This window comes from Myxacorys sp. (genome assembly GCF_059501405.1).
This window is the reverse complement of record NZ_JCACCM010000087.1, coordinates 1-90,059: the sequence shown is the minus strand read 5'-3', so window position 1 is coordinate 90,059 and position 90,059 is coordinate 1. Positions and strand designations below refer to the sequence as shown.

Below are 90,059 nucleotides of genomic sequence, written 5' to 3'. Positions count from 1 at the left end.
TGGCAAACATCGTTTCGTTTGTGGCAAACATCGTTTCGTTTGTGGCAAACATCGTTTCGTTTGTGGCAAACATCGTCTCGTTCGTAGAAAACATCGTTTCGTTCGTGACGAAAAGGTGCTCGTTCGCGACGAAAAGGTACTCATGTGAAATTGAACACTGGATGCGACAGATGGGCATTTATCCGATAGCCCACAGATGTTTCACCGAAACGTAGGTCACTTCGGTTAAATCGGATAGAACGGATTTGGGATGTGCTTGTAGAACATAAGACAGCCATCATGACGGGGTTTCAGCTTTAGTAACAGCAGCAACGCCTTTTGAAATTAGAGGTAGTGTAGGGACAATTATTTGGAGCAAGGTTGCAGTGAAATTTGGCTTATTCAATAATTCAAAATTTAAAGCTTGTTCTTCAATCTTTTTCAATTTTCCTATCACCGCCTGCATTCTTGGCATGTTATCGGGCTGTAGCTTAGCCTCCAATCCAACTCCAGTGCTCAAACCCTCAACGCAACTCGCTCCTTTAGAGGCAAAAGTTAGCCAACTCGATATTGCGAACGTCGTAGGTGGATATTGGGTGACGGAGAAAGGTCAGCTTATTTCGCCAATACAGGGTCGAATCTACGGATACGACTGGTATGCAATCAAGTTAAATCAAGGCGGAAAGGTCACCCTTACTTGGGATGATGGGTTGAACTGTACAAAAACAGAAGGACAGATTAAAGACAACAAACTTAAATTAAAAGCAGGCGATGTTGAAACAGAGCTAGTTGTTCACGATAGGCATCGCGCTACAATCGCGTTTTGTGAGGGTAAAACAACCTACGTCAAGCAACTCGTAAAACAGCGTGAAGATGCAAAGGTGATTTGTCAGTAATTTAAAGATAGCTGAGGTCAGCAAGGTTACTTAAGGCGTTTTAGCTTGTCCTACGTTAGCGAAGCTGACAAATCATTTACTGACTCAACCACGCGATCGCTGATCAAATCCATAACTTCTGAACACGTTAGTGTTTGTATAATGGAGCAGTCATCCCTAGGCGTCGTTGCAAATGGTTCAGCTAACTTGCAGTGTGAAAGCGTTTTGGGATTCAGAGGTAAAGGTTTGGGTTGCGACCAGTGAGGATGTGCCGGGGTTAGCAACAGAAGCCCCAACGATCGAAGCCCTAACGGAGAAACTGCGGGTGATTATCCCAGAACTCATCCTGCTGAATCGTCTTCTACCGGAGCAACTCCCAAGTTCAGTTAACTTTCAGTTGATTAGCCTTTGGGAAGAGCAGATTGAGGTCGCTTCCTAAATGCCCGCATCGCTGACTCCTGAATTGAAGAAGCTGCTTTTAGAAGCGGGGTGCTACTTCGAGCGACAGGGCAAAGGAGATCATGAAATTTGGTATAGCCCAATCACCGCTCGTCGATTCGTAGTAGATGGAGCAATTCGATCTCGACACACGGCAAATGCTGTGCTGAAGCAAGCAGGGTTACTTAAGGCGTTTTAGCTTGTCCTAGGTTAGCAAAGCTGACTACTAATTTTTCAGAGGCAGAGCGATGCAATACAGATGCTTACTACTGACTCAACCAAGCGATCGCTTGTCGAATCCACACTTCTGCATCATCCGATTTTGACAAGGTAGAACTCTGTCCCACCGCTTGCAACGCTTGGGTAATCTCGCGATCGGTATAGCCCAGCGCGAGGAGCGTCATTTCCACATCTTCTTGAATATTCGAGGCAGGCCCTGCGCCCGGAGCCAGGACAAGATTTGCCTGCGATCGCCACTCAGAGAGCTTTGTCTTGAGTTCTAGGGCAATGCGTTCGGCGGTTTTGGCCCCAACGCCCGGCGTGCGAGACAGTAATCGCGTATTGCCCGATACGATCGCTTGCACCAGATCTTGCAATCCCAACGTATCAAGCAACGCCACGGCCAATTGCGGGCCAATTCCACTCACACTCACCAGCTGCCGAAACAAATCTCGCTCTGCCGACGAGCCAAACCCAAACAGCGTTACCTGATCTTCTCGCACATTGAGATGCGTAAAGATCTGCGCAGCTTCTCCAATTTCGGGCAAATCTTGCATCAGACGCGGCACAATCTGAATGTCGTAGCCGATATCATTCACATCTAGTGTCAGAACCACACGCGAACTGCTGATTTTTTGGATCGTTGCGATCGTACCCTTGAGATAACCAATCATGTGAGATAACCAATCATGGGCGGCGTGCAAAGAGGGAGAACGGTTTACCGAAAGCCAAAATACTTTAAGCCTTCAAGAATACCAGCCGCGCAATGCGCTTTTGCTAAATAGCGTTGAGTACTGGGATGATTGCGATGCCATCGCAGAAGTTCCGGCTGAGCATTACCAACGATAATTCCGCATTCTTCTCCCGCCGCAAATAGCGCAATATCATTGCCCGAATCCCCGCACACGATCGTTTCTGCCGCCGCAAATCCCAACTGCTCGCGAATAAACGTCATTGCAGCTCCCTTGTTGGCGCTGCGCGGCAAAATATCTAAATCTTTCCCACTGCTGTAAATCAGTTGCACATCTAGACCCCGTTGTTCTAGCAACGATTCCAGTTCGGGAAGCACATCTACCGCCGCTTCTTTGGTTAAGAAAAAACTGATCTTAAACGCGCATTGCTCTGTTTCGGGTTGCAAGACCAAATCAGAAAAATGAGCCGTCACAGCAAAAACAGCGGCGCGATCCCATCCGACAGACAACTTCTCTAACCAGCCCGAATCGGGCGATTTCTGCCCGCCATGGTAGATTTCTGTGCCAACGGAGGCAATGAGAATATCGGGGTCAATCAGTCCTGCTTCTGCTTGGAGTTCTCGATACAACGTTGGCGATCGCCCCGTCGAATAGACTAGCGTTGCTCCGTTCGTCTGTCGCTGCTCGATCACCCACTGATTCAGTTGATCTAAGGCAAAGTCATCTCCGACTAGCGTATGGTCCAGATCCGTTACAAGCAGAAACTTGGGCACACCGATCACCTCCAAACATCATTTATGAGTTTATCGATCTGTGGCAGAAATTACCTAATGCCAAGGAAGGAATAAAGAGGGTGAGGACCACTAGAACTGTTGAATAACCTGTTCTAAATCATCAGGCGTGTTGCAATTAAACAGAACTTGCGGAGCGCTCACAGGCAATTCTTGAATATGTTGGTTGGATAGCCACTTTTGAAAAGAGCGTCCGCCTTGATCAATGAAGTGTGCCAATTCGGGTAAGCAAGTGCGGCGGTAGAAACCACACAGAGGCTCCCAACCTTTTTCGTGTTTGGGCAGCAGCGCGATTGGCGCAGTCAAGCTTCCTTGGATCGCATCATTTGGCACGCGATCAAGTAAGGCTGTCCAACCCTTTAGCTGGGCTCCATCTAATTGCGGCAGGTCACAGGCTAACAGGAGAACCCATTCCGTTGATAGGTGAGGTAATGCTTGAGCGAATGCGATCGCAGGACCTCGCGGTTCGATCTCAGCAATAAATTTTGCGTCGAGTGGCAGCAGCGATCGATACGCTTCAACTCTAGAGGTGACAACATAGATCTCACGGCTACAGGGCCTCGCCGCATCGTAGACTCGTCGCAGCATCGGCACACCGTTGATCTCGATCCGCGCCTTGTCTCGACCCATACGTGAACTTTGTCCACCCGCCAGAATGACAGTACTCAGTTCATTAGCAATCAATTTCAATTCGTTTTAATTTGGAGGATGCGCCAGATCTGATCGTAATGCACGATTTAGGAACATCGAAGCGATCGGACAACACTTTGATCAGTTCTGTATTCGCTTTACCATCAACTGGAGGGGATTTTAGATGCACAATCCAACTGCCATCTTCTTGTTGTTCAATGGTTTGGCGTTTGGAATTAGGCTTGACTTTGATGCTTAAAATTTCCATCTGTGCGGCTCATGGCGGAGCAGAATTTGAGTTACGGCAATTTATAGCTGGCGACTCGAACCGTTAACTCGCCCCGACGCGGATCACGGCGAAACACAAACGCTCCTTCCTCAGTTTCACCATCCGACAGAAAATCAATCTGCTGATCGCCCGATTCTTCAACCTGACCGTTGACCCGCAACTCTGCCACAACCTGCACCGACTCCACCGTTTCGCCTCCCGTATTTTCTACGGTAAAGGGAACATAATATTGTCCTTGCGCTTCCCGAATTTGCTCGCGCCGCTCTAGAGTCAACACGGGTGGACGGTCTTGCTCGGTTGCCCAAGCGTAAATCACTAAACCCGCGATCGCGCCCAAAATCGTAGACGCAATTCCAAACGTTGTCCATTCTGCGATCGATCGCGTGGGTCGTTCTTGAGAAGAATGGCTCATATTGCTAACCGTCCTGCGGCTCCGCCCACGGTAGCCGGTAAACCTAAAAGAATCGAATAATTTAGCCACACCTGCCACGGATCGCCAAATTCAAGCTTTTGAAAGAATAGCAGCATCACCATTGCGGCAATGAGAGACACAAGATAACTTGCGATCGTTTCACTTAACGGACGCTGAAAGATACCGCGCTGTTGTTGTCGTTGCTGATAGTTTGTAAACCCTGATGCGAACACAATGCAGTATGAAATAAGCAACGACGCTATCATCATTGATAACAACGAAAGTCCTGAAACTGCCGCCGCCAGCATTGGAATTTCGTCAGTGGGTGCAATATTAAATGCAATAATAGTTGCTCCAATCAACGTCGCACTGATATCTGAAAGGGTGGCGCTCAGTTGCTTAGACCGAGAGGAGTTAGATTGCTGATCAAAACGTCCTTCATCTCCTCTAAGAAACTGATTCGCTAATGCTACACCCAGTGAGAAGGGCATACCTTCGTAAATCAATTTTCCCAACGCTTCATGTAAAGGAGTTTGTAGCGTAATTTCTTGCAGCAATATCAGAATAAATCCAGCACAAACAATGCCAATTGCGATCGCTTCAACGCTGTCAATCAATGCATCTGTAGTATGAACAGCGCTGTCGCGGCGAAAGCCCGCCGTCTGATTCAGAAAAAATATAATTGCAAACGTGAGTACGAGCGCTAATAGCATTCTCACTGGACCCACAGATGAGCCGATCCACCAAACTTCCATTGTGTAGAGCAACGGCACACCAAATAGAAATCCGCCTGACGCCCCGCGCAGCAGATCGTGAAGTTCAGTGCGCCACTGCTTCGCCAAACCCTTTTTCATAGCTCACAGCAAAGAAATGAAACTAAGATACAAGGGATGCGATCGCCGCTGCCATTCCTCCAGAGATAGAACGTTATTCTAGATACAAAAAAGATGCGCTCCACGGTTAGGAACGCATCTCTAAGTTGATTTGATAAGTTAGTGATTTGATTTAACCTTTCACACAAACCACTTGCTTTAGCGTTGCTACAACTTCCACTAAATCAGCCTGATTTGCCATCACCGATTCAATCGACTTGTAAGCCGCCGGAATCTCGTCTAGCACGCCTCCATCTTTACGGCACTCAACCCCTTCTGTTTGCCGAATCAAATCATCCAAGGTGTAAGCATTCTTCGCTTTGTTGCGAGACATTAATCGCCCTGCCCCGTGAGAACACGAGCAGTAGCTTTCGTGATTGCCCTTGCCCTTGACAATGTAGGACTTTGCGCCCATTGATCCAGGGATGATGCCGTAATCGGTCTCACGGGCACGCACTGCCCCTTTGCGCGTCACATACACCTCTTCGCCAAAATGAATTTCCTTTTCGGCATAGTTGTGATGACAGTTCACCGACATGAGAGGCTTGATCGGCTTCCCGCCCGCAAGATGCTTTTCGATTACCTTTTGGAAGCGACTCATCATCACTTCTCGATTGAATCGTGCATACTCTTGCGCCCACTGCAAATCACGCCAATAGGCTTCAAATTCAGCAGTCCCCGCCGTAAAGTAAGCCAAGTCAGGATCAGGCAATTTCTCACCCGCCAACTTTGCCAAATTCTTTCCGGTATTGATGTGGTTTTGCGCCAGCATATTGCCAATATTGCGCGACCCAGAATGCAGCATCAGCCACACTTGATTCTCGGTATCGATGCACACTTCGATAAAGTGGTTTCCGCCGCCAAGAGACCCCATTTGCTTCAGGGCTTTGCTCTCTAGATGCTGCACACCTGAATGCAGATGCTTAAAGTCGTGCCATCCCTGCCAATTCAACGCCTTTTTGTCAGCTTCCTTGTTTTCGTTAAAGCCAACCGGAATGATCGCTTCAATATCCTGACGAATTTTCTTCAGTTTACCTTCCAGTTGGTCTGCCACAAATGGCGTCTTAATGGCACACATTCCGCAGCCAATATCGACTCCGACAGCCGCAGGCAGGATCGCATCTTTCGTCGCGACAACAGAACCAACCAGCGCTCCTTTACCTAGGTGAACATCGGGCATCAGCGCAACGTGTTTAAACACAAAGGGCAAGGAGGCAACATTTTTCGCCATTTTGATTTCTTGCGGGCCGAGGTCGTGGTTTGCCCACGATAAAACAGGCGTTGATGTAGAAAGATTGAGTGCTTCGTAAGGCATGATGATTGCCTCCTAGTAGAGTATCGATAACGGTTTGATGATGCCCATCGCCTCACCGTAGTATATATACTACACGCGTAATACAAGACTGTCAAGCTACGGCTGCGTAAGAATAGAGATGACTCTGAATTAGAGATGTCTATCTGTAACAGATCAACTTATGGTGATTGAATGGCTCAAGGTTAAAGTGCCGATCGCACTACGCGAAACCTATATTGAAAAGGACGCAGAAATCTGGACAGCAGCTTTAGCCAAGTACCCAGGCTATGCGGGTAAAGAAATTTGGTTTAACCCAAAGGACGAAACAGAACTGATCATGGTGATTTATTGGCAAAGTAAAGAAGCGTGGAAATCGATTCCGGCAGACGTACTACAAGAGATCGATCGCAAGTTCATTGAAGCGATGGGACAGTCGTTTCCCTTTCTCGAAGAAGCCGAATATCAAGTCCGCAAATTTGGCAATCGCTAAAAAAGAACTCCCCACATCAAACCCTTGACCCGCTATGTTGTCTTGTCCTAAGTGCCATCAACCGATTAAAAATCGAGATGCGATCGCCTGTCCTCACTGCCGCACCCCATTAAAGGCGCACGGTCACGCGGGCATTCCACTTCATCGCGCGATCGGTAATGAGCCACTCTGTAGAACCTGTACCTATCACGCGGATGACACCTGCAACTATCCTCAGCGCCCCGATGCGTGGGAATGCACGATGTACCGCGATTGCCGCGTCGCTACGGTCAGCACCCCAACGAACTACGAAACGAGTTCATCGCCGCAAGCTTGGATTCGCCGCAATGGAGTTTGGATTGCGATCGTAGGGCTGCTAGTCCTCAGCTTTCTAATTGCCGCCTCAAAACGCTAACCTAAACAAAGTGATAGGGCGGCAGCGCCTCACCCAACGTCAATTCCCAGCTAGAGCAGAGATTTTGCCACCCTTCTAGGCGCGAATAAAGCGTGTCTTCAGCTTCACGGTTCACGAGTAAATAGAGCTTCTCGCCTTCAGACTGAGACTCTTTCAGGATGTGGTTAGGATACGCCAACGCGATCGCATTGAGTACCGTCTTCAATTCCTGCTGCTGTTGAGTGCGTTGGTCTACCTGCTGCTGATAGCGCTGTTTCTTGGCCAAAAGATACTCTTTTCCTCGCAACTCCGACTCTAACTGGGGCGGCGGGTTGTCGATAGGCATCAGCATGAGGCGATACTCGGCTTTTCCTTCAAACTGATTTAGCTTTGCCAGATACTTATCTTGATGTAATTCGAGATGTTCGAGCAAATTTTCGGGCGAGACAAACCACGTCCCAAACCGTAAGGGAAGAATTGCAGTCGTCCAGAACAAGTCGCAAATGATGCGATCGTGGGTCAAGACCGCTTGAACCAGCCGATGATCATTTTGCTGAATTTCATCTAAATCTAGGTCTGGTTCCACCAGTGCCGAGAGAGTCGGTGTACCCATAATTTCAATCTGTCCAGCGATTCCATCTTGCTCGAACTGCAAGTCTGTTTTAGGCGTTTTGAAAAAGGCGTAGGTATACATCCCCGATCTACTTGACAGCACCATATTGAGTCTAGGCGATAGTTCAGAAATCTAGGAAATCTTGGTCGCAAAACTTTGAAGTCCGATCGATCTAACTGCCAGAATCAAATCCAAAATCAAAGTTTGAGCAGTTTAAGAATTTCTTGAGCGGCGCGATCGCCCACTCCCGGTTCTCCTAACGCGGCTCTCATCGCCTGATAGCCTGCGATCGTCCGCTCCCTCACCTCTGGTTTCAACTGCTCTAACGCCACATCTGCGATGGTTCGAGGAATTGCCTCCTCCTGCAAAAATTCCGGCACGATCGGCTTCATCAGCACCAGATTCGGCGGTGACATAAATGGAATGGAGAACTTAATAATATTTCTGGCGACCCAAGCCGTGATTGGATTGACCCGATACATCACCACTTGCGGTACATTCAGCAATGCCATTTCGAGGTTCACCGTACCAGATTTGGTCAGCGCCAGATCTGCCGCTGCGATCGCGCTCAGCGTCGATTTTCCCTGGTTACTCTCTAGAATCGTGGCGCGAAGCTGGTGTTTGGCGATCGCGCGTTCTACCGCACCGCGATATTTCCCTAGCGACAGTGGAATCCAAAAGTGAGCTGTCGGAACCTGTGCCTGGATCAGCTGAGCCGCTTGAAACATGATCGGCATGAGATATTTGATTTCTTGTTGACGCGACGCAGGCAGTAGCACGATCGCAACCTGCTCGTCTGAAATCCCTAACGCCGCACGAGCCGTCAATCGATCGGGAGCCGCCTCCATGCGATCGAGCAAGGGATGCCCGACTAGTCGTACGTTTGCACCATGCTGAGCGTAATATCGGGCTTCTTCTGGAAAAATAGCTAAGAGCGAGTCGGTAATGCTGACAATCTTTTTGGTGTTTTCAAGCGTGTGCGACCACACCCACTCCTGTGGCGAAATAAAATAAGCGGTTGGAACGTGCGGCAAGTGTTGACGAACGTAGCGACCAATGCTGATGTTGGGGTTCATGTAGTCAATCATCACCACGGCATCGGGCGGGTTTTGCAGCAAATACTGTTTTGCTCGTTGCTGAAGACTGAGCGTTGGCAGAATGTAGGGCAGAGATTCAAATATGCCGATCGAGCCGATCGAGCTGGTGTTGCCCAGCAAGATTGCGCCAGCTTCTGCCATGCGATCGCCGCCCAATGCCAAAATTTCAAGATCGATATTCAGTGATCTCGCCTGCTTCTGCAACGCTTCCACTAACAACGCCGCCTGAAGATCCCCTGATACTTCTCCCGTGCTGATGAAAATACGCCGCTTCATTCGCCACCCTTGACTAAAACAGGCGTTAATCCTCGGCGTCCGGGCGAGACCGACAGCCGAATAAACTGATGCAAATGCTGGATATGCTCATTTTCAGGCAACAGCTCAAGCTGATCCAACGCCTCTGTCAGCCGTAGACCAGAGCGGTAAAGAATCCGAAATGCCTTTCTCAAAAGCTGCAAATCGTCCGCCGAAAATCCCGATCGCTGGAGTCCAATCTTGTGCAGCGCTCGAATCCGACCCGGATTTCCTTCTACTATCATGTACGGCGGCACATCGCGATCAATTCTGGCCATGCCACCTACCATTGCATGACGCCCAATCCGCACAAACTGATGAACGCCCAGCACGCCGCTAATTCTGGCTTTCGTCTCGATGTAAACATGTCCCGCCAGTGACACCGAGTTAGAAATAATCACCTGATCTTCAATCACGCAGTTATGACCGACATGAGTATAGGCCATCAAGAGATTGCCGTTGCCAATCAGCGTCACGTCATCTCCATGCGTCGGGCGGTGAATTGTCACAAACTCCCGAATTTGATTGCCGTTACCAATTTTTAGCAGACCCAGCGACCCATCGTATTTTAGATCCTGCGGCTCTAGCCCGATCGCGGCTCCTGGAAAGAAGTGATTGCGCTCCCCAATGTCAGTGTTGCCCTCAATCACCACATGATGTCCAACGATCGTCCCCGCTCGAACTTTCACATGTTCTCCGATCACCGCGTACGCGCCAACCTGTACAGTTGGATGAAGTTCAGCCCCAGGATGAATTACAGCAGTCGGATGAATTAGGGTTGTCATATCAGAGGTAGAAACAGGGGGGAAAGAGCGCAGCAATGTAAAAGACGCGATGCGTTCTCAGATTTCGCCTGGCGAACCCTTTGAAACTTGGCAGAGCCAGTTTCTTTGAAGTTTCACCCGGCGTTAATCGCGTCTACACCGATCAAGTTGAAACGGGAACATCCAACAACGCTAGATTACAACCCGAACAATCGTCCGTATTTTAATCTACCAAGGCAAACATTAGATCACCCGAGCATGCAAGCTGACCGTCAACTTCCGCACGACCGCGCATCTTCCCAAATCGACGACCCTTCACCGACAACAGTTCCACCGTCATTACCAGTTGATCACCTGGCACAACCGGACGGCGAAACCGGACACCATCAATTCCGGCAAACATAAACAATCCGTCCTGAACGCCCGCCATCTGCGTCAGCACGACTCCGCCAACTTGCGCCATTGCCTCAACGATTAGCACTCCTGGCATAATCGGACGCCCCGGAAAATGCCCCTGAAACTGAGGTTCATTAAACGTGACATTCTTAATTCCAACCGCCAGTTTGCCAGGCACAAAATCAATGATGCGATCGACCAGTGCAAACGGGTAGCGATGAGGTAGCAGTTGATGAATTTCTTCAAGCGTAAATGTTGTCTTCGTCTCAGAAGCACTCTCAGCTGCGAGATTTTCTACAGACGCATGGGTTTCGAGCAGGGTTGACATGAGGTTTGGGGTTAAAAATCAAGAGCCGTCGTTCGTTAGTTACGAAGGACGTATTGCAAGAATATGACGAACGAGTTGAGTGTGCAAACGATGGCTTGCTTTATAGGCAAGAAAATGAGCCGTTGGAAACGCTCCCAACAAACTTAAATCCCCAATGAGATCTAGCAGTTTATGGCGAACTGGCTCATTTGCAAATCGCAGAGGCGGATTGATCCATCCTTCTGAGCTGCAAACCAAGGCGTTTTCAAGCGAGCCGCCTTTAATTAAACCATTTGCCCGCAACTGTTCAACCTGATGGGCTAATCCAAAGGTGCGGGCGGGGGCAATATCTGTTTCAAACAAGGATTGCTGGGGTGACCAACTGTACCACTGATTGCCGATCGCGCTCACTTCAAAATCAATGCCATAGGTAAATCGCAATTCTGGCGCAGGCAGGGCGGCAACAAAAGCATCGTCCTCTCGAATCCAAATTGGTTCTGTAAGCGTGAGTGTGGAGCGCGGAGCGGATTGAGAAACAATGCCTGCATCTGCGATCGCGATCGTCCACTCTTTCGCCGACCCGTCGAGCAACGGCACTTCCGCTCCATCAATTTCAATCCGGGCGTTATCGACTCCCAGTGCTGAAAGCGAGGCGAGCAAATGCTCCACAGTCCGAACTCGGGCCTCGCCGCTCACCAACTCTGTCGAAAGCAGAGTGGGATTGACCGCCTCACCCTTTGCCAAAACTTCAGGCGCATCAGGCAGATCGACTCGGACAAAGTAGCGTCCTCGTCCGGGTTCGGCAGGCAGCACTCGCACATGAGCCATTACACCGCTATGAAGTCCCACGCCCGATCGCGAGAAGCTGGACGCCAAGGTACACTGGCGAGTCTCAGAGGCAGATTCTGCTTGGGCAACGCTGAGACCTTGACGACGATCGTTCATTTAGAATCGTTCTCCAAATCCAAACCGGATGTTGTTACCGCCTTGATCGTTGATACCAAAGTCAATCCGGATCGGACCGAGAGGCGATCTAACGCGAATTCCCACGCCATAACCGAGTCCGCTTCCTGGCTTTCCTCGTACCCCCGCCGGGTTACCTGGAACATTGTCTCCAGTTCCCAAATCAGTGGCCGCATCAACAAACAGCGCACCCGAAATAATCGAGAATAGCGGGAAGCGATATTCGGCAGTAGCTTGCAAATAGCTCTTACCGCTACCTACATCTCCTTCATCATAACCACGCACCGAGTTCGTACCACCGAGCGGGAAGGCTTCATAGGGAGGAATATCGCCTAATACCGTTCCGCCTTGCACGTTGAAGGCAAAGGCTTGCGGGCAACCTTCGCGGTTTGGTTCCTCTCCAATTCTAGGTTTCTGGTCACGACATCCGGGTGAAATTTTCAGCAGTCGAGTTGGAATGTAGAAGCTGTAGCTTCCTCGGAGGCGATTGAAGAAAATACTGCCCGATCCGACGGGAACCGATTGTTCTGTGCTAAATCGCAGCAGGGATCCGCTGGTGGGTTGGAGAAAATCATTACGGCGATCGCGCACAAACGCGAGTTGAGCCGTAAACAAATCATCTTTACCAGACGGATCAAAGCTCAACAGATTGCCCAGTTCATCGCGATTACTGAGTTTGCCATCGGCATCGCGCACCGACACCCGCTGATACTGCAAGCCAAGAGACGCATTCCACTCTGAGCGCTCATAGGGATTTTTCGAGAGCGGACGGCTAAAGCTAATGCCGCCCCCCGTGCGAACGATGCGAGGGCGATCGCCATTCGGCAACTCAATTTCCGGATCGCCACCCTCAAAAATCAGCGAAATGGTTCTGCGACGGAATAGGTTAGCGGTGTAGGAGGTGCGATACGGATCGCCTGCAATCCAGGGGTCGGTAAAACTCAGGTCAAACTGTTGATCGCGCTGACCAATCTGAACTTCGGCATTCAGTTTTTGGTTGTTGCCCCCAAAGTTTTGCTGTCCAAAGCTGACGCTACCAAACAAGCCGCTCGCCGAGCTAAAGCCACCTGCAACTCCAAAGTTTCCAGTGTTGCGCTCGACAACATTTGCGACTACAACAACTTTCCGAGGATCTTGTCCTGGTTGCAGGGAGAGCTTGATATCTTCAAAAATGCCGAGACCAAACGCACGCTGTAGGTCACGTTCTGCCGTGTTGCGGTTAAAGACATCCCCCGGCTTTAGTTGAAACTCGCGGGTGACGATAAACGGGCGCGTCCGTCCCCGAATCGGATTGCCCTTCCCGTCTTGGGTTTGACCTTCCTTGTTAATGAACTGGACTTGCAGCGCTTCGACTTCTCCTTCAGCGACTTGCAAGGTAACGTTGCCATCAGGATTGACTCTCGGCGCGTCTACAACTTGTGCCAGAACATAGCCATTGCTCTGATACCACTTGTTAAGTTCCTGAATGCCGTTTTGCAGATCGCGTAGGTTGAGAATTTTGCCATACTGCGGACTGAAAATATCTTGAACGACTTTGGATGGAAGCACTCGGCCCCCTTCTACTTGAACCGATCGCAGTGGCGGATTTGGCGTGACATCAAAAGTGACTCGTACCCCAAGTGGGGTATCGGTCGGGTTTGCTCTCACGTTCGAGAAAAAGCCTGTTGCAAAGACCGCATTGATATCTTCTTGAAGCTGCGATCGTGTCGTTGTTTGTCCAGGCTGAGTCCGAATCACCCGGTAAACTTCAGCTTGTAGTTCTTCATTTGCACCTACGACCAGCACTTCACTGACCAAAACCTGGGGTTCCGGTTCAGCATTCTGCTCCGGTTGACTAGGTTGAGCAGGCTGACCGGGCTGAGTGGCAGGTGGCGTAACGGACGGATCGGTCGGCGTTGTTTCTGGGGGAGCAACCGGACTTGGAGAGGTCTGAACTCCAGGAGCAGGGGTAATTTGAGTCCCAGACGGAGGAGTGGCAGGTTGAGGGGGCAAAACCGGATTGGCTGGCTCCGTGGGTGCGGCAGGAATAGTGGGTTGCGGCGTTGGCGACGGAGCCGGTTGAGATGGATTGAGCGGATCAACTTGAATTCGGTTCGGTGTTTCCTGCTCGATCGAGCCGCCTTGTGCCACTTCCACAGCTTTCGCCTGAGGCGAGGTTCGAGAAACCGGTTGGGGTAACGGAGCAACGGCTGCCCGCTTTGAAACGGGAATCGTCTCTACCACAACGTCTTTTGAGAGTGGTTTCAGCTTAAGATCCGATTGGGCTACGGCACGCTTTAGCTCTGTGGAAGCGACAGAATTCACCACAACCGAGCGGGCTGAACTCGTCGCTGATTTGGCTGAAGCTTTAGAAGTTTGGGCGTTAGCAGAAGTCGCGCAACTGATCGCCGCAATCGAAAGGGCTGCCATTAAAGCAGGAGATAAACGCATTTTGTTCACAGTATTTCGCACGTCCTCAGACCTCTGCACAAAGCAGACTCTACATCACGATAGTAAGAAACAGTCCCGATCCTGACAGAACTGTGAAATTCTACCGCATCATGGGTATCAATCCTCGGTTATGAGTGCCAGGAATTCTTCTAGCACTCATATAGTCTGTTGCAGCACCCGTTCCATTACCTGACGATAGGCATCCTCGACGTTGCCCAAGTCTCGCCGAAATCGATCTTTGTCCATCACCCGCTTGTTGGGATCGGATTCCGCCTGGTTCCACAACCGACAGGTATCTGGGCTAATCTCATCTGCCAGAATAATTTGACCCGTGTGATTAGCACTTTGACCAACCGAGGAAACGCAGCCAAATTCCAACTTAAAGTCTACGAGGGTGATGCCACACTGCTGAAAAAAGTCCGTCAGAATCTGATTGATCCGCGACGCTAGTTCTATTAATTGATCTACTTGATCCGGGGTAGCTAGATCAAGGACTCGTAGACGGTCGAAAGTTAACAATGGATCGCCAAGTTCATCGTTTTTGTAATAAAACTCTACTAAGGGAGGGGTCAGAATCGTTCCTAGCTTCAATCCTGTTTGTTGACAGAGACTCCCGGCAGCAATGTTCCTGACAACGACCTCTAACGGCAAAATCTTTACAGATTTGACGCGCATCTCATTAGGGAACGTACGATCGATAAAATGCGTTGGAATGCCGTTCGCCTCCATCAACTTAAACAAATGAGTTGAAATCGCACAGTTAAACTCGCCTTTTCCGGTGATGCTGCCTTTTTTTTGGGCATTAAACGCTGTTGCATCGTCCTTGAAGTGCGTTAGGAGAATATTAGGATCTTCTGTAGCGTAGAGAATTTTAGCTTTGCCTTCGTAGAGCTTTTGACCAACAGCCATAGTGTGCGGTTTTAGTAACTTGCGAAACAACTCGCAAAGGGACTGAGTTATTTTAACTTGGAAGCAAACCGCAGAAGCTAGGTTGCTTGCCAGGTCACTTCTGCTGGACTGGTTTTAGCAAGTAGCTTGCCTTGAGAAATTACATATCGAACAGTCGCGCGACGACGAATTGCGTCATAGCGATCGTTGGCATCTAAGACAATCAAATTGGCAGGCTTGCCCACGGCAATTCCATACTCTTCTAGGTTCAGAGTTTTGGCTCCGTTCCAAGTCACCATGTTATAGCAGGCGTCAATCTCTGCCATTCCTGTCATCTGACACACATGAACTGCCATTGATGCAACGTCTAACATGTTGCCTGTTCCCAGTGAGTACCAAGGATCTTGAATGCAGTCATGTCCTAAGCTAACGTTGATGCCCTGCTGCCAAAGTTCTTTGACACGGGTTACCCCTCGTCGTTTGGGATAAGTATCGGTGCGTCCTTGCAGAGTGATGTTAATTAACGGATTGGCAATGAAGTTAAGTTGGGTGCGCTGAAGAAATCCGAGCAATTTGAAGGCATAAGCGTTGTTGTAGGAGCCAAATGCCGTCGTGTGACTAGCGGTAACTCGTGACCCCATTCCACAACGGATGGCGGACGCGGCGACCACTTCTAAAAATCTTGACTGATCATCATCAATTTCGTCGCAATGAATGTCAATTAAGCGATCGTACTGCTCTGCCCATTCAAAGATCCGATGCACTGAGTTAACGCCGTCTTCTCGCGTTAACTCATAGTGAGGAATGCCGCCGATCACATCTACGCCCATTTTGAGCGCTTCTTCCATCAAGTCTTGGTTTTTCGGACTTCCGTAGATGCCATCTTGCGGAAACGCCACCACTTGCAGAGTCAGCCAGTCTTTTACGTCCTCACGCACCTCTAGCAGCGCTTGCAGCGCTGTTAAGCTCGCTTCGCTGACATCGGCATGACTGCGCACAAACAGCACCCCTTGTGCGGCCTGCTGCTTCAGCGTTGCGATTGCCCTCTGCTTCACGTCCTCGAGTGAGAGAGTTTGCTTGCGATCGCGCCAAATCTCGATGCCCTCAAACAGAGTGCCGCTCTCATTCCAACGCGGCTCCCCAGCAGTGAGGGCAGAGTCGAGGTGAATGTGAGACTCGACAAACGGAGGGCTGACAAGCTGATTTTGAACATCGAGTTCGATCGAGGCTGTACCGTCAATGTGCGGCGCGATCGCGGCAATCGTTCGGGAAACGGAACCATTTGCGGTGCGCCCTGCGCTAATTGCAATATCTACAATTTCAGTACGATCGGGCGCCGATAGAAGCTTGCAGCGTCGTAGCAGCAACTCGTAATTTTGAGAAGTCATGATCTAACCCACTCGCAGTTCTAACCAATCCACTCTATCGGATTAGAAAGTTGTGTTGTGATGTCCGATCCTGCACTTTAGAGAAAGCTCTTAAAACATAGCTAGTCGCAAACAGAGGTTCCAATCCTCTAACCCTTCTGCCCAAACTGCGTTTATGAAGGATTAACCATTCTCAGCAGTGTTTCTCGTCGTCAGCACGCTTGATCCATCAACGGCTCTAACCAAGGTTGAAACTGGTCTCGACGAAAAATTTGTGCACGGCGGTGATAATCAAACCGGACAAGACTAGGCAAACCATGTTGACGAATACAACTTTTAATCCATGAAGCTACGCCTTGACCCTCTTCAGCCGCCATTTCGGTTTGAAACGGACCGTACATCAGAACCAAGTGAGTATGCGTCTGTAGAGGAGCATCTAACTCGATCAGCTTAGTAAGGTTCGTTCTGGTTCGGTCTTGGGTTTCAACAGGTTTGTGTAAATGACGTGAGTTTGCTGTTTTTCGAGATGCCCAATTCTGCTGATGGGCCGTCTTATTATGGGAATAGTTGTGATGCATATAACTCCTTACGAACGTGTATAAAAAGCGCCAATCCATATCTCCCAGCATGTAGCAGGCGCTGGAAAAATTAGTTGGCTACTAGGTAGATGCAATTTAGTCAAGGTTTAAAGCTTTACTATTCTGATAATATTGTCTTTTATAAAAAACTGCAAATCTTAATTTATCTGTATCTTAAACAAGTACTTTCCATCCCCAAAATGTGGTATTCCGAAATAGTGAGGTGTTATGACGATTAAAGCGTCGCGAAACTCTAGAGCAGCTAGTTAATTTACGGCTTAATGGCTAGAAGTTGTTTCAATAATTCATCATTTATAACCCTGGGATTCGGATGAACCACTACAAACTGTTTTTCTGAATCTGATAAGTTAACCAGTGAATCATCAATTATTAACGGTGAACGAATGACTGTCTGCGAATTTAGGGCAGGTCTTGAAGGTGTTCCCGCCACCCAATCCAGCATCAGCTTTGTGGATGGGCAAAAAGGAATCCTGGAATATCGCGGTATTCCCATCCAGGAACTTGCAACCAAAAGTACCTTTCTTGAGACTGCTTATCTCCTAATTTGGAATGAGCTACCGACCCGCGACGTTCTTGCGGAGTTCGAGCATGAGATTCAGTATCATCGTCGCCTGAAGTACCGCATTCGGGACATGATGAAGTGCTTTCCAGAAAGCGGACATCCGATGGATGCTTTGCAAGCGTCTGCTGCTGCTTTAGGACTGTTTTACTCAAAGCGGGCATTAGATGATCCGACTTATATCCGAGAGGCAGTCGTCCGAATTTTGGCAAAAGTTCCGACGATGGTGGCAGCATTTCAATTAATGCGTAAGGGCAATGATCCGGTTCAGCCAAGGGACGATTTAGGATATGCTGCAAACTTCTTGTACATGCTGAATGAGCAAGAGCCTGATCCTTTCGCTGCCCGTATTTTTGATGTGTCGCTCATGCTTCATGCAGAACACACCATTAATGCATCCACGTTTTCGGCTATGGTGACTGCTTCCACTCTGACCGACCCTTATGCTGTCATTGCCTCAGCAGTCGGGACGTTGGCAGGTCCGCTGCATGGGGGAGCCAGCGAGGAAGTGGTGGAAATGCTAGAACAGATTGGCTCGGTGGAAAACGTCCGCCCGTTTCTCGAAGACCGACTAGAGCATAAGCAGAGAATCATGGGCTTTGGGCATAGAGTCTATAAAGTTAAAGATCCAAGGGCGATTATTTTGCAGCAGTTAGCTGAGCAACTGTTTGAGAAGTTTGGCCAAGACAAGTTCTATGACATTGCTGTTGAGGTAGAGCGGGTGGTGGAGGAAAAACTTGGACATCGAGGGATCTTCCCGAACGTAGATTTCTATTCCGGTTTGGTTTACCGCAAGCTTGGTATACCAACAGATCTGTTCACGCCAGTATTTGCCATTTCTCGGGCGGCTGGCTGGCTTGCCCATTGGAAGGAGCAATTGGGAGAAAATCGGATTTTTCGACCAACGCAAATTTATACAGGGTTACATTCAGCACCTTATGTTCCGATCGATGAACGACAAAAACTTATTACCCCTTGATGGGTGAGACCCCTCTTGTCGTTTTTCAATTCCCTTGTAACTATATCAACGTGACGATTTTCAGGAACTCCAGCCCTCAGACATCTTGCTTCTGGGGGCTTCTTTATTGAAATATGCAAAATGTGGGGTGTAGGGCTTACTCGTAAGTTAGATACTTTACTCGCTGCATAGTACGGATAAAAGCTTTGGGCGCGACTTCCAGTTTTAAAGATTGAATTCTTCGGTGGGTAAGAAGGTTAGAAATTCAATGCTTTAGAAAGGTTTGGTTTCCGTCAGACCGCTATACTGATAGTCGTTGGGGTTGTTAAGAATCTTCATCGTGAGGGCTTCGCGACACTTCAACGCTTAAGATTTGCTGCGTAATGGGAACTATGAACCCAGGAATTGATCTTCAAGGAAGTTTTATCGAGTCCCTTAAGAGCTTTGGTTTACCTCCGGGTGTGGCCAAAGTTCTTTGGATGCCTTTCCCGATGCTGATTATGCTAGTTGGCGCGACTCTAGGCGTCTTCACACTGGTGTGGCTAGAGCGAAAAATTTCGGCGGCAGCTCAGCAGCGCATTGGTCCTGAGTTTATTGGCCCTTTGGGAATTTTGGCTCCGCTTGCGGATGGACTGAAGCTCGTCTTTAAAGAAGACGTAGTGCCTGCCCAAGCAGACGGCTTACTGTTCACGTTGGGGCCTGCGATCGTCGTCATTCCAGCGTTTCTGTCCTACCTGATTGTGCCGTTTGGACAGAACATGATCATCACCGATGTGGGAATGGGCATTTTCCTCTGGATTGCGCTCTCTAGCGTCGTCCCGATCGGGTTACTGATGTCGGGCTATGCTTCCAACAACAAATACTCCCTGCTGGGCGGACTGAGGGCCGCCGCACAGTCAATTAGCTACGAGTTGCCTCTAGCGCTGTCGGTGTTAGCGATCGTACTGATGTCTAACTCGCTTAGCACGGTGGACATTGTGAATCAGCAGGCGGGCTACGGAATTTTGGGCTGGAACATTTGGCGACAGCCGGTTGGATTTCTGATTTTTTGGATTGCAGCCTTAGCAGAATGCGAGCGAATTCCGTTTGACTTGCCAGAAGCAGAGGAAGAACTGGTAGCAGGCTACCAAACCGAGTATTCAGGCATGAAGTTTGCCTTGTTTTACATTGGTTCCTACGTCAACCTGACCCTTTCAGCCCTGCTATTTGCGGTTCTGTATTTGGGCGGATGGGAATTCTTTGTACCAATTGGTACGATCGCAGGATTCTTGAATATCAGCGAGACAACGCCTTGGCTGCAAGTGGTGGCAGCAGTGCTAGGGATCGGCATGACCCTGCTAAAGGCATATTTTCTAATCTTCATTGCGATCCTAATGCGCTGGACGGTTCCTCGCGTGCGCATTGATCAACTCCTAGATTTGGGCTGGAAGTTCTTGCTTCCGGTTTCGCTAGTGAACTTGCTGATTACGGCGGGTTTAAAGCTTGCCTTTCCAGTGGCATTTGGTGGCTAATTCGCAACCCTTGCCCTTTGCCTTAAGAGCGGAGAACACAATGCTAAAGTTTCTGAAACAAGTTGGTGACTACACCAAAGAGGCGGTTCAAGCGGGTAAATATATTGGTCAAGGCTTGGCTGTCACCTTTGACCATATGCGCCGTCGCCCTGTAACCGTTCAATATCCCTATGAAAAGCTGATTCCATCCGAGCGCTTCCGGGGACGTATCCACTTTGAGTTTGACAAGTGTATCGCGTGCGAAGTGTGTGTGCGCGTCTGCCCAATTAACCTGCCTGTGGTGGATTGGGAATTTAACAAAGAGTCGAAGAAAAAACAACTCAATCACTACAGCATTGATTTTGGGATTTGTATTTTCTGCGGGAACTGCGTGGAATTCTGCCCTACCAATTGCTTGTCAATGACTGAAGAGTATGAGCTGTCAACCTACGATCGTCATGAGTTGAATTTTGACAGTGTGGCGTTAGGTCGCCTGCCCTATAAGGTCACGGATGATTCGATGGTGACGCCGTTGCGAGAACTGGTGTATCTTCCCAAAGGAGTTCTAGAGCCCCATGATTTGCCTCCGGGATCGAAGCGAGCTGGGGCACGCCCTGAGGAAATTGTAGAATCCGAAAAATAATCGTAGAGACGACCTAAGGGGTCGTCTGCCCCTGTATTTGGAGAGAAGAGCGTGAATTTAGCGGAAGGAGTTCAGATTGTATCGTTTGGTATCCTGTCAGTGATGATGTTAGGAGCCGCGATCGGGGTGGTGCTACTTGACAGCATTGTGTATTCCGCCTTTCTGTTAGGCGGTGTCTTCATCAGCATCGCAGGGATTTATTTACTGCTGAACGCAGATTTTATTGCCGCCGCGCAAGTCTTAATCTACGTTGGCGCGGTCAACGTCCTGATTCTGTTTGCGATCATGCTGGTCAACAAGCGACAAGAGTTTCAGCCTGTGCCGAGGGCCTGGATTCGTAAGGCGGCAACAGCAGCGGTTTGCGCGGGTATTTTTGCCCTCCTCAGTACGATGGTGCTTTCCACCCCGTGGGCGATTTCCACCGCGACTCCAGCTGGAAATGCGTCAGTTGTGGTAATTGGTTTGCACTTCTTCAGTGATTTCTTGTTGCCCTTCGAGTTGGCTTCGATCTTGCTGCTGATGGCGTTGATTGGCGCGGTTGTGCTTGCTCGTCGCGAGTTTCTGCCTGATGATGATTTCGAGAAGGCGCAAGCGGAGGCGTTGAAGTTGCCAGAGCGACCTCGTGAGTTAGTTCCGTCAGGTCGTAATGAAACGGTGAAATAAGGGTAGGTTAATATGCAACTCCAGTATTTTCTTCTTGTAGCGGCGGCGTTGTTCTGCATTGGCATTTATGGCTTAGTGAATAGCCGCAATGCAGTGCGGGTGTTGATGTCGATCGAACTGATGCTGAATGCCGTGAATTTGAACTTGATGGCATTTTCTAACTATCTCGATCCGCAAACGATCAAAGGTCAAATTTTTACGGTATTTGTGATTGCGATCGCAGCCGCTGAAGCTGCCGTTGGACTGGCGATCGTGCTGGCTATTTACCGAAATCGCGACACGGTGGATATGGAGCAATTTAACTTACTCAAGTGGTAGAAAAATTCTACTCCGATTCAACGACTCCTATATTTACGCGGGGGTGCAGCCTAATGCACCCCTTGCTTTTGGGTGTCTACTGACGTGTGGCTAGGTGAAGCGTGCTAGTAATGAACCTAACGAGGTCGTCGCTCGAAAGCGGGCAACAGTTGCAACAAAACTCTCCACCTCCTTCATAATTGATTCGCGAGAAACGAATCAACCTAGAGTTCTAGATGGTATAACAACTTGAAGTCCTTCTGATGCTGGCGTTGTGCAGTTAAAGCAAGTCATTATTATTCACAAGGCAGGCGACCTGATGAGTAAGCGTTGGGCAGAGAAGTGTGTCCAAGCGCTAGAACATCGGGGCTGTCGAGTGCTGTTAGGTCCAAGCGGCCCGAAAGATAATCCTTATCCTGTGTTTCTGGCATCGGTGACGCAACCGATTGATTTAGCGATCGTACTAGGCGGCGATGGAACCGCGCTCTCTGCGGCAAGAAATTTAGCGGCGGATCGAATTCCGATATTGGCGGTGAATGTGGGTGGACATTTGGGATTTCTCACCGAGTCACCCGATGATTTTGACAGCGACACGGTTTGGGATCGCTTAGCAGAAGATCGATTTGCGGTGCAGCGTCGGATGATGCTGCAGGCAGCAGTGCATGAAGGCAATCGAACGAATTTGGAGGCCGTAAGCGATCGCTATCTCGCCCTCAATGAGATGTGCATCAAACCTGCTTCTGCGGATCGGATGATCACCTCAATTTTAGAAATGGAAATTGACGGTGCAGTGGTGGATCAATATCAAGGCGATGGCTTGATTGTGGCGACTCCGACCGGCTCGACGTGTTACACAGTGGCCGCGAATGGGCCAATTATTCATCCGGGGATGGAAGCGATCGCAATTACGCCCATTTGCCCCCTGAGTTTATCGAGTCGCCCAATCGTCATTCCACCCGGTTCTGTGGTCAGCATTTGGGCGTTGGCTGATCCAGACTTGAGTACCAAGCTTTGGATGGATGGAGTGCTAGCGACCTCAATGTGGCCCGGACAGCGAGTTGATATTCGGATGGCAGAGTATGACGCTCAATTTATTATTTTGAGAGAAGATTACTCGTATTATCAAACGCTACGCGAGAAATTGCAGTGGGCAGGGGCACGAATTCAGTACGGCAACCATTTCAGAAATTGATGATAGAAATTAATGAGTAGCGAAAGGGTTTAAGTCGTAGCAAAGTTCGAGGAGTTGAGCCGTGATTCTATCGGATGAGAAGTGATCTATTACGTATTGATTTGCCTTTTGTCCTCGTTCAATGGCCTCAGTTGGATTGTCTAGACACGCTTTCATTGCCCTTGCTAATCCTTCAATATCTTCCCGTTCAAACATCAGATTATATGGGCTTGCCATTTCGGGTAAACCTCCAACCTTTGCCACGATCGAACACGTTTGAACACTCGATGCTTCTAACGTGACATAGCCCGCAGGCTCTTGCCAGCGAGATGGAACAACGAGCGCTAGAGAGGATCGAACTAGATGAAGAATCTCCTGACGATCGCGACTGCCTAAAAACTCGATGCGATCACGAACTAGTAATTCATCGGCTAATGATTTCAGCTCATCGCTAGAACTTCCATCTCCTATAATCCAGACTTGAAACTGGTAACCCCAATCTTGTAAAAGCTTAGCTGCTTTGACCAACAAATCAATTCCTTTATCTCCATACACTCGACCGACGTAAGTAAAGATGTAGGGGTGAACTAAGCTATTTACTGTCTTTGTAGACTGATCTAACGGAACGGAAATCGGATTAAATAACGTAGAAACAGTCCAGGGAAAACTGTGTGATTCTGCTAGAAACTGACTACAAGCCGTGTGGCGATCGGCAAGCAATGCTGTTAGAAACCGAACTCCAAATCTTGCCCATTTAATGAACGTATAAAGTTTCCATTTGAGAGGATAGTTTGCTTTAGGTAAGGTCTGAATTAGTTCTGTTTGAAGCCGTTTTAAAAATGGCATCTTTTCATAATTAGAATGAATAGACGAATAGAATAAATAGTGATATTTGATAATAATTTTTTTACCTAACAGCTTGCATAGTAAAGCAAATCCTAAATGATTAGAATTCATGTGAATCAAATCAGCGTTTGCGATCGCGTTGATCCACTGCCAGATCGACGCGGTTTTAGTCGAAATGACTTGAGTTTCTACACTCCGCAGGTTTAATGCAGGTTCAATCGCCCGGACATAGGTTAAAACGCCCGCAATTTCTCCATCGCGGTGCGTGTGTTGGATTAATAATTTCATTGCAGATATCACTTCAAACGAAGCGCATGGAGCCATAAATAGAATGGGCTCAGTAAGCTGCTGACTAACAACTGCATCTCGCACCCGATCGCCAAATCCGTTTGAATCAAGGTGCGGTACTTGAATACATGCAAAATAACTCTTTTGAGATCATTAACTAAATAAAGCGGCAAAAACAAAGGACGTTGCCATGGACGGAGCCGCACCATCCGAATATGAGTTCGGGCAAACCCAATGCCTCGAATTAGAGAAAACAAGTAATCTTTCTCCAAGCGCCATCTCGGAATCTGATGATAGAGGTGCATCTCAGGGTTATACCAGATCTCCCAGCCCGCCTGCTGAATGTGAGCTAAGGCTTCAATATCTTCACTTGCCAGCATCGCGCCTGCGACTCGACCTAACAAAATGGGCTTTTCTGGCACTGCCTCTAGCCAAGCCTGACGCCGAATCACCAGCCCAGCTCCGGGAGGCAGCATCCGTGCCTGGGGTTCGTAGCGATACGGCTTCGAGCCTCGCTCGATCACGGCTAAAAAGACGGCGATTTTCTTAATCTCAGGTGGCGGTTCAACCTCGTAGTTGCCGTGAATTTGTCCTCCAAATGCGCCAATTTTGGGATGGCTGTTTCCAAATTGGTACACTTGAGCAACCCAATCCTCGGCAGGTAACGTGTCGTCATCGAGAAAACAGACGAATATTCCAGACGCCGCTTGAACTGCCCGCGATCGCGCCAGTGCCAATCCCTGCTCTGGCTCAAATACGTACCTTAGAGGAGAGCGCTGCCACTGACGTTGACACGCCTCAATCACTTGCTGTGTACCATCAGTGCTGTTGTTATCGACAACAATCACTTCCCAAGACATTGAGGTTGGGGTGACCTGCGATCGAAGGCAGTCCAACACTTTACCAATGCGAGATTCACCATTGTAGGTACAGATTGCAACGCTTAGATCCATCATGGAGTAGGTGAAGGAACGAAAGCATAGCCCGCATAAGTGCTTGTTGAAGTGCTTGTAGCGAGAGGATGCTTCTGTCAGTCTTCACCAATGCAATCCGTTAGAAACAACGACATCCATTCTCCACGTATTTTTAGGCTTTTAGGTTTCCTTTCAGCACGTCTTGTGCGGAGACGCCGTCTCCCTGGAAGCCGAAATACCACAGCACCGCCGCCGCTTCTGCCCGGGTGACTGGGCGCTTGGGTTGAAATAGGGTCGTGTAGCCGAAGGCTCTGCGAATGTTGGCTTGATCCCCGTTTTGGTAGTCGGCTAACACAGCTCGCAAAGCTCTAGAGTCAATTCGCCCTGCATCTTGAAATCCCCACGTTTGTTTGACTGCATCTAGGGTAGCGGTCGGCAACGCCTGTCTCATATCAACTGGAATTTTCCAAAGAATTAACTCTTCGCGGCTAAGCGGGGCATTGGGACGAAATAAGACGGCAGTACTATCGCCTGAGAGAGAACTCGGAATCAACCCAGCTTCCGCAAGTCCTTGAATCGCCGCAAAATTCGGATTTTTAGCAGAAACATCTTTGAATGCAGGCTGGGCAGTTTCAACGCCGAGCCGAATTTGCCTAGCTGGACGATCGGCATAGACCCGATTGTTCGTCGCGACAAGCCAGCGGGCATACTCTCCACGCGTGATGGTCTTATTTGGCTCGAACGTTTTGGCAGAATTCTTCTCTTTTGAATTAGATGAATTAGATGAACTAGACGGCGTGAGAGCTCCAAGCTGCGCGAGATCGCTGATGTAGGAACGCAACTGTTGAGGCGCTTTGTTTAAATCAGCAAACGCTTGTGTTTGGGCGCTATCGGGGGAGGCAGATGAGGCTGATGACGCAGTGCTGTCTGGTGGAATCGGGCCTACAAACTCAGGGTCGCCGGGTTGAGGATTTGAGGATGCAGGGGACTGAGCGGCTTGGGCGTCAGAAGGTTTAGTTTCAATGCTAATCCTGGTTCCTGCTTGAGCGTTTGGTTGCACTCCGACCGCAATTTGAAGTCCGTCCCGACTTGCCTCAAAGTTGCCTTGATTTTGTTCTGTAGGTTGCTGATTCAGCTTCCAGCCATTTTTCTGGAGTTGATCGCGGTAGAAGGTGCTGACGCGATCTCGGCTATCTTCTGTTGTCCATCGCGTCAGTAACTCAGCACTTTGTTCGAGGGGAAACTCGCCTGTGGAAGTGGCTTCAACCAGTGTTGCGTTGGGATAGGTCGGAACCTCAACGGGAAACTTGGGCGGAAGCTGAACCTGCGACGCTGGAGTGGGCTGCGAGTTGCTTGCATCAAGCGGGCTGGGGCTGCTGTTGAGTCTAGGATCGGCAGCAAAGGTATCTTGAAGGGACTTGCCTGCTGGACCGGAGCAGCTAGCTAAAGGCACGAGCAAGACGGCAATTAAACCAAGCTGTGTGGAGATTCGTTGAAGTAACACGGGCGCACCGACCAACCTTAGAAAAATTACTTCCACCCTAGCGCAGATAAAGCGGCTCTGTCAGACACCCCTATTCGCGATCGTCTTCTAGCATTTTTTGCAAGCGCGATCGCTCTTCGCCATAGCAGCCCTTTAATCCCAGCCGAGCAGCTTCTAGTTCTTGAGATTCTTCTGAAATCACCGTAAGTTTTTTAAACCACCAGTGGTAAAACGTGGGAAATTTTACCTCTTCCTGAGCGACTTCTAAAAGTTCTAAAGCGCGTTCATGGGCAGTCGGTCTGCAATCTGACTCGCAAGGTTGCTGGAGGAGAAGGCTGGCGCGATCGCGCATCTGGTTCCGAATTTCGGAGGATTTAAGTTTAATACAGTCGTGACAAACATCTCCTTGCAGCAGTCCGTGATCGCTGTAGAGAAGAGCGCGAAGTTTTCCTGCTTCAAAGAGTTGACCGCAAGTTGTACATAGTAGTTTTTTAGGGCAAGTCGCTAAGGTGCGCTCAAGATGAATTTTCATTTTTACTATACAGTCAAACTCAAATTCTAGTTGTATCCTAGATTTCCTAAGTTACTAGATCCCGGTTAAGATGCGCTTCTAATTTTGCAATTCTCTATATTAAAAAATCTCGCATTTCAAATAAATAAGGGGTTCAAATAAAGCTACTTTTTGGTTCATGAATCGCCAAACTGCAGGCTAAGCTGCTATTTGGCGATATGAAATTGCTAACCTAAAAGAATAAGCGGGTAAAATGCTGCTAGACTACGTGGGAATTTCATAACAATTTGAGCTAGGCAAGGTTGAGGTGAACGGACAATACGTTTCCAGAAAAGAGCTTTTGCAGGTGATTGATGATCACTGGATGCTAGAAGATCCCGATCGCAATGAGTATGCCTTTCTGTTCCGCTTGATTCAGGAGCGACACCGAACTCAGTTTGAGCAAACCTTTCAGCAGTCTACGCCAGAGCAATACGAAGCGGTGCAGCGTCATCTTAGGACAATCGACCAAGAGCGAAATCGTGCTGAAGAGATTCTCTATTGGCTTTATCTGGATAATGAATTGAGACAGCAAGGACGAACGTTTCCTGATCAGGTTGAAGCCAAACATAAAAGAGGAGATCGGTCGGTGTGATCTCCTCTCTAAAGTCATCGAATTGAAATTAAGCGAATGTGATCAAGCAAAGTGAAGCGAAGTTGCTAGAAAGATAGCTCCGACGATGCAGGCAATCAAGCCAAAGGAGCGATTTAAGACAGATGCTTTTTGACCCGATCCAGAACTCAGCTTGTAAGTGAGAAGGGCAATCGCAGCTTGAATCATGGTAAACCCAATTAAGTAAGCCACCACAGACGACGCTTCTGCACCAACAATGGCTTCTCCGTAAGCATAGCCATGAAACAGTCCTGCGATCGCAAATAGGCTGGCTAAACTAGCAAAACTAAACCGTTTGCCCAGCACTAAAATTGCTCCGAATGCAATGACCGAAAGAGCAATCACACTTTCTGTTGCAGGCAAATTTAAATTTAAGAGATGAACACCTGTGCCCATCATTGCGGAAATCAGAAAGAAAATAGGCAGACGCCAACCGCGAGAATAGAGGGTAGATAGTAATCCGATTGCAACAATAGACGCCAAATGATCTAGCCCAATAACGGGGTGCGCCAATCCCGACAGAAATCCTTCCCATCCACTAGACGGCATTTTGCCATCCATCAAATGGTGGGCTGCCGCTGGCTGAAGCGTCGCCAACCAGCCGCACCCTGCAAGGGTGCTGACTTGAACAATAGCGACTGGATTTAATTTCTGTTGATTCATCTATACCTCGCAGATGAGTAAAGGACGTAGACCCAAAGCGGCGGGTATTCTGACTGATCAAAGTTGGAATCTTAAATCCTACTGTGACTCACAGTTGCGGGACAGCGGCAGACTCACACTGCACTTTCCCCTTTACTTCTGATGGCTGCTTTCCATCAGAACCGCTTTGTTGCAAATAAAGGATTGCGAGAGGTCAGTCTATCATGATCTCAGTCGCTCACTTGTAAATAAATGCGATCGCAAGAATTGAGCGATCGCACATCAATATAAGAATGCGTTCCTCATCAGTGGAATAAAAGAGGCTTCTACATTTACGGTGCAATCCAAATCTATATTTAACTCCGCTTTGCGCTTAAATTGTACTGTTCTGTTGCCGTTGGTGTTTTTATCTCTGCTACTCCTTGCAGCGTATTTCCGACAATCTTGCCATTAAATTGAATGTTGACATCTTGATTATTAAACTTTTGACGTTGTTGTAAGCTAATGCGATCGCCGACTAATTGAACCTGCGGCAAGCTGATGGTCTGCCCTCCTACTTTTACCGTGGCTCTGACGGCTTGAAAGGCTTGATTGACCTGCACGGTATAAGGTAGTTCTTGCCCAGCTTTTGTTGTCATAGTTCCGCTCCAATTGCCGCTCACGTTGGCTGGAACAACCCAATAGTAAATGCTGCGGGGACGCCCCCCGTCATTGACCAGAATGGTGCGATCGGGCTTCCAGTCCCCCATGCCAAACGCGTGAGACACGACGCGCGACCCTGGTTTTAGGTCACTGAGCAATTTGGGACGGAGTTGGACGTTGATTTTAGGCAGGAGATAAAGGGTCACGACCGAAGCGTTGCGAAAGTCGGTTTGAAAGAGGTCTTGCTGAAGAAATGTTGCGCGTGTAGCAATTCCGAGCTTCGCCGCACTCGCCTGACTCCGCTGCACTAATCCTGGATTGATTTCAACGCCAACGCCTGTTGCACCAAACTGCTGCACAGCAGTCAGCACTAATCTGCCATCGCCAGAACCCAAATCGTACACCACATCGTTTGATTTGACGTTGGCGAGTTTTAGCATGGCATCGACTACATTCTGAGGAGTGGGAACATAGGGTACATCAGGCTTGATCGGAAGGGGTGTAGGAGGCGTTTGCGCGATCGTTGCAGATAGACCCACGGAAAAGGACAGTGCAGCGGCACTTAAGCCGACTAATCTTAGCAATTTGGAACTCGGTTGAGCTGATCGCATCGCTTCTCCTCACAACAGCACTCTTCTACTAGCTCAAAATGCCGTTCTCCCTCATCTGTCCTAATGCGGAGGTTATGCAATTTCAAGCACTGTGTTTCAAGCACTGTGTTTCAAGCACTATACGGATTGCTGTTGATACGCTAGATACATCGCTTCTAAGAATAAGTCTGGTGTCATCTCAAATGGCAAATCATGCAATCCAATCAGTGTTCTCGCTTGTCTTGCTAACTGAAGCCCCAATTGACTTTTAGCTTTTGGCTCCATTAAGGTGCGACGCTGGAGATATTCCCGAATAACCGCAAAATCGTCGGGTAGCAATGCGCTAATGTTGGTGGTTTGCAGTAGCTGCTCAGCGAGTGGTTGCGCATCAGGTAGAAGAGCAAAATTGGCAGATGTAATTACCGTTTCTTCTTGAACCACTAATGTTCCGGCGGCCCAATCTCCCAAACGCTTCTCTCGTTTTGTAAATAGGATGAGCAGCAGTCCGATTGAGAGAAAATCGTCAATTGGTCGGAGCAACGATCGCAGGGCAGCTTGCGCGAGTCCGACCGATTGACCATTCTCGCGAATCACTCGAATTTTGGTATATCGTTTGCCCGGCGTTTGCCCTTGCCACAGCGTCTCAAAGCCTACGAAGTAGCCTGTGTAAACTGCAAAATATAGGAGCCACGACAAAGCGGCTAACCACAATTCTAGAGTGTCAACGTTGGCTAACCCCCGAAAATAAATTGGCAGATTATAGGCGAGCAGACCCCACAAAAGGATCACGGCAATCAGCAGCAAACCCCAAACGGCATAATCGATCAACAGCGCGATCGCACGATTGCCAACGCCAGCTAGCGTAAATTCGAGGTCAACGCTTTCGGGAGTGCGGACTTTGACTTGATTGAATAACGGCATAAAGGATGAGCGGTTGCAGTGAGTCGCCTTGCACTAATTGCGGGGTGTATCGTTTGTAGAATTGCGAAATTCGAGGTCAACGCCTTCTCGACGAGTGCGAAGATCATAATAAACTACCGCTTTGAGCGTTTGCCAGAACGGAAGTGTGAACAGACCAACTAATAGAAAGAGAAGAATTCCTGCTAGGCAAGCCAACACAAACCACCCAATTGCGGAAGCATCTTGAGCCTGAATTAAACTGGCTGTAGCAATGAGCGTGGGTACAACTGGAATAGCGGCCAATCCATACAAGGGCAGAGTTACCAACGTTGCGATCGCCAGAATAATTAAAATTCGGTTGGCTGACCCTTTTGAAAGGTTCCAGCTTCGTCCAATCATATCAAAGGCGTTGGTGTCACCTTCCATCGCGATCGCCACTTCTGGAATGTAGAAATGCGCCCAGAACCAAAAGTATATCGCTAGGCTGGCAAGCGAAACGAAGACTGCGAAGATGCCAGATACCCTCGGGTAGTCCCGAAGCGCGATCGCTGGAATCCCAATGATCAGTAGGTTCTGCACGATCGACAGGCCAAAGTTGATGCCAAACATCACGCACCCAACCGCAATGTGGACGAGCAAAAAGCTCCACATCCGGGGTCTGATCTGTTGAAGCGCGGTTCGGCTGTCTTCAGGCTGTCCGCTCAGTTCGCCATAGGCGAGGCGGGCAATGAGCGCAGAGTTGAGGCTCGATCGTGCCCCGCAATAAATCGCTAACCCAATCCAAGGAAAGATCAGCAGCAGCAAAATGAGCGAAACAAAATTCTGACCTTGGCTGAGGATGAGGGGTACGAAGGCGGCGGTGAGCAAAATTATCAGCGTGACCCACGGCAACATTGCCCAAAGAGTCGCTTTGACTGAAATGCTAAGGTAGGGCTTGAGGTGGGAACTGTAGAGCCGAAACCCAGCGCTGACGACGTTACCAGCGCTCATCGGTCTCATCGGGCTTGAATTCGTCATGATCACCGCCGCTGTAGTTAATCGGATGAACTTAAAGTTGACGCTATTTTAGGCAAGCTAACGAGTAGATTGTAGATTGTAATTTGTAATTCGGAGAAAGTTGCTCCAGAAGGGCATGTAGCGCTGCATACGCCATATTTGAAATTTCATTGGGCGATCGCTTGCCTTTGGGCGGTGGCTAAATCAGCGCCTCGACTGATGAAATACTGCGTCGCCTGATTGAGGCGTTCTTGCATGGAATGACGATAATTTCAGCCACCAAATTAAGAGGTTGAGATCCAGAAGCCTTCTTCTAACATGGCTTTCATTGCCGCTTGGATATCTTGAAGCGAAGAGTTGGTAATCTAAATGTCGAGCACCGCCATGAATGTACCTAGGACGGTGCCAAACACGCCAACCCAGGTTTTGAAAGAAACACGATCGTTTGGGTCTTCGCCTTGCGAATCGCTCGGCTGCGGGTAAGCAACGGTAGTCATAAGATGCCCTTTAAGAACGAGGCGGATACGGTTCTGGTGGATCTAGTAGCCCAAGACGACAGTAAATCGGCAGAACGAGTTGACGCAGGGCGGGAAGTTGGCGACCGAAAATGAGCGAGCCTGCAATACACACTCCTCCGCCCAGTAACAGCGTGCTAGGCGCACCGATGCGACTTGCTAGGCTCCCTGCTAAAAGGTTTCCAAATGTCACCATGCCGATGAAGGCGATCGAATAGAAACTCATGACTCGCCCCCGCTTATCGTCGTCCACAATGGTTTGCAGCACCGTATTGCTAGAGGTAGACTGCAAAATTAAACTTCCGCCTAAAACAAACATTGCAGGGAGTGAAATTAGCAGCGATCGCGACTGAGAAAATACGATCAGCGCGATACCAAAAATAGCTGGAGCGGCAGTAATGATTTTGCCGAGTCCTACAACACTCCGACGAGAACTGAGGTAAATCGCCGAACAAAGTGCCCCCAGTCCAGAGGTTGCCATTAGAAAGCCCAATGTCTCAGCCCCGCCATGCAAAATCTGGGTTGCAAAAATTGGGGCAAGAACTGTGTACGGCATCCCGGCTAAGCTAACCAAGGCAATCAACAGCAGAATCGCGCGAATTGGCGGAAACCCAAACGCATACTGAAAGCCTTCTTTCAGGCGTTGCACAACCGTATCGTTGGCTCTGTTGGATGCAGTCCGTGGCCGCGATCTCAATCGCATTGCCAGCAGTCCAATAATCACCGCTACGTAGCTCACTGTATCGATTAGAAAGCAGGTTCCAACTCCCACCGCCGCAATGAGCAACCCTGCGATCGCTGGGCCTACCAATCTTGCCGCGCTAAACATGGAAGAATTGAGCGCGATCGCATTGCCTAAATTCTCTCGCTGCTCAACGAGTTCGACCACAAACGCCTGCCGCGCCGGAATGTCGATCGCGTTCACGACCCCTTGAAAAACGCTCAGCAGGACAATGTGCCAAATATCAATCGTGCCTGTGATGGCGAGTACCGTTAATCCCAACGATTGCAGTAGCGATAACGCTTGGGTGGCAATCAGCACATGATGGCGATTCCAGCGATCGACAAATACCCCGGCGATTGGGCTGAGCAAAAAATTTGGCGCTTGTTGAGCAAACCCAACCACTCCCAAGAGTAACGCCGAGTTGGTTAAGCTGTAGACCAACCAAATGACCGCCGTCTGGGTCATCCACGTTCCAATCAGAGACAGTCCTTGCCCTGCAAAGAAGAGACGATAGTTACGCGATCGAAAGGCTCGAAGGACGGAGGCTAGCTGGCTCTGAGAGTTCATAGTAAAGATCGGCTGAAGAGAGAATACCTCAGAATTGCGGGGAGGCCTAAGTCGCAAAATCCGCAAGGAATCACGATTTTGATCTGAGGAAGAGGATGCGCTAGGACAAATAGAACCTCAAAACCGATGAAGAATGTATCCGTCCATAGAGAGGCCCTAGAGAGGATTGATGGCCCCCTCTCAACCCTCACTATTTGCCTGTCTCAACCGTTACTTCTGCCGACATACCAGGAGTAATAGTCTGCTCGTACCCACAAATGCTGTTGCTATCAAACACGACCTTCACCGGAATCCGCTGCACGACCTTGGTGAAGTTGCCCGTTGCATTATCAGGAGGTAAGAGAGTAAAGTTTGCTCCTGAAGCAGGCGATAAGCTGTCGATATGACCCGTAAATTCGTGACTAGGGAACGCGTCTAGCTTAATCTCCACGGCTTGTCCCGGACGCAGCTCGAGAAGCTGCGTCTCTTTAAAGTTTGCTGTCACCCAATATTGATTGTCTACGATCGCCAGTAGCGGAGTTCCTGGCTGCACTTGCTGACCGACTTCTACCGTTTTGTGCCCAATTCGACCACTTGAGCTTGTGCTTGCGCGATCGCGGCTTGAGCTGTACCAATGCCGCCTTGAGCCTGAGTATTCGCGGCTTGCGGATTTTTTGTCGCCAAATCAATCGACGGTGCAGAAAATTCTTCTAAGCTGAATATTAGGGTGCGGGGGATGCTGAAGGATTTGGTATTCTCAGCCTACTTCCCTGCCCGTGCTTATTCAGAACTCGCGTTACTTAGACATGACACAATTTTCTCAATCGCAGCCGATTCGAGTTGGCATTGTTGGGACAGGCTACGCCGCTAAACTCCGAGCAGAAACGATCAATGCCAACGATCGCGCCCAGTTGATTGGCGTCGCAGGACACACGCCTGAAACAACAAGCGACTTTGGCAACACGCATGGGACACAGACTTTTACCGCGTGGCAAGATTTGATCGGGTGCGATCGCGTGGATCTGGTGGTCGTTTCTAACCTCAATGCTCAACATGGTGCGATCGCGCGAGCTGCTCTAGAGGCGAATAAACATGTCGTTGTCGAATATCCGCTCTCGCTCAACGCGCAAGAAGGTGAAGCGCTCTTAACTCTCGCGAAACACCGAAATCGCTTACTTCACGTCGAACATATCGAACTACTCGGCGGCGTTCATCAGGCATTTGTTCAAGCCCTACCTCAGATAGGAACGCCATTCTATGCGCGGTACGCCACGCTCAGCCCTCAGCACCCGGCTCCACGCAAGTGGACGTATCACACCGAATTGTTCGGATTTCCCTTATCAGGAGCACTATCGCGGCTACATCGCCTAATTCACGTATTTGGAGCGGTGGAAACTGTCAGTTGTCAAAATCGCTATTGGAACCTGCAAGAGTCGTACTACACGGCTTGTCTATGCGAGGCGCAACTGCGATTCAAAAGCGGACTGATTGCCGATGTCGTGTATGGCAAAGGGGAAACCGTTTGGACGGCTGAGCGCAAATTAGAGGTGCAAGGCGATCGCGGTGCACTCGTGTTTGATGGCGATGTCGGACGGTTGGTGAATGCAGAGGGCGACCATGCGATCGCCGTCGGCGGTCGGCGGGGGCTGTTTGCCAAAGATACGGCGGCGGTGATCGATCATCTGCTGCACGGCGCACCGTTATATGTGGCATCAAAGGAAAGTCTCTATACGCTTAAGGTGGCTAATGCTGCTCAGCGATCGACAGAAACGGGGCGGACAGAATTGATTGGCGGATCGTGAGGATGACAGGGCACTCCTCAGCTTGGCGGTAATCCCTTACCGCCCCAACTTATTCGGGATGCCCTCACAGCCGCCCGGAATAGTGCCTCGACTCCTCGATCCGCCCCAAGCGCAGCAGTAGTAGCGTTGAGACTCTGACAAATCCTGGGCATCTGTAAAATCTGCTCCTTCAATCACAGCCCCTGTGTGAACCCCTGTTTTATAGTTCGGCGGCTCGGTGCGACTCCGGGGTGTTGCGGTTTCTTTATCGCCGTAGAAGAATCGCGTTCCCGTGAAATCGGCCCCCTGAAGCTTCGCGCTGACTAGAATGGTGCGGGCAAAGTTGGTCTTCACCAAGTCGCAGAAGCTCAGATCCGCCCGAATTAAATTTGCCTCCGTCATATCCGTCCAGCGCAAATCGGTTCGGGATAGATCCGCCCCTGCCAACATGACCCCCAAATCAATCACGCGCACGCCTCGGACGCGATCTTCGGCATATCCACCCGAGCCGTCAAGCATCGCCCGTCCTAAACGCTGATCTCGTTGTAGGGGCGTCAGTAACTTCGCACTCGATAAAAACCTTAAAATCTTCGCTTTGCCTGCGCCATCGACACTGCTCAGAATCGCCGCCGTTCGTCCTTCTGCGATCGCGCGTTCTTGTGGCCAATCTTCTAGCAAACCGTCCTCATCTAACACCAGATCTGATATTCCCTGAAAGTAAGTATCAATGGTTTGCTGTTGGGTAATGGTGTTTTGCTGAATGGTTAGATCTTTTGAAATCACATACTGTCGCCACGCCACGTAGACTGCCAGAATCGCGATCAAAATTTGCCCCAACGCCCCAAACACTTCACCCAACGCCCCGATCGCATCCCAGTTCAGTTGCGTATACAACTGCGCGATCGCCCGATCTACCCCCAGTAGTTTCAACCCTCCCGCCACGGCTGCTATGGCTCCGATCGAGCCAATCAAAGCGGATCGATCTTCCTCAGACATAAATTCAAGAAAGAACGGCTTTAAGGTCGGAATCAGCAATCGAATCGACAGAATAATGGCGACAAGAGAGCCAGCCAAGATGATCCAGACTTGATCGAAAACGAAGCCGACAATAATAATTCCGGTCGCAATCAAAACGATGAGCGAGACACCTATTTGAGGGCGTGCAATCGCTCGATGAGCGAAATAATCTGCGACAGAGCGCTGCTTCCCTGGCAGAGGAGACACCACCACTGGATACTCTTCTACTTCAGTCGGATGGCTGCTATGCCCGTTTTGAGTGGAGCTTGGCAAACGAGATGGGGCGGCGTTAGAAGCATTTGGATCAACAGACATAGCAGTAGAGAAGGCAATAGGGGGATGAAACGAGCAAAATCAGGCAGAACCAAACAGAAGAGTATAATCTCTCATGCCCTATCGTACTCGCTCGCTCGTATCCTCATCGCTTTAGTATGAGAGACTATTGATTATTTGTAGATAAAAGAATGAACTGGAGACTTTAGGAACTCCCAAGCTGTATATTTATCAGATAAATTAATTCCAACTGCCGACTTTGTAAGGTAGAGTCCATACAATCCAAATAAGAGCAGGATTGCTTTCATGCTATGAGTTCGTTTCACGATAAATTTCACAATAGATAATGCGGGTCAAACTCAGATCAAACGTTTGGTGGTTGGCTTCATGCTAGAGTTTGAACTTCTCAGAGCAATGACTCAAATATGTCTTCTTGATGACAAAATAGCGCTCAAATTCCTAAAATTGCATCCAAACTACCCGATTTAGAGTATTAATATTCTGTGGGTTAATGGATATGACTTGCGTGTGGAGTTCCGAGGTATGAGTTACGCCGTCCATCGAGAGCAATCGTCACTGGTAGAGTTGGCAAGATCGGGCAACTTCCGAGCGATCGCGGATTGGCTCAATGTGTTTTTGCTGCCTCACCATCTTCGCGCCCAAGTTGGCGCGGCGCGGCATCCAGGTCACCTCCAAATCGTTGTCGAGTTTCACCCGCTTCCCCAACTCAACGCCAAATCCCCAGAATTTCGTAAAAGTTTGGTGCGGTTTGTGTGTCGTCACCTCTGGAAATTGAATTCCGACGTGATTGAAGGTATCCAAATCACGACTAAATATGTGGATAAGCCACGCGTGCTGTGGCGTCAGTCTGCGCGGGTCGTGTCTCCTGCTAGACGGGCCAAGTTGTCCGCACAGCAGTTTGAAGACTCGTCGCGACCCGCCCATAGCCAACCTAACGTTGCTGCCCTCCGCTCGCGAATCCGAAAAGTCACGCTGCAAAAAGTTCAGTTTCGAGCGCTGCGATCGCTCCTGCTAACGGGCACAACTGCCGCCGCTTTTATCATGGGCTGCTGGTTAGGCTACGCAGATTCTCCAACAGAACAAACAACTGCAACGGCATCCAGTGTTACTGTGCCTCGCCCTGATACCGTTTCGATCCAGGCAAACGGAACGACAGATGCTGTCCCGGTCACCAAACTTGAGGGCAACCCCACCGCTCAAGACGATCGCGTTAACCTCCTGTTTAGCGGTGATGTCGCACTCACAGAAGGCTATTCTGACTTAGTGAAGGACGATCACAATTGGGCGTTTTCATCCATGAATGAATATCGCCAAGCCGATGTCGCGATGGTCAATCTAGATGCGCCCTTTACCACTCAAGCCAAACAGGATTCTGCCTACAAAGCCGATCCTGCTACTGTCGAAGTCCTGAAGAATGGCGGCGTTGATATTGTGAATTTGGCAGATAGCCGCACGATGGACTACCAAGCCGCAGGGTTAGAAGAGACGTTGAGCACCTTGGACAAAGCAGGGATTCAGTACGTCGGTGCAGGAGAGAATGCCAAAGCGGCTCAGCGTCCGAAGATTGTAGATGTGAAAGGTCAGCGGATCGCGTACTTGGGCTATTCTGAGGCGGAGTTGCAGGCAGCGGGCATCGCTAAAGCCGGGGTCAACCCACGTCAGAACGATCGGGTCGCGGCGGATATTCAAGCCATTCGTCCTCAAGTTGATTGGATCATCGTCAATTATCATTGGGGCGAAGAACTGGCGAAATATCCAGCGGATTGGCAGATTGACTTGGCCCACACCACGATTGATCACGGCGCAGATGTCGTTGTAGGGCACCATTCTCACATGTTGCAAGGGGCAGAAATCTATAAAGGACGCCCAATTGTCTACTCGCTTGGTAATTTTATTTTTGGCGAAAAAGCGTCAACCGATTACGATACTGCTGTTCTCAAAGTCGGCGTCAAGGATAAGCAAATGAAAGTCGAGCTTTTGCCCGTTGAGGTAAAAGGACTTCAGCCGAGCGTCGTCAGCGGCGATCGCGCCCAAGAGATTCTGCACCAGATCGAAAATGTCTCCGATACGTTTGCTCAACCGCTGCGATCGCCGATGATTCTCGACGCGCAATCCAACACAATTCTGTCTCAACCGGCTTCTTCGCCTAAAGCTCTAGCCTCTCCAACGGCAACGCCTTCAGAGCCCGCGTCAACGGAGTCCACACCCAGCGAGATCCCAACGTCCAGCCCTGAGCCACAAGCTCCGCTTACCGATGGAGCGTCAGAGACGCCTATTCCATCCGAAACGCCCATCCCGACCGAATCGCCGTCAGCTCCTGCTGCACCCGATCCTGCTTCGTCAAGTGATGACATCCCTAGTTCCAGCCCCCCATCCCCTTCGGACTCCTTAGAGACACCCTCTCCAGACCTAGACCTGAATCCAACACCAACTGATATTCCGCCTGAGTCTACCCCTGCTCAGCCTGAATCTACCCCTGCTCCAGAGTCGATTGCCCCATCGCCTGAGGCTACGCCTGAACCGACGCCCGATTCATTTATTTCTGATCCCAATTCCCAAGCGGCTCCCAATTCCTCCGGTCCGATGGTTCCTCAGCAGCCTACTCCCACGAATGCAGAGCCTTCCTCTGAGCTTCAGGGAGATGCGTCTATTACGCCTGCTGTGACTAGCGCCCGCAGCAGCTTAGAGCCAAGAAAGCGTCGCTACGCTGCGGTTCCGTCTGCTATCGAAGTTGCTCAACACCCTTAATTACTCAGAACGCCTGTGTTTTCCATTGAACGTCGCCGACAGCTATACGACATTTACGTTTTAAACAATCGAGAGTCCTTTTCTCGGTTAGAAGTTGTTCCCGAGCGGGGTGGCATCATCGCTAGTTGGCAGGTTCAGGGGCGGGAGTTACTCTACATGGACACCGAACGGTTTGCCAATCCGAGTATGTCGGTGCGGGGCGGCATTCCAATTTTGTTTCCGATCTGCGGCAATTTACCGGACAACACTTACATCTACGACGGGCAATCTTATTTGCTCAAACAGCACGGATTTGCACGGGATTTGCCGTGGGAAGTGGTGGCTCAGCGCACTGACGATCGCGCAAGTTTAACGATTGCATTAGCGAGCAATGCTCAGACTCGCGAGGTCTACCCGTTTGATTTTCTGCTGGAGTTTACCTATACGTTGCAAGGGCAAGCTCTGACGCTGCACCAACGTTATACCAATCGCTCCTCCGGGCGGATGCCGTTCTCTGTAGGATTCCACCCTTATTTTCTTGCGCCAGACAAAAGTCAGTTACGGTTTGAAGTTCCCTCTGATGAGGCGATTGATCAAATTACGAAGCAACCCCAGCCGTTTTTCAACACATTTGATTTTGACCAAGCCGAAATTGATTGGATTTTTCCGCACCTTTCTCGACAAAGCGCGAGTGTTTCTGATTTGAGTCGCCATACTCGAATTACGTTGAGTTATGGCGATGCCTTTCCATCGTTGGTTTTTTGGACAGTAAAGGGGAAAGATTTTTACTGCCTAGAGCCGTGGAGCGCGCCCAGAAATGCGCTGAACGCGGGAGAACGCTTGCTCTATTTAGACCCCAATGCCAGTCTAGAAACAGAAGTTGCATTGAGTGTAGATTTCATTTAGGCCATGCGGACTAATTAGGATTTTGATCACAAAAAAGCGCGATCGGTAGAGTTGATCGCGCCGTTAAATAGAGTTAGCTGAACAAAACCGAATTAGCTCGCTTTCACCGCCCGACGTTGGCGAGAGGCGGCTAACAGACCAACCAATCCCAACCCTGCTACCGTCGCGGGTTCAGGAACCGACACTGGTTCTACCAACACCGATCTGAGGGCGTAATCTGAGTAGCCTGCACCCGTATTGGCTCCAGCAAGCGCCGTCAGATTAAATCCTTTGATGCTGTTGTTGCCAAACGGATTGTAAATGGCATACAAGCCTGCCTTGCCGAGAGAGGAGACGATCAGGTTCGCCACTGTGCCGTCGGCTCCGCTCCAAGTTGCAGAGTCTTTTCCGGTCACTTTTAGGGTTCCGGTTAGGGTTGTGTCTGCTGAAGTGACGATCGCGGCTTCAAACACCTTGTCGCCGTAAGCCGGATTATCTGGCGTATTCGGTGGATACAAGAAACTTAGCTGCAATTGTGACAGGATCGCGGCTGTATTGAAGCCTACTTGTAGTGTCTCGTTCGAGTTAATTTCGCCGCTTGCTGGATCTTGGTTGATCTTCGTCAATCCATTCTTAGCCACGCCAATGCCTGTCAACCCTCCCACCTTTTTTTGAGTGAGAACATTGTCGCTTGCAGAATCAATCGGATTTGTGGTCGCGGTGAGGGTGAAGAAACCATTGACGTTACTGCAAGAGTGAGGACCGAAACTACTGGTACTCGGTTTAAAACACTGACTGATCACATCGTCTGCCGTGAAGGATGCGGCATGAGCGGGCGCAGTGGCAAACGCGATGCTTAAGGGCACAGCAAGGCTGCTTGCGCTACCTAAAACACGGGTAAAGATGGAGAAGCGCTTGGACTGAATCATAGAGATGGGTAAGAGTGCTTGAAATGGTTAATAAGGTTGGGGGCATAGTGTTCTTTAGATCAGGTTCTGCAATTCAGGAGGGCGCTGTCAGGTTACAGAAGTAATGCATTAGTTGCGTATCTGAATGTTATTACTGATACACAGAAATGAGTATCTTCCGCAGTTTCTCTTTATTCAAACTTTAATTTAGAAGACTGTTCGTAGAGTTCACGTATTCCAGCTAAATTAAACATTCAACTAAACGATACAGTTCTACGTACAACCTAAGTAGCTTATCTTTTGTCTTCCAACTAAAACTGCCTCGGTTACTAAAAAACATCGCTGTTGCCTGTGTAAATACCGGTACAGCGATGCTAATCATTTCTAGAGAGTGTTTAGAAATCCGGACGACTTCTTACAAGGCAGACTTGGCTAACTCTGCGACTTGTTCCATTTCGTCATTGGCGAGCGTTTCTAGAGCTGCTTTTGCCTCTGGTGTTTTTAACTGACCCAACGCTTGAGCAACCCGATGCCGAATTTGCCAATCTGGACTTGTCGCGTAGGGAATCAGCAATGGCACTGCGCGATCGTCGCCTAATTCACCTAATGACCCGATCGCGGCGGTAATCACCAAATCGCTCTCCGAGTTCAGCGCATCGGCTAAGAGATCATAGCCCCGCGCATCGCCCAGTTCTCCTAGCGCTGCCACAATACTAAAGCGCACTAACCATTCTGGGGTTCTTTGATATAGCTTCTCTAGATCTTCGTAAGCTTCGGTGAGATGCAATCCGCCAATCGAGTCGGCGGCGGCCGCTTGAACATCCGGCTCTGGATCAAACAGGGCGGCTTTCAGTAGTGATAAGGATTCCGAACGGTTTTGCTCGCCGAGCGATGCCAACTGACTGACAGCAGCATATCGGACGCGCACATTTTCATCGGTGACAGAGGGTTTGATTAAGTCGTATGCGATCGCAGGATCAAGCTGTCTTAGATGATTTACCCCGCGCAAGCGATCGCCAAAATTGTTTGATTCTAGAAGTTCTTTAACACTATCTGGTGTAGTCATGCGATACAAATTTTGTAGTCTATCTGCTTCACTATTTTCCCTTGTTGTGGCGCTCTAACTTTGCTCAGCTGCCATTGCTCGAACAATGTCGCCACGCGTCAGGATGCCAACAATTTGCCCAGACGCATCAATGACGGGAAGCCGATTGACTTGGCGATCGTGCATTAATTTCGCCGCTTCGGACAGAGGTTTCTCTGGCGCGATCGTGACTGGATTAGAAGACATCACTTCTCCGACGGTTTGACCCAAGGCTTTGTGGAGATCCTTTTCGTATCGACCCGGATTTTCTAGATAGATCACGCTATCCAATAGCATGATGTAGGCAGGAGGAGTGACATTGGTTTCGCGCCACATTAGATCGGTTTCTGAAATGACACCGACGAGTTGACCCGCTTCATCTGTAACCGGAAGCCCGCTAATGCGTTTCTCTGCAATGGTTTTGATCACTTCGGATAAGGGAGTCTCAGGCTTGACAGTAATGGGAGCGGGGGTCATTACATCTGCGACAGTTTTTGCCATGAGCTTAGTGCGGCTGAAAGGTCTTTACGATCATTATGAGAGGATTGCAGGAGCCACATTCGCTCCAATTCATAGGATGTAACAAAGCGAGAAATGGCGCTAGTTTGAAGGACGCCCTACATTCTATGAGCGACTAGCGATCGCTATTTAACTATTCTCATAAACGACGTAGATGTGTCATCTCTCAAAGGTTCGGGGTCGCGCACTCAGTTGCTCTAGCGTAGCTTCTAGAACCGCATTCGTTTGTCCAGATACCGAAAACACAAGCGCTTCTCGGTAGACCCGTTGGGCAGGATGTGATGTAGAATTCGCGGCACCGCTTGAAACGACGATCGCAGCATGGGCACAGCGAACGGCTAATTCGATTGACCAAGCTCTTAGGTTGAGGTTTGTCTCGAAGTGGGGAGACTTCGGTTGAGCCGTGTAGATGGCGTCGCGACAAGCGGCGAGTTCGTCAATTAAAGCCTGTTGAACAGCGATAGATTTCTGCTGCGTTACTGCTTCTACGATGTCTAATCCCGCTTGAGCGCATCCCAATGCAAAGAAACTGTGGTTGAGAACATTGGCGCGATCGCTCTTGTGAATGGCTCTCGCAGGCAGTACAAAGGCGATGTGAGAATTTGGTAAAAACCATTCTGTTAGCTCAGCCGTGACGGTGTTCGTCGAGGTGATTGCGGCGAGTGACATCGGTTCGCTGAAGCGAATCTCTCCGTTTTGCAGCGTGTCTTGGAAGGGCACGATGCCATACACCGCTTGACCATCAGGTAACAAGGCGGCGATCAGAACATCCTGAAAGAAGTTGAATCCCGTAATCCATGGAATGTGTCCGTGCAATCGATAGCCGCCTTCGACTGGAACCGCTTTCAGGGGCGGGTTGTGCTCTCGTCGCAAATGCGAGAATCCAATTCCAACCAACTTTTGACCGTTTGCTAAATACGGAAGATAGGTTTGTTTCAGCCATTCGTTCTCGCTCTTAAGCAACATTGAAGCCGCGCTCTGATGTTGCGTTTGCAGAAATGCTAATGCTCCAGAGAAGCGGGCAATCAGTTCTTGAACGGCGTAATAGGTCAAAGCATTAACGTTCCAGCTTTGAGGCAGTCTTAACGCTAATAACTGCCGTTCTGCTAATCCTTGAACGGCAGAACGCAACGCCTCCGGATCATGATCGATCGCGTTTGCATGAGGGGCGACCTGCGATCGCAGATAGGCTTCTGTCATTTCAAGAATCGCGGAGTCTTGCATCATTCTGAAGATAGAAAGTGTGAGTGCGGTTGGAAGCTTGTTTGTGTAAAGTGATTCTTCTTTCCATCCTATCGACTTGAATGCTTGGCGGTGATATCTGAAAGACACGCCATAATCAGGAAGTTAGCGATGAGGATCAAGCATGGAGTTTGCAACGCTCGGGGCTGCTGTTCTCAAAATGGTTGCGCCACCTGTGGCAAAAGCGCTGTTGACGCAAGTGAAAAGTCGGCTCAATCCGACAGAGCTTGAAGCCGCGCTAACGAAGGGAATGCAAGCGGCTGATAGTGAACATGAATCAGGTCTTGATCCTTCTAAAATGCTGTTTCGTCGATGTCCTGATAAGCCAAAGCGAGATTTTTTGGAAGCTGCCTTGAAGCATCCAAGTGCATTGGGTGAGTTACAAAAGCCTTTAGAAGCGCAAGGACTTCCTGATGTGGCGTGTTTGGTCAAAGTTTTTTCGCAGGTTAAGACAGATCAACACGTTGACCTAAATGATGCGATTCTTGAGCCTTGGATTAAAACGTTTACGCACGCTTACGTTCAGGAGACCAGCGCCTATATTGCGCTTCGAGTTGCTCAGGACGATTATCTAGAGCAGTTGGCAAACTGGTTTGATGATGTCAAATTTGCGGGCGTTGCGATCGATGGGCAGGAAGTTGATCGGGCAAATCAGCTCCTGCAAATCTTTGTGATGCCGGATGTTCAAGAAGAAGTAACGCGGACTGGGTTTGCGTATGTGATCGCTCAAGACTCGGCTCCAGATCGACAGGTTGTGCTGTTGGCAGAACAGCGATATTACTCCAATCTTGAGCGAACCGGACGCAAACTCTCGGCGCGTCAGTTGTTGCAGCAGCCCAATCGAACCAAAGCCGCCGTTCTGTTGGGTGCGCCAGGGTCAGGAAAGACGACGCTATTAAGTTATTTTGCGATCGCATTAGCAATGCAAGCCAAGACATTAGCAATGTTAGCCGATCCGTTACCAATGCCAGGCGGTACACAAGCAATGTCAGGCAATCCGTTACCAATGTCAGGCAATCCGTTACCGATGTCAGCCGATCCGTTACCAATGTCAGCCGATCCGTTACCAATGTCAGGCGGTACACAAGCAATGTGGGACAACGCATTGGCAAGGTCGTCCGATGTAAAAGGATTGCAGCCCCATACAGAAGAATTGCCGCTACCGATCTTAGTTCGGATTCGCGATTGGGCACGATTTCCAAACCTCTCGCTGCTGGAGTATGCGCGACACTTCGCTGAGAAGACGATGGAGGTCAAGAAGTTACCTGTCGGATTTTTTGAGTATTGGCTAGAGCGAGGCAAAGCGCTGATTCTGCTGGATGGGTTAGATGAAGTTGCCGAAGATGCGAAGCGCTATGACCTTGTGCAACGGATCGAAAACTTTTTAGGACAGCATCGCGAAAACTTTGCGATTATTACCTCTCGTCCGGCAGGCTATAAACGCGACTTTTTCCGCACGCATGAGTATCCGCACTACGAGCTTTTGATGTTTGATGACCCCAAAATGGAGGAATTTATCAATCATTGGTATGACAGTCGGATTCCAGACAAAGCGGAGGCAGAGCGGAAGAAGGAGAGCTTGAGAAAAGCATTGGGGGATAACGATCGCATCAAATTGCTGGCGAGAAATCCATTGTTGCTGACAATTATTGCGTTGATTCATCGCTACTATGCAGTGCTGCCCAAAGAACGCCATAAGATTTATAAAAAATCGGTGGAGACACTGCTAATTTCTTGGGATGCCCTGAAGGAATTAACGAACCATACAGTATTTAAGTATCTGGATCTGGATGATGTGCAACGGTTGATGGAGCAATTAGCGTATTGGATTCATACGCAGGGCAGTACAAGCGATCCAGAAGGCGGAACGCTAATTGATAAAGATGAACTGCTTGAGCAATTAACCAGATTGATCAAAGCACGAAAACCAATTCAGCTTGATCAAGCAAGGAATGAGTCAAAGCGCTTTCTACAACTAATTCGAGAGCGAACCGGATTGCTGAATGAACAAGGGCAGGACTGTTACGCCTTTGTTCACAAAACACTTCAAGAATATCTTTGCGCTCAGGACATTATGTATCGTGCGGATGATGAGGATGATTTTGACATTGTCCTGTCATACATTAAAGACTATTTGCATAATCCACATTGGCGAGAGGTCTTGCTGTTACTGGTTGCTCAACAGAAGCCGAAGAAGGCTGCGAAAGCAATTCGTGCCATTTTAAAGAATGGTAGTGAATACGAGCAATGGCTACATCGAGATTTAATGTTTGCTGGAATTTGTTTACTAGAAGATCCGAAAGGACTTCAAGCAACTGCTCAAGATTTAATTGCAGAAGTGCTGTCTCGTTTAGTTCAACTGAGTATGAAGGATGACAGATCAACTGGTCGAGAAGCTAAGAAATTGGTTGAAGAAATCATCTTCAATTTAAGTGAAACATCTTTTGCAGCAGATGCTCTAGAACACATCAGAGCTTATAGGGACAGAATCTCTCACAGTTATCTAGTGAAAAGTCAAATGCTGCTAGGAAATCATGAAGAGGCATTAGAATCTCTACTCATTCTGCTCGAAGATCGATTGTCGTCTCAATGGGCACTTGAGATGCTAGGGAAGAGTAATAAATTCGTTGAAGCTTCTAAGTTTTATGTTCAAAGATTAATCTCGATATTTAATGGAGAGGCTAGCATAGCTAAAGCTTTAGAAAAGCTGAAATATAGAGATGAATGGGTTGACGACGTTCTTTATGAAGACAGCTACGATGAGGCGTCTAGGCGAATATCATATGATGAGTATCTCCGAGAAGAATTGGAGGAAGCAAAAACTTACTATGCAGAAGTCAATGTACTTATCTCAAACCTTAAGAATGGTTCTGAGTCAGCCATTGATCAACTGATTGATTGGCTAAGCTGTGAGGAGTACAATGTTGCCTCGTATGTTGCAAAGGCTTTGGGTGAAGCAAGTAGCCAATTTAGTTCAATCATTCCAAAACTATTGGAGCGCTTAGAAGATGAATCTTTGATGTTATTCAACGGAATCATTGAAACTTTAGGCAACTTAAGTAATCCCTCTAACGAAGTGATGCAGTTCTTGATAGCGTGCTTAAATAAACGAAATTACTGGCTGATATGCGTTACAGCAGCGGAATCATTAGGAAAACTAGGCAACTCCGATAGCGTTATTGTAAGTGAACTACTAACTTGGCTGGAACTCGACGATGACGCTGCGGAGAATCCCTATTCGCTGAAATCCACAGCAGTTAGGATAATAGGCAAATTGGGCAAGAAGTGCGATCGCGTCCTTCCCCTACTCCTCGATTGGATTGAACGCCATCAAGACTCAGAGTATGTCGGAGCAGGAATTGATGCACTGTGGAAAATCGTGGAAGGATAATAGGGAATATAGTCAAGAAAGTGCGATCATATTAAAGTTGTCAGTCAATGCAGAAGACTTGTAACCCGATCCAATCGCTCAATTCATCTCGTCTTGCTGAGCGCTACCAATTTTTGTTGAACGCTCCGGACGAAAACTCTTCTAGAGCTTGTTAAAGCCGTTTTTCACATCAATCTTCGTTGAACATCGCTTTTTGCAGAGGATGCACCGTATTATCAATTACGCCGTCATTGAAGTAGCTCTTTAGGGGTTGCTCAATCTTCTTGCTGTCAGTTTATCGATTAGACCTGTTATGTTTCCTGCCATCTTCCTCGATAAAGACGGAACGCTGATTCCTGACATTCCTTACAATGTTGATCCAGACAAAATTGAATTATCAACTGGAGCCGGATTAGCCCTACGATCGCTCCACCAATCTGGCTACAAATTAGTCATTATCTCTAATCAATCGGGAGTTGCGAGAGGATACTTTCCAGAATCAGCATTAGTGGGGGTAGAACGGCGAATTCGAGACCTACTGGAGATGTTTGACGTTCCTCTGAGCGGATTTTACTACTGTCCTCATCATCCAACTGGCGAAATGGCGTCCTATGCGATCGCATGTCAGTGCCGTAAACCCGAACCTGGGCTCCTGCTTCAAGCTGCGCAAGAACATCACCTCGACTGTACCAAGTCGTGGATGATTGGAGATATTCTCAACGATGTAGAAGCCGGACGAAAAGCGGGTTGTCAGACCATTCTGCTAGATAATGGCAACGAAACAGAGTGGATTCTCACTCCCGAACGACTTCCCCACTATCGGACTCGAACCTTGGCTGAGGCAGCTGAAGTGATTCATACTCACACATCAATCCATTAACGAATCCACGAATGAATCCGCCTTAAGGCTGTTTGCTCCGCATTAATTGTTCTGTATTAGTCATTTATCTCTCAAATTCATAAAAAAATATCCATGAGTAACCTGTCACGCATTGTCGAAAAATTTTCAGACTTGCGGGTTCTCGTGATTGGCGAGGCAATCCTCGATCGCTACCTGTATGGTTGTGCAAATCGGTTTTGTCAAGAAACTCCGGTTCCGGTTGTGACGCTTTCCCATTGCGAAAATCAGCCTGGAGGAGCCGCGAATACCGCCGTGAATATACGAAGCCTGGGAACTCAGGTCACTTTGCTGTCGGTGGTTGGTAATGATGAAGAAGGGAGACTGCTACAACGCGCCTTGTTAGATCATCAAATTGATATTGATCCAATGCTTGTAGCCAGCGATCGAACAACGCTGACAAAACAGCGCGTCATGGATGAAGACAGACTACTGCTTAGATTTGATCAAGGAACGACTAACACCATTACGGCCAGTCTTGAACACGAAATCATTCACTATCTAACGCAGCATTTTTATGATTATGATGCTGTGATTGTTTCTGATTATGGATACGGGATTTTAACATCAGGCGTGATTGATGCAATCGGTACTCTGCGCAATATAGAACCTACGTCGCCGCAATTTCAGCACTCTAAAACGCTGTCTAAAACCCTAGTTGTAGATGCCAAAGCACTAGAACGCTATAAAACGCTCAACGTCACTGCCGTTAAGCCTAACTACGAGCAAGTTACACAACTTCTACCTCAAACCAGTTCAGAACGAGACTTATCGCGAGTTGACTGGATTATTGCCCAAACCGCACAAATTCTAGCGGCAACCGGAGCGCAGATGGTTGCCGTAACGTTAGATCAAGAGGGGGCAATCATTTTGCAACCTCAAACTTCCCCGCATCGGATTTATGCCAATCCAGTTTGTCCGACTCGCACCATTGGAGCCGGGGACACCTTTACCGCTACTCTTGCGATCGCGCTGGCGGCTGGGGCTTCTCCCACCGATGCGGCCGAACTAGCGGCGGCAGCAGCAGCCCTGGTTGTGAGCAAAACAGGCACTTCTATTTGCACAGCTGAAGAATTGCTGGCTCATCTTTCATCAGTTGTTCACAGCGCCTAGGCGTTTTTGTATTCCGTTCTGTATTCCTTTCGTATTGCATGTGGAACCAAGCTAAGAATCTGCTCTGCATTCGCCTAGACACGATTGGCGATGTGTTGATGACCACTCCCGCCCTTCGCGCCCTCAAAGAATCCGTACCCGGCCGCCAAATTACGCTCCTGACCTCTTCTGCGGGAGCCGCGATCGCGCCCCTGATTCCCGAACTCGATCACTTCCTGATTTACGATTCGCCTTGGCTAAAAGCCACTGCCCCTCGCTCGAGTCCCCGTCCTGAATTCGAGATGATCGAGTTTTTGCGATCGTTTCACTTCGATGGAGCTGTCATCTTTACGGTTTATAGCCAAAACCCGCTGCCATCTGCCTTTCTGTGCTACATGGCAGAAATTCCTCTGCGCTTAGCTCACTGCCACGAAAATCCCTATCAGCTGCTGAGCGACTGGATTAAAGATCCAGAACCCGATGGCGGAATTCGCCACGAAGTTCAACGGCAGCTTGATTTAGTTGCTCACATTGGCTGCACAACGCAGAATGAACGCCTATCGGTGCAGGTGGAAGAGCGCGATCGCACCACCATTACCGCTCTCCTCCAACGCCTTAAAATTGACAGAATTTCTCCTTGGGTCGTGATTCATCCTGGAGCAACGGCAGCTTCTCGTCGCTACCCCCCAGAAAGCTTTGCTGCCGTTGCCGATTGCCTCATCTCGCAGCAAGGATGGTCTGTTGTGTTTACCGGAACCGAATCAGAGCGTGACTTAGTAAACCAGATTCAAGCGACGATGAACGCCCCCTCTCATTCTTTGTGCGACCTGACGTTAGGCGAGTTTGCTGCCTTAATCGAAGCGGCTCCGGTTCTCATCTCTAACAATACAGGCCCCGTTCATTTGGCGGCGGCTACCGGAACGCCTATCGTCGATTTGTATGCGCTGACCAACCCTCAACATACCCCGTGGCAGGTTCCAAACCGAGTCTTGTTTCACGATGTTCCTTGCAAATATTGCTACAAAAGCATTTGTCCAGAAGGACATCAAGATTGTCTTCGGCAAGTGACACCCGATCAGGTCGTGCAGGCAACAGGAGAGTTAATAGCGAAATGAGAGATAAGTGAGGACTTTGGGATCTCTTCTGCAACGCTTTGTGAGAAGAGGCATGACCAACGTTGGTTGGTCGATGAACTCTGACAATTTTCACTAAGGTGAAGGAACAGATTTTTGGCAAAGCGTTACCAAAAGCATTCTCTAACTCTTTCGTGCCCTATGTCTCTACCCTTTCTTCCTCCCTCTTTCGACAATTCCTGATTCCATCCTTCGGCAGATTGGATTTGAGAAATCAACTTGATATTCTTTGAGTGTTGAAACAATTTTTTTAGGAGAACGAAATATGTTGAATCTAATCGCTTGGGCTATCTTAGGATTGATTGCAGGTGCGATCGCGAAAGCAATCTATCCAGGTTCACAAGGTGGCGGCATCGTTGCGACAATGATTCTCGGTATTGTTGGTGCATTTATCGGAGGCAGCCTGTTTAACCTGCTCTCGACGGGAACGCTTTCTTTCGCTGCAACAGGTCTGAGCATTGGTGGTATTTTCGTTGCTGTGATTGGTGCGATTATTGCAATCTTCTTGTGGGGCTTGCTCACCCGTCGTGCGGCGTAAGCTCTTAATATAAGTTAATTCAGTACAAGATTGCTTTAGGGGTTTTAGCGTCTTAAAAAAAATCAGGGTTCTCTCCAGTGCGACGGCTGGAGAGAACCCTTTAGTTTTATCAGGGCACACAAGCTAAAATTCACCTCTTTACTGCTTCAAGCAGTTCTTAGTTCGTTGGAAGCCGTACTTCCAACCCTCCCTCTTGTCGGGCAACCTGCTGTGGTGCATTCAAGACAGGTAATATTGCTTTTCTAAAACCGTCCTCCTCGCCCTTCTTCCTTGGGTTTCGCCTTGTTCACCCGAAGTTGTCTACCCATCCACTCTGCTCCATCAAGTTCACTAATTGCCGTATCTTCGTGAGCGTCCTCTGCCATCTCAACAAACGCAAAACCGCGCATCCGGCCCGTTTCGCGATCGGTGGGCAGAACGACCCGCTTCACGGAGCCGTACTCTGCAAACACAGATCTCAAATCTTCATCTGTCGCTTGGTAAGACAAGTTTCCAACGTATATCGTCATGAGAAGGGTCATCCGAACAAAGAGCAAAACGAATTCTTGAGCGCCCTATCGCTAAGTTGTCGATCGCTTCGCAGTAGAAGCAAGGCGGTTAGACCGACTCAGAATCTAGTCTAAATATTGCCCTTAGTTGCAAAATTAATTTTGTCACCCGCAACACATTTACTGAGTAAAGTTGCAGATCTGTAGGGCAAAGTTTCTTGATCCCCAAGTTTAACCGCAATTGCTAAGATCGATTTTGCTGTTTTGCTGTGTTTCATTTTTGCGTTCCGCTTCAATCCCTATCACTCCTCTCGTTCTCAATCACCCCTCAAAGACATATAAGTAAATTTAATAGCTATTTTTACCTAATTTAGGTGGGTGATTGGTCAGATTCGGCATACGGGATGAGTAAAATTGCCTTAAGATTGTCGTAACGATTTAAGCGGTTAGATCAAAACTCGCTGACCATACCCAACCAGGAGGACTATTTATGGCGCTCGTACCAATGCGGCTGCTGTTGGATCATGCGGCTGAACACGGCTACGGCATCCCGGCATTCAACGTCAACAACATGGAGCAGATCCAAGCGATCATGCAGGCTGCCCATGAAACTGACAGCCCTGTGATTTTGCAAGCTTCTCGTGGCGCTCGTTCCTACGCTGGCGAAAACTTCCTGCGTCACCTGATCTTGGCGGCAGTCGAGACTTATCCTCACATTCCGATTACCATGCACCAAGACCATGGTAACGAGCCTGCCACCTGTTACTCGGCGATCAAGAATGGCTTCACGAGCGTCATGATGGATGGTTCACTCGAAGCCGATGCAAAATCTCCTGCTAGCTATGAGTACAACGTGGCAGTCACCCGTGAAGTGGTGAAAGTGGCTCATGCGATCGGAGCATCGGTCGAAGGTGAGCTTGGCTGTTTGGGTTCGCTCGAAACGGGCATGGGTGAAGCAGAAGACGGTCACGGCTTCGAGGGTAAGCTGGATCATTCTCAACTGTTGACCGACCCAGATCAAGCGGTTGACTTTGTTGAGCAGACTCAGGTGGATGCGTTAGCAGTTGCGATCGGAACCAGCCACGGAGCCTACAAATTTACCCGCAAACCGACCGGAGAAATCTTGGCAATCAGCCGGATTGCAGAAATTCACGAGCGCTTGCCCAACACTCACTTAGTGATGCACGGTTCTTCGTCTGTACCCGAAGACCTGTTGGCGTTAATCAACCAGCACGGTGGCGCAATTCCTGAAACCTATGGCGTACCTGTTGAAGAGATTCAAAAGGGCATTAAGAATGGGGTGCGTAAGGTGAACATCGATACCGACAACCGTTTGGCAATTACGGCTGCTGTTCGCGAAGCCCTCCAATCCAATCCCAAGGAATTTGACCCCCGCCACTTCCTGAAGCCGTCGATTAAGTACATGCAGAGAGTGTGTGCCGATCGCTATAAGGAGTTCTGGACGGCAGGCAATGCCAGCAAGATTAAGCAAGCCTCGGTTGAAGTTTATGCAGCAATGTATAAGAAAGGCGAACTCGATCAAGTCGCTAAGAAGACCGCTAGTGTCTAATCGCTAGGTCTAATTGAGAAACTGGGTAGCTTTTCGGCTACCCAGTTTTTTTATTGAGCCAGTTTCTCGTTGGGTTAAGAAGTTAGGGTCTTTTAGAGGCAATGAATCCTCTGCTTGAGAGAGGGGTTCCTATTCTCCAGTTCCACAATTTGGGTAATGCATCTGATTTTCGTTCTCAGGGTTGATTCCTGCGATCGCGCCACCCTGGCACAATGCTGAAATATGGTTCCAACCTATACAGTTTTCATATTTCTTCTAAAGGCTTAAAAGTAATGATCAAATCCTGGCTGGTGATTGGCGCAGTCACGTTCTTAGTCGCACTGGGAAGTAATATTGTCAGACCGCAGGACGTGAAGTGGTTTAATCGGTTGCGGCGTCCGCGTTGGCTCACCTTTGAGAAACTGATTCCAGTGATTTGGATGATTATTTTTATTTGTGGCGCTTGGTCTGCCTATATTGTATGGGAAGAAACGCAAGACTGGCAGTTGATGATTTTTTACCTCGTGCTAGAAGTTGCGATCGTGGCCTATTCCCCCACATTACTTTGGTCTCATAGCCTCAAACTGGGAACATTTATTGGCGGGTTAGGCTTTGTCATTGGGTTACTGTTGACCGCGCGAGTCTATCCAATTTCTGGATGGGCTGCGCTGTTGCTCGTTCCCTTTTTGCTGTGGGGTCCGATCGGCACGTATACAACTTGGGCAATTTACAAACTCAACCCCGAATATCCCTAGAATCCGCTAGTTCTACACTGCCTGCTAGGATAGTGGGGTTGAAATAAGGGAACACCTATGACTCGCGCAATCATGGAGACCGACAAGGGTACGATCCATCTGGATTTGTTTGATCAAGACGCGCCCAACACGGTGAAGAATTTTGTGGATTTATCGACTAAGGGTTACTACGATGGATTAGCATTTCATCGAGTCATTCCTAACTTTATGGTTCAAGGCGGTTGCCCAAACACGCGAGAAGGCGCAAAAGGAAGACCGGGAACGGGCGGCCCGGGATACCAAATTAAGTGTGAGATTAACCCGAACAAGCACAAGGCGGGTTCGCTATCCATGGCTCACGCGGGACGCGATACGGGCGGTAGCCAATTCTTTATTTGCCATTCGCCTCAGCCCCATTTAGATGGAATGCATACTGTGTTTGGTCAGACCAACGACATGGATGTCGTGAATGCGATTCGGCAAGACGATCGGATTTTGTCTGTGAAGATCGAAGAGTAGAGATGAAGGATGAGGGAGGTCTTTATCCCTACCTCCCCGCCTTGCCATATTTGGCACTAGCCCTTCCACCTTCCTGTACGGTCAGCCATGCCCAAATCTGATCGCCGTAAGAGAAGTGCCACCATTCATTCCAATGCCGCTTAAAGCCTGATTTAACCATGACATCGCAAAGAAGCTGGCGATGCTGATGATAGGTTTTCTCTAGTGAATTAGTGCTGTCTGCAAAATGGTTGGGGAACGATCGCGGTGATAGTTCATCGATCGGCGAACCCATATCAATCTCGTTCCCCTCAGCATTTATTAAGGTGATGTCAATGGCGGCTCCTGTACTGTGGGGCGGAGGCATCCTCGGATCACCATTCGGCATGGCCCAAAATTGATAGACCTGTTGCAGAATTTCTTCTCGCTGCGCTTCTGTTAAAGCTTTTGGGTTTAATCCTTGCGATCGCGCCGCCTCAACAAACGTGTAGTCCACCATAAATTGCTGCACAGCAACTGGACGGTAGGCATCAAAAATCTGAATTTTCCAACCGGGATGAGACTGTTGCAATATTTTATGGGCAGTCAGCAAGCGAGCGCAAACGCCTTGCCGGACGTAAAACGGTGATTTTTTCCCGTAGGGTGCGCCTAGCTTAGCGTAGGGATGGGGGGTAACGAAGGCAAACTCGTCAGGAATTTGAACGAGAGGTTCGTGACACTCGGCGATCGCGACTGATTGATAAGGCTTCATGCCAGTAGAAGATAAACATAGCAGAAACCTTATCATTCCTGCGACTCAATCTCCTCCGGGAATCTCAGTGAGTTGCCATTGTCCATTCAGTTTGGCAAAGATAACTCGATACTCTAACGGCTGACGGGCATACTGACTCGACACAAACCCCGGCTTTCCGTTGGGTAGAAGAATTGGCATCCAGCTCTTAATCGGGTCGTATCCTTCCTTAGGGTCGCTGTACCGTTGTTCAAACGTTTTTCGATCGAGCTTGACGACCTCATTCGAGAGCCTTGCCACGATCGTGCTATTGGCACTCGGTTGCGCTCTGACATTTACATTCTCACCCTCGATAATCACTTTATCGAGGAGGTGTCCAATCCCTTGAGTGCCTTTTGGCGGTGGATACTGTTTCTCAAGTTCACCCGCCGCATTCGAGCAAACAAAGCCATCTGCATCTTGTTCAGAATTTACGTTTGTGAGCGAACACGGACCTGAGATTGCTTTTTCAAGAATGCTCCAGAGCGGTGTGGTAGAACCCTCTGATTTCAAATATTCTTCCAGGGGTATGGGTCCACCAAATCCGAGGGAAATCTCTCCTTTTGGCACCACACTTTTGAGAAATTCCAGGTCGCGGCGCTTGATGGCTTGACGAGCGCGATCGCGAAACTGAGCAAAGGAAGTGTTCTTCACCTCGTCTCGATACACGAGTCGCTGATGCGGGAAATCATCCAGCGGCGACGGGACGGGTGTCGGAGCAGGAGATGTCACGGGAGATGCCACAATGGGCGCATCGGGTGATGGGGTTGTCGAAGGAGACTGTTGAGACGAGGGAGAAACGACAAGGGGCGGGGCGGAACGGTTTGATGTGGCGGCAATTCCAATCCCAATTCCGCCTGCGCAAATCGCGGCAAGCGCAACAATCAAAGGAGCTTTCTGCATAACACGAGGAACGGTGACGATTTCTACTGATTTCTACAGTTCCCCTACTGCCCCTTACGGAACCCCTGTAGCGCTCTAGTCTTTAGGCGGAACCGGATCATAACCAACCGACGACGAGAACGGATGACAGCGGCAAATGCGTCTCGTCGCCAACCAACTGCCCTTAAGCGCGCCATGAGTGGCGATCGCGTCAATGGCATATTGAGAACAGGTAGGTTGAAAGCGGCATTTCGGTAAGAGCAATGGCGAAATGACCATGCGATAGCCGCGAACTAGCCCAATCAAAAGTAGCTTCATGGGTTTATTGTAACGCTCGTCTAGTCTCGCGTTATCCTCGTCGTACAGACAAGGCGTCTGCCTGAGCTTGTGTCGTAATCAATGCCCTATCTGGAACTTGAACATCATCACGGAGCGTCACGCCGACCACGATCGCGCCTGTGCCAATCGTGACTCGATTGCCAACCGTTGATCGAAAAAGAATGGCATCATCGCCAATCGTCAGGTTATCGCCGACCGTGAGCGGACCGTGAAACACAATATTGTCATCTGTATCCAAATTGCGACCGATTTTAATGCTAGTTCCCTTCAGCGCATGAAATGTAACTCGATCTTCAATAGCTGCACTCTCACCTATCACAATTGGTGCCCCTTCATCTGCCCGAATTGAGGTGCGGCGTCCGACGACGCTATTTGCGCCCAAACGCACATCCCCCACTAGTCGAGCAAATTCTTCGACTCGAACCCCTGATCCTAGCGTTGGCTTGACGGGTTTAGGATTCCACGAGGTGCGGGGTGCGGCACTGATGCCCGTCACCGCATCAAAGCCTTCTGTCTGATACAGCTCAGAGTAGTGCTCTGCGAACTCTTCATTCACCTCTAAAACTTCTTCCTGGAAGGTACTGTTATCCGCAGTCTTAAGCGGCAGAGCATCGGCTTGAGCTTGTGTTGTGATCGTTTGTCCAATTGCCACTAAGCGATTTTTGGGAATCCGCACACCCGTTATGGTGGCCCCATGCAGCACAAAGGCCCCATCTTCGAGAATGCTGTTGGTAATGCGCGATCGAAACCCAACAAATGTAAATTTCCCGATCCGAGAATTGACAATCACCGCTTGATGGGCAATGCTAGCTCGCTCTTGGGTGCTGTTAGAGCGGCTGCCGCAGGAAGATGATGGTGATGGTAAAGATCGCAATGCCAAGAACAAAATGTTGTCTTGTAGATTCGTTTCATTGCCAATACAAACTCGCGTTCCGGGGTCAGCCCGCAGAATCGTATTACTCGCGACAAAGCTCTTTTGCCCGATCGCGACATCTCCAAATAATTCTACAAGGGGGCTAACAAAGCTAGAATTGACCACAACTTTGACCGATTCCCCAATTTGAGCTAGTCCAGCACGGGTGCGAGGCGCGTCGCGGGACTCTGAAGAAAATCCATAGACAGCAACACTGATCGCGACCAGCGTTGAGACAAAACCCGTAATCAATCTTGACGTCTGTTTTTTCATAGTGGTGTGTTAGCACTGTATTTGCTTGAACCCTGCGTTTAAATAAACTACAGAGTGAAGCAGACTCTCGTTTGTGTTTCAGAACTTAAAGTTACCAGAATCCAAAAAACAAAAAATAGACTTCCCTGATATCAACGCAAAGCCTTATACTAGTAAAGTTGTCAAAATCTTCTTTCGAGTACACGAGGAAAGTTCATGTCGCGATATCGAGGTCCGCGTTTACGAATTGCGCGTCGTTTGGGAGATCTGCCTGGTCTCACTCGCAAAACCCCCAGACGGGCATATCCCCCCGGACAACACGGGCAAAACCGCAAAAAACGGTCTGAATATGCAGTTCGTTTGGATGAGAAGCAGAAGCTTCGGTTTAATTATGGGGTGACTGAGCGCCAATTGCTTCGCTATGTGCGGAAAGCGCGTCGGGCAGCTGGTTCTACTGGGCAGGTCTTGTTGCAACTGCTAGAGATGCGGTTAGACAACACTGTTTTTCGGATGGGTATGGCGGCGACGATTCCGGGAGCCCGGCAGTTAGTGAATCACGGACACGTGACGGTGAACGGTCGCGTAGTGGACATTGCCAGCTATCAATGTCGTGCAGGAGATGTGATTGGGGTGCGCGATCGCGATCGCTCCAGAAAACTAGTGGAAGCAAATCTGCAGTATCCCGGTTTGGCGAACTTGCCGAGCCACTTAGAGTTTGATAAGAACAAGCTAACCGGAAAGGTTAACAATGTCATTGATCGAGAGTGGGTAGCCCTCCAGATCAACGAACTGCTGGTGGTGGAGTACTACTCGCGTCAGGCGTAGATTCACCTGTTCGATATGACCGCGGCACTCGAATATTTTTTGAAGCCCTTTCGTCCGTCAGCGAGGGGGCTTTTTTGACTGGCGCGACTATCAACTATAGTGTGGTAGTCGTGTTCCTACAGGATGGTAATTACCCTAGCGTTGCCAGAATTAAATGCTCTAAAGAGAGCGGTTCATCGCCAAATTTTCTTTCGATATAGGTAGCGTACCAGTGGTTGAGTGACCATTTGGCAGATTCAGTATCGGCTCTGGTTTGGGCAGCGCTCCGGGCAGCATCTAGCGTTGGGTAGACCTGACGATCGCTCACTGCCAAACGATTTCCGGGTAGCCAGCACTGAAACGAGAATCCATTGGATTCCGCCACAAGTTCAATGAGCCAACCGTGGTAAACCTCGTTCATCTGCCTGAAACACTCGACCTGAATTATTTGTCCCGTTTGATCCGTTAAGACGCTCTGAGCGATCGCCGCACCCTTCCACTGATCCAATCCACCAAAAACGTTAATACCAGAAACGCGCCCAAGGTCACGATTAAAGATTGGTAGTCAAAGCTACTTAGCTGTTCGGTGAGCAATCGTCCTAATCCACCCGCGCCCACTAAACCCACAATCACCGTTTCGCGCATACAGACTTCCCACCGATACAGAGTATAGGCAAGAAACCGAGGCATCGTCGCCGGCAACACGCCATATAGAAACACCAGAGAATTAGGCGTTCCTCCAGCGCTGAGAGCTTTAAGCGGTGGTTGCTCTAGGTTCTCAATCACTTCTGCAAATAGCCTGCCCAAAATCCCAAGATTGTGCAACCCCAGCCCGATCGCACCGGGCAAAATTCCGGGAAACAAGACATACAGGACGACAAGCGCCCAAATTGGGGCAGGAATAGCACGACAGAGCAATAATACAATTCTAGCAATCACTAGCAGAACCAGAGGGAAGAGATTTGCATTACCTCGTCGGTTTAGCAAGCCGCTGAGGAGAAAAATTTGGGCGGCGGGAAAGGCGAGCAGTAGCCCACCACTTGCGGCGATCGCGATCGCCAGAACTGACATCGCTACCGTCTCTACCGACAGTGGAATCAATTCAGCAATTCCTGTGAAATTGGGCGGCAACGAGGTTTGAACAATTTGATGCAGCAGTTGCTGCGATCGCGGCGAGCCAATCTTACTCAAGTCAGGCTGGATGTACCAAAAACTGAGCGCTACTCCTGCGATCGCAATTGGAAACAAACTAAAAATCCGGCTATTGGAAATGTTGCGTTTTGTTGGGCGATGTGAATTTAAGTCAATTCGGCTGGCGCATCCTAATTGATTGCGGAGTGTTGCACTAGCAATATCAACGCCTCCATTCAAAATTAATAGCGCATAGAAAAACGTCCATAGCTGCTCATAGCGCAGCGATTGTAAACTTAAAAGAATTTCGTAGCCTAATCCGCCAGCGCCGATGATACCAAGTACAGCAGCAGAACGAATCGAGCACTCAAATCGATAGAATGAGTAGGACAAAAGATTTAGAAACGCTTGTGGCAATAGCGTATAGAAAAAAGCAGTAATTGGAGCAACCCCACTATTGATTAAGGCTAATAGCGGTTGCCTAGGAGTTTCATCTAAAATTTCTGAAAATACTTTTGCGGTAATGGCTCCAAAGGGGATTGCGATCGCAGCTACAGCAACTAAGGGATCGAGTCCCCAAATGTTGAGAAAAAACAATCCCCAAATCAATTCGTGAATGGCACGGGGAAACGCAAGTATGGCTCGAACGCTGTGAAAGCCAAAGTATCTCAATCGCTTTGCTCGCAGTACCTCTAGCCACCATACTTCTGAGCAAAATACGCCTGCGATCGCGCCAATTGTGACGCTCAGAAAAGTTCCGCAGACCGCATAAGCCAAAGTTACAAGGGATGCTTGAAGGGTTGTTGCTAATAAATCGTAGCTTAAGTCTGGGTGAACGCTGGCGGCAACAAATCGCCACAGCAACGGAAATCCGTTAAAGTTCACAACAGTTTGTCGAAACAGCCCGGCTTGCCAAAGAGATAGCGCGATCGCGATCAGTCCAATCATGCCCCACTGGAGCGACGGACTGATGAAGCGGGATGCAGGTCTAGACATAGCTCAGAGACGATATAAATCAGCAATCATTTCGCTCGATACAGCCGTACTGGGCGCATCGAACAAAATACGACCCCGACGCAGCCCAATCATGCGATCGCAGTAGCGCAACGCAACGTCAACGTCGTGCAAACTCACAATCAGCGTTCGGGATGATTGGCAGTTGCATAAAATCTCCATCACTTCGCGACTAAGTTCGCGATCGAGACTCGAAATGGGTTCATCAGCGAGGATCACCATTGGATTTTGAACGAGGACTCGTGCGATCGCGACTCGCTGCTGCTGCCCGCCAGAGAGCCGATCGGTGCGATCGTACAGCTTTTCTGGAATTCCGACTTGAGCCAAGGCTTGGGTGGCAGTTGCCACATCGAGCGGTACGATGAGGGAGATCAGCGCTTTCAGAAACGACCAATGCCCCAGATGACCTGCATTGACGTTATGAATTACTCGCAGATTATCAACCAAATGTAGCTGCTGATAAATCGTTCCGATTTGGCGTTGAATTTGGCGATGGTGCTTCGGTTTGAGTTGATGTAGTTTTTGTCCAAATGCTTGTACTTCTCCCCGCGTTGGCTCTAGCGTTCCATTCAACAATCGAATTAGCGTACTCTTTCCTGCTCCACTCGATCCAACAAGTGCCACCCGCTCACCTGCCACAATATGCAGCGAGATATCAGTTAGCGCTGTAAACTGTCCAAATTGAAGCGTGACGCGATCGACAGAAATAATGGGATCAGATGACATATGGGCTATAGGTGTAGGAGCGCTCCTTCATGCCGTTATTTTTGGCGATGGGTAGGGTGGCAGATGTCACGGATGTAGTGAGTAATAGATTGGTTCATCCGCTACAAGTCTGTTGCTAACTTGCTGATTGCAACAGTGACTTATTTAATTTTGCCAATCTCCCGCCCAACCTGCTCGATTCGAGCGTAATTCTCATTCTTCGTCGGCACAAATTTCGTCGCGCCAAATAGCTCCAAAATCTCCTTTTGCTCCGCCACCTTCGGATCGAGCTTCATCAAGGCGGTCTGTACTTTCTGAGGAAAATCATCTCCAAAGCGCTGCTTCACACTCGGACTAATCACCCAATGGTAATCGTAATACTCGGGCGATCGCCAAATCACGTCAATCTTACTGCGATCGATTTTGCCTTCCTGCAAGCGTTTTTGCCAGACCTGCTCATTCAATACCCCGGCATCGTAAGTTCCGGCTGTCACAAGCGCGATCGTCGCATCATGGTTTTGAGAGAACCCCGATTGTCCTTTAAAATCCTCTAGCGTTACGCCTGCCTGCTGTAAGAAATATTGCGGCATCAATCGTCCTGACGTTGAAGACTCGCTGCCAAACGTGAAGGAATGCCCTTTTAGTACGGTTAATTCTTTCAGATTGTTGATTGGTTGAATGCCGCTATTTTTATTGGCGATAAAAACACTGTGAAACTTAGCATCGATGTCTCGCTGTGCCAGTGCTTCTGCTCCAGGAACTTGCAACCGGGCTTGCACTCCCGTTAAGCCACCAAACCAAACCATATCCAAGTCACCCACTTTAAATGCAGTAACGGCGGCGGTATAGTCAGTGACAGGCTTATAGCTTACGGGAGTCTTTAGTTCTGCTTCTAAATACTGAGAGAGCTTGCCATAGAGCCGTTGGAGTTTTTCTGCATCTTGGTCTGGAATTGCGCCTGTTACAAATGTTTTAGTTTGTGTCTTAGTTTGCGCAGCAGAATTCGCTGATGAATTAGGCGAAGAATTATTGGAACATGCTGACAACGGTAAAAGTGACAGAAAGAGAAATGCAGAAGTCAACAGTCTTTTCATTAATTGCAACACACTTATTTCTAAATTTGGAAGATACCACATCGCATCAGCAACATAGTAGATTTAGATCGTTTGATTTAATTCAATTACCGACCCTTGATTCAACTCACAACCAATCGTTCTAAAATATTAGTCTCCCATATCGCGATCATCAAATGGCTACCCAAGACATCCTGGAGGTCGAACAATTTCTACAAGGATTTGAATTGTTCGGAGTCAATTTGGGGCTTGAAGCCAGTCTGACGCTTCTTGCCGCGTTAAACAACCCGCAGCATCGTGTGCCCATTGTTCATGTTGCAGGCAGCAATGGCAAAGGATCTGTTTGCGCTTATCTTTCCTCTGTTCTAACAGAAGCAGGCTACAAAGTTGGGCGTTATACCTCGCCTCATCTAATCCATTGGTGCGAACGAATTTGCATTAACGGGCAGCCAATTGCGCCTGATGATCTCTACCGCGTGTTGCTGAAGGTGCAATCTGCGATTGATCCTGAACAACCTTCTCCTACTCAGTTTGAAGTGATCACAGCCGCAATGTGGCTCTATTTTGCTGATCAGGAGGTTGACGTTGCGATCGTAGAAGTGGGCTTAGGCGGACGGCTCGATGCCACAAATGTGGTTGACCGTCCGCTCGCCAGCATCATCACCTCGATTAGCCGTGAACACTGGCAGCGATTGGGCAATACGATCGCGCAGATTACCACCGAAAAAGCTGGAATTCTTAAGCCGAACTGCCCTGCTGTGGTGGCGCTTTCAACGCTTCCTCAAGACGCTCAAACAGTTATCCATCAACGAATCGAAGCATTAGCTTGCCCTTTAATTTCGCCGCTTTCAAGTGAACGGTTATCGAACGGGCAAATTCAATACGATGGAATTCAGTATCGCCCTCCGTTGCCAGGAGAGGCTCAAATGCAGAATGTAGGACTTGCGATCGCGACTCTCTTTCACCTCAGAAAAACTGGCTGGAATCTTCCAGATGATTCCATTGTCAATGGAATCGAAAAAACAACATGGGCAGGAAGATTACAGTGGTACAAATGGCAACAGACTGAAATTTTGATTGACGGCGCACACAATTCTGCAAGCGCTAAAGTACTGCGCGATTACGTCAATACATTGAACGTAAGTTCTGTTCGCTGGGTAATGGGAATGCTGTCAACCAAAGATCATGCAGACATATTCAAAGCTCTGCTAAATCCGCGAGATTCGCTTTATCTAGTTCCGGTTCCCGGTCACAGTTCTGCTGATCCAAACTCGTTAGCCACCTTGGCCACTGCAATTTGCCCTGAGTTAATAGAGTGTCAGGTGCATAAGGATGTTTTTGCAGGATTAGCGGCGGCAACGGGTGGAGAATTAGTCGTGTTGTGCGGCTCGTTGTATCTCATTGGAGATTTTTTGGCAAAAACGCAACCGCTATGCTGATGACACCATGCGTGATCAGCAGATTGCTGAGTGAACAGGGCAAACCGTGGCGAACAGATCAAGTTGTTCATCGATCTCTAGAGCAAACTGCTTTTTGAGTTGATGCAACGTAAAGTCAGTCACTGTAAGCCACGCTGTTTCCCTCATTCCTCAAGACTACGATAGGCCTTCTACGATCGCGCATTCCAAGTTTGGGCAGCGTCGTTCAGCGACTGCTCCACCGATTTTTGACCCAACATCGCCGCTTGCAAATTCTCATAGAGCGTCTTTTGCAATAGCTTGCCGTCCTTCATCACTGGAATCAGCACTTCAGAATCTTTAAGTTGACCCGCGCTCACGATTCTTGCTTTGTCAATTGGGGTCGCATTGGTAGGCAGAGCTGTAAAGTAGCTGTCCGACGCCGCTTTGATAGTCGATGGGAGAACGTTCGCTGCTTTCGCAAACGCAAGCTGGTTATCATTATTCGCCACAAACAGCGCAAACTTAAGGGCAGCATCCGGTTGGTCAGTGTCTTTTGGAATGACTAGATCCATCACGGCTACGTTCTTCTTCTTGGTGTCACCTGTAATTTGAGCCGCAGATTCTGAAACTTGTGCGATCGTTGGCGCATTCTTGGCGATCGTTTTGAGAAACTCTGCGCCTGATGCCAAAACTGCCGTTCCACCTTGCTGATACAAATCAATGGCGTGCCGATGTCCTTCGGTCAACACTTCTTTTGGCATCAACCCATTCTTGTAGAGGTCAACCCAATACTGAAACGCCGCTTTCCCCTGAGGAGAATTAAACGCGGCTTTCCCCTGAGCATCGACAAGCTGAACGCCCATTTGCACAAATGATTCTAGAATCTCGCCCGAATCGCCCGGAACCGCCGTTGCAAAGAAGGCATATTTACCCGTTTTGTCTTTAATTTGTTTTGCCGCTTGAGCCAATTCTGCATAAGTCGCTGGAGGAGTGCTCACCCCAGCCTGCTTGAGAATATTGGTGTTGTAGATTGCAACTCGCGTCGTCAAGTACCACGGAATCCCAAACGTCTGATTGCCTAAGGTACTGGCTTGCCAAATGTTAGGAAAATATTGTCCTTTGACATCGGCTGGAACTTTGTCATCTAGAGTCATCCAAGCGCCTCGCTCCGCCAACTGAGAGGCAAATCCGGGGTTGAGGTTAGCCACATCAGGCGCGGTTTTGGCGGCCACCGCCGTTAGAATTTTGCGCTCCATTTCTGCCCACGGCACATCCACCCATCGCACTTTGATCCCAGGATTTTCCTTTTCAAACGTCGCGATCAGGGGTTTGAAATAGTCATCAAATTGCGGCGACAGTTGCATCGTCCAGAATTCGACTTCTCCTGTGCCAGAGGCTTGTGATCCACCCGAGGAAACCTTTCCGGGGCTGCAACTCACCAGCCAGCTTAGGGCAATTCCTAACAGTGCAAAAACTCCAAAGGTTTTCCAAGTTTTCATTTGATACAACAGAAACGAGGGGCGTAGATTAGTTTAATGTACTTGAGGACGAGGTACGGGGTCTGAAAGATGCGGTATTTGTAATTCTTTACCATGTTTGTTTCTCAGGACTATGTTTGCTTCTCAGGACATATTACATTCGACACTCTCTTGCTTTGTCGGTAACACCTGATTTCCTTCACTTAGTAGAGGTAAAACAGTTTCGGAAGTTTCATCCTGAGAATCAAGCGTTAATAGGGGAACTGGAGATGAAAACTGCAATCGTTGTATTAGGATTAGTGCCTTTTGTGTCAGGGCTAGCGATCGCAGAGCGAGCTTCCTCTGGAATCGTAACGCAACCTTCCCCTGGTGTGGCCCAGCTTTCCCCTTCCACCTCGTATTCAAATCGATCTAGCCTCTCAATTCCCAGTTCCTATCCAGAGTCGCAGTTGGGTATCAAGTCGGAGTACAGCAAACCATTCTATGGAGTTGAAAGTGGAGTCCCTACTCCCACCGTGATTTTCGAGCAGAGCGCTCCAACGTTAGAAGATTTGAGTCAGCCTGAATTTAGCCCTGCTGACCCTTCTCGATTCTATTCTGAAGATGCTGTGGGTAATCCCTTCTACAATGGCAGTCCGAATCGCGCTGTGGTTTCTCCTGGCATTTCCACTCCCGATTCCAGTCTCATTCCCTCAACGGTTGCACCTAGCTATCCAGTGCCATCTGTAGAGCCGTTTAACCAATCTGCTCCACAAGTGAATAGCCCTCAAGTGCAGTTTTCACGTATTACAATCGTTGGATCATCTCAGCCGGGAGTAGGTCGTTTGGATGGACAACTACTACAAGCAACCTGCCATCAAAATTGGGGTCAGGCCCTCCAGGTTGTTGATCAAGCCTTGCGTTCTGCACCGTCTAATTCGTCAACTTACCGAACGACGCTGCAAGCCTACCGCGATCGCTTACAGTCCTTATCATCGCGTCAAACCTTTGTTTCCAATTGGCAGCAGCAGTGTAAAGGCGGTTAGTGCTCAGATGAATGGCTGATACTAACTGAAGGTGTTAAGAGTTCAGGAATACTCTTGCTCAAGGATTTGCCTAATCTTTGTATCAAGCTCAGGAATCTTGTTTTCTATTACATCCCAAACAATGTCAAAGTCAACACCAAAATAATTGTGAATCAACTGGTCACGCATTCCAGCCACTGCACGCCACTCAATTGCAGGATATCTCCAGCGCAAATCATTAGGCAATTGTTTGACCGCTTCACCAATCACTTCAAGACTACGAACATATGCCCGTTTTAACGTTTCATCTTGCATGAAAATTGCTTTGTCAAGGTGAGTGACGCTGGTAAGAATATAAGTTGTCTCGTCAAGAATATGCTGGAGATACTCACGCGCCGACGGAGACATATTCCACCTCGCGCAAGATTTTTGGACCGATATAAGGACTAAGTGATTCGACCGTAACTAAGTCAACGTTTCGACCAAACAAGTCTTCTAAGAAAAACGCCAAATGCATGAAGTTATCAAAGGTCTTTCGCTCTGGGTCAAAGACAACCAAAATATCAACATCGCTTTGCTCGTGAATGGCATCCCGCACAAATGAGCCAAACACACCGCACCGACTGACTCCAAATTGCTGTAGCTCTGATTGATGCTGATGCAAAAGACACAGAACTTGATCTTTGGTTTGTACAGGCATCGCTCACTCGGACTGACTTGCCGTTGAGTCTATCACAGGACTACTAGAGAGCGCGGCTTTGGCGTACAGCATAGATGAGCATTCAAGTGCGATCACAGAACTTCCGATTGAGAAAAGAATTATGAATTGGGGAACGTTTGAAGCAGCTCTGCTAATCACAAAAGTTCTGCGATGAGGCATTTTCCAAAAGTTCTACTGAGTTCACTTCTCCTAGCGAGTCTAGCTACCTCTGCCTGCCGTCCTTCTACCAACCGTTATGGACAAACAACTAACGCTTCATCACTAGCTGAGGAACAGCAATCAAGTCCACACCAGCCTGCTAAAAATTCAAGTTATTGGGTTAATGTCGGAAGCACAAGCAACGGGTCATTAATTGATGTTGATACAAATTCAATTCAAATAAATGGATCATCCGCAATTTACTTCACTCGTATGAGGCATAGCTCTCCACCTAATGGAGTGTCAATTACTGCCGTGCATGAAGTTATGGATTGCCGATCAGGTCTATATCAATCACTAGAGTATATGAGTTTTAGTAATCAGGGACGAATGATAGGGAGAGTCAAGAACCTTCTTCCATATCTCAGACCAAGCCTGGAACACTACAGGCAGGAGTTTACGGTCTGGTTTGTGGTCAGACTTCAACTAATTTTGATCCAGCTCTTAACCAGCAAATGGCAATGGAATCATTTCGTATGAATCAATAAATAGCAAAAATGGCATCTGAAAACTATTCAAGAATGAGCAGAATGAATGCACAAGCTTTATCTGAAGCTGCTATGCAAAGGTGGAATAGTTCTTCACAAGATTATCCCTGTGACTACACTACCCAGACAGACTCTTTAGGACGAGCTTGTGGGGGACGTGCAGCGATCGTGCGCCCAGGAGGAAGATTTTAACTAGGCATTCTGAGAACCCGTGCCAAGCTAGGTTGAGAGAACAGTTTGATTGTCACGCAGTACCTTTCCTGTCCCTATTTAGTATTTAAATATCGAAGTTGAACTTACAGACGAGTGAAAACACCCTACTCTTTAAGGACATCCTGATCTACCAGCGTCTTATCACGATTTGATTAAAGATACTCTTGCCTCGTAACCTTAAACGAAGAAGCGCCTGAAAATCTCAGGCGCTTTTCAGATTGACAAGAACCAGAATTAAGTCAGTGCATCTGCACCCGCGACCACCTCAAGCAATTCTTGAGTAATCGCCGCCTGACGAGCCTTGTTATAGCTCAACGTCAGCGATCCAATCAAATTACTCGCGTTCTCACTGGCGTTATTCATTGCCGTCATCCGCGCTGCCAACTCGCTCGCTGCCGATTCTTGTAGCGCTCGAAGTAATTGGTTGTTGAGATACAACGGCAACAGCGCATCAAGAATCTGTACCGGATCTTGTTCAAAAATCATGTCCTGCGGGAAGCTTTGAGTCGGAGATGTCACCTTCTCGCGCTCCACTTGGAACTGTCCGCCCCGACTCGTTAACCGGAAAATTTCATCATCCGACACTTCTAACCCTTGAGCATCGAGCGGCAGAAGAGTTTGAACTACCGGACGAGAGCTAATGAGCGACACAAATTTTGTGTAGATTAACTCAACCCGATCGACACTTTCCGACAAAAACATGGACAAGACTCGATCGCCAATATCCGCCGCTTCGGCGGCAGTTGGAATTTGTTCAATTCCAGCAAAACTAGCCGCGATCGGGTAATCTCGACGCTGGAAATATTGGGCTGCCTTACGACCGACAATCACCATTTGGTAATCGATGCCTTCGGCTTTCAGTTCTTTCGCACGAGTTTCCGCTCGACGAATCACGTTGGCATTGTAGCCACCGCACAAGCCGCGATCGCCAGAAACCACGAGCAATCCCACGGTTTTCACATCACGCTTTCTCAGCAGCGGGAGGTTCGCATCTTCAAAGCGCAACCGAGACTGCAAGCCATAGAGCACTTGCGCCAAGCGATCTGCAAACGGACGGGTTTGAATCACCTGCTCCTGAGCACGGCGCACTTTTGCCGCCGCCACAAGCCGCATAGCTTCCGTAATTTTCTTAGTATTTTTAACCGACTGGATGCGATCGCGAATTAATTTTAGGTTTGCCATAGTTGATCTGCTCGGATGGGGGGACGCTTCGGCAACGCTTCGCAAGCGGGAGATGAAAGGGATAAAGCTTCATCTCCCGCTTGCAGATATTACGCTGCTGCCAAATAGGTCTGTTTAGCCTCAGTAATGGCTTCTTTCAGAAGGGTTTCAGCTTCTTCAGTCAGTTGCTTATCCTTCTGCACAATCTCAACATAGCGAGGCTTACCCGTCTTGAGATACTCGCGCAAGCTCTTGATATAGCCAGTGATTTTCTCAACAGCAATATCATCCAAGTAGCCGTTGATTCCAGAGTAAATCACGGCGACTTGCTCGGCGACTGACAGAGGCGAATACTGCGACTGCTTCAGAATTTCGCGCAAGCGCTGACCGCGAGCTAACTGATTTTGAGTCGATTTATCCAAGTCAGAGGCGAATTGAGAAAACGCTTCCAATTCTGCAAACTGAGCCAGTTCAAGCTTCACTTTACCCGCCACTTTTTTCATCGCCTTGGTCTGAGCCGCAGAACCCACACGCGACACTGAAATACCAGCGTTCACAGCCGGGCGAAGACCCGCGTTAAACAAGTCAGACGACAAGAAGATTTGACCGTCGGTAATCGAAATTACGTTGGTTGGGATGTACGCGGATACGTCACCTGCTTGGGTTTCAATGATCGGCAGTGCGGTCATGCTACCGCCGCCCAAGTCATCGCTCAGTTTCGCCGCTCGCTCTAGCAAACGCGAGTGGACATAGAACACATCTCCAGGATACGCTTCCCGACCCGGCGGACGACGCAGCAGCAAGGACATCTGACGATACGCTTGGGCTTGCTTGGACAAGTCATCGTAAATCACCAAGGTGTGCTTGCCTTTGTACATGAAGTACTCGGCTAAGGTTGCACCTGCATACGGCGCGAAGTATTGCAGTGTTGCTGGATCGTTGGCATTTGCCGCTACCACGATCGTGTATTCCATTGCGCCCCGGTCTTGCAGCACTTGTACCACGTTCGCGACGGTAGACGCTTTCTGCCCGATCGCGACGTAAACGCAGATCACGTCTTCGCCTTGCTGGTTCAAAATCGTGTCAACCGCAACCGAGGTTTTGCCCGTTTGACGGTCTCCAATGATCAGCTCGCGCTGTCCGCGACCGATCGGAATCATCGAATCGATCGCCGTGATGCCTGTTTGTAGAGGCTCGCACACCGATTTTCGAGCAATGATTCCCGGAGCCATCGATTCGATCAGGCGAGTTTCAGTCGTTTGGATGTCACCTTTGCCATCAAGGGGACGAGCCAACGAGTCGACCACGCGGCCAATCATCGCATCTCCCACCGGAATTTGCGCGATCCGCCCCGTGGCTGTGACCGAGCTTCCTTCCTGAATCGTGCGTCCGTTGCTCATCAACACCGCACCAACGTTATCTTCTTCTAGGTTGAGCGCCATACCGACAGAGCCATCTTCAAACTCCACCAGTTCGCCAGCCATGCACTTCTCTAAGCCATAGATGCGGGCGATGCCATCACCGACTTGCAGCACCGTACCCACGTTGGCGACTTTGACACCTTCGTCGTACTGCTCAATTTGCTGACGAATAATATTGCTAATTTCGTCTGGTCTGATTGCTACCATTTCGGAACCTCAATTAAATAGGGAGAAGGGTGATAGGGAGGATGGAAAACGCTAAGCGGATTTTGTTAGGCTGAGCCCAATTCTACGAAGCTGACCGCGCATACTGGCATCAATGACTTGAGAACCAACTTTAATAATGACGCCGCCAATTAATTCAGGATCAAGTCTCGTTTGGAGTTCGACTTGATGTGCACCCGTCATCGCTTTGACTCGGTCGCGAACAGCGTCCTTTTGACCGTCATTCAACTCCACCGTTGAGATGACTTCTGCCAGCACTGTTTGCTTGAGCTTACGAAACAGGACTTGGTACTGCTTGCAAATCCCGTCTAGAAACATAATCCGACGCCGATCGACAAGTAGCATCAAAAAGTTTTTGGTGAGCGGATGTACCGATTCGCCAAAAACTCTTTGCAACACCGATTTTTTGGTGTCTGCCTTCGCCAATGGGCTCACAATAAATTGTCGCAGATCGCTAGATTCGTTAAGGGTAGAAAGAATCGAATTCACATCGTCGTTAAAGCGATCGACTAAATCACCCGATTGACCCAACGACATCAACGCCTGAGCATATGGTTCTAAAACTTCCGACGTTAAAATATCTGACATTTATGAACCCCCTCCCAATAGCGCAATGCTGCGATCGACTAGTCTCTGCTGCACACCATCACCCAATCGACTCGGCAAATCGCCTTCCGCTTTCTGCAACGCCAAGGCCGCAATGCGCTGACGCAACTCGTTAATCACACGCTCTTGCTCAGAGTTGAGATCTTGAGCGGCTGATTCGCGCATTCGCTGAACATCCTGCTCTCCTTTGGCGAGAATTTCAGCTCGCGATTTCTCAGCCGCTGTTTGAGCCGAGGCGCGGATCTTCGCCGCTTCTTGTTGCGCTTGAGCCAGCTTTTGCTGCTGCTCGGCGAGTCCTGCCGATGCCTTTTTCTTTCGGGCTTCTGCTTCTTGAAGTGCCGTCTCGATCGCGGCGCGCCGATCGCCGAGGATCTTACCCAAGAGATTCCGTCCAAAATAGACGACAAGCGCGATCGCAATGCTGAGGTTAATCAGGTTCGTTTCGAGAATATTAAAATTTAGACCGAAACCGCCGCCTTCTGCTTCCGCCGCTTCTGCTAGGAAACTCGCTCCGGTGGCGAGTTGCACAAAAATATCCATGTCTCTCCAAAACTGCGCTGTTGATAATCCCAAACTTGGTTTTTCTTTTCCGGGAGCCTCGATCAACTAGCAGTTCGCTAAATTCCGACTAAAAGCTTATCTAGAATTTCACGACTCAGGGCTTCAACCTGCTGCTCCAGAGATTGCATCGCCACTTGCTTTTGTTGGTCTAGCTCCTTCTGAGCCTGCTCTCGCTGAGCTTGTGCCTCTTGTTGAGCGTCGGCAATTTTCTGATCGACAATCTTTTGGGCTTCTGCCTGTGCCGCCGCGATCGTGGCTTGATATGCCTTGCGAGTATCGGCCAACTCAGTTTCATACTGCTTTGCCAACCGCTCTGCCTTTGCCAACCGCTCTTTTGCATCCGCCTCATTGCTGCGAATGTAATCGTTGCGATCGTCGATCACCTTGGTCATTGGCTTAAAAAACACCACATTCATGAGTGCCGCCAAAAGAAGAAACTGCACTGCCATGAGCGGCAGGGTCGCATCAAAATCAAACATTGTTCTAGGTCAAGGGCAAAGGGTAAAAAGAAGGGATGAGGGATGAGGGATGAAGATAAAAGGAGTTTCGCGGCTCTAGAAACCAGAAGCATTCAGGAGCACTCCCTTCACCCTCCATCCCTACTCTCAATCTATGCAAATGGGTTTGCGAACAACAAGACCAACGCGATTACCAATCCGTAGATTGTCAGCGATTCCATAAACGCGAGGGTCAGCAGTAGCGTACCCCGAATCTTGCCTTCTGCTTCGGGTTGACGAGCAATACCTTCGACGGCGCTGCCAGATGCATTACCTTGACCGATACCAGGACCGATCGCAGCCAAACCAATAGCTAACGCAGCAGCCAAAACAGAAGCAGCAGCAACAGTGGGATTCATAGTGTCTTTCCTTTGGTTGAAAACGAGACGAACAAACTTGATTGCTGGATTCTCTAACTCTGTAAACCAGAAGAGTCCAGACTCTAGAACATGCGATCGGTAGCGTTAGGGTGAATGAGCATCATGCTCATCCCCATGACCCTCGATCGCTTCATGAATATACGCAGCTGCCAAGGTAGCAAACACCAATGCCTGAATTGCACTCGTGAATAAACCCAACAGCATCACCGGCAACGGGACAAACAACGGCACAAGAAGCACCAGCACCGCCACCACCAATTCGTCCGCCAAAATGTTGCCAAATAGACGGAAGCTTAGGGATAGAGGTTTGGTAAAGTCTTCCAAGATTGCGATGGGAAGGAGAATTGGGGTCGGTTGGATATACTTCGCAAAGTAGCCCAATCCTTTTCTGCTGAAGCCTGCGTAAAAGTATGCCAACGATACCAACAGCGCCAGCGCGACTGTCGTATTGATGTCATTCGTGGGGGCGGCCAGTTCACCTTCGGGCAGCTTGATCAGCCTCCAAGGTACGAGCGCACCCGACCAGTTTGAGACAAAGATGAACAGAAACAACGTTCCAATAAACGGAACCCAGGGACGGTACTCTTTCTCTCCAAGCTGGTTTTTCGCCAGATCACGCACGAACTCCAGCGCATACTCCATCAAGTTTTGAATGCCTTTTGGAACGCGCTGAGCATTCCGGGTTGCCAGCAGTGACGCTGTTACCAGAATACCAATTACAATCCACGAGACGATAAAAACCTGCCCATGAATCTTTAGATTGCCAAGCTGCCAGTAGAGATGATGACCGACCTCTAAGCTGGCAAGCGTTAAGGAGTTGGGAACGTCAAGGAAATTTAGCATTTCTAGTGCAGGCAGTCCCAGATTCAAGGATTGATAGGGTTTTGCAGAACCCAAGTCCTAATTTTGGCTAGGAGTCAGCAGGGTTCGGAGGGTGTAAACGAGAAGCGTTCCTTTGTACGTCAGAAACCCCAAAAAAACGGGTAAGACATGCAACTCTTTCCACTGTGTAGCGACGATCATCACTCCAATGAAAACAGCTAGATGCGACTTACCGACTTGGCTTTTCTGTGTACCGAGGCGCTCTACGTTTCGCGCTAATAACTTCAAGTAAACCACACCAGCGCACGCTCCTAATAAATAATTCAGAGCGATGTTAAGGGAATAGAAAAACCAGACGGGAAAAACAATTAAACCCGTTAGGATGATCGTGACCACTAATAACTCTTGCTGGAGTTTATAGAAGTCATCCATTGAGTTGCTAGGCTCTGGTGCATTTGTACCAGATTCAAGGGTTTGCTCCATAACCAGGTGCGGCTCCGAAGTTAGGTCTACACTGCCATGATAATGATTGAACTCTTGAGGAGTCCAAGCTTAGCGAGACAATGTTAAGCCAGGAGCAATCATACCATGTAGAGGTAATAATACTTAATGGTAGCGATCGTTGGGTTTTGATTAATTGATCAAAAATCTAGAGCGAGTGACTGAGATTTGGCGCACTACAGCACTTGAATGGATTAGCGCGATTAGCGCAAAGCGCAACTTCAAAGAAAACGCGGCGCAAGAATTAAAGTCATTTGTGTTGAAGATGAGCAGATGCTTGAACTGAATGCGCCAGCATTGCCGCTGCTCAGTGAGTAGCGCTACACGACTTGGCAAGTTACCCGGAGAGGAAAAAGATAGCCCGAAGAAGTTAAGAGATGTTTCCTGAAGCCGTACGATGCTGCCTTTGATTGCTGTGCCACCGACGATTGCGAAGCAGTTGGCACAATACCGACAGTTGTTTTGCCGAGCGGCAGGGTTCGAGCAGGTGAGCCGATATGTGACCGGATTGCTGTTGAGTGCGAACAAAACCTTACAAGGGGTTGCGGCGCAATGGCTGTCCACTGAGGGGATCGGCAGTCGTCGAGCCATGCACGCTGCTGTGTTTGAAGCGGGCTGGAACAGTTCAGGATTGATGCCGCAGCACCGCAGCATCATTGCGTCCCAGCATCGGGGGCAGGGGCGAGAAGTGATTAGCCTCGATTGGACGCTGGCACATCATGATTGGGGCAAGCAGATCTTCGGCGTGAAGCGCTCGTATGATTACGTTCAGCATCGGATGAGTTGCTTTCAAACGGTGGTCACTGCCACGATTGCGAATCGCAGCCTGATAGATGGGATTGAGGTGGTGGTGCAACTGCCCGATTTTTCAGGGGCAGAACGGGAGTACCTGAAAATGACTGCAAAACCGAACTATGAAAGCCTAGAACAAGTCCGAGAACGATTGAGTGAGTTATTGCATTATCACAAGAACCGATTACAGTATCGTAAACGAACAGAGATAGCGGTTGAAATTGTTCGAGAGATTGAAACCGAAGGACAATTTTCCACAACGGATTATGCCTTTGATAACGGTGTGCTGACGCGAGAGCTAACGGAATTGATTGAAAGCTCTGGTAAGCATGGGTTCAGTGAAATTGAAAGCTCTCGCAATACCTTATGGAATGACCAGTGGCAGCGAGTCGATGCGGTCGAACGGGCATTACGTCAGGAACATCCCGAAAGCTTTCGCCCTATTCTCGTGCAATGTCGCAATGGAGAGACGAAACAGATTTGGGCATTTACCAAAGTGGTGCGGTTAAAAAAATTTGGGCGCAAGCGATTGGTCATGGTGCATGAGACCGAAGATTTACAAGATGCACCGCGATTCCTGCTCACCGATGCCTTGCATTGGGAAAGTGGACGAGTGATGCAGACCTGGAGCTATCGATGGTCGTGCGAGGTCTTTCATGAGGTGAGCAAACAGATGACCGGGTTGGAATCGGCTCAGGTACGCAACCAGGAAGCGGTTAACCGCCACTTCCGTCTCAGTTGTGTGGCGCAGTCGATTTTGCAACGCACTCCCTGTTCCGGCGCACGCTCTGAACGATTTCAATTTGCCCAAGGACGGCAAACCACAGGACAGAAGCTCCACACGCTCACTCGTCAGGCACTGGAGGACTTGGTGCAATTCATTCTGACTCAGTTCACGCAAGGGCAAACGGGCACGCAAATTTTGCAGATTCTAATGCCAGGTTAATTTGCACTGCCTTCAGCTGGGCAAAGCTGCCCTTTTTTTCTACACTGGTAACTTGCCAAGTCGTGGCGCTAAGCTGCTGAGCTAAAATTAGCTTTCCGTCTAGGTAGACCGCTTAAACAGTAATCATGGTCAGAAGTCCTGGAGGAGTTCCTTCTATATTTCTACGCTCCAAAGGAGCTTGTGAAGCGCTCCTTCGGAGTTTGCGAAGCGCGATCGCTCTAACGGCTAAAGTGAGCGGCAGCAAAGGAAATAGAACGAGGCACAAATCCCTATACTGTCCGCTCCACTACGTTGTTAGCGTGCTGGCACAAGCAGCTATGGGAAAGTTGCTGTTTAGTTCATCATCAAACGCATTGTTAAGTACAGCATAATGATGCTACTAGTTGATGAGGCGATGAACCTAACGCTGTTGTATCGCATGAGTCCACGAATTCCAGCCTTATCGGAGTAACCCTGACGATCAAGCCGACTATGAATCGGAACAGCAAAAACAAGACTCACGACCATAATAGATGCATTCAGTATAAGCAACATGAACACCCATTCAAGTTCGATTTCTGCTGGATGGAAGAAGATCAGGAGGAGGGTACTGAACATCAGAAGCGTATAAGGTGCATAAATACTGAACGGTAGCCTGCGCTCGTACTCTTTATGAAACGATACGAACTCTGTTTGCCCAACCCAACTTAAAAGTGGATAAGTTGTGACTTGTGTGTACCAATGCAGAGCGTTATTGAAGAATGTTGCAAAAGCTGCAATCACGAAAACAAAGATTTCTATACTCATGGTGTTTGTACCTTTTGTATTGTTTGTCTAAGAAAGCTTGCTGAAATGATTTGCATAACTTCAGAACAAATTGGAGTTATTCAGCAGTTTTCTTGAGTGTTGATGGCTTCCATGAGACGTTGCTCGTTGCAACGCGCCTCAAAAGTTCATTGAGAGTCTGCTGTTCCTGCGGTGTCAAAGCGGAAAAGAATTGTTGTGCGGCTTCAATCGATAAATTCTCTGCTGCTTGGAGTCGCTGCTTGCCAGCTTCTAGAAGATGAATTTCATAGGCTCGACGATCGTTTGCATGGGGTCGTCGTTCAATTAATCCCTGTTCTTCTAAGCTATTTAGAAGAGTAACCATTGTAGCTTTATCAACACGCAACTTCTCACCAAGGCGTGCTTGAACTATGTCACCTTCACTGGCTAGTAATTGAAGAATACCAACCTGAAGCGGACGTAGATTCAAGGGAGCCATAGCACGAGCATAAAACTGTGAACCAAGCTCAGTTACCCAATGAAGCACGAAGCCTGTCCAGTTACCAAGACAATCTGGCAGAGGCTCCCAGTCCAATTCGTGGCTATCAGTAGTAGGTAGATTGATGGGTGAACTTGAGCGTCTTAAGGACTGCTTTGGGGTTGTTTTCCTTTTCATAAAGCTAGTAGCACTCACTCAATAAACGTTAGCACAATAAACTTTTATTTTACAAACAATATTGAAGATTGCTCTGCAAGTGCCTTCAATCGTCCGTACTCGTCATCAAATGAAGCAGGCTAACGATTGAGTTGAACCGCACCGAGTCAATCAAGTAACACCAACTTTAGTTGGTAGTGCGGTTAACCTTACGTTAGGCAGAAAGGTTTCGTATTGCTTTCACTAGAGAACCTAGGTTTTTCTGTCTAATATCTCATTGGAGATAACTAGGCATATGGCAATAGAAACGCATCCAAATAAACTTTTAGACCCAGTGCGCGATCGCTGGACATATTTGAATACAAGTAGAACCTAAGCTTCCAGCCGAATTGATCCTAGTTTTGTTGCGTCAACTAAAGGTTTCGTCGCAATCAAACTAGAGTTGATCGGCACAGAACCTGATTTTGTGAGCGCGATCGCAGCTTTCATCGGAACAAAACCTGCCTCCATCGGGACAAAACTTAGTTTTATTCGAACAAAACCAGGTTTTATCGCGACAAAACCAGGTTTTGTCGCAACATTTCTAACTCTTTTCCATTCCTTAAATAAATGCTCATCACTTCTCTGTTGGAATTGACCTAGAAATGAGATCATGAGACTTAGGCGGAATAATTGTAGTTAAAACAGCTTAGTTAAAGAAGTGTATCGTCAGCCTAATGATTGGAGGAATCATGTCGAATCGCCCCATTATTCTTGGCATCGTCGGTGATAGCGCTGCGGGAAAAACGACTCTCACTAAAGGCATTGCACAGGTGTTGGGGGAAGAGAATGTCACCATCATCTGTACTGACGATTATCACAAGTACGATCGCGTGCAACGGGCAGAGTTAGGAATTACAGCCCTTGATCCTGATTGCAATCATATCGATATCATGGAGCAGCATTTAGCCTTGCTGCGATCGGGGCAACCTATTCTCAAGCCTGTCTATAGCCATAAAACAGGCATGTTTGAAGCTCCGCTCTATGTAAAGCCCAACAAATTTATCATTATTGAAGGCTTACTTGGTTACTCAACTCGTGCGGTGCAAGATTGTTATGACGTGAAGGTGTATTTATCCCCTCCTGAATCCCTACGAGCAGAATGGAAGGTGAAGCGGGATACTCAGAAGCGGGGGTACACCAAAGAGCAGGTGTTGGCAGAACTGGCAAAGCGAGAGCCAGATTCTGAGCAGTTTATTCGCCCTCAGCGATCGTGGGCAGATATCGTTGTCAGCTTCTGTCCTCCTAAAGCATCAAACGAGACAAATGGACATTTGGACGCTCGGCTCGTCTTGCGTCCAACAATTCCTCACCCAGAATTAACCCAGGTCGTCTCAACCGATGCAGCAAATACAAAGTCTGCCATTCGCCTCGACCTCGATCGAGATATGGGCAAACCTGTTGAAATTCTAGAAGTCGATGGACATGCAACTCGCGAACAGGTGCGAGAGCTAGAAAAATTTATGTGTAGTGAAATGCCAGATTTGTCTGCTGTATGTGCAACAGACGGCAGCAATATGGAGCTTGGCAAAGTGGCTGGAACAACGGGTGAGACACTTCAAAGCTATCCTCTAGCAATAACGCAATTACTCATTGTGTATCACATGCTAAAGGCAACAAAGTAATAGTGTGTCGCTAATTTAGACCGTTCCACAAAGCTGTAATGCTTTGTGGAATGTCTAAAGTCAAATCTTCGATCTATAAATGAGCTTTGCCCGTTTCTTTAGAGAAAACCGTAACTACAGTCAATAAAATTTGCCATTCCTACTTGTCAGATGGTGTATTGGCTTGGGATGAGGAATTGATTAATCTAATGTGTATTTTTCATGTGAGGTTAATCCACAAAAAAAGAGCCTTGCGGCTCCAAAATAGTGAAGTATTCAGAATCAATTCGGTCAATGCCTAGAAAAAGCTTTGCCGCGAGATCAGTTTCTCGATATCGGCTTGTGTCTGATGCAACAACTGCTCGCGGCTATCAGAGGTGCTGGTCAACTTAGGAACAAGGTTGCGAGTTTGCAATGCCATATGAAGCTGAAGCTGGGCGACATACTCGCTGAAGTCTTCCCGATGGGCGGGGTTGGGCAACTGCTGTGAACGCGAATTCAAGATGTTCTCCTTGTATAACGCTGCATGACATTGATTAATCTCCTTTAGAGTTCCTCTAAGTCGCTCGAAACGAAGATTAATTATCCTTAACTTAGATTATTAGGGAAGATGCTCAAAACTTCCACATTTCTTTAAAGTTATTTACGTAAACGGGCAGAGGTAATTTTCTAGAGGTTAGTCCAAAGTTGGATAGTGTACGTTTGTAAGAACTAAAGGATTGTCTCAAATCACTTGCATTCGATAACTCGTCTGTGTTAAGCTCACATACGGTTTGGACGCATAGCTCAGTTGGTTAGAGCACTACCTTGACATGGTAGGGGTCACAGGTTCGAGTCCTGTTGTGTCCATCTTCAGAGTTTGCCATAAATCAAGGTTAATCTTAATTCATGATCTGTTAATTCATGATCTGAATGTAACGCTACGCCTACTTGCAGAAGCGGCAAGATGAAGAGATTAAGTTAAATTCCATTGGTGTGGATAGTAGTTGTCAATTATTTGAGAAAGGCCATCATCCTGCTCACTCCACTTAATCCTTCATTAGAGCGTACGATCGCAATATAGTAGTTTTCGTTAATGCGATCGTACGCTCTAATGACTCAACCCGACATTCTCAAATCTCTTCTAGAATCGGTTTCCCAAGGTCACGTTAGTCCTGAGGATGCTCTCGATAAGCTGAAACATTTAGCATATGAACCCGTTGGTGAGTTTGCCAAGATTGATCACCATCGCGCTTTGCGAACTGGCTTTCCAGAAGTAATTTGGGGACCTGGAAAAACTCCAGAACAAATTGCTCAAATTATGGAGGCAATGAGGGATCAGGCGTCTGTGGTCATGGCAACTCGCATTGAAGCAGATGTATACGATCGCATTCAAGCGATTGTGCGCGATGTAACTTATTACTCCACAGCGAAAATTTGCGCGCTGAAGCAGGCTCCCTCGACAGAACTTCATCCTGGTACGATCGGGTTGCTTTCTGCTGGAACAGCCGACCTTCCTGTTGCCGAAGAAGCTGCCATCACCGCAGAGCTATGTGGCTTTCGAGTCCAGCGATTATGGGATGTCGGCGTCGCTGGCATTCATCGATTACTCAGCAATGTACATGTGTTGGCTGAAGCCGATGTACTGATCGTCGTTGCTGGAATGGAAGGGGCGCTACCGAGTGTTGTCGCGGGCTTAGCCAATTGTCCAGTCATTGCTGTCCCTACCAGTGTAGGATATGGCGCAAGTTTTAACGGATTGTCAGCGCTCCTCACAATGCTGAATTCTTGTGCAACGGGAATTGGGGTCGTTAATATCGATAATGGGTTTGGAGCGGCAATGTTAGCAGGGCAAATTCTGAGAACGGCAACAAGACTCAAGCTTCTAGAATGTCCTTAGTGGGTCCTAACTGAGTTGCCTTAACGACGTCTTGCTGTTCTTTTCCTCTCTCGCCACTTTGGCAAACTCAAGGTACAATCCCTAAAACCAAATAGCACTGTCTTCTATTGAGAAGGGAAATTTTGTATGTGGGAATTCGAGAACGGCGGGCAAGATAGACCTGACCCTAAAGCTTCCTTGCCCCGATCCTTCGGAGCTTCGCAACGACAATTGCAGCAGCGCATTCCTCAACAGCTTACACCTGTCAGTTCACGCGATCGTCGATCGTTGCGCTCAACGCATTCAGCTTTTAAGGAATCCCGCCGTTCGTCCCGCAACGAAATCAAAGCAACCCAACTCGCCGCTCATCCAACCCAATCTCGCAAGGCACATGCCGTAAAAGAAGCGCGCCGTTCTCAGCCGTTAGAACCGCTTCAACGTAGAAAGACATGGTTTTCTTTGCCGTTTCAGATGTTTTCTCCGCTTGCAAGAACGGGTCGGCGAAGAGTCGCATCCCAACCATCTACCCTAAAGCCCACCGGAGCCTCTCACTCTCAAGAACATCGCCTATCGGTTGTGATGCCTCCTGTAAATTCCGTTTCCGAAAGGCATCACAACCGTTCTTCTAGACTCAAAGCTTTGTCTGAGCTTCGTTCCACAAAACCTTCAACTGCGAAGCTTGAATCATTGACGTCCCGCCGGGAGGCTACCTCATCTCGTCCTCGGACACCTTCAGGACTGGCGGTTCTCTACGGAACCCGGTTGCTGATTTTAGGCGTCGGGGTTGGCGTTTTGGCCGGGACAATTCTGTCCGTTTGGGACCCTGCTCGGCAGTTTGCGACAGGAGGGCAACCTGAGAAAACAGAAAAAGTTGCAACGGCTCCGAGTCAACCTCCACTGCCAACGTTAGAACTGTCAGAAGAAATTGCGCCGCTCAAAGCTCAGATTCAAGCCGCGATCGCGCCTCTGACCCAACTCACTCCGGGCGTAATGGTTGTCGATCTGGACACGCACGCCTTTTTAGATGTCAATGCCTCAACTGCTTTTGCAGCAGCTAGTACGATTAAATTTCCCGTTCTCGTTGCCTTTTTTCAGGATGTAGATGCAGGAAAGATTCGCTTAAATGAAATGCTGACCATGCGCCAGGATCTGATTGCAACAGAGGCGGGTGATTTGCAGTATCAGCCGCCTGGATCGCAGTTTTTAGCGCTAGAAGTGGTTACAAAGATGATCACGGTTAGCGACAATACAGCGACGAATATGATTATCGATCGTCTCGGTGGCAAGGAAGCTTTAAACCAACGGTTCCAAGCTTGGGGTTTGACCAATACGATGCTTCAAAATCCGCTTCCTGATCTCAATGGCACGAATACTAGCAGCCCGAAAGATATGACAACGCTAATGAGTATGGTGAATAGCGGACAGATCATGTCCTCGCGATCGCAAGAACGAATGCTAGATATTATGCGAAATGTCATCACCGATTCGCTGCTGCCAAGAGGCTTGGGAGACGGAGCAACGATCGCTCACAAAACAGGTGATATCGGTTCAATGGTGGGAGACACAGGCATGGTAGACATGCCTACTGGCAAACGCTATCTCATTTCTGTGTTGGTCAAACGTCCTTTCAATGATGACCGTGCTCAAAATCTGATTCGTCAAATTTCGACGCTGACATATCAGTATTTTGAGCGGTCTAGCAAACCCGTTCCAGCGAGTCCCAATCCGGCTCAAACAAGCCCTAGCGCAGCCAGCCCTACACCTGCAAGCTCGTCACCGCTTCCTAATGCTGAAGGCGGCGAATCCCTCAGACGATTCTGAAATTGCCCGTTCAACCTGCTGTCGTAAACCAGATTTTAGTGAAACATATTACGGATAGCTGACTTCTAGTTCGCTATCCTCAGTTTCCTTGAGCTGATCTAGCATTTGCCAAAGCTGATGCATCAAAGCGTCTAATCCCATGTGCGTTGCGGCTGAAATTTTGAAGATGGGAGCGTGACTGAGCGATTGAAGTTCGGCAGCGATCGCATTCACTTCATTACTATCAGGATCAATCGCATCCAGCTTATTCAGCGCTAGAATTTGCGGACGATCGGTTAAACCCCGTCCATACGCTTTCAGTTCTTCTTGAATGGTTAAATAGTCTGCGATCGCGGTTTCTGAGGTTGCGTCTACTAAGTGCAATAGCAGGCGAGTCCGTTCGACATGGCGAAGGAAATCATGTCCTAAGCCAATGCCCATGTGTGCCCCTTCGATCAATCCGGGAATGTCGGCAAATACTGTTCCATCCCCAGTGGGCTTGCGAACGACTCCCAAGTTTGGAATTAACGTTGTAAAGGGATAATCTGCAATTTTCGGACGAGCAGACGACAGCGAAGAAATGAGCGTTGATTTACCCGCGTTGGGTAAACCAATAATGCCAACTTCTGCAAGCAATTTGAGTTCCAACCGCAACAGACGGCTCTCGCCCGGTAGCCCTGGTAAGGCATGTTCTGGAGCACGGTTGCGGTTGCTGAGGAAATGCTGATTGCCTAATCCTCCTTTTCCGCCTGCCGCTACGCAAAGAGTTTGTCCTACTTCGGTTAAATCCCCAATTAATGCCCCGGTTTCAGCATCGTAAACCATTGTGCCCACCGGAACCTCGATGATGCGATCGCTTCCTCCTGCTCCAGTCCGATTATTTGGGCCGCCGCGCTGGCCGTTGTCTGCTTTAAACAAGCGGCTGTAGCGAAAATCCAACAGCGTTTGTAAATTTTCATCTACTTTGAAAATGACCGAGCCGCCCTTACCACCATTTCCGCCCGATGGGCCACCCGCAGGCACGTACTTCTCTCGTCGGAAGGCGACTAATCCATCGCCTCCATCACCCGCCTGTACCTGAATTTCTGCCTGATCAATAAATTGCATACTGCTACGGTTAAATCCCCTTTGCTCTGATCATAGTAAGACAACGCAAACTTCATCCACACGAACGCTTCGTATCGCTTAATGTCTGAACGAGCTTTGAAGTATAAAAAGAATCATTTAATCCGTAAAAACATCGAATTCGACTATAAAGCTCTGATGAAAGCATCCGTACTCGCTGTGGAATGATGTTATGTTTTACGAACAGGCAAGATTGTGTATTGCCAAACCTTACTCAACTATACAAACCTTTCTCAGATGATGAACTTTTCAAAATTTGCTGCCGTTGCAACTGTTGCAACCGCCGCGATCGCAACATCTTCCGCGGTTATGCCTAGCTCGGCACAGGCATTCAGCCTAGCCATTGATCCCCAATTTGGTAGCACCGAAAACACAGGCTCTACTGCCAAGCTAAACTTTGACTTTGTTCAGAGTGGTTCTAGTGTGTTGCTTAACTTGGGCATGATCAACACCACGAATGGCATTGTTGGTTTAAAGGCAACAGAATCTACGTTGGTGGGCATCGCCTTCGATACGCCCGACACGGTGTCCGGGGTATCGCTGCAATCCCCGAACGGTAGCGCCTTCACCCAGCTTTGGCAAAATGTATCACTGCAACCCTTCGGCACATATGACGTTGGCATCAGCACACCCCGAAATAGCTTTGAAGGAGGAAATGCAAATCAAGGCTTAAAGGCAGGAAAGTCAGCAACCGTTAGTTTCCTTTTTAATACAACACTTGACGCAACAGCGCTTGAGAAGGTATTCCTAGAGGGTTTTACAAATGGCTCTTTGCGAGCGGCTGGACGCTTCCAACAAGTGGATGTTGGCAGTGGTAGCGATAAGGTTAGAGGTGGCATCATCCAGCCTCCTCCTGTCCAGAAAGTTCCAGAACCAAGCGCATTGCTGGGTATTCTGACGATGGGTGGAGTCTTGCTAGGACACAAAAGGCTGCAAGGGAAAACTAAGCTTACCCAGTCCGTTTAATTCAATGTGAAATTAAGGTCACTTGATTCAAAATTGCCCTGACACACAATGTCAGGGCTTTTTGTATTTTCTATTGAAACCAGGTCGTTCCTAGATCAGATAGCCTTGCTGTTGTTCTCATCCAGATCGTTTCTCTCTCGTATGGAAACGCTTCTGCTTCAAACTCTAGTGTTTCTATTTCAAACTGGCTCCGGGCCGGCCATTGCGATCGCGATGTTCATCGACGGCTCACTTCCCCTACACTGCAACTTTCAAAAAACCGCGCCTTATAACTATTGCACGGTTCACTAATCTCTGATTTTGCCTCTACTTTATTTGGCAGGTTTGGCGGTCGCCATCTTTTTCATCCGCTCAAAGCTTAAGCCAGTGACGCCGATAGTGACCAGCAAAATGCCCACCACTTGAATCTGCGCCAATTGGTTTTGAAGCACGATCGCGGCTAATACAGCAGTTACGACTGGGCCACTCGATGCAATAATTGATGCCCGTGCTGCGCCCATATATCGCACCCCAAAGTTATTGGTGAGGTAGCCAACCAACGTTAACGCACCAAGAACAAAGCCCCCGATCGCTAGCCCAAATCGATTTTCTGCCAGCACCGAAACTCCTAAATTGATAGGAGACAACGCGAGACCTAGGCTAGATAGAAACAAAATTGTGATGAACTGAACCAAGCTTACGGAGACCGGATGCAGTTTCTTGAAGCCAAGTTGCATCAACACGAGGTAGAACGCAAACGACACGCCCGCTAAAACTGCGGCAATCAAGCCTCCTCCATTCACCGCCCTAGTTGATAGAGACGGAATTGCGGTCAGAATTACCCCCAGCAAAATTAACATCATGACGCCCACGCGTAAACGAGTTGGCTGATCGCCAAAGAGCCACCATGCTAACGGAACCGTCACAAGCGGGTACATAAATAGAATCGTGACGGCAGCACTTGGTCCAATTTGCCCGATCGCAACGTAAATCAAAACTTGAGAGAGAAACAGAAAGCCACCACTACCAATCACAGCCAGCAAAGGTCGTCGATTTGCGAAAGGCGCACCGTGAGAATCGCGGTTTAGCACCAGTCCTTTTACTTCAGCCCAAACCGGAGGGTGGAGCGACGCTGCGATCGCAACCATCATCGGCAGCACAATTAGCATTCGTACCCAGAGAATCAGCAGGGAATTTCCCAAACTGGGCTGAATAAATCCGCCAAAAGAAACCAAACCAAACAGATTGCTTGGTTTTCCTAAAATAATTTTTACAATGATGTTATGAATCGAAAGCGCCATCGTTGAGAGTAGAACGAGCCACAGTCCAACTTGTATTCTCGAAACCAGGCTCGATTCCAGTTTTTCCCGAACGGGTAAGGGAGCCGCCGGAAACTCTAGGGGAATCGGCTTTGCATCCGGTAGCATTGCGTTGCCGTTGTGTGACTGAATGGGCTGATGCACGGCTTCTTGCAGCGATCGAAACTGGCGCTGCAACGCTTCTATGTCTTGCTGCAACCTCTCTTTCGTCATTTCTAAGTGAGCAATATCTTGTGACAATTGCGCTGCGTCGGAGTAAGGATGCTGTGGATCTTGTGCCCCTGAAGGATTGGATTGCGGATATTCTAGCCCCATTCGTAATTCACCCTAAGCGTTCATCAGCCTGTAAAACAGTATTCCCTTAAACTATTGATGAGCAAAACGTGAAGCAAACAATTTTAATTTGCAAAAAGTAACTTAAAGAGTGTGAATGTGACTATACCCAGCCCAGCAGAGATGGGAATTGTGATTAGCCAAGTGCAGGCGATCGATCGCACCGTTTTGAATCGGATAGAGTTCATGCCCTGAACTAATCCAACTCCCACGACTCCGCCAACTAGAGCATGAGAAGTAGAAACAGGCAGTCCAAAGCGCGAAGCAATCAAAATTGTGGTGGCTGTCGCTAGTTCTGCACAAAATCCGCCGCTTGGTTGCAGCGCGATGATACCCTCCCCAATGGTGGTAATCACTCTTTTACCCAAAACTGCTAACCCTGCTACGATTCCGGTTCCCCCTAAGATCAGCGTCCAAAGCGGAACCTCAAAGTCTTCTAAAGGAACAGTTCCAGTTCTATGAATATGAGCGATCGCAGCTAGAGGCGCGATCGCATTGCCAACATCATTCGACCCGTGCGCAAATGCCACAAAACACGCGCTGACCACTTGAAATCGAGCAATTAACGGTTCGATGGACGATACAGAGGTTTTTGTTTTTAGCTGTCGCCAACTGGAGAACGACAGAGCGATTGCCCCAAACGCCCCGATCACGATTGAGATGTCGTGGTTCGGAAGTTCAACGCTGAAGTGATGTAACCACGCTCCGATTGGCTGGCTCAGTGTGGGCAGAACAATCACACCGAAAATGCTCATCAGGGCTGCACTCAGCCAAGGAATCCATTCTTGAAATTGAATGGTGGATTGAGGATGGTCTAAAATTTGGCGTTTAATCAGGCTGTAAAAGCAAGCGGCGATCGCGCCGCTAACGATTGGGGTGATGATCCACGTGGCCGAAATTAACTTAATTGCTTGCCAATCGACAGCTTGAGATCCAATAGCGATAAAACCGATGCCTGCGATCGCACCAACGGTAGCGTGAGACGACGATACTGGAAATCCAAAAAACGTTGCAATGTTAAGCCAAATTCCAGCCGCAACCAAAACAGCCATCATTGCCAATAACAAGACTTGAGGGGAATCGGCGAACCATTGTGGATCGACAACGCCTGTAGCCAATTTTTCGGACACTCCTTGTCCAAACAGAACTGCTCCTGCAAATTCTAAAATTCCGGCGATAATTAAGGCTTGTTTGAACGTAACGGCCTTAGAACCAACAGATGTCCCCATTGAATTAGCGACATCATTCGCGCCGAGGTTCCACGCTAGATAAAAAGCTACAAGGCAGGGGACGACTAGAGAGAGATATGCCATGAACTCTGGAATTCTATGATCGTCCTATGAAGCATAGTACAAGATGGTCGAGTGATACGTCCTGAACGAAGTGTCTGCTCAGCTAGGTAAAAATCAGGGCTGTCTTTGCCCAAAGGGTTTCTCCTTTGACTTCTAATGCCAATCTAGCCCCTCTACCCTGATTTTTAGACTTGCGAGTGAGATACTGCTTTGAAATTTGCAGAGCATTTTCTTTCTTTGAAGTTGCGCATTGAGCGAATTGCCTACTCCAAGCCAGTTCGCAGTTGATTTTTCGCTTCGGCTAACGCTTCAGGAAGTTTACTCGCGTCCCGTCCGCCTGCTTGAGCCAAATTCGGGCGACCACCGCCTCCGCCTCCACAAAGCTTTGCGATCGCGCCCACCAATTTTCCAGCCTGCAATCCCTGTTTCACAACCGCCGGGCTAAACGCCGCCACAAAACTAACCTTGCCTGCTTCCGGCACAGAACCGAGAACCACTGCCCCTTCACCTAATTTTTGCAGCAATTGCTCAGCCGCTTTTTGAAGAGAGGCAGCATCCACACCTTCAAGTTGCGTCACGAGAATCTTGAAGCGTCCAATGGGTTCTGCTTGGGTGAGAAGCTGATCGGCTTTTGCGATCGCAAGTTGCCCTTTCAGTTCGTCAAGTTGTTTCTGTGCGGTCTTCAGTTCCGTTTGTAGCACTGTGACGCGATCTGTGATTTCTTCAGGTTTGACTTTGAAGCGATCGCTCAAATCCTTAACAACGCTTTCTCGAACATTCAGATAATCTAGAATTGCTGGACCTGAAACCGCTTCAATTCGGCGAATTCCAGCCGCAACGCCTGTTTCTGAAATAATTTTGAACACACCAATTTCGGCCGTATTTCTAACGTGAGTTCCGCCGCAAAGCTCCATCGATACACCCGAAAAATCGATCACTCGGACTTCATCACCATACTTTTCGCCAAACATGGCGATCGCGCCTTTCGCTTTGGCATCCGCGATCGGCATAGTCGAAATCTGAGCGTCGTATGCTTCAGCAATCCAAGTATTAATTTGTGCTTCAATCTGTTGGAGTTGGTCAGTCGTGAGGGGCTTGGAGTAGTTGAAGTCAAACCGCAACCGATCAAACGCTACTAAAGAACCAGCTTGCGAGATCGACTCATCAACAATTTTTCTCAATGCTGCTTGTAGCAAATGCGTTGCAGAATGATTTGCGGCGGATCGCTGTCGGCACGCCAAATCAATTTGAGCTGTAACCAGATCGCCGACGCGCAACGTGCCCCGCTCAATGCGCCCGAAATGCACAAAGAACGCGGATTCTTTTTTCACATCTTCTATGCGAACGACAACAGAATCGCCTGAGAGATAGCCGCGATCGCCAATCTGTCCGCCTGATTCTGCGTAGAACGGCGTTTGATTTAAAACAATCTGAACATTAGTACCTGCTTCAACTTGATCGGTCGGCTCACCATTGACGAGGAGAAGTTCGACCTTAGATCGACTACTCGACTGTTGATAGCCCACAAATTCCGTTTCATGAATGTTGTTCGCGAGTTGATCGAGCGTTCCTTGAACAGTGAGATCGACCGTTTTGTGAGCGTCTCGACCCCGTTTGCGCTGCTCTTTCATCTCAGCTTCAAACCCTGTCATATCGACAGTTAAGCCTTTTTCAGCCGCAACTTCTTCTGTTAGTTCAACCGGAAATCCATAAGTGTCGTATAGCTCAAACGCATCCTTACCAGAAATTTGCTTCGTTTCTTGGCTCAGAATATCAGCAAGCAATTTTTCACCGCGATCGAGGGTTTTACGAAAACGATCTTCTTCAGTGTGCAGTTCGGCTTTAATACTGTCTGCTTTTGCTCGCACCATTGGATAAGCAGATTCAGAAAGCGCGATCGCGCTTTCTGCCACTTCTAGCGTAAACTCTCGATCAACTCCAATCAACCGCCCGTGGCGCACAACCCGACGAATTAACCGACGCAACACGTAGCCGCGTCCTTCGTTCGATGCCGTGATTCCATCCGACATCATGTGAACCACAGCTCGGATATGATCTCCAATGACCTTGAGTGAGACTTTTGTAGGCTCATCGGTCTGAGCATAGTCGATTCCAGCAATCCTCGCCGCTGTTTGTACAATCGGAAAAATTAAGTCTGTCTCATAATTATTTGGCACATTTTGAAGAATCTGGGCCATTCGCTCCAAGCCCAAGCCTGTGTCAATATTTTTATTTTGAAGCGGCGTGAGGTTGCCTTCTGCATCCCGGTTGTACTGCATGAAGACAAGATTATAGAACTCAATAAAGCGAGTATCGTCTTCTAAGTTAAGGTTGTCTTCTCCACGTTCAGGATGAAAATCGTAATAAAGTTCAGAACATGGCCCACACGGGCCGGTTGGACCTGACACCCAGAAATTATCATCGGCTCCCATCCGCTGAATTCGATGTGCCGGAATGCCAATTTCGTCTCGCCAGATCGCGAAGGCTTCATCATCTTCCTCAAACACGCTAACAACAATACGATCTGATGGCAGCCCATAGGTTTTTGTCGATAGTTCCCATGCCCAGGCAATCGCTTGCGACTTAAAGTAATCGCCAAAGCTGAAATTGCCTAGCATTTCAAAGAAGGTGTGATGCCGTGCTGTGCGTCCTACATTTTCAATATCATTGGTGCGGATACATTTCTGAGCGGTTGCCGCGCGAGGAAATTCCGATTGGCGCTGACCTAGAAAAATCGGTTTGAACGGCAGCATTCCTGCGATCGTTAGCAAAACGGTCGGATCTTCAGGAACCAACGAAGCGCTAGGTAAAACTTGATGACCGTATGCTGCAAAGAAATCAAGAAACTTTTGTCGAATTTCAGCGCCGCTCAGAAAACTAGACATGGGGAGTATGGGCTTTGAGTAAAATGACGAGTCTACTTATCTTAATCATGCCGCAGGATTTTCACCAAGACAGAATACCTTTGAAATTAAAATCACTCTGTGAGCAGCTTTTGTTACTCAAGAATTTCGAGGACGTGTTACGCAGGTGTTAGTGCTCACGCAAACAGAGACCGCCTTTCCCACTGGGAAAGGCGGTCTCGCAACTAAGCTAGCCGCCAGGCTAGCGAGTTAGTTCAAAGATTATCCCTGAATAGCAGGAGCAGAGAGCGCCACAGGAGCCGTCTCCGAAGCTGCCAAGTCCAGCG

General features: G+C 48.6%; 92 protein-coding genes, 1 tRNA gene and 1 riboswitch. Of the genes, 32 read left to right on the top strand and 61 right to left on the bottom strand.

Annotated elements, in window-relative coordinates:
• Nucleotides 1-277: 277 nt before the first annotated feature.
• Nucleotides 278-454, bottom strand: coding sequence for a hypothetical protein (locus AC5I6P_RS09680; RefSeq protein ID WP_495693543.1), 177 nt, complete (start codon nt 452-454; stop codon nt 278-280).
• Between AC5I6P_RS09680 and AC5I6P_RS09675 the strand changes: the two genes are divergently transcribed.
• From AC5I6P_RS09675 to AC5I6P_RS09665, 3 genes are all read left to right on the top strand, one after another.
• Nucleotides 453-875, top strand: coding sequence for a hypothetical protein (locus AC5I6P_RS09675; protein ID WP_495693542.1), 423 nt, complete (start codon nt 453-455; stop codon nt 873-875). The two genes, AC5I6P_RS09680 and AC5I6P_RS09675, sit on opposite strands and share 2 nt — an antisense overlap.
• Before the next feature lie 172 nt (nt 876-1,047).
• Complete coding sequence (locus AC5I6P_RS09670) at nt 1,048-1,293, top strand: DUF1902 domain-containing protein (RefSeq protein WP_495693541.1); 246 nt, start codon at nt 1,048-1,050, stop codon at nt 1,291-1,293.
• Nucleotides 1,294-1,491 carry a type II toxin-antitoxin system HicA family toxin gene (locus AC5I6P_RS09665; protein ID WP_495693540.1) on the top strand — a complete coding sequence of 66 codons (198 nt, stop codon included), beginning with the start codon at nt 1,294-1,296 and terminating at the stop codon, nt 1,489-1,491.
• Between the two features lie 67 nt (nt 1,492-1,558).
• Here the strand turns inward: AC5I6P_RS09665 and ruvA are convergent, their stop codons facing one another.
• The 7 genes from ruvA to AC5I6P_RS09630 all read right to left on the bottom strand — a co-directional run bounded on the left by ruvA (nt 1,559) and on the right by AC5I6P_RS09630 (nt 6,512).
• Nucleotides 1,559-2,215 (bottom strand): Holliday junction branch migration protein RuvA, encoded by a 657-nt coding sequence (gene ruvA, locus AC5I6P_RS09660; RefSeq protein ID WP_495693539.1) that lies wholly within the window; start codon nt 2,213-2,215, stop codon nt 1,559-1,561.
• Between the two features lie 14 nt (nt 2,216-2,229).
• Complete coding sequence (locus AC5I6P_RS09655) at nt 2,230-2,976, bottom strand: sucrose-phosphate phosphatase (protein ID WP_495693538.1); 747 nt, start codon at nt 2,974-2,976, stop codon at nt 2,230-2,232.
• 90 nt (nt 2,977-3,066) lie between these two features.
• Nucleotides 3,067-3,684, bottom strand: a complete 618-nt coding sequence (locus tag AC5I6P_RS09650; RefSeq protein ID WP_495693537.1) for a molybdenum cofactor guanylyltransferase — start codon at nt 3,682-3,684, stop codon at nt 3,067-3,069.
• Nucleotides 3,668-3,892 carry a DUF167 domain-containing protein gene (locus tag AC5I6P_RS09645; RefSeq protein WP_495693536.1) on the bottom strand — a complete coding sequence of 75 codons (225 nt, stop codon included), beginning with the start codon at nt 3,890-3,892 and terminating at the stop codon, nt 3,668-3,670. Before AC5I6P_RS09645 ends, AC5I6P_RS09650 begins: the two co-directional genes overlap by 17 nt.
• A gap of 31 nt (nt 3,893-3,923) precedes the next feature.
• On the bottom strand, nt 3,924-4,325 hold the full coding sequence (locus AC5I6P_RS09640) for a TIGR02588 family protein (RefSeq protein ID WP_495693535.1): 402 nt from the start codon (nt 4,323-4,325) through the stop codon (nt 3,924-3,926).
• Complete coding sequence (locus AC5I6P_RS09635) at nt 4,322-5,179, bottom strand: TIGR02587 family membrane protein (protein ID WP_495693534.1); 858 nt, start codon at nt 5,177-5,179, stop codon at nt 4,322-4,324. The genes AC5I6P_RS09640 and AC5I6P_RS09635 overlap by 4 nt, the downstream gene beginning before the upstream one ends.
• A gap of 151 nt (nt 5,180-5,330) precedes the next feature.
• Entirely contained in the window at nt 5,331-6,512 is a 1,182-nt protein-coding gene (locus tag AC5I6P_RS09630; protein ID WP_495693533.1) for an RtcB family protein, read from the bottom strand.
• A 160-nt stretch (nt 6,513-6,672) separates the two neighbouring features.
• On the opposite strand from AC5I6P_RS09630, the gene AC5I6P_RS09625 reads away from it, so the two are divergent.
• Together AC5I6P_RS09625 and AC5I6P_RS09620 are read left to right on the top strand one after the other, a co-directional pair.
• Nucleotides 6,673-6,981 carry a TIGR03792 family protein gene (locus AC5I6P_RS09625; protein WP_495693532.1) on the top strand — a complete coding sequence of 103 codons (309 nt, stop codon included), beginning with the start codon at nt 6,673-6,675 and terminating at the stop codon, nt 6,979-6,981.
• Nucleotides 6,982-7,015: 34 nt separating this feature from the next.
• Nucleotides 7,016-7,375, top strand: coding sequence for a zinc ribbon domain-containing protein (locus AC5I6P_RS09620; RefSeq protein ID WP_495693531.1), 360 nt, complete (start codon nt 7,016-7,018; stop codon nt 7,373-7,375).
• A gap of 1 nt (nt 7,376) precedes the next feature.
• Here AC5I6P_RS09620 and AC5I6P_RS09615 read toward each other — a convergent pair whose 3' ends face one another.
• From AC5I6P_RS09615 to AC5I6P_RS09575, 9 genes are all read right to left on the bottom strand, one after another.
• Nucleotides 7,377-8,072: a GvpL/GvpF family gas vesicle protein gene (locus tag AC5I6P_RS09615; RefSeq protein ID WP_495693530.1), complete on the bottom strand. Its 696-nt coding sequence runs from the start codon at nt 8,070-8,072 to the stop codon at nt 7,377-7,379.
• Between the two features lie 92 nt (nt 8,073-8,164).
• Nucleotides 8,165-9,340 (bottom strand): lipid-A-disaccharide synthase, encoded by a 1,176-nt coding sequence (gene lpxB / locus AC5I6P_RS09610; protein WP_495693529.1) that lies wholly within the window; start codon nt 9,338-9,340, stop codon nt 8,165-8,167.
• On the bottom strand, nt 9,337-10,143 hold the full coding sequence (lpxA, locus tag AC5I6P_RS09605) for an acyl-ACP--UDP-N-acetylglucosamine O-acyltransferase (RefSeq protein WP_495693528.1): 807 nt from the start codon (nt 10,141-10,143) through the stop codon (nt 9,337-9,339). The genes lpxB and lpxA overlap by 4 nt, the downstream gene beginning before the upstream one ends.
• 202 nt (nt 10,144-10,345) lie before the next feature.
• Complete coding sequence (gene fabZ, locus AC5I6P_RS09600; RefSeq protein WP_495693527.1) at nt 10,346-10,846, bottom strand: 3-hydroxyacyl-ACP dehydratase FabZ; 501 nt, start codon at nt 10,844-10,846, stop codon at nt 10,346-10,348.
• Between the two features lie 39 nt (nt 10,847-10,885).
• On the bottom strand, nt 10,886-11,770 hold the full coding sequence (lpxC, locus tag AC5I6P_RS09595) for a UDP-3-O-acyl-N-acetylglucosamine deacetylase (RefSeq protein ID WP_495693526.1): 885 nt from the start codon (nt 11,768-11,770) through the stop codon (nt 10,886-10,888).
• Nucleotides 11,771-14,218, bottom strand: coding sequence for a BamA/TamA family outer membrane protein (locus AC5I6P_RS09590; RefSeq protein ID WP_495693525.1), 2,448 nt, complete (start codon nt 14,216-14,218; stop codon nt 11,771-11,773).
• 156 nt (nt 14,219-14,374) lie between these two features.
• The gene (gene purC, locus AC5I6P_RS09585) at nt 14,375-15,127 is read right to left on the bottom strand and encodes a phosphoribosylaminoimidazolesuccinocarboxamide synthase (protein WP_495693524.1); all 753 of its coding nucleotides are present in this window, start codon (nt 15,125-15,127) and stop codon (nt 14,375-14,377) included.
• Between the two features lie 77 nt (nt 15,128-15,204).
• A complete protein-coding gene (gene codA, locus AC5I6P_RS09580) occupies nt 15,205-16,494 on the bottom strand; it encodes a cytosine deaminase (protein ID WP_495693523.1) in 1,290 nt (429 codons plus the stop codon).
• Nucleotides 16,495-16,685: 191 nt separating this feature from the next.
• Complete coding sequence (locus tag AC5I6P_RS09575) at nt 16,686-17,051, bottom strand: hypothetical protein (RefSeq protein ID WP_495693522.1); 366 nt, start codon at nt 17,049-17,051, stop codon at nt 16,686-16,688.
• 404 nt (nt 17,052-17,455) lie between these two features.
• Here AC5I6P_RS09575 and AC5I6P_RS09570 point away from each other — a divergent pair, with 404 nt between their 5' ends.
• The 6 genes from AC5I6P_RS09570 (at nt 17,456) to AC5I6P_RS09545 (ending at nt 22,874) form a co-directional block, all read left to right on the top strand.
• Nucleotides 17,456-18,610: a citrate synthase gene (locus AC5I6P_RS09570; protein ID WP_495693521.1), complete on the top strand. Its 1,155-nt coding sequence runs from the start codon at nt 17,456-17,458 to the stop codon at nt 18,608-18,610.
• A 371-nt stretch (nt 18,611-18,981) separates the two neighbouring features.
• Nucleotides 18,982-20,100, top strand: coding sequence for an NADH-quinone oxidoreductase subunit NuoH (gene nuoH, locus AC5I6P_RS09565; protein ID WP_495693520.1), 1,119 nt, complete (start codon nt 18,982-18,984; stop codon nt 20,098-20,100).
• Between the two features lie 40 nt (nt 20,101-20,140).
• Nucleotides 20,141-20,722 carry an NAD(P)H-quinone oxidoreductase subunit I gene (ndhI, locus tag AC5I6P_RS09560; RefSeq protein ID WP_495693519.1) on the top strand — a complete coding sequence of 194 codons (582 nt, stop codon included), beginning with the start codon at nt 20,141-20,143 and terminating at the stop codon, nt 20,720-20,722.
• Nucleotides 20,723-20,773: 51 nt separating this feature from the next.
• Entirely contained in the window at nt 20,774-21,385 is a 612-nt protein-coding gene (locus AC5I6P_RS09555; protein ID WP_495693518.1) for an NADH-quinone oxidoreductase subunit J, read from the top strand.
• Nucleotides 21,386-21,397: 12 nt separating this feature from the next.
• The gene (gene nuoK / locus AC5I6P_RS09550; RefSeq protein ID WP_495693517.1) at nt 21,398-21,703 is read left to right on the top strand and encodes an NADH-quinone oxidoreductase subunit NuoK; all 306 of its coding nucleotides are present in this window, start codon (nt 21,398-21,400) and stop codon (nt 21,701-21,703) included.
• 253 nt (nt 21,704-21,956) lie between these two features.
• Nucleotides 21,957-22,874 carry an NAD(+) kinase gene (locus AC5I6P_RS09545; protein WP_495693516.1) on the top strand — a complete coding sequence of 306 codons (918 nt, stop codon included), beginning with the start codon at nt 21,957-21,959 and terminating at the stop codon, nt 22,872-22,874.
• A gap of 9 nt (nt 22,875-22,883) precedes the next feature.
• Here AC5I6P_RS09545 and AC5I6P_RS09540 read toward each other — a convergent pair whose 3' ends face one another.
• The 4 genes from AC5I6P_RS09540 to AC5I6P_RS09525 form a co-directional block, all read right to left on the bottom strand.
• Nucleotides 22,884-23,987, bottom strand: coding sequence for a glycosyltransferase family 4 protein (locus AC5I6P_RS09540; RefSeq protein WP_495693515.1), 1,104 nt, complete (start codon nt 23,985-23,987; stop codon nt 22,884-22,886).
• Nucleotides 23,988-23,995: 8 nt separating this feature from the next.
• Nucleotides 23,996-24,943: a hormogonium polysaccharide biosynthesis glycosyltransferase HpsE gene (hpsE, locus tag AC5I6P_RS09535; RefSeq protein ID WP_495693514.1), complete on the bottom strand. Its 948-nt coding sequence runs from the start codon at nt 24,941-24,943 to the stop codon at nt 23,996-23,998.
• A gap of 130 nt (nt 24,944-25,073) precedes the next feature.
• A complete protein-coding gene (locus tag AC5I6P_RS09530; RefSeq protein ID WP_495693513.1) occupies nt 25,074-26,405 on the bottom strand; it encodes an S-layer homology domain-containing protein in 1,332 nt (443 codons plus the stop codon).
• A gap of 70 nt (nt 26,406-26,475) precedes the next feature.
• The gene (locus AC5I6P_RS09525) at nt 26,476-26,916 is read right to left on the bottom strand and encodes a hypothetical protein (RefSeq protein WP_495693512.1); all 441 of its coding nucleotides are present in this window, start codon (nt 26,914-26,916) and stop codon (nt 26,476-26,478) included.
• 286 nt (nt 26,917-27,202) lie between these two features.
• Here AC5I6P_RS09525 and AC5I6P_RS09520 point away from each other — a divergent pair, with 286 nt between their 5' ends.
• A complete protein-coding gene (locus AC5I6P_RS09520; RefSeq protein ID WP_495693511.1) occupies nt 27,203-27,529 on the top strand; it encodes a hypothetical protein in 327 nt (108 codons plus the stop codon).
• Nucleotides 27,530-27,571: 42 nt separating this feature from the next.
• Here AC5I6P_RS09520 and AC5I6P_RS09515 read toward each other — a convergent pair whose 3' ends face one another.
• From AC5I6P_RS09515 to AC5I6P_RS09485, 7 genes are all read right to left on the bottom strand, one after another.
• Nucleotides 27,572-28,210: a HupE/UreJ family protein gene (locus AC5I6P_RS09515; RefSeq protein WP_495693510.1), complete on the bottom strand. Its 639-nt coding sequence runs from the start codon at nt 28,208-28,210 to the stop codon at nt 27,572-27,574.
• A 22-nt stretch (nt 28,211-28,232) separates the two neighbouring features.
• Nucleotides 28,233-28,391, bottom strand: a riboswitch (cobalamin riboswitch).
• A gap of 154 nt (nt 28,392-28,545) precedes the next feature.
• Nucleotides 28,546-29,442, bottom strand: coding sequence for an SAM-dependent methyltransferase (locus AC5I6P_RS09510; RefSeq protein ID WP_495693509.1), 897 nt, complete (start codon nt 29,440-29,442; stop codon nt 28,546-28,548).
• A gap of 117 nt (nt 29,443-29,559) precedes the next feature.
• Complete coding sequence (locus AC5I6P_RS09505) at nt 29,560-30,342, bottom strand: RDD family protein (protein WP_495693508.1); 783 nt, start codon at nt 30,340-30,342, stop codon at nt 29,560-29,562.
• A 33-nt stretch (nt 30,343-30,375) separates the two neighbouring features.
• A complete protein-coding gene (locus AC5I6P_RS09500; protein ID WP_495693507.1) occupies nt 30,376-31,338 on the bottom strand; it encodes a hypothetical protein in 963 nt (320 codons plus the stop codon).
• 344 nt (nt 31,339-31,682) lie between these two features.
• Nucleotides 31,683-31,814, bottom strand: a complete 132-nt coding sequence (locus AC5I6P_RS09495) for a hypothetical protein (RefSeq protein WP_495693506.1) — start codon at nt 31,812-31,814, stop codon at nt 31,683-31,685.
• A gap of 10 nt (nt 31,815-31,824) precedes the next feature.
• The gene (locus AC5I6P_RS09490; RefSeq protein WP_495693505.1) at nt 31,825-33,123 is read right to left on the bottom strand and encodes an MFS transporter; all 1,299 of its coding nucleotides are present in this window, start codon (nt 33,121-33,123) and stop codon (nt 31,825-31,827) included.
• 190 nt (nt 33,124-33,313) lie between these two features.
• Nucleotides 33,314-33,655: a hypothetical protein gene (locus AC5I6P_RS09485; protein WP_495693504.1), complete on the bottom strand. Its 342-nt coding sequence runs from the start codon at nt 33,653-33,655 to the stop codon at nt 33,314-33,316.
• A 253-nt stretch (nt 33,656-33,908) separates the two neighbouring features.
• Here AC5I6P_RS09485 and AC5I6P_RS09480 point away from each other — a divergent pair, with 253 nt between their 5' ends.
• A complete protein-coding gene (locus tag AC5I6P_RS09480) occupies nt 33,909-34,904 on the top strand; it encodes a Gfo/Idh/MocA family protein (protein WP_495693503.1) in 996 nt (331 codons plus the stop codon).
• 36 nt (nt 34,905-34,940) lie between these two features.
• Here AC5I6P_RS09480 and AC5I6P_RS09475 read toward each other — a convergent pair whose 3' ends face one another.
• A complete protein-coding gene (locus AC5I6P_RS09475; RefSeq protein ID WP_495693502.1) occupies nt 34,941-36,215 on the bottom strand; it encodes a pentapeptide repeat-containing protein in 1,275 nt (424 codons plus the stop codon).
• Nucleotides 36,216-36,716: 501 nt separating this feature from the next.
• Here AC5I6P_RS09475 and AC5I6P_RS09470 point away from each other — a divergent pair.
• Both AC5I6P_RS09470 and AC5I6P_RS09465 read left to right on the top strand, forming a co-directional pair.
• Complete coding sequence (locus AC5I6P_RS09470) at nt 36,717-38,942, top strand: CapA family protein (protein WP_495693501.1); 2,226 nt, start codon at nt 36,717-36,719, stop codon at nt 38,940-38,942.
• Nucleotides 38,943-38,957: 15 nt separating this feature from the next.
• Nucleotides 38,958-39,827, top strand: a complete 870-nt coding sequence (locus AC5I6P_RS09465) for an aldose epimerase family protein (RefSeq protein WP_495693500.1) — start codon at nt 38,958-38,960, stop codon at nt 39,825-39,827.
• A gap of 92 nt (nt 39,828-39,919) precedes the next feature.
• Here the strand turns inward: AC5I6P_RS09465 and AC5I6P_RS09460 are convergent, their stop codons facing one another.
• The 4 genes from AC5I6P_RS09460 to AC5I6P_RS09445 form a co-directional block, all read right to left on the bottom strand.
• A complete protein-coding gene (locus AC5I6P_RS09460) occupies nt 39,920-40,735 on the bottom strand; it encodes a PEP-CTERM sorting domain-containing protein (RefSeq protein ID WP_495693499.1) in 816 nt (271 codons plus the stop codon).
• Nucleotides 40,736-41,129: 394 nt separating this feature from the next.
• Nucleotides 41,130-41,780: a phycobilisome degradation protein NblB gene (nblB, locus tag AC5I6P_RS09455; RefSeq protein ID WP_495693498.1), complete on the bottom strand. Its 651-nt coding sequence runs from the start codon at nt 41,778-41,780 to the stop codon at nt 41,130-41,132.
• Nucleotides 41,781-41,834: 54 nt separating this feature from the next.
• Nucleotides 41,835-42,299, bottom strand: a complete 465-nt coding sequence (locus AC5I6P_RS09450; protein ID WP_495693497.1) for a CBS domain-containing protein — start codon at nt 42,297-42,299, stop codon at nt 41,835-41,837.
• Between the two features lie 177 nt (nt 42,300-42,476).
• Nucleotides 42,477-43,544, bottom strand: coding sequence for an acyl-CoA dehydrogenase family protein (locus AC5I6P_RS09445; RefSeq protein WP_495693496.1), 1,068 nt, complete (start codon nt 43,542-43,544; stop codon nt 42,477-42,479).
• 139 nt (nt 43,545-43,683) lie between these two features.
• Between AC5I6P_RS09445 and AC5I6P_RS09440 the strand changes: the two genes are divergently transcribed.
• The 5 genes from AC5I6P_RS09440 to AC5I6P_RS09420 all read left to right on the top strand — a co-directional run bounded on the left by AC5I6P_RS09440 (nt 43,684) and on the right by AC5I6P_RS09420 (nt 50,590).
• The gene (locus AC5I6P_RS09440; RefSeq protein WP_495693495.1) at nt 43,684-46,950 is read left to right on the top strand and encodes an NACHT domain-containing protein; all 3,267 of its coding nucleotides are present in this window, start codon (nt 43,684-43,686) and stop codon (nt 46,948-46,950) included.
• Between the two features lie 292 nt (nt 46,951-47,242).
• Nucleotides 47,243-47,809: a D-glycero-alpha-D-manno-heptose-1,7-bisphosphate 7-phosphatase gene (locus AC5I6P_RS09435; protein ID WP_495693494.1), complete on the top strand. Its 567-nt coding sequence runs from the start codon at nt 47,243-47,245 to the stop codon at nt 47,807-47,809.
• A gap of 93 nt (nt 47,810-47,902) precedes the next feature.
• Nucleotides 47,903-48,940: a bifunctional heptose 7-phosphate kinase/heptose 1-phosphate adenyltransferase gene (locus AC5I6P_RS09430; RefSeq protein WP_495693493.1), complete on the top strand. Its 1,038-nt coding sequence runs from the start codon at nt 47,903-47,905 to the stop codon at nt 48,938-48,940.
• 38 nt (nt 48,941-48,978) lie between these two features.
• The gene (gene waaF, locus AC5I6P_RS09425) at nt 48,979-50,034 is read left to right on the top strand and encodes a lipopolysaccharide heptosyltransferase II (RefSeq protein WP_495693492.1); all 1,056 of its coding nucleotides are present in this window, start codon (nt 48,979-48,981) and stop codon (nt 50,032-50,034) included.
• A gap of 283 nt (nt 50,035-50,317) precedes the next feature.
• Nucleotides 50,318-50,590, top strand: a complete 273-nt coding sequence (locus AC5I6P_RS09420; protein ID WP_495693491.1) for a GlsB/YeaQ/YmgE family stress response membrane protein — start codon at nt 50,318-50,320, stop codon at nt 50,588-50,590.
• Nucleotides 50,591-50,832: 242 nt separating this feature from the next.
• Here AC5I6P_RS09420 and rbp read toward each other — a convergent pair whose 3' ends face one another.
• The gene (rbp, locus tag AC5I6P_RS09415) at nt 50,833-51,099 is read right to left on the bottom strand and encodes an RNA-binding regulator (protein ID WP_495693490.1); all 267 of its coding nucleotides are present in this window, start codon (nt 51,097-51,099) and stop codon (nt 50,833-50,835) included.
• Between the two features lie 469 nt (nt 51,100-51,568).
• Between rbp and fba the strand changes: the two genes are divergently transcribed.
• The 3 genes from fba to AC5I6P_RS09400 all read left to right on the top strand — a co-directional run bounded on the left by fba (nt 51,569) and on the right by AC5I6P_RS09400 (nt 53,880).
• Entirely contained in the window at nt 51,569-52,648 is a 1,080-nt protein-coding gene (gene fba, locus AC5I6P_RS09410; protein WP_495693489.1) for a class II fructose-bisphosphate aldolase, read from the top strand.
• 272 nt (nt 52,649-52,920) lie between these two features.
• Nucleotides 52,921-53,382, top strand: a complete 462-nt coding sequence (locus AC5I6P_RS09405) for a TspO/MBR family protein (RefSeq protein WP_495693488.1) — start codon at nt 52,921-52,923, stop codon at nt 53,380-53,382.
• Between the two features lie 57 nt (nt 53,383-53,439).
• On the top strand, nt 53,440-53,880 hold the full coding sequence (locus tag AC5I6P_RS09400; RefSeq protein ID WP_495693487.1) for a peptidylprolyl isomerase: 441 nt from the start codon (nt 53,440-53,442) through the stop codon (nt 53,878-53,880).
• 28 nt (nt 53,881-53,908) lie between these two features.
• Here AC5I6P_RS09400 and AC5I6P_RS09395 read toward each other — a convergent pair whose 3' ends face one another.
• The 4 genes from AC5I6P_RS09395 to AC5I6P_RS09380 all read right to left on the bottom strand — a co-directional run bounded on the left by AC5I6P_RS09395 (nt 53,909) and on the right by AC5I6P_RS09380 (nt 57,035).
• Nucleotides 53,909-54,610: a M15 family metallopeptidase gene (locus AC5I6P_RS09395; RefSeq protein WP_495693486.1), complete on the bottom strand. Its 702-nt coding sequence runs from the start codon at nt 54,608-54,610 to the stop codon at nt 53,909-53,911.
• 45 nt (nt 54,611-54,655) lie between these two features.
• Entirely contained in the window at nt 54,656-55,531 is an 876-nt protein-coding gene (locus AC5I6P_RS09390; RefSeq protein WP_495693485.1) for an SH3 domain-containing protein, read from the bottom strand.
• Nucleotides 55,532-55,606: 75 nt separating this feature from the next.
• Nucleotides 55,607-55,828 (bottom strand): membrane protein insertion efficiency factor YidD, encoded by a 222-nt coding sequence (yidD, locus tag AC5I6P_RS09385; RefSeq protein ID WP_495693484.1) that lies wholly within the window; start codon nt 55,826-55,828, stop codon nt 55,607-55,609.
• A 31-nt stretch (nt 55,829-55,859) separates the two neighbouring features.
• Complete coding sequence (locus AC5I6P_RS09380) at nt 55,860-57,035, bottom strand: LbetaH domain-containing protein (RefSeq protein ID WP_495693483.1); 1,176 nt, start codon at nt 57,033-57,035, stop codon at nt 55,860-55,862.
• Nucleotides 57,036-57,230: 195 nt separating this feature from the next.
• Here AC5I6P_RS09380 and rpsD point away from each other — a divergent pair, with 195 nt between their 5' ends.
• Complete coding sequence (gene rpsD, locus AC5I6P_RS09375; RefSeq protein ID WP_495693482.1) at nt 57,231-57,839, top strand: 30S ribosomal protein S4; 609 nt, start codon at nt 57,231-57,233, stop codon at nt 57,837-57,839.
• Nucleotides 57,840-57,969: 130 nt separating this feature from the next.
• Here rpsD and AC5I6P_RS09370 read toward each other — a convergent pair whose 3' ends face one another.
• The 4 genes from AC5I6P_RS09370 to AC5I6P_RS09355 form a co-directional block, all read right to left on the bottom strand.
• Nucleotides 57,970-58,326 (bottom strand): hypothetical protein, encoded by a 357-nt coding sequence (locus AC5I6P_RS09370; protein WP_495693481.1) that lies wholly within the window; start codon nt 58,324-58,326, stop codon nt 57,970-57,972.
• Complete coding sequence (locus AC5I6P_RS09365; protein ID WP_495693480.1) at nt 58,284-59,945, bottom strand: PhnE/PtxC family ABC transporter permease; 1,662 nt, start codon at nt 59,943-59,945, stop codon at nt 58,284-58,286. The genes AC5I6P_RS09370 and AC5I6P_RS09365 overlap by 43 nt, the downstream gene beginning before the upstream one ends.
• 3 nt (nt 59,946-59,948) lie before the next feature.
• The gene (locus tag AC5I6P_RS09360; RefSeq protein WP_495693479.1) at nt 59,949-60,689 is read right to left on the bottom strand and encodes a phosphonate ABC transporter ATP-binding protein; all 741 of its coding nucleotides are present in this window, start codon (nt 60,687-60,689) and stop codon (nt 59,949-59,951) included.
• 140 nt (nt 60,690-60,829) lie between these two features.
• Nucleotides 60,830-61,762: a putative selenate ABC transporter substrate-binding protein gene (locus tag AC5I6P_RS09355; protein WP_495693478.1), complete on the bottom strand. Its 933-nt coding sequence runs from the start codon at nt 61,760-61,762 to the stop codon at nt 60,830-60,832.
• 155 nt (nt 61,763-61,917) lie between these two features.
• On the opposite strand from AC5I6P_RS09355, the gene AC5I6P_RS09350 reads away from it, so the two are divergent.
• The gene (locus tag AC5I6P_RS09350) at nt 61,918-63,180 is read left to right on the top strand and encodes a bifunctional folylpolyglutamate synthase/dihydrofolate synthase (protein WP_495693477.1); all 1,263 of its coding nucleotides are present in this window, start codon (nt 61,918-61,920) and stop codon (nt 63,178-63,180) included.
• A gap of 170 nt (nt 63,181-63,350) precedes the next feature.
• On the opposite strand, the gene AC5I6P_RS09345 is transcribed toward AC5I6P_RS09350, so the two are convergent.
• Complete coding sequence (locus AC5I6P_RS09345; RefSeq protein ID WP_495693476.1) at nt 63,351-64,640, bottom strand: ABC transporter substrate-binding protein; 1,290 nt, start codon at nt 64,638-64,640, stop codon at nt 63,351-63,353.
• 248 nt (nt 64,641-64,888) lie between these two features.
• On the opposite strand from AC5I6P_RS09345, the gene AC5I6P_RS09340 reads away from it, so the two are divergent.
• Nucleotides 64,889-65,644 carry a hypothetical protein gene (locus AC5I6P_RS09340; RefSeq protein ID WP_495693475.1) on the top strand — a complete coding sequence of 252 codons (756 nt, stop codon included), beginning with the start codon at nt 64,889-64,891 and terminating at the stop codon, nt 65,642-65,644.
• Between the two features lie 42 nt (nt 65,645-65,686).
• On the opposite strand, the gene AC5I6P_RS09335 is transcribed toward AC5I6P_RS09340, so the two are convergent.
• From AC5I6P_RS09335 to AC5I6P_RS09290, 10 genes are all read right to left on the bottom strand, one after another.
• Nucleotides 65,687-66,031: a HepT-like ribonuclease domain-containing protein gene (locus tag AC5I6P_RS09335; RefSeq protein WP_495693474.1), complete on the bottom strand. Its 345-nt coding sequence runs from the start codon at nt 66,029-66,031 to the stop codon at nt 65,687-65,689.
• Complete coding sequence (locus tag AC5I6P_RS09330) at nt 66,012-66,323, bottom strand: nucleotidyltransferase family protein (RefSeq protein WP_495693473.1); 312 nt, start codon at nt 66,321-66,323, stop codon at nt 66,012-66,014. The genes AC5I6P_RS09335 and AC5I6P_RS09330 overlap by 20 nt, the downstream gene beginning before the upstream one ends.
• Nucleotides 66,324-67,477: 1,154 nt before the next feature.
• Entirely contained in the window at nt 67,478-68,425 is a 948-nt protein-coding gene (locus AC5I6P_RS09325) for a F0F1 ATP synthase subunit gamma (RefSeq protein ID WP_495693472.1), read from the bottom strand.
• Nucleotides 68,426-68,514: 89 nt separating this feature from the next.
• Complete coding sequence (gene atpA / locus AC5I6P_RS09320) at nt 68,515-70,032, bottom strand: F0F1 ATP synthase subunit alpha (RefSeq protein ID WP_495693471.1); 1,518 nt, start codon at nt 70,030-70,032, stop codon at nt 68,515-68,517.
• A 51-nt stretch (nt 70,033-70,083) separates the two neighbouring features.
• Nucleotides 70,084-70,638, bottom strand: coding sequence for an ATP synthase F1 subunit delta (gene atpH / locus AC5I6P_RS09315; protein WP_495693470.1), 555 nt, complete (start codon nt 70,636-70,638; stop codon nt 70,084-70,086).
• A complete protein-coding gene (locus AC5I6P_RS09310) occupies nt 70,639-71,196 on the bottom strand; it encodes a F0F1 ATP synthase subunit B (protein WP_495693469.1) in 558 nt (185 codons plus the stop codon).
• Between the two features lie 77 nt (nt 71,197-71,273).
• Nucleotides 71,274-71,696, bottom strand: coding sequence for a F0F1 ATP synthase subunit B' (locus AC5I6P_RS09305; RefSeq protein ID WP_495693468.1), 423 nt, complete (start codon nt 71,694-71,696; stop codon nt 71,274-71,276).
• Between the two features lie 131 nt (nt 71,697-71,827).
• Nucleotides 71,828-72,073: an ATP synthase F0 subunit C gene (atpE, locus tag AC5I6P_RS09300; protein ID WP_162421525.1), complete on the bottom strand. Its 246-nt coding sequence runs from the start codon at nt 72,071-72,073 to the stop codon at nt 71,828-71,830.
• A 105-nt stretch (nt 72,074-72,178) separates the two neighbouring features.
• Nucleotides 72,179-72,991, bottom strand: a complete 813-nt coding sequence (gene atpB, locus AC5I6P_RS09295) for a F0F1 ATP synthase subunit A (protein ID WP_495693467.1) — start codon at nt 72,989-72,991, stop codon at nt 72,179-72,181.
• A gap of 3 nt (nt 72,992-72,994) precedes the next feature.
• On the bottom strand, nt 72,995-73,399 hold the full coding sequence (locus tag AC5I6P_RS09290; RefSeq protein ID WP_495693466.1) for an ATP synthase subunit I: 405 nt from the start codon (nt 73,397-73,399) through the stop codon (nt 72,995-72,997).
• A gap of 415 nt (nt 73,400-73,814) precedes the next feature.
• Between AC5I6P_RS09290 and AC5I6P_RS09285 the strand changes: the two genes are divergently transcribed.
• Nucleotides 73,815-75,155 (top strand): transposase family protein, encoded by a 1,341-nt coding sequence (locus AC5I6P_RS09285; protein WP_495693465.1) that lies wholly within the window; start codon nt 73,815-73,817, stop codon nt 75,153-75,155.
• 333 nt (nt 75,156-75,488) lie between these two features.
• Here AC5I6P_RS09285 and AC5I6P_RS09280 read toward each other — a convergent pair whose 3' ends face one another.
• The 3 genes from AC5I6P_RS09280 to AC5I6P_RS09270 form a co-directional block, all read right to left on the bottom strand.
• Nucleotides 75,489-75,941 (bottom strand): hypothetical protein, encoded by a 453-nt coding sequence (locus AC5I6P_RS09280; protein WP_495693464.1) that lies wholly within the window; start codon nt 75,939-75,941, stop codon nt 75,489-75,491.
• A 76-nt stretch (nt 75,942-76,017) separates the two neighbouring features.
• Nucleotides 76,018-76,398 (bottom strand): MarR family winged helix-turn-helix transcriptional regulator, encoded by a 381-nt coding sequence (locus tag AC5I6P_RS09275; RefSeq protein WP_495693463.1) that lies wholly within the window; start codon nt 76,396-76,398, stop codon nt 76,018-76,020.
• A 528-nt stretch (nt 76,399-76,926) separates the two neighbouring features.
• Nucleotides 76,927-77,064: a hypothetical protein gene (locus AC5I6P_RS09270; protein ID WP_495693462.1), complete on the bottom strand. Its 138-nt coding sequence runs from the start codon at nt 77,062-77,064 to the stop codon at nt 76,927-76,929.
• Nucleotides 77,065-77,285: 221 nt separating this feature from the next.
• Between AC5I6P_RS09270 and AC5I6P_RS09265 the strand changes: the two genes are divergently transcribed.
• The gene (locus tag AC5I6P_RS09265) at nt 77,286-78,218 is read left to right on the top strand and encodes a phosphoribulokinase (RefSeq protein ID WP_495693461.1); all 933 of its coding nucleotides are present in this window, start codon (nt 77,286-77,288) and stop codon (nt 78,216-78,218) included.
• Nucleotides 78,219-78,495: 277 nt separating this feature from the next.
• Here the strand turns inward: AC5I6P_RS09265 and AC5I6P_RS09260 are convergent, their stop codons facing one another.
• Nucleotides 78,496-78,699 carry a hypothetical protein gene (locus tag AC5I6P_RS09260; RefSeq protein ID WP_495693460.1) on the bottom strand — a complete coding sequence of 68 codons (204 nt, stop codon included), beginning with the start codon at nt 78,697-78,699 and terminating at the stop codon, nt 78,496-78,498.
• Nucleotides 78,700-78,972: 273 nt separating this feature from the next.
• On the opposite strand from AC5I6P_RS09260, the gene AC5I6P_RS09255 reads away from it, so the two are divergent.
• The 3 genes from AC5I6P_RS09255 to AC5I6P_RS09245 all read left to right on the top strand — a co-directional run bounded on the left by AC5I6P_RS09255 (nt 78,973) and on the right by AC5I6P_RS09245 (nt 81,876).
• Nucleotides 78,973-79,046, top strand: a tRNA-Val gene (locus AC5I6P_RS09255).
• 244 nt (nt 79,047-79,290) lie between these two features.
• Nucleotides 79,291-80,076 carry a nickel pincer cofactor biosynthesis protein LarB gene (gene larB / locus AC5I6P_RS09250; RefSeq protein WP_495693459.1) on the top strand — a complete coding sequence of 262 codons (786 nt, stop codon included), beginning with the start codon at nt 79,291-79,293 and terminating at the stop codon, nt 80,074-80,076.
• Between the two features lie 126 nt (nt 80,077-80,202).
• Nucleotides 80,203-81,876, top strand: coding sequence for a serine hydrolase (locus AC5I6P_RS09245; RefSeq protein ID WP_495693458.1), 1,674 nt, complete (start codon nt 80,203-80,205; stop codon nt 81,874-81,876).
• Nucleotides 81,877-81,924: 48 nt separating this feature from the next.
• Here AC5I6P_RS09245 and obgE read toward each other — a convergent pair whose 3' ends face one another.
• Entirely contained in the window at nt 81,925-82,962 is a 1,038-nt protein-coding gene (gene obgE, locus AC5I6P_RS09240) for a GTPase ObgE (protein ID WP_495693457.1), read from the bottom strand.
• A 255-nt stretch (nt 82,963-83,217) separates the two neighbouring features.
• Between obgE and AC5I6P_RS09235 the strand changes: the two genes are divergently transcribed.
• The gene (locus AC5I6P_RS09235; RefSeq protein WP_495693456.1) at nt 83,218-83,946 is read left to right on the top strand and encodes a PEP-CTERM sorting domain-containing protein; all 729 of its coding nucleotides are present in this window, start codon (nt 83,218-83,220) and stop codon (nt 83,944-83,946) included.
• Between the two features lie 311 nt (nt 83,947-84,257).
• Here AC5I6P_RS09235 and AC5I6P_RS09230 read toward each other — a convergent pair whose 3' ends face one another.
• The 3 genes from AC5I6P_RS09230 to alaS all read right to left on the bottom strand — a co-directional run bounded on the left by AC5I6P_RS09230 (nt 84,258) and on the right by alaS (nt 89,754).
• Complete coding sequence (locus AC5I6P_RS09230) at nt 84,258-85,559, bottom strand: DMT family transporter (protein WP_495693455.1); 1,302 nt, start codon at nt 85,557-85,559, stop codon at nt 84,258-84,260.
• Between the two features lie 83 nt (nt 85,560-85,642).
• Nucleotides 85,643-86,890, bottom strand: coding sequence for an inorganic phosphate transporter (locus tag AC5I6P_RS09225; protein WP_495693454.1), 1,248 nt, complete (start codon nt 86,888-86,890; stop codon nt 85,643-85,645).
• A 242-nt stretch (nt 86,891-87,132) separates the two neighbouring features.
• Nucleotides 87,133-89,754 carry an alanine--tRNA ligase gene (alaS, locus tag AC5I6P_RS09220; protein ID WP_495693453.1) on the bottom strand — a complete coding sequence of 874 codons (2,622 nt, stop codon included), beginning with the start codon at nt 89,752-89,754 and terminating at the stop codon, nt 87,133-87,135.
• Between the last annotated feature and the right edge of the window lie 305 nt (nt 89,755-90,059).

Excerpts from the sequence above, each read along its gene's own strand:
- AC5I6P_RS09475 (WP_495693502.1), bottom strand. The coding sequence starts at position 36,215 with ATGTCTGTTGATCCAAATGCTTCTAACGCCGCCCCATCTCGTTTGCCA.
- AC5I6P_RS09680 (WP_495693543.1), bottom strand. The coding sequence starts at position 454 with ATGCCAAGAATGCAGGCGGTGATAGGAAAATTGAAAAAGATTGAAGAA.
- AC5I6P_RS09355 (WP_495693478.1), bottom strand. The coding sequence starts at position 61,762 with ATGAAAAGACTGTTGACTTCTGCATTTCTCTTTCTGTCACTTTTACCG.
- lpxC (WP_495693526.1), bottom strand. The coding sequence starts at position 11,770 with ATGAACGATCGTCGTCAAGGTCTCAGCGTTGCCCAAGCAGAATCTGCC.
- AC5I6P_RS09575 (WP_495693522.1), bottom strand. The coding sequence starts at position 17,051 with ATGCATCACAACTATTCCCATAATAAGACGGCCCATCAGCAGAATTGG.
- AC5I6P_RS09505 (WP_495693508.1), bottom strand. The coding sequence starts at position 30,342 with ATGCCGTTATTCAATCAAGTCAAAGTCCGCACTCCCGAAAGCGTTGAC.
- nuoH (WP_495693520.1), top strand. The coding sequence starts at position 18,982 with ATGAACCCAGGAATTGATCTTCAAGGAAGTTTTATCGAGTCCCTTAAG.
- AC5I6P_RS09380 (WP_495693483.1), bottom strand. The coding sequence starts at position 57,035 with ATGAAAAAACAGACGTCAAGATTGATTACGGGTTTTGTCTCAACGCTG.
- AC5I6P_RS09360 (WP_495693479.1), bottom strand. The coding sequence starts at position 60,689 with ATGTCATCTGATCCCATTATTTCTGTCGATCGCGTCACGCTTCAATTT.
- AC5I6P_RS09280 (WP_495693464.1), bottom strand. The coding sequence starts at position 75,941 with ATGAGTATAGAAATCTTTGTTTTCGTGATTGCAGCTTTTGCAACATTC.
- AC5I6P_RS09345 (WP_495693476.1), bottom strand. The coding sequence starts at position 64,640 with ATGAAAACTTGGAAAACCTTTGGAGTTTTTGCACTGTTAGGAATTGCC.
- nuoK (WP_495693517.1), top strand. The coding sequence starts at position 21,398 with ATGCAACTCCAGTATTTTCTTCTTGTAGCGGCGGCGTTGTTCTGCATT.
- AC5I6P_RS09540 (WP_495693515.1), bottom strand. The coding sequence starts at position 23,987 with ATGAAATTATTAATCCAACACACGCACCGCGATGGAGAAATTGCGGGC.
- AC5I6P_RS09640 (WP_495693535.1), bottom strand. The coding sequence starts at position 4,325 with ATGAGCCATTCTTCTCAAGAACGACCCACGCGATCGATCGCAGAATGG.
- AC5I6P_RS09290 (WP_495693466.1), bottom strand. The coding sequence starts at position 73,399 with ATGGAGCAAACCCTTGAATCTGGTACAAATGCACCAGAGCCTAGCAAC.
- AC5I6P_RS09405 (WP_495693488.1), top strand. The coding sequence starts at position 52,921 with ATGATCAAATCCTGGCTGGTGATTGGCGCAGTCACGTTCTTAGTCGCA.
- AC5I6P_RS09325 (WP_495693472.1), bottom strand. The coding sequence starts at position 68,425 with ATGGCAAACCTAAAATTAATTCGCGATCGCATCCAGTCGGTTAAAAAT.
- AC5I6P_RS09285 (WP_495693465.1), top strand. The coding sequence starts at position 73,815 with ATGCTGCCTTTGATTGCTGTGCCACCGACGATTGCGAAGCAGTTGGCA.
- AC5I6P_RS09625 (WP_495693532.1), top strand. The coding sequence starts at position 6,673 with ATGGTGATTGAATGGCTCAAGGTTAAAGTGCCGATCGCACTACGCGAA.
- AC5I6P_RS09270 (WP_495693462.1), bottom strand. The coding sequence starts at position 77,064 with ATGGAGGCAGGTTTTGTTCCGATGAAAGCTGCGATCGCGCTCACAAAA.
- AC5I6P_RS09395 (WP_495693486.1), bottom strand. The coding sequence starts at position 54,610 with ATGAAGCCTTATCAATCAGTCGCGATCGCCGAGTGTCACGAACCTCTC.
- AC5I6P_RS09675 (WP_495693542.1), top strand. The coding sequence starts at position 453 with ATGTTATCGGGCTGTAGCTTAGCCTCCAATCCAACTCCAGTGCTCAAA.
- AC5I6P_RS09310 (WP_495693469.1), bottom strand. The coding sequence starts at position 71,196 with ATGGATATTTTTGTGCAACTCGCCACCGGAGCGAGTTTCCTAGCAGAA.
- purC (WP_495693524.1), bottom strand. The coding sequence starts at position 15,127 with ATGGCTGTTGGTCAAAAGCTCTACGAAGGCAAAGCTAAAATTCTCTAC.
- hpsE (WP_495693514.1), bottom strand. The coding sequence starts at position 24,943 with ATGATGGATCTAAGCGTTGCAATCTGTACCTACAATGGTGAATCTCGC.
- yidD (WP_495693484.1), bottom strand. The coding sequence starts at position 55,828 with ATGAAGCTACTTTTGATTGGGCTAGTTCGCGGCTATCGCATGGTCATT.
- alaS (WP_495693453.1), bottom strand. The coding sequence starts at position 89,754 with ATGTCTAGTTTTCTGAGCGGCGCTGAAATTCGACAAAAGTTTCTTGAT.
- AC5I6P_RS09665 (WP_495693540.1), top strand. The coding sequence starts at position 1,294 with ATGCCCGCATCGCTGACTCCTGAATTGAAGAAGCTGCTTTTAGAAGCG.
- atpA (WP_495693471.1), bottom strand. The coding sequence starts at position 70,032 with ATGGTAGCAATCAGACCAGACGAAATTAGCAATATTATTCGTCAGCAA.
- AC5I6P_RS09435 (WP_495693494.1), top strand. The coding sequence starts at position 47,243 with ATGTTTCCTGCCATCTTCCTCGATAAAGACGGAACGCTGATTCCTGAC.
- AC5I6P_RS09390 (WP_495693485.1), bottom strand. The coding sequence starts at position 55,531 with ATGCAGAAAGCTCCTTTGATTGTTGCGCTTGCCGCGATTTGCGCAGGC.
- AC5I6P_RS09490 (WP_495693505.1), bottom strand. The coding sequence starts at position 33,123 with ATGAACTCTCAGAGCCAGCTAGCCTCCGTCCTTCGAGCCTTTCGATCG.
- AC5I6P_RS09590 (WP_495693525.1), bottom strand. The coding sequence starts at position 14,218 with ATGCGTTTATCTCCTGCTTTAATGGCAGCCCTTTCGATTGCGGCGATC.
- AC5I6P_RS09330 (WP_495693473.1), bottom strand. The coding sequence starts at position 66,323 with ATGCCTGTACAAACCAAAGATCAAGTTCTGTGTCTTTTGCATCAGCAT.
- codA (WP_495693523.1), bottom strand. The coding sequence starts at position 16,494 with ATGACTTCTCAAAATTACGAGTTGCTGCTACGACGCTGCAAGCTTCTA.
- AC5I6P_RS09450 (WP_495693497.1), bottom strand. The coding sequence starts at position 42,299 with ATGGCAAAAACTGTCGCAGATGTAATGACCCCCGCTCCCATTACTGTC.
- AC5I6P_RS09630 (WP_495693533.1), bottom strand. The coding sequence starts at position 6,512 with ATGCCTTACGAAGCACTCAATCTTTCTACATCAACGCCTGTTTTATCG.
- atpE (WP_162421525.1), bottom strand. The coding sequence starts at position 72,073 with ATGAATCCCACTGTTGCTGCTGCTTCTGTTTTGGCTGCTGCGTTAGCT.
- lpxB (WP_495693529.1), bottom strand. The coding sequence starts at position 9,340 with ATGAAGCGGCGTATTTTCATCAGCACGGGAGAAGTATCAGGGGATCTT.
- AC5I6P_RS09265 (WP_495693461.1), top strand. The coding sequence starts at position 77,286 with ATGTCGAATCGCCCCATTATTCTTGGCATCGTCGGTGATAGCGCTGCG.
- AC5I6P_RS09510 (WP_495693509.1), bottom strand. The coding sequence starts at position 29,442 with ATGCGATCAGCTCAACCGAGTTCCAAATTGCTAAGATTAGTCGGCTTA.
- rbp (WP_495693490.1), bottom strand. The coding sequence starts at position 51,099 with ATGACGATATACGTTGGAAACTTGTCTTACCAAGCGACAGATGAAGAT.
- AC5I6P_RS09275 (WP_495693463.1), bottom strand. The coding sequence starts at position 76,398 with ATGGCTCCCTTGAATCTACGTCCGCTTCAGGTTGGTATTCTTCAATTA.
- AC5I6P_RS09420 (WP_495693491.1), top strand. The coding sequence starts at position 50,318 with ATGTTGAATCTAATCGCTTGGGCTATCTTAGGATTGATTGCAGGTGCG.
- AC5I6P_RS09245 (WP_495693458.1), top strand. The coding sequence starts at position 80,203 with ATGTGGGAATTCGAGAACGGCGGGCAAGATAGACCTGACCCTAAAGCT.
- obgE (WP_495693457.1), bottom strand. The coding sequence starts at position 82,962 with ATGCAATTTATTGATCAGGCAGAAATTCAGGTACAGGCGGGTGATGGA.
- AC5I6P_RS09500 (WP_495693507.1), bottom strand. The coding sequence starts at position 31,338 with ATGACGAATTCAAGCCCGATGAGACCGATGAGCGCTGGTAACGTCGTC.
- AC5I6P_RS09365 (WP_495693480.1), bottom strand. The coding sequence starts at position 59,945 with ATGTCTAGACCTGCATCCCGCTTCATCAGTCCGTCGCTCCAGTGGGGC.
- AC5I6P_RS09400 (WP_495693487.1), top strand. The coding sequence starts at position 53,440 with ATGACTCGCGCAATCATGGAGACCGACAAGGGTACGATCCATCTGGAT.
- lpxA (WP_495693528.1), bottom strand. The coding sequence starts at position 10,143 with ATGACAACCCTAATTCATCCGACTGCTGTAATTCATCCTGGGGCTGAA.
- fabZ (WP_495693527.1), bottom strand. The coding sequence starts at position 10,846 with ATGTCAACCCTGCTCGAAACCCATGCGTCTGTAGAAAATCTCGCAGCT.
- AC5I6P_RS09635 (WP_495693534.1), bottom strand. The coding sequence starts at position 5,179 with ATGAAAAAGGGTTTGGCGAAGCAGTGGCGCACTGAACTTCACGATCTG.
- ndhI (WP_495693519.1), top strand. The coding sequence starts at position 20,141 with ATGCTAAAGTTTCTGAAACAAGTTGGTGACTACACCAAAGAGGCGGTT.
- AC5I6P_RS09495 (WP_495693506.1), bottom strand. The coding sequence starts at position 31,814 with ATGACTACCGTTGCTTACCCGCAGCCGAGCGATTCGCAAGGCGAAGAC.
- AC5I6P_RS09515 (WP_495693510.1), bottom strand. The coding sequence starts at position 28,210 with ATGAATCAACAGAAATTAAATCCAGTCGCTATTGTTCAAGTCAGCACC.
- larB (WP_495693459.1), top strand. The coding sequence starts at position 79,291 with ATGACTCAACCCGACATTCTCAAATCTCTTCTAGAATCGGTTTCCCAA.
- atpH (WP_495693470.1), bottom strand. The coding sequence starts at position 70,638 with ATGTCAGATATTTTAACGTCGGAAGTTTTAGAACCATATGCTCAGGCG.
- AC5I6P_RS09350 (WP_495693477.1), top strand. The coding sequence starts at position 61,918 with ATGGCTACCCAAGACATCCTGGAGGTCGAACAATTTCTACAAGGATTT.
- AC5I6P_RS09430 (WP_495693493.1), top strand. The coding sequence starts at position 47,903 with ATGAGTAACCTGTCACGCATTGTCGAAAAATTTTCAGACTTGCGGGTT.
- AC5I6P_RS09230 (WP_495693455.1), bottom strand. The coding sequence starts at position 85,559 with ATGGGGCTAGAATATCCGCAATCCAATCCTTCAGGGGCACAAGATCCA.
- waaF (WP_495693492.1), top strand. The coding sequence starts at position 48,979 with ATGTGGAACCAAGCTAAGAATCTGCTCTGCATTCGCCTAGACACGATT.
- AC5I6P_RS09670 (WP_495693541.1), top strand. The coding sequence starts at position 1,048 with ATGGTTCAGCTAACTTGCAGTGTGAAAGCGTTTTGGGATTCAGAGGTA.
- AC5I6P_RS09335 (WP_495693474.1), bottom strand. The coding sequence starts at position 66,031 with ATGTCTCCGTCGGCGCGTGAGTATCTCCAGCATATTCTTGACGAGACA.
- AC5I6P_RS09645 (WP_495693536.1), bottom strand. The coding sequence starts at position 3,892 with ATGGAAATTTTAAGCATCAAAGTCAAGCCTAATTCCAAACGCCAAACC.
- rpsD (WP_495693482.1), top strand. The coding sequence starts at position 57,231 with ATGTCGCGATATCGAGGTCCGCGTTTACGAATTGCGCGTCGTTTGGGA.
- AC5I6P_RS09615 (WP_495693530.1), bottom strand. The coding sequence starts at position 8,072 with ATGGTGCTGTCAAGTAGATCGGGGATGTATACCTACGCCTTTTTCAAA.
- AC5I6P_RS09525 (WP_495693512.1), bottom strand. The coding sequence starts at position 26,916 with ATGAAAATTCATCTTGAGCGCACCTTAGCGACTTGCCCTAAAAAACTA.
- AC5I6P_RS09340 (WP_495693475.1), top strand. The coding sequence starts at position 64,889 with ATGAAAACTGCAATCGTTGTATTAGGATTAGTGCCTTTTGTGTCAGGG.
- AC5I6P_RS09440 (WP_495693495.1), top strand. The coding sequence starts at position 43,684 with ATGGAGTTTGCAACGCTCGGGGCTGCTGTTCTCAAAATGGTTGCGCCA.
- nblB (WP_495693498.1), bottom strand. The coding sequence starts at position 41,780 with ATGACTACACCAGATAGTGTTAAAGAACTTCTAGAATCAAACAATTTT.
- AC5I6P_RS09620 (WP_495693531.1), top strand. The coding sequence starts at position 7,016 with ATGTTGTCTTGTCCTAAGTGCCATCAACCGATTAAAAATCGAGATGCG.
- AC5I6P_RS09570 (WP_495693521.1), top strand. The coding sequence starts at position 17,456 with ATGACTGTCTGCGAATTTAGGGCAGGTCTTGAAGGTGTTCCCGCCACC.
- fba (WP_495693489.1), top strand. The coding sequence starts at position 51,569 with ATGGCGCTCGTACCAATGCGGCTGCTGTTGGATCATGCGGCTGAACAC.
- AC5I6P_RS09460 (WP_495693499.1), bottom strand. The coding sequence starts at position 40,735 with ATGATTCAGTCCAAGCGCTTCTCCATCTTTACCCGTGTTTTAGGTAGC.
- AC5I6P_RS09480 (WP_495693503.1), top strand. The coding sequence starts at position 33,909 with ATGACACAATTTTCTCAATCGCAGCCGATTCGAGTTGGCATTGTTGGG.
- AC5I6P_RS09235 (WP_495693456.1), top strand. The coding sequence starts at position 83,218 with ATGATGAACTTTTCAAAATTTGCTGCCGTTGCAACTGTTGCAACCGCC.
- AC5I6P_RS09305 (WP_495693468.1), bottom strand. The coding sequence starts at position 71,696 with ATGTTTGATTTTGATGCGACCCTGCCGCTCATGGCAGTGCAGTTTCTT.
- AC5I6P_RS09445 (WP_495693496.1), bottom strand. The coding sequence starts at position 43,544 with ATGATGCAAGACTCCGCGATTCTTGAAATGACAGAAGCCTATCTGCGA.
- AC5I6P_RS09225 (WP_495693454.1), bottom strand. The coding sequence starts at position 86,890 with ATGGCATATCTCTCTCTAGTCGTCCCCTGCCTTGTAGCTTTTTATCTA.
- AC5I6P_RS09470 (WP_495693501.1), top strand. The coding sequence starts at position 36,717 with ATGAGTTACGCCGTCCATCGAGAGCAATCGTCACTGGTAGAGTTGGCA.